Here is a 115,343-nt window from a genome sequence, read left to right on the forward strand (position 1 = left end):
CGTGGAGTTCGAACAGATCATCAACCAGAAGCGTGCCGAGGCCCGTTCACGGACTCACGCCGCATAGACGAAGACTCCACGCTCCCAGGGGATTGCCAGGTGCGCCCCTTCCACGAGCTGTTCCCGGTGCGTGGTGGTCGAGGCGGGGGGACACGAGATGCAATGGTGGGACGCGGAGCATCAGCGCTGGATCGAGGGTGAGGCCGGGCCGTATCCCCCGTACGGTACGACGGGTTCGGACGGCGGCGGCCCCCAGGGCGGCACTCAGGACGGCGCCGGGAGCCCCGTGCCGCCGCCGGACATGTGGCCCTGGGCCGAGACACAACCCGGGACAGGCGGAGGCCCCGGCTTCGCGCCGCCGCCCGGGCCCGGGTACGTCATGCCGCCGTACCCCGGCCGCCCGCCGGACCCGGTGGCGCCGCCGGACGGCCCGTCGCGGCGGCGCCTTCCCCTGACGGCTGTGCTGCTCATCTGCGCGACGCTGGCCGGCGGGGTCGGCGTCGGCGTCTGGGCACTGATCCGGAACGAACCAGGGGACAACGAGGGCGGCGACAGACGAGCGTCCATCAGCGCCCCGGCCAACCCCGGTACCGCGACGCCAGGCACTCCTGACCGGACGAACGAGCCGGGAACCCCGTCCCGGACGGATGACCCCGGCACTCTGGAGCAGTCGACGCCAGGCGTTGCCCGACCCGCCCCTGGATACAGCGCGTCGCTGGATCCGCTCGGCTTCACGGTCACGGTGCCGGACGGCTGGGAGCGCTCGGAGGAGGCGCGGGAAGGCCTGCCGACCGTGGTCACCTACACCTCCCCGGACGGAACGAGCGCGCTCGCCCTGTTCGAAGTCATGGAGCCGACACCGCAGTCGTCGTTGCAGGAGGCGGAGGACAATCCGGCCTACGGCTACGCGTCCCGCCGCTCCGGATACGAGGTCCTGGACCGGACTTCCGGCGACAGCTGGGCGCGGCTCTCCTTCCGCTACGACTCGGAACAGGGGCCCCGACAGGTCGTGGACCACCGCTTCGAAGCCATGGACACGACGTTGTACGCGATCGTCTCCAGCGGCCCGGAAGGCACCGACGTGCAGAGCAGGCTCACGACGGCCGTCACCTCCTTCTGCCCGGCGGACGCGGTGTGCGGGTGAGCCGGAGACGGCACCCGCAGGGCCCACCTCGGACCGTCGCCGCCGGACCGCACGGCCCCGCTGCCTGACAGACATCGCCGACGAGTTCCGGTACTCCCCGTGTGTCGCTCACAGACACGTCCCATAACCTCGTGCATGGAGACGCCAGGTGTCACGTGTATCCATATGGGAGGCGATGGTGCTCGCAAGGGGCGCGCGGTTGTTCGCGGGCGCGGGGGTCTTGGCCTGCATGGTGCTCGTCGGCCCCAGCGCGCCGAGCGGTGCCCTCTTCGGCAGGTCTGCGCCCGTCGAAGCGGTCAGGGACGTCGTGCCGAACCGCGTGATGACGTGGAACATCTGCAACCCCTGCGGGGACACCAACGTCGGCCGGGCCGCGGAGATCGCCGCGTACGCGCCCCAGGTGATCGGCATGCAGGAAGCGTGCGTACGTGATGTCGAGAGGATCCGGGACCATCTGAGGAACCTCTACGGGCTGGTCTACCACGTCGAGTACGGGTCGGTCCTGCGGAACCGGGGCCGCTGCGGGGGATGGCCGTGGAGCCCAGGAGCCTTCGGCCAGGCGATCCTCTCGGCGGCGCCGATGAAGGACCGGGTGAACGTGGAGTACCCCGACGGCGGGTCCGAGGACCGCGGGTACATGGCCGTCACCACCACGGTGGGCGGCGAGTCCGTCCGGGTCTTCAACACGCACCTCGCGCAACGGCAGCAGGAGACGGTCCGGGCAGGACAGGCCGCGGTGCTCGCCGCGGCGGTCGCCCGGCACGACCGTGCCATCGTCCTCGGCGACTTCAACGCGGTGCCGGACGCTCCCGAGCTCAGCCGGATGTGGGCGCTGGCCACGGACACCGACCCCCAGTGCCACCCCTCGCTCGTCGGCGCCTGTAAGCCGACCACCGACTGGCGCAGCAAGTTCGACTACGTCTTTCTGCGTGGAATCGCCCCGCTCAGGCATCGCGTGCAGGCCACCCCCTACTCGGACCACGATCTGCTGCACACCGACCTGGACCTGAAGAAGAGGCCTTCCACCACCGCGAATCGGTAGCGCGGAGCGCAGAACGCCGGGAGCGGGCGCGTGTGCTGGGAGCGCGCGGCCCCGGCGAACGCGCGGTCGCACCACGCTGCGCCCCCACGGCCGGAAACGACCGGCGGCCGGTCGTTCGTCTCAAGGGGGAGAGCCGAGGGGGCGCGGCCTGGGGAGGCCGTGCGGGCATGGGGGTGCACGGCCATGGAGCGGATCGGACGAGCACGAAAGCGGCGGTTATGGGGGGCGCTCCTGGGGGCGGTGCTCCTCATCATCACGGCGGCGATGCCGTGCGTGGCCGTGGTGGGCGGCGCCGCGGCCCGGACCGTGGCCGGTGTCCGGGAAGACGCCACGCCGGAGCCGTCGGCCACACCAGCGTCCCCCTCGGACACGCAGCCGGTTCCAAAGCCCTCGGCTACCCCGACGGACGGCACGGACCCGCCTCCGCCCCCCGACCCCGTACTGGGCCCGCCGGGCGAACAGGTGCTGCCAGGCGAGACGTTCACGGCCGTCGGCAGCGACTTCGACTGCTCCGCCGGGGACGGCAGCGCGGGCCCCCTCACGTTCACCGTCGAGGGGCAGGCCCCGGTGACCGTGTCGGTGGGGGACGGCGGAGGCTTTCAGCAGCCGGTCTCCGTCCCGACGGACGCCGCTCCTGGACGGTACGGGATGACGGCGGTCTGCGCGGCCGTGGCGGGGGCGCCCACCGCCGCAGCGGCGTTCGAGGTCCTGGAGGCGGCCCGGCCCGATCCGCGGATCTCCCTGTCCTCCGCTTCCGGGCCGCCGGACGAGCATCTGACCGTCCGGGGCACGGGGTTCGTGTGCGGCGCGGGAGCGGGCGTCGACGTCCTGTGGGACGGCCGGGCCGTGGCGGGCGGCACGCCCTCCGAGAGCGGCAGCGTCACCATCCCGCTGCACGTCCCGTCCGGCGCCTCGGAGGGCGCGCACGAAGTGACCGCGGCCTGCCGGACACCGGCGGACGTCCGCGCCTCGGCGAGCTTCAGCGTGGACCCGCCGGACGAAACCGAGCCGACGGACGACCCCCGCGAGGTCACGATCCACATGGCCGACTACCCGGCCGCCTGCGCCAAGGGCTCGATCGTCATCGGCGGCCGCCGCCTCGACACCTGGCTGGACGCCGACTCGGTCGAGGGCGGAGCCGCCAAGGGGCACTGGGAGCTGATCGACCTCCACGCGCTGATCCCGACGGACATGACCGGCCGCCGGGACGTGGGCGTGAAGTGCGCGGGCCGGGCCTGGGAGAAGGCAGGCGTGATCACCCTTCCGCCGCCGATCCAGCTGTCGGTCTTCCAACTGCCCGTGGGGTCCACCCGATTCCCGGAGGGCGAGACAGGCCCGATCAAGCCGTCGCCCTCGAAGGACCCCACGCGTGATCCGACCGGCGGTTCGCAGACGCCGGGCGGAGGCGACGGCGGGCAGGACCCGGACGACAAAGAGGCGAGTACCGCGCAGCCCGACGACGAGGAGGGGGACGGCGGCGGTGCCAAGAGGCCGCCCAGTGACGATCCGGACCTCGGCCTCGTCGGAGCCCTGCGCACCCCCGCCGATGTCTCCTGGGCGTTGAAGGACCTGGCCGGATCGGTCGGCATGGCCGCCTGGTTCCTGGTGGTGGTCCTCCTCTTGGAGAGGGCCTTCCCCTCCCAGCTGGCCGACAACGCACTGGGGCGCTGGTGGCTCCGCCGCCAGGCGCGGAGGCGGTCCCGGCCGCCGAGGCTGCCCGGTTGGGCCAGGGTCTGCGGATTCGCGCTCCTGGGCGGCTCCTTGGCCGTCTGGGCCGACACCAGGACCGGCCTGAGTTCGACGACCGCGATCAAGACCGCTGGCGCGGCCGCGGGGATGCTGGTCATCCTGGTGGCCTACGAGAAGACCAAGGACTCCTTGCTGAGCCCCCGGCGGAGCGGATTCCGTTCCGAACTGCGCGTGGTCCCCGCGGGTCTGGTGCTCGCGGGCCTGATGACGGCGATGTCCCGATTCCTGGAGTTCCCGGTTCCGTACGTGTACGGCCTGGTCGCCGTCTACATGGTGCTCAGGTCGCCCCGCCGAGGATCCGGCGACCCCGACGGCGGACTGCCCAAGGGCCAGGCCGTCCTGATCGGCGGGATCTGCGTAGTGGCCGCCGTGGTCCTCCTCTGGGTGCTGGGCGCGCCCCTGCTCGAAGCCGTCCGGACGGAGCACGCGCAGCCGGGAAGCCTCCGATACGCCCTCGCCTACGCCGTGGGGCTCACGGTCGTCGCCGGCATCGAGGTGGTGGTGTTCGGCCTGCTCCCGCTGTCCGGCATGGACGGCCACAGCCTGAAGGACTGGAACAAGCCCGCCTGGTACGCCTTGTACCTCGTCGGCCTGACCTTCTTCTTCCACGTCCTGCTGCACAGCCTCCACCCGGGAGTGGGCAGCGACCTCGTGGTCGACGGGGACCTGCGCTGGTGGACGCTCGGCATGGCCACCGTCCTGTTCCTGGTCTTCGGGGCCGTCTCCCTGGTGCTGCGCTGGTACGCGGGGCGTGTCGAGAGGCGGCCGCAGACGGCCTGACACCGGCTCCCCGAGCCGGAAGGGAGGGAGCGAGGGAGCACGGTCACCCATGCGATCATGGCCTGTCATGACCACACACGGGGACCTCGCCGACGGTGAGCATGGGGAGCACGGAGCGGACGGAACGGACGGATGGCCGGACGTACCCGGTGACACCGCGCTCACCATCAGGATTCCCGAGGCCGATCCGCTGGTGCGGGCCGGGTTCCCCGCCCATGTGACCGTGCTCTACCCGTTCCTGCACGAGAGCCGTATCGATGCGCGGCTCCAGGGCGAGCTCTCCGCTCTCTTCGCCGGGCACGACGCCTTCACCCTGACGTTCGCCGAGTTCGGCCGCTACCCGGGGGTGCTCTACCTCGATCCGTGGCCGCGCGACCCGGTGCAGGCACTCACCAAGGACCTCACCCAGCGGTGGCCGGAAGCGCCGCCCTACCGGGGGATCTTCGGCGCCGGGCTCGACCCGCACCTGACGATCGCCAACAGCGAGGGCCCCGCCACCCAAGAGGCCGCGTACGACGAGCTGGAGAGCGAACTCGCGCCCTCGTTGCCGCTGGTCTGCCCCGTGCGGACGGTCGACCTGATCGTGTGGGACGGCTTCCGGTGGCAAGGCCGCGCCGAGTACGCGCTCGGGTGACAGCTCACTTCGCCTTGGGCGCCCGCCCGGTGCGGAGCATGCGCAGGACGGCTCGCTCGGCGGGACCTTGGGTCGCCGGGATCCCGTACGTGCCCGTGGCTCCGAGGCGCGGCAGGACGGCGGCCACGGTGACGCCCTCCTCGTACAGCTCGATGACTCGGGGGTTGATGTAGGAGGCGCGGCAGACGGCGGGAGTGTTGCCGAGGTACGTGGCGACCTCCCGGACGGACCGCCCGATGGCGCGCCGACGGGCGGTCTCGCTGTGTACGGCGCCCTGGGACACGGCGAGCGCCACGGCGGCCATGACGGTGGCGTGCCAGGTCCTGAAGTCCTTGGCGGTGATCTCCAGGCCGGCCAACTCCTTGAGATAGGCGTTGACTTCCGCGCCGCTGATCTCGTGCCAGTCGGGGCGCTCCCAGTAGACGAACAGCCGGTCGCCGCCCTCACGGCGGTGCGCCAGCGCGGTGATGCTGCGGCACGCGGAGGGGTCGGCGACCGCTTGGACCTGTTCCTTGCCCTGCTTGGAGGGGTAGGTGAACACGACCTCGCCGCGCTGGCAGCGGGTGTGTTCGCGCAGCAGGGTGGTGAGGCCGTAGGTGTCGTTCAGATCGGCGTAGCGGTCGCTGCCGACCCGGAAGAACCCCAGGTCGAGAAGGCGCACGGCGGTGGCGAGGACTCTCTGCCTGGTGAGTCCGCGGTCACCGAGGTGTGCCTCCACGGCCTCCCTCACCCGTGGCAGGCGGTCCGCGACGTCGAGGACGTGCTCGTGCTTGGCCTGCTCCTGTTCGGCACGGAACTGGGGGTGGTACAGGTACTGCCGTCGTCCTGCGGCGTCCGTGCCGACGGCCTGCAGATGACCGTTCGCCTTGGCGCAGATCCAGACGTCCTGCCACGCGGGCGGGATCACCAGGGCCTTGATGCGGTCCAGTTCGGCGGGGTCGCGCACGGGCCGACCCCGCGGATCGAGATAGCGGAAGCCCCGCCCGTGCCGTGTGCGGGCGTAGCCCGGGTCGGTGGGGCGGCAGTGGGAGAGGCGCAAGCGAACCTCCTGGCGCGCGGGTCGCCGACTTCGCGTCGCATCCGGCGGGCACGAGTACCCGCCGTGCGCGCACCTGAACCGCTCACGGGCGGCGTGGAACCGGGCTCGCTGCTTCGGGCCGGCCGCTCAGTGGCCGAGGGCCCGCTTCAGTTCCTTCTTGTTCATCGACGAGCGGCCCTCGATGTTCTTCTTCTTGGCCTCCTCGTACAACTGGTCGCGGGTGGGGCCCTGGGATCCGCTGTGCGAGCGTTCGCCGCCGCGCTGGTATGCGGACTTCTTGTCCTGCGTCGACGTTTTGCTGGCGGTCTTGGACTCGCCTGCCCGCGCGCGTTCCTTGTTGACCGTCCGTGCGGCGATTTCCTTCGCGCGCTTGGTGGATTCTCCGCGCTCCTCCGCGCTTTCCTTGATGTGCTCGTACTGGCGCTCACGCTTCTTGCTGGATCCAGCAGGCATGGGACGAGCCTCTCTTCGGTGCTGCCTCTTGTGTGTCGTCCGTCGTGGCTGCGCGGGTCTCGTGAAGGCGCGGGCTCGCACACGCGGCACCGCGTCGTCGGCGCGCGACGAACGCCTGCCCCTCCACTCTCGGCGCAAACGGGCGGGCCCGCCTCTTGGGGCCGCACGACGGCGACGAGGCGGGCACGGGCCCTGCGGCGGCGACCTCGGGGACAGGCCGGTCCGCTATCCCAGGCCGCCGCCCCCGAAGCTGCTGCCGCGGCCTTTCCTGTGGTCCTTGGGGTCCTGCGAGGCGCTGGGGTGCGTGCTCGACTGGCCGTAGCCCTCTTTGAGCTCGTGCGGGGTCAGCCAGCCGCCGTCGTGCGGCACTTCGTCCGGATCCCGATACTCCCGGACTTCCCTGACGGGGCCGCCCTCGGGGAGGTGCGGCTGCTCGTCGGGACGTGGCCGCCGGGCCTCCCGCGCCTGCACGCGGCGGCCCCAGATGAAGGCAGCGATAAGAACGCCGACCACGGCAAGACCGGCAATCCACATCAGCAGCGCTGTGCCGGACGAGGCAGCGAGTTCCCACTCCATGGTCTTCATATAAGTGTTGTACCCGTCCCTGTCCGAAAAATAGCCGGTCATGCATTCCTCCCGATGAGCCGATGGAAATCTCGGCCGCGTACTAGGAAGCTTCGGAATGGGTATTCCCTCGATGTCTCCGGAATCCCTTTCCCATTGGCCCGCAGGGAATACGGCATGCGCGGGGTGGCATGAAATTGCGGTGGCCCGGGCGAGCCGATGCCGTCCGCGCCCGTTGGGTCAGCGGAGTGACTCCTCGGGGTGGGCCTGCGTCTTCAGCCGCCAGTACTCACCCGAGCAGCCCGCAGGAAGCGGCGGGAACCGGTGCGACTTCACATCGGTGCTCCAGTGGTGCTCGCCGCCGCAGTCACATTCGTAGATCCCGCTGGAGGGCACGACCTCGCCGGGATGCCATGTCGTCTTCTCCTCGTCCATGACTCCAGGTCTACGTCGGCCTCCGCCGCGCCGCGACCGGGGCGAGGGCGGACCTGGGCGCAGCCGGACCTGGACTCAGCGCAGTACGGCAGCCAGCAGATCCGTGCCCAGCGTCGACAGGTCCGGCACCTTGAGGGCGTGGCGGACGTAGCGTCCGTGCCGTCGGGAGGTGAGGAGGCCCGCGCGGCGGAGGGCGGCGAGGTGGCGGGAGACCTCCGGGCGCGAGAGTTCCCAGGCGTGGGCCAGTTCGCCGGTGGTGTGGGGGCCGCGGGCCAGGGTGCGCAGCAGCCGTAGCCGCAGCGGATGGGCGAGGGCCTCGAGCCGCAGGGTGACCGTTTCCAGCGATACGGGCTCCGACGGGTGCGCCTCGGCCACGGGGTACTGCACCACCGGCTGCCACCCGGGCGCGTGCACCACGACCAGGTGCGGACTGCCGAAGACGCTGGGAATGAAGGTGACCCCGGTGCCGTGGGCGGACGTCGCCTTGTCCTGGAGCTTGTCCACGACGATGCAGCCGCCGTCCGGTGCCAGGGCGACCGCGCCGGACGCCGACGCGAGTGCCGCCCCGACGCCCTGGCGCTTCAGCAGGTCGTGCTTGAGGCGCAGATCGGTGGCGAGCCGCACGGCGACACCCGTCCAGGCGGCGTCGAAGAACGCGTCGGCGCACTCTTCGAGGGTGTGGCGCACCCGCGCCCGCACGGCTGCCGGGTCCGCGAGCAGTCGTTCCGCGAAGGCCTCCTGCCGCGCGCCACGGGCCTGCGCCAGGTCCAGGGCCCGCTCGCGCGCGGTCGCGTCGGTGAGGGGCGACGGCACGGCGGAGCGAAGCCGGTTGCTGCCGCACGTGGTGACGAGCGCGGCGGTCACGTACGCCTCGTCGTCGATCCGGTCCACGTCGTCCAACTCCTCGGCGAGCGTCGGACGGGGCCTGGCCGGCAGCAGGAAGTCCGCTTGCGAGGAACGCCAGAGGAACTCCGCCTCCCGCAGCCGCTCGGCCAGCTCCGGCCGCAGCCCGGCCCAGACGTCCCCGGCCCATCCGGCGAACTGCGGATGGTGCCCGGGTTCGGCCAGCACGTGCAGCATCGCGGTCAGTTCGGCCAGCGGGGACGCGGCGAACCGCAGCCGCTCGGACGGCAGACCGCTGATGTCGATCCTCAGCGTCATCCGCACATCATCACCGACCGGTCGGCGGGCACCCGCGTCGGTTGACGGGGTCCGTCAACCGACGAGGTCGGCCGCGCTGTCGTACGCACCGTTGGCGCCATGGCAACCACCACCAAGATCCGGCCCCGCGCCCTCGTCGAGGCCTCCGGAGGCCCCCGCTACGCCGTCGCCCTGGCTGTCGACGCGCTCGGCACCGGCCTGTTGCGGCCCTTCCTCCTGCTCTACGGAGTGACGGTGCTGAAGCTCTCCGCGCCGGCCACCGGCATCGCCATGACGGCCGGCGTCGTCGTGGGTCTGGTGTGCATGCCCGCGGTGGGCCGTTGGCTGGACCGGGGCGCGCGCAGCACGGTCGTCGCGGCGTCGATGCTGGTACGGGTGCTGGGGGTGGCGCTGCTCCTGGCCACGCCCGCCGGGCACGTGGGGCTGTTCGCGGCGGCGGCGCTCGTCCTCGGCGTCGGCAACCAGGCCTGGCCCGCCGCCCACGCGGCGCTCGTGGCCACCGTCGCCCACGGCCGGGAACGCGACACCGCTCTCGCGGCGGGGCGCGCGCTGCGCAACGCCGCCCTGGGCGTGGGCGCGCTCATCGCCACCGCATGCCTGGCGGGCGGCACCGCCGCGCTGCAGGCGCTGGCAGCGGTCACCGGCCTCGCCTACCTCGCCGCGGCGGGCCTGGCCTGGTCGGTCCGCCTGCGCGCACAGCCGGCCGCCGCCCCGGCGCCGAACGGGGACACCGGGCCCGCGCCCCGCATGCGCGCGCTCCTCGCCGCCAACGTGATCTACGTCTTCTGTCTCAACGTCCCCGAAATCGCGCTCCCGCTGGTCCTGGTGACGCAGCTGCACGCGTCCCCGGTGTGGTCGGCGGCCATCTTCGTGGCCAACACGGTCCTGGTGGTCACCCTCCAGCTGCCGCTCACCGTCCTGCTGTCCCGCTTCTCCCGCCGGACCGTCCTCGCGCTCGCGGGCGTCGTACTCGCCGCGTCCTACCTGGGCTTCCTCGCGGCCACGTCCCTGGGGCACGGCTGGGGTGCCCCGGCCGTCGCCGTGGTCTCCGTGGTCTGCACCCTCGGCGAGATCGTCTACGCGGGCAGCGCCACCGCCCTCGTCACGCACCTCGCGCCGCCCCATGCCCTGGGCCGCGCCCTGGCCCGCTTCGAACTCTCCATGGGCTTCGGCCTCGCCGTCTCCCCGATGGCCATCACCGCCCTCGCCCCGCACGGCCCGACGGCCCTCTGGGGCAGCCTCGCCGCGGCCACGCTCGTCTCGGCCTCGGCTGTCGCCGGGGAGAAGAGCCAAGAGCGTTAGCGGCTTGGCTCCGGCGGTGGCCCGGCGCTCGGATGGAATGAGCACCTCCGGCACCTGTTGGTGCCAACTGGTGCCACGGCGGATCGCGCCGGCGCGGCCGCATATACGGATGTGCGCCATGTCTCCTCCGGTGCGCCAACTGATGGCGCGCCCCTGACCTGCTCTTTTGTCGATCCAGTCATGTCGTGGCGCCACTGGTGATGTGCATGGCGCCATAAGTGGCTCGCTATGGCGCCATGGGTGTGCCATGATGGCGGCATGAGGGGGTGCTCCTCGGTCTCGCAGGCCGGGGAGCGCGCGTTTCGCGGAGCGTCATCGAAGGGGTCGGATCATGGAGACAGCGCAGAGCCAGCAGCAGGTGGCGGCACCGGGCGCCTTCGTCGCCTTCGCCCGCTTCGTGCTCTGCGGCGGCGGTGTGGGCCTCGCCTCCAGCTTCGCCGTGGCGGGTCTCGCCTCCTGGCTGCCCTGGGCCCTGGCCAACGCCCTGATCACCGTGGTCTCCACGCTCCTCGCCACCGAGCTGCACGCCCGCTTCACCTTCGGCAAGGGCGGGCGCGCGACCTGGGGCCAGCACATGCAGTCGGCCGGGTCCGCGGCGGCGGCGTACGTGGTGACCTGTGTGGCGATGTTCGTCCTGCAGCAGCTGGTCGCCGCGCCCGGCGCGGTGCTCGAGCAGGTCGTCTACCTGTCCGCCTCCGCGCTCGCCGGAGTCGCCCGGTTCGTGGTGCTGCGCCTCGTCGTCTTCGCGCGGAACCGCTCGCGGACCGCGACCGCCGCCACCACGTCTCCCGTGCACACGACCGTGGCCCGCGCCGCGGCCCCGGCGGGCCCCGCGGTGCTCTGCCGGGCCGCCTGACCGGGCCGCTCGGCCCGGCCCTACCGGACCGGCGGGTTCAGGCCCGCACGTTCGGACCGGTACGCGCACACCGGGAAGACGTACGGCGTCCAAAGCCCGGACCCTCCGCCAAGGAGCTCAGATTCCCTACGCCGGGTGCGCACGGTGCTGCGGTCCGCCCGGCGCGGTGGGATCCTTCCGGCAGGCAGCGTACGTACGGCTGTCCAGGGGGATTCGATGCGGACGAAGCGACGCGTCAGGGGTGCGGGCGCGGTGGGCCTCACGGTGGTCCTCGTGACCTGCGGGGTGTCGGGATGCGGGGGAAGCGCCCCCGGGGGAGGGGCGCCGACGGACCCGCGCGGCGGCTCCGACCCGCCGACGTCCTCCTCGCTCAGCTCCGCCCAGTCCGGTGGTTCCGGCACGGACGCGCCCGGCGAGAGCACCGGCGGAGGCGAAGGCGGGGACGACATCCCGCCGGTCCCCGCGCCGTCCGTCGCGCCTGGGGGTGGTGGCACCGGCGCCGGTGGCATCGGTGTGTACCCCAGCGGGGACACCGGCGGCACGGGCGGCGGCGATCCGAGCGCCTCCACCGGCGGCTCCACCACAGACCCTCCGCCACCGTGCGGCGATCCCGCCGCCACCGCCGACGCCTCCTGCCCGCCGGCCTCCGCACCCGGAGCCTCGGAGATCGCTCCGCCCACCGCGGGCGACGGGTCCTGAGGCGGCCGATGGCAGCGCCGGAACCACCACCGCGAAGACCTGGTCGTACGACCTCACCGGGCGGGGCGGGCCCGCGCCGCCGCCCGTCGCCCCGGCGCCGTGTGCGCGGCCCGGCCCGACCGGCACCGCGTCGGCCACGGGGGCGGCGGCCGCCGGACCCGTCGCCGACGGCCGACACCGGCGGACACCTGGAGTACGCCAACTCCGCGCTCGGCGCGGGCTCGTTCGTCGTGGCGCTCATGCTCTACGCGGGATACCTCTACGTCGACGCGTTCTACAGCTACTTCCACCTGGGCACGTTCGCCGTCGGGTTCGACTCGCTGGAGTTCGCGCTGCGGAGCCTGCGGCTCGTCACGCTGCCGGTGTTCGCCACCCTCGCGGGGCTCGTCCTCATCCCGTACACGCCGGATCTGCTGGCGCTGCTCGGGGTGCCGGAGCGGCGCGTGCGGGCCGTCCGGGAGTACGGCCACACCCTGGCGCGGCTGCACCCCTTCCTCGTCGTCGGCGGGGTTGTCCTCATGGCGTTGTGGCAGCCGCTCCGCGGCCTCAACTGGCTCGCGCCCCTGTGCGTCGCCGTGGGTCTGCTGCTCGGGCAGACCTCGGCGGCGACCACCCGCTCGCCCCGGCGGCGCGCGTGGGAACGGGCGGTCTCCCTCGTGGTCGCCGGGGTGTTCCTGATGTGGGTCGTCGCCCTGGTGGCCGTCGACCTGGGCCGCCGGGACGCCCGGCGCGCCTCGCACCGCCTCGTGAGCCGCGTGGCCGTCGTCGTCCTCAGCACCGAACGGCTCAGCCTGACCGGCCCCGGCGTCGTCGACGAGAACCTCGGCGAGGGCCTGCGGTACCGCTACCGCTACAGCGGCCTGCGGCTCCTGGTGGAGCGCGACCACCGCTACTACGTCCTGCCGCTGGGCTGGCGGAAGGACAGGGACGCGACGTTCGTCATCGAGGACGACGACACGGTCCGCGTCGAACTGCGGCCCGGCGTCCGGCCTCACGGGGCGAGTCCGCGGGGTTGATAGGCCGCTGGGTCCTCGTCAGGGGCCGGACGAGTTGCGCGACAGGGCTGTCACAAGCATCGAAGATCACTTGACGTCGCCGGGGAGGCAGAGGCGACAGTGTCCGTCAGTTGATCAAGTGAGCGGGCGGCATGTGTGCGCTCGCGGCTTGGACCAGGAAGAAGAACGAAGAGGGGGAGTTCAGATGACCGCGACCTGCGTCATTCTCGACATCGGCGGCGTACTGGAACTCACGCCCGAGACCGGGTGGGCGCGGCGCTGGGAAGCACGGCTGGAGCTGCCGCCGGGCGCCGTCCACGAGCGGATGCGGGACGTGTGGCGGGCCGGGAGCGTCGGGAGCATCAGCGAACGGGAGGTGCACGCACAGGTGGCGGCCCGGTTGGCTCTCACCGAGCCCCAGGTGACGGCCTTCATGGCCGGCCTCTGGACGGAGTACCTGGGGACGCCGAACGAGGAGCTCATCGCCTACGTACGACGGCTGCGCGGGAGGTGCCGACTGGGCATCCTGAGCAACAGCTTCGTCGGTGCCCGGGAGCGGGAGGCCGCCCTGTACCACTTCGACGACCTGGTGGAGCAGATCGTCTACTCCCACGAGATCGGCATCGAGAAGCCCGACCCGCGCGCCTTCGAGGCCGCGTGCGCCAGCTTGGCGGCCGGTCCGGAGAACTGCCTCTTCATCGACGACGCGGCCGCCAACGTCGAGGCCGCCCGTGCGGTGGGCATGCAGGCACACCTGCACGAGGCCAACGCCGAGACGATCGCCCGCATCGCGGCTCATGTGGGTGCGGAGGCCTGAGGCGGCTCGGCCGCTCAGGGGCGGGCCGCCGCGGCTGCTGGACGGGCATCGGCAAGCGGCTGCCCCGCAGGCTGCCGGCCACCCACCCGAACCGGGTCGTGCACACTGCTCCACCCGGCTGGCCGGTGCGTGGCACAGTGGATGTCACTAGGGGAGTGGTGGGGGCCATGGGGGCGCGTAAACCGCTGACGTTCGCCGATGCGTTGGTGGTGCTCGGGGCGGAGCAGCCGCGGCTGGCGGCGCTCGACCGGGTGTTGTGCGGGGTGCTCAACCAGGCCACGGGCGGGGTGAGCGGCACGGTCCTCGGTGTTGCGGATGCGCAGGGGCGCCTTCTCGGGCTCGGCAGGGACGCGGTGCGAGGGATCGGCGCGCGGCTCGGCCGGACCCGGGGGCGGCCGGAGCGGACGGATGTGCTGCGGGCCGCGCACACGGTCGTCGTCGTTGTGGCGTTCTTCGAGACCATGGAGGAGTCGGACCTGCCGTTCGAGTGGGGCGAGGTGGAGCTTACCCGAGGTGAGCAACTCGCCCTGGCCCGCGGCGATTCCGTGGCGTCCGCGTCCGCGCCGCGAGTGGCGGACCTCGTCGCGCTGCTCCTCGACGCGGACCTCCCGTGCCCGGCCCCGCACGCGCCCTTCGAGCGCGTCGCGGAGGCCCTGCTGCGCCGCTACCAGGGCTACGCCGCCAGGTTCCAGCACTTCATCGAGGGGCTCGCCTTCTGGGAGCAGCTCGGTCCGCACCGCCAGCGGGAGGCCCGGCGCGTCCTGCTCGACCCCCGGCTGCCGGAGACCGCGCTGGACCGCTATCAGAGCCTGTACGTCCAACTGGCCAGGGACGTGCCCGAGTTCGCGTTCTGGGTCACGCACGTCGAGCAGCGGGCCACCCGCGCCGAAGTCCGCCGCGCCCTGGACGGGGTCGAGGAACTCCTGGCCCGCACCGCGCAGGGCCTGCGTCCGCCCGTCGACGTGGCCGCCGCGCTGGCCCGTGCTCATCAGGCCGCCCTCGCCCGTACCGTCCTGGACGCCGAGGCCGCGCCCGACGGCATCCGCATTCCGGCCCTCAAGGAGCTCTACCTCGATCCGGACTTCAGGGTGAGCGAGGTGTCTGGGCCGAGCGGACCCGCCGACGAACAGTGGTGGGAACACCTCCCCGTCCGCCGCGACCTGACCCGGTTCCTTGCGGGCGCGCTCACCTCCCCGCACCTGGCCGAGACGCCGCTCCTCGTCCTCGGCCAGCCCGGCGCCGGGAAGTCAGTGCTCACCCGGGTCCTCGCCGCCCGCCTGCCCTCGGTGGGCTTCCTGCCGGTACGGGTGCCGCTGCGGGACGTGCGGGCGGAGGACGAGCTCCAGGACCAGATCGAGCAGGCTGTGCGGGCGGCCACGGGCGAGACGGTGAGCTGGCCCGAGCTCGTGCGCGCGGCAGGCGGCAGCACCCCCGTACTGCTCCTCGACGGATTCGACGAACTGCTGCAGACGACCGGGGTCCACCAGAACAACTTCCTCGTCCGCGTCGCCCAGTTCCAGCGCCGCGAGACCGACCAGGGCCGTCCCGTCCTGGCCCTGGTGACCAGCCGCACCGCGGTCGCCGACCGCGCCCGCTACCCCGACGGCCTGGTCGCACTGCGCCTGGAGCCGTTCCGCGCCGCACAGATCAGGCAGTGGCTGGCCGTGTGGAACGCGGCCAACGCGACCGGCTTCCGCACCCGAGGACGCGCCCCCCTGGCCTGGCAGCACGTGGCGCGGCACACGGAACTCGCCGCCCAGCCCCTGCTGCTGACCATGCTCGCGCTCTACGACGCCACCGAAGGGGGCTTGCAGCGCGCCACCGGTGACGCGCTCGACGCGGCCGACCTCTACGAACAACTGCTCACCTCGTTCGCGCGCCGCGAGGTCGGCAAGTCCGCGCACGACACGGCCTCCCACCAGGAGACCGCCGACCGGGTCGAACGCGAGCTGCAGCGCCTGTCCCTGGTGGCGTTCGCACAGCTCAACCGGCGCCGCCAATGGGTGTCGGCCGCAGAGCTCGAAGAGGACCTCACGGCGGTGCTCGGGCGCCAGCCCGTGCACGTCTCCGGATTCCGCACCCCGCTGACGGCCGCCGAGACGGCACTCGGCCGGTTCTTCTTCGTGCAGCGCGCCCAGTCGCTGCGCGACGGGCACGTGCTCGCCACGTACGAGTTCCTGCACGCGACGTTCGGCGAGTACCTGACGACCCGCCTCGCCCTGCACCTCCTCACCGACCTGCTCGCCCCGCGCCCCGCCCTCTCGCTCGGCGAGGCCCGCATCGACGACGACCTCGCGTACGCCCTCCTGTCCTACGCCTCCCTGTCCTCCCGGCAGATGCCGCGCTTCGCCCGGTCACTGATCGGCCGGATGCCCGGGGCCGAGCGGCAGCGGCTCACCCGGCTGCTCATCCAGGTCCTCGCCCAGCACGAGACGCGCACCGGCGATCAGCACCCCGCCTACCGTCCGACGCTGCCGCGCACCGCCACGCGCCACGGCCTCTACAGCTCCAACCTCGTCCTGATGACCGTGATGCTCGCCGGACGCTGCTCGGCGGCCCAGCTGTTCCCCGACTCCACCGACCCCGTGGGCTCCTGGCACCGGCACTGCCTGCTGTGGCGCTCGGCCATGCAGGAGAGCCAGTGGACGGACTTCGCACTGACGCTGAACGTCCGCTACTCCTGGGACGACGCCGGCCGGTCCCTGGAGATCTCACCGCGCACGGACGCCGTCGTGGCACCGCAGCCGCTCGACATGAACTGGCTCTTCCGCTACCCCCAGGGCCACGGCGGCTTCGGCTGGTCACGCTCGTACTGGGACGAGATCTGGCACAAGACCTCCGTGTCCGCCGGTACGAACGACTCGACGGTGCGGCACGCCATGGACCCGGTCTTCCACTGGCTCGGCCCGGCGATGACGACGTTCACCCCGGTGGAGGGCGCTCCCGCCTCGTCGCTCGCGCACGATCTGCTGGAGCTGCTCCTAGCCGACCGCGGCGAGGTGACCGACAGCGAACTCGGCGATCTCCACGGGCGCGCCCTGCACGGCGTACGGCAACTGCTGCACGCCCGCTCGCCCTACCTGCCGCGGGCCGCGCACCTGCTGGTCACCACCTTCGCCCAGGACAAGGAGCGGCTGCCGGGCGACGTGTTCGACGACATCAGGGACTTCCTGAACAGGGACCTGCGGCCCCTCGCGCGCAGTGACCAGGACGGGCTGCCGGTGCTGCCGCCGGAACTCGTACGTCTGCTGGACCGGCACGACGCGGTTGCCTGAAGATCGACGAGGTTGCGCCGCCCTGTGCCCCGGCCTGCCGTCCGCCGAGTGCATCGTTCGGCCTACCCGCAGGTCCGACCGGCGGACGATGACCGGGCCGGGGGCGCGGGCGACGCTGAAGGCATGAAAGAGATCATCGCCATCGTCGGTTGGGTCGTCGGCATTCAGGGCGCCCTGGGAGTCCTCGGCCGGGCCTTCGGGGGAGACTCCTGGGGCCTCGTCCAGAAGTGGTGGGACGTGCCCACGGCGGGATACGCCGTGCTGTTCGTGCTCGGTGCCGCGCTCGCGGTCTACGGCGAGTCCGGCAAGGCGCGGGCACGCCGCTGAGGCCTGCCGCCCGTCGCCGCCCGGCAGGGCTACGGCTCGTCCGCCGGGGGCTCGTCGGGGGCCGGGCGCCGCAACAGCGTGCCCAGGCGTTGCAGGCCCTCCGTGGTGGTGAGGGACTCACCGGTGGCGTCGGCCGTGCGGATCAAGGGGGTCATGACCGCCACGTCGGGCTTGCGGGAGCCGAGCGCCGAGTACAGGCGGGCGACGTACTGGGCGACGGCCGCGGGGCTGTCCGGGTCCTGGACGTCACCCGCGAACCGTCCCGCCTCGCGCATCGTGCGCTCGGCCTCCTCGGGCCGGTCCGTCGCCCACAGCACCAGGGCCAGCAGGATGCCCGACATGTGGTGGCGCAGGGCGCTGCCGGTCTCGGTGGCGCAGTGGAGCGCCGTGCGCAGATCTGCCTCGGCCGCCTCGTGCCGCGCGGCGAGGAAGGAGAGCCAGGCGCGGGTGTGCAGGGCGCGGGCCCGGTACTCCGGGTCCTGCCGCACACGGGCCCGCTCGGCGGCGGCGCCCGCGATCCTGCTGACTTCGAGGTAGTGGGCCCGGCCCATGAAGTGGCCGCTGACGGCGACGACGCCGAGCAGTTCCACCGCCGTGCGCAGCGCCTGCGGACCCCAGGGAAGCAGCTGGTTCACGGTGGCGGTCAGCAGCGCGTGTTCGGCGCCGAACCACTCCCGCACCTCCTCGGCCCCCGCGAAGGCCACACCCGAGTGCCGCACCGGTCGCAGCCAGGCGCGTGGAGGCTCCGCGGGCACGACGGCCCTTGCGGCCCGCAGCGCGGTGGCGATCAGCAGCTCCGCCACGCGCACGAGTGCCGCCTCGTGCTCGGCGGGACCGTCCGAGTGCTCCGTGCCGTGGCGGGCGTACAGCCGCAGCAGGTCGTGGTAGCGGTAGCGGTCCGGCGCGTGCGATTCGAGCATGCCGGCGTCCACGAGCGTCTCGGCGAGGTGCTCGGCGGTGCGTTCGTCCGCGTCCAGGAGCGCGGCCGCCACCGGCAGTGGGAGGTCCGGCGCGTCGGACAGGGCGAGCAGCCTGAAGGCGCGGGCGGCGTCGGCAGGCAGCGCCTCGTAGCCGAGGCGGAACGCCGACGCCACGGCCAGGCCGCCGACGCGGAGCTCGTCGAGCCGGGCGCGCTCGTCGCGCAGCCGCTGTTCGAGCGAGGCGATGCTGCGGCCCGGGCGGCCGTCGAGCCGGGACGCCGCGATCCGCACGGCGAGCGGCAGCCGCCCGCAGGCCTCCACCAGGGAACGCGCGGCCTCCGGCTCGGCGGCCACGCGCGCGGAGCCGACGATCGCGGCGAGCAGCGCCAACGCCTCGGACTCGGACGGCACGTCGAGATCGAAGCGGTGCGCGCCCGGGAGCGCCAGATCGCGGGAGCGGCAGGTCACCAGGACGGCGCAGCCCGCCGTGCCCGGCAGCAAGGGGCGGATCTGCTCGGCGTCCAGGGCGTTGTCGAGGACGAGCAGCACGCGCCGGTCCGCGAGGAGGGTCCGGTAGAGCGCGGCCCGCTGGTCCAGGCCCAGCGGGATCCGGTCGGACGGGGTGCCCAGGGCCGCCAGGAAGTCCGCCAGGACGCTGGCGGGGTCCGCGGGCGTGCTGCCCGCTCCCAGATCCACGTGGAGCCGACCGTCCGGGAACGCCTCGCCCAGGGCGTGCGCGACGTGCACGGCGACGGCGGTCTTGCCGACGCCCGCGGTGCCGCTGACCGTGCAGACCGTGACCGCGCGCCGCTGGCCCGCGCCGCCGCCGTCCAGGACGGCGCGGATCGCGTCGACCGCCGCGGCGCGCCCGGTGAAGTCGGCGATGTCCGAGGGAAGCTGCTGGGGGAGCGGCCGGACCGACGGCGCGGGTGCGGGCGCGGTGACGGCGGGGCCCGCCCCGCCACCGGCCCGGGCCTGCTCCGCGGGCACCATGAGGCGCGGGTCGGCCGTGAGGATGCGCCGCTGCACCTCCGTGAGCGAGGCGGAGGGCGCGATCCCGAGCTCGCTGCGCAGTGCCTGTCGCGCGGCACGGTGGACCGCCAGGGCCTCGGCCTGGCGCCCGCAGCGGTACAGGGCGACCATGAGCAGTTCGCTCAGGCGCTCGCGCAGCGGGAACTCAGCCACCATGGCCTGGAGTTCCGGCAGGCACTGGGCGTGCCTGCCCAGGTCGAGGGCGTGGCCGAAGCGAGCCTCGCGCACCGTGGACCGCAGTTCCTCAAGGCGGTCCCGCTCGCGCTGCGCCCAGGGTCCCGGCACCCCGGCGAGCGGGGCTCCGCGCCATCGGCCCAAAGCCCGGTCCAGCCGGTCGTACACGGTGCGGACGCTGCCGTTCCGGTCGGCTGCCTCCCGCTCGAACCGTACGGAGTCGACCTCGATGCCCTCGGTCCGCAGCGCGTACCCGCCGGGCACGGACACGAGCACGTGGCTGCTCTCGCCGGGGCGCCGGCCGGGTTCCAGGACGGTCCGCAGCCGCGAGACGTAGGTCAGGACCGTGCGGTGCGCGGTGCGCGGCGGCTCCTCGCCCCACAGGCCGTCGACCAGCTCCGCCATCGGGACGGCCCGGCCCTCGCGCAGCAACAGCATCGCGAGGACGGCCTGCTGCTGCGGGGACCCCACGGCGAGCGGCTCGTCACCTGCCCGGCCGCTCACGGGCCCGAGCAGCCGAAAGGAGAGCCCACCCTGCTGACCGTGCACCTGAGGTACCTCGCCGCGCTGTTCCCACGCCCCGCTCGGTCGTGAGTTGGGCCCCTGCGTTGACTTTAAGTCATGGCCGGGTCCTCGCCGACCCGGGTCAGGCCGCCCGCCCGCTCAGCCGCCCGCTCGGGCTGTCATGAGGCTCTCGGCCCGCACGCAGCGCTCAAGGGAGTCCGTCAGCCACAGATGGGACGCGCCGAACGTGAGGGGGTCGCCGCTGGCCTCGGCGACCAGGTGCCAGTAGCGGCGCATGCCGCGGTCGTGGTCGGCGGCCACGTCGGCCAGGAGGCGGCGCCGGAACCGCGGCGTGTCGGTGGTGCCGCGCACCGACGCGTGCACGGCGACGAACCGGTCGAGTTCGGGGCCCACGCGGGGTGCTTCGCCCGCCTGCACCCGGGGCTTGGCGAGGGCGCACGCCGCACGGATGCCGTTGATCAACTCGTTCTCGTCGGCGATCAGTTCGGCGTTGGCCCGCGCCATGGCCAGCAGGCCGCGTGTGAGCACCCGGTCGCCGGTGAGGGCGACCAGCTCGGCGAACGCGACGACCTGCGGCGGGGTCGGGTCCGCGGGCGGCTCCGGCACCGCCATGGTCACGAACGCGGACAGCATCGCCTCGGACGCCGGGGCGACCATCGTGCGCCGCCAGAAGTCGATCAGCGCGTCCCGGGCCGCGCCGCCGCCCTCCACCGCGGCGAGCAGTTCGAGGCGGGCCGCCCGGTCGGCCGGTTCGGCCTCCTCGACCGCGCGCAGCGAGGCCCGCCGCCAGGCCATGTCCGCGAGCTGCACGTCGAGCGCGGCCCGCTCGGCGGCGACGACCTCCGCCACGGAGCGCTCGCCGACGAGCACGTTCCTGATGGACGGCAGGCCGAGGCCGAGCCCGCGCAGCCGTCTCACGAGCCGGAGCCGCTCGACCGCCGACGGATCGAACCTGCGGTGGCCGCCCGTGCTGCGCACCGAGTCGACGATGCCCTCGTCGCAGTAGAAGCGAACGGTCCGCACGGGCACGCCGGTCAGTCGTGCCAGGTCGCCGATGCCGAGCGTGCCATCGCGTAAAGGCACTTGAACCTCCACTGGACTGGAGCTCCTACCGTACCGGCGTAGCCCCATGGGAGGAGATTTCGTGATGTCGTCGACGCTGCGCACCGCACGGCTCGTGGAGGGTCTGCGGGAGCAGACCGGAGGGTTCATCCGCGCGGTCGCCGGAAAACCCCAGAACACCCGGGTGCCCACCTGCCCGGAGTGGCCGTTGCGCACCCTCGTCGGACACGTCGGCCAGGAACACCGGTGGGCGGCCGAACTGGTGCGCAAGGGTGAGCAGTTGCCCGTCCCCGATCCGTGGGAGGCCGATCCGGGCGCCCCAAAGGACTGGCCCCGGTGGCTGCGCGAGGGCGCGGACGCCGTGATCCACGCGGTCCAGGAGACCGGCGCGGACACCGAGGTGCGGACGTTCCTGGGGCCGCGGCCCGCGGTCTCCTGGCTGCGCCGGATGCTCAGCGACACCTGCGTCCACCACTACGACGCGGCCCACGCGACGGACACCGCGTTCGAGGTCGCCGACGACCTCGCCGCCGACGTGATCGACGAACACCTGGAGCTCCTGGCCGCGCCTGCCTGGGAGAAGCTCAGGCCCGCCGCCGCCGAACTGCGCGGCCGCGGCGAACGGATCGGCTTCCGGCCCGCCTCCGGCGCGGGCTGGGTCGTCACCCGGACACCCGAGGGAGTGCGCCGGGAGCACGGCCCCGCAGCAGCCGACGTGCTGGTGTCGGCCACCGTGACGGACCTCCTGCTGGTGCTCCACCGCCGCATCCCGCCGGAGGGAGACGGGTTGAAGGTGACGGGGGACCGCGCGCTGCTCGACCACTGGCTGGCCCATTCGGCGCTGTGACCCGGGGCGGGCCGCGATAGATGGACAGGGCCTTGGTCTACACCAACCACGTCCATCCCAGTACGCTCATCCGTGGCCAGTAGCACACCATCCCCCCACCCAGGTTGCGTGCTGGCACGGGCGACGCCCACCTAGAACTGCCCCCAGCAGCCGGGTGACCTCCCCCTTCGCCGCCTCCAGGAGGATCACGGTGAACGTACGCACCAGAAGCTCAGCGATCGTCGGCGCCCTCTGCCTCGTCGCCTCCCTCGCCCTGACCACGGCATCCGCCGACGAACGGGCCGCCCCGCGGCAGGCCCCGAAGGTCGCGCTCACGAAGGTGGCCACGGCCCAGAACCCGGTCGCCGGAGCGGCCGGACCCGGTGGCACGGTCTGGATGGCCGAACGGGCGGGCACCGTAAGGGTCCTGGACGCCAAGGGACTCGGGAAGCCCGTCCTCGACATCTCGAAGGAGACCACCACCGACGGTGAACGCGGCCTCCTGGGCATCGCGTTCGACAGGAAGTTCGCGCACTTCTACATCTCGTTCACGAACCTCGAAGGCACCAGCGTCGTGGACGAGTTCGCCGTACGGCACGGCAAGATCCGGCCGCACACCCGGCGCACCGTCCTCACCCAGACGCAGCCGTACGCGAACCACAACGGCGGCGACATCAAGTTCGGCCCGGACGGCTACCTTTACATCGCGTTCGGCGACGGCGGCGCGGGCGGCGACCCGCACGGCAACGGGCAGAACCTCGACACCCTGCTGGGCAAGCTGCTGCGGATCGACCCGAGGGGCGGCAAGCCGTACGCGATCCCGAAGGACAACCCGTTCGTCGACGACCCGAAGGCCAGGGACGAGATCTGGTCGTACGGGCTGCGCAACCCCTGGCGGTTCTCCTTCGACGCGGGCACGGGCGACGTGCTGATCGGTGACGTCGGCCAGAGCGCCTGGGAGGAGGTCGACTGGGCCCCGGCCCGGAGCAAGGGCGGCGAGAACTACGGCTGGTCCCAGATGGAGGGCACCCACCCGTTCCGCGGCGGCACCGAGCCCGCGAACCACGTGCCGCCGGTCCACGAGTACGACCGTAACGGCCTCGGCTGCTCGGTGACCGGCGGATTCGTCTACCGGGGCAGGGCCATCCCGGCCCTCAGGGGGCAGTACGTCTACAGCGACTACTGCGACGGCACCCTGCGCACCCTGAAGATCGAGAACGGCAAGGTGACCGGCGCGGGCGACCTCGGCGTCAACGGCGGCGAGGTCGTCTCCTTCGTCCAGGGCGGCAGGGGCGAGCTGTACGCGCTCGACATCGGCGGCAGCATCCACCGCATCGATCCGGCGTGACGCCCGCCCCCGGTATGAGGGGCGCGGGCCTGCGCGGCTACTGAGGCCGGTGCCCTTCGGCCTTCCCGAGTTCCGCCAGGCGGGTCAGCGCGGGCAGCGCGGCGGCCAGCGCCTGGCGGTCCTCCGGGGCGAGCCGCGCGAGGAGCGGGGCCAGGTGGCGGGTGCGGTCGTCGTGGCGGGACCGGCCGACGCGCCGTCCCGCCTCGGTGATGTGGACGAGGACGGCGCGCCCGTCGCTCGGGTCGGGCCTGCGCTCGACCAGGCCGTCGCGTTCGAGCCGGGTGACCAGCTGGGTGATGGCGGGCTGGGTGATCTGCTCGGTCCTCGTCAGCTCGGTGAGGCGCTTGGGACTGCCGCCGAAGGCCAGGGTGTCGAGCACCGACAGAGTCGTGAAGGGGTGCTTCTCCAGCGTCGGCAGCCGGATGTAGAAGCGGTTGAAGTTCTCCAGGGCGGCGGTGAAGGCGTCCACGTCCAGGTCGGGGGAGTGCGGGGGCGAGCCGTCGGCCGGGCGGCCGGTCGGGGGAGGGCTCTGCGGGGTGCGCGGGGTGTCGGCGTGCGAGATGTCGTCCACGGCCGAAATATATCGCGCTGCTTATATAAGCTACTTATGCTGTTGCGCGTGGGTACCCCCGGTGCACGCGTACCGGGGCGTGCCCGCCGCTGCGGCGTGCGCTGTGCTCGCCGTACCGCGCGGGACCTCCGGCGGGCAGGAGCGCCGTCGCACGAGAACACCCGCGCAAGGACGCCTCAGGGGAGAGACCATGACTGTGCGCATCGGCATCAACGGCTTCGGGCGGATCGGCCGCAACGTCTTCCGCGCGGCGGCGGCCCGCGGCGAGGACCTGGAGATCGTCGCCGTCAACGACCTCGGCGACGTGGCCACCATGGCCCATCTGCTCGCCCACGACTCGATACTCGGCCGCTTCCCCGGTGAGGTCACCGCGGAGCCCGGCGTGATCCGCGCAGGGGAGACCACCCTCCGGGTGCTCGCCGAACACGATCCGGCCGCGCTGCCCTGGGGCGACCTGGGCGTGGACGTCGTCATCGAGTCCACCGGCGTCTTCACGGACGCGGCCGCGGCCCGCGCGCACGTCGACGGCGGCGCCAAGAAGGTCATCATCGCGGCCCCGGCCAGCGGCGAGGACGTCACGATCGTGCTCGGCGTGAACGACGACGCGTACGACCCGCAGCGCCACACGATCATCTCCAACGCCTCGTGCACCACCAACTGCCTGGGCGTCCTCGCCAAGGTGCTGCACGACGCCGTCGGCATCGAGTCCGGCATGATGACCACCGTCCACGCCTACACCCAGGACCAGAACCTCCAGGACGCCCCGCACAAGGACCTGCGCCGCGCCCGCGCCGCCGCCCTCAACGTCGTGCCGACCTCCAGCGGCGCCGCCAAGGCCATCGGCCTCGTCCTGCCCGAACTCCGCGGCCGCCTCGACGCGTTCGCGCTGCGCGTGCCCGTGCCCAACGGCTCGGTCACCGACCTGACGGTCACCACCACCCGCCGCACCACGGTGGAGGAGGTCAAGGCGGCGTACGCGGAGGCCGCGGCGGGCGCGTACAAGGGGCTGCTGACCTACACCGAGGCCCCGCTCGTCAGCACCGACATCGTCACCGACCCCGCCTCGTGCGTCTTCGACGCCGAACTCACCCGCGTCGTCGGCCCGCAGGTGAAGGTCGTCGGCTGGTACGACAACGAGTGGGGGTACTCGAACCGGCTCATCGACCTGGCGCTGCTCGTGGGCGCCTCCCTGTAACGCGCCGCAGGCCCGTGCCCCGCCGCGCGACGCTCCCGCCACAATGCCCCCATGGCTGACAACACGCTCTGGGTCGGTGTCCTGACCGCCGGAACCGCCGTGGTTGCGAGCTGGGTGACCAGCCGCGGCACGGCCAGGGCCGCGCGCATCCAGGCGGAGGCCGCGGCGGAGAGCCAGCACCTGGACCGGTTGCGCGCGGCCCGGCGCAGCGCGTACGTCGACGTCATCGAACAGGCCCAGCGCATGGGGGACTTGTACTGGAAGGTCACCGACGCGGCGAGCGAACCCGACGGGGCCGAGCGGCGCGGCGCGCTCACGGACCTGCGGCTGCGCCTGCGCGACGAGTACGCCGTACTGCGCCACCGGGTGTGGGTGGTGGACCTGGAGGGCCCCGCCGAGGTGGCGGAGGCGGCGAACCGGCTGCGCCGGTCCACCTCCGACAACTACCGCGCCCTGGCGGCGATGATCGGGGGAGAGGAGGGCGCGGCGGAGCGCTTCAACGCCTGCTACGCGCCGTTCTGGGAAGCGGTCCTCGCCTTCGTGGCGATCGCGCGCGAGGCGCTGCGCGAGACGACGGCCCTGCCACCGCACGGCCGTTAGCCGCCCGCGTCGAGCCGTACGCCCTCACTCGAAGGGGCAGCCCGGATTGGGGGCGTCCTGGGAGAAGGGCGCACCGTGCGGCAGGACGTAGAGGACCTGGATGACGAGGTCGGTGGTGCCGCGGTTCAGGCCGATGTGCACGTGGTCGGCGCCAGGAGGTTCCTGGAGGGTGCTTCCCTCGGGGTAGACCCCGCTGGACGCACAGGTGGCGTCGAAGTGGCTGAGGGTTCCCCGCTCGATGCGGCCGTACAGCGTGCCGTCGTGGTAGTGCCAGCCCGTTCCCTGGCCGGGCGGGATGGTGACCTCCCGCAGGACGTAGTCCCGGTCGCCGATGGTGGTCCGGGCGATGACCCTGCCGACGACGCCGGGGCCGCCCGGGGTCGCGTGGGCAGCGTCGGCGGGGAGGACGAGGGCGACGAGTACCGCACTGATCGCTCCCAGGCGTGACAGTGTGCGCATGACGGTCCCTTCGGGGGGGCGCGGGTTCATGGATGGATACCCGGGCTGTCGCTGAGTACTGCGCAGGAGCGGCACGGGCCCCGACCGAACGGGCGGGCCGGCTCAGCGCGCCATGTACCGGTCGAGTTCGCGGACCCGCTCCCGGAGCCGGGACGCCGTCTCCTCGTCGTCGAACTCCGCCGCGACACCGGCCCGTTCGGCGAGGGCGAGCACCGTGGCGAGGAACCCGTCCGTCAGGGCGAGGACGACGGCGTGATGGGTTCTGCGGTGGTGGGCCACCAGGGCGTTCACGAAGGCGCCGAACACATCGGGGTCGATGTGGGACTCGTCGTTCTCCATCGGGCCGACGCCGGAGGGCACACCGAGCTCCGCCTCGAAGACCTCCACCTGGCGCAGGAAGAGCCGCGCCGCCCCGCCGGAGGGATTCCACAGCGTCTCGTCGCCCATCTCGAAGTACTGGCTCACATGGCGCCTTTCGGGTCCGGTGGCAGACGGCGGGATCAACGGCCAAGATCGTACGACCCATCGCGACCGAGGGTGATCGAACCGGCGAACTTCCCCCCTGGAAGGCCAACTTATCCCCGACGGGTCGTCACTTTCCGTAACATGTGGTGGCTGATGCCGTGAGTGCCGCCCGGTGACCACGGCCCGGCCGGACCGGTGCCGGAGCGTCCCCGCGGCTGTCCGGAATGCGCGGGTGCCTTTCCGCGCCTCAGTAGCATTTTCCGGTAGCCGTTGGCGGACGCACCGTTACCGGGCACGGGGGGCTGGACTGGTGGACGCGCGGAACAGACAAGCCGACGTCATCGCGTCGGGGGACGAGCGCGGGGGAGCGGCACACTCGGCGCGCCGGCTGCGGGCCACCGGAATCGGCGGGGTGGCCGTCCTGCTGTGGGCGTCGCTCGCCCTGGTCACCACGCTGACCGGGCGGATTCCGCCGTTCCAGCTGACCGCGATGGCGTTCGCGGTCGGCGGGGTCATCGGCCTCCCCCGGGCCGTCCGCGGCGGCGCGGCGCTCGCCCGCGGGCTGCCCGGCGGCGCCTGGGCGCTCGGCATCGGCGGCCTGTTCGGCTATCACTTCTTCTACTTCCTGGCCCTGCGCAACGCCCCGGCGGTCGACGCCGGGCTCATCGCCTACCTGTGGCCGCTGCTGATCGTGGTGTTCTCCGCGGCCCTGCCCGGCGAGCGGCTGCGCTGGTGGCACACGGCGGGCGCGGTACTCGGGCTCGGCGGCACCTTCCTCCTGGTCACCGGCGGTCAGGGGGTGCACCTGAAGGGCGAGCACCTGCTCGGGTACACCGCGGCCGCCGTCTGCGCGGTGGTGTGGTCGGCCTACTCGGTGGCCAACCGCCGGTATCCGCAGGTCCCCACGGACATGGTCGCCTTCTTCTGCCTGGCCACGGCGGCCCTCGCGGTCGTCTGCCACCTGCTGTTCGAGACCACCGTCCGGCCCGACGGCTGGCAGTGGCTCGCCGTGCTCGCCCTGGGCCTCGGTCCGGTCGGCGGGGCCTTCTACGTCTGGGACCACGGCACCAAACACGGCGACATCCAACTCCTGGGCACGTTCTCGTACTTCGCCCCGCTGCTCTCCACCGCGCTGCTCGTCGCGACCGGGCGAGCGGACGCGAGCTGGCCCGTCGCCGCCGCCAGCGTGCTGATCGCCGGTGGTGCCACGCTGGCCTCGGCGGACGCCCTGCGCGCGGCACGGCAGCGGGGCCGAGCCGGGCCCGGCCACCCGCGAAGGGGCTGAGCCCGGCCGGATCAGGCGTCCACCGGCCAGGTGCCCCGGCGGACCATTTCCACCACCTTGTCGGCGCCGTTGGCCCGCACGAGGAGCTCCAGACGCGCGCGTTCGATGTCCTCCGCGCTCCACTGGTCGGTGGCCATGGTCCCCTTCTCGTGCGACCAGCCGTTGTCGTAGTGGCGTACGACGTAGTCCTTCTGGAAGTCCCACATCTTCGTGCCCGGCAGCGGCGTGACGATGAACGGGTTGGCGTACGCCATGCCGTGGCCCATGAGCGTGACCGCGTAGTCGATGGTCTTCTCGATCTGCTCCAGGGACTCGACGTACGGCTCGTCACCGGGCCGCTCGGGCGGGTTGACGAAGCCGAGCATGAAGCCGCCGGTGACCTGGATGCCGTACTCGGTGAACATCTCCACGATCTCCCCGGTCGCCTTCTGGAAGGCGTTGAGCCGGGGCTTGCCCGATTCGACCAGGCTGTCCTCGTTGGCGCTCTCCACCGCGAGGTAGACGCTGTAGCAGCCGCCCGCGGCCATGGCCTTGATCAGGTCCCGGCAGGTGAGCCCGGCCCGCATCGCCGCGAGCACGTTGCGGAAGTTGGGGTTGCGCCGCTCGCTCTCGTCCATGCTGTCCGCGAACTCGGTGCCCAGGTGCAGCAGGACGAGGTTGAACAGGCTCAGGCCGCCCTCCTCGACCCACGGCAGGTCGTGCTTGCGCAGGAGCTTGAAGGTCTCCATCGCGTACAGCGGGTCGTGCAGCAAGTGGTCGTCCTCGATGAGGACTTCGGTCACGCCGTGCTTGCGGATCTCGGCGAGGTGCAGATCGAACCAGTCGGTGCCGAGCGCCCGCCACGGGCCGTTGACCATCGGGATGTAGCAGAAGTCGCAGCCGACGTTGCAGCCGATGGTGGAGAAGATCTGCGCCCAGGAGCCGTGGTCGCGCACCCGCTTGCCCGAGGAGTGGTAGCCCTGCTCGTACTGGGCCATGTCCAGCATCCCGAAGTCGGGCAGCGGCATCATGCCGAGCCGCTGGTCGAGGCCCTGCCGCTTGGGCAGGATCCGCATGTACGGCGACATCGCCGTCGTCTTGACCACGGCCCCGTCGGCGCGCCGGTAGGCGATGCCCGGCACGGCGTCGACGTCACCGCCCTCCTCGGTCAGCGCCTGGAGGAGAGCGGTGAAGGTCTGGTCCGCCTCGTTGATGACCACGTAGTCGAAGGGGGAGTCCGGCACGGCGTACTGCCAGTCGCCGCTGGGGTGGGCGCCGCCCGTGACCGTCACGATCCCGGGATCGATGTCCTTGACCAGATCGGCGAGGGCGCGCGCGTTGCCCCACTGGACGGTGTAGATGCACTGGACGCCGACGACATCGGGGTCGAACTCCTCGATGAGCGCGCGCAGTTGCGCGTCGTCGAGGCCGTAGCGCACCAGGCTGCTGCCGCTCCCGAGGTCGACGAGCCGGCGCTCCTGCTCCCAGCCGGCGAAGGGCGAGTCGACGATGCGGACGTCGAAGCCCGAGAGGCGCGCGTTCGCCGCGATGCGCAGCAGGCCGATCGGGGTGCCCGCCCGCTTCATGACCTCGAAGGTGTCAAGTCCGAGCGCCCGGAAGCTGCTCCGCTGCGGGGAGGATTCGACGACGCGGGTGTACGAGGGTACGAGGAGCAGCACGCGGGGCGACTCCCCGCGGGCGCGCCGCCGGGTGCCGGACGGCGACGTGCGCGAGGAGGGGACGCCCAGGTGCCGCAGCGGCGGGCGCTGTGGGGCACTGGAGAACTTGACGGACGGTCTTTCGATGAGCACGGGCGCATGGGAAGCGGATCGTGTCATGAGCGCTCCATCTGTCCGATTCGAACGGAGAATTCGTTCAGATCGTGACCGTCTTCACACAGTGAGGACAGGGTTCCGCGGCGAATGGCGTGAACCAGCGCATGCGGCCCCCTACATCTGATCTGCGAGGATCGGATGCCCCGTGATCTGCGAAGATCCGACGACCCGCAAGAAACGACCCGGGGGGACTCCCGTGCATCTCGCCACTCCCGCCACTGTTGGCACTCCCACCGCTCCCGCTGTCTCTCGATTCGGACGTCTGCTCGCCGTCGGCGGCACGGCCGCCGTGCTCGTGCTCGGTGGGAGCGCCGCCGTCGCAGCACCCGCGGCGCGGACGACACCTGCCGCGAGCCTCGGCACGCAGTCCGGCCCGTACGCTCAACTCCGCACCGTCGCCGCGCTCTCCGCCGACCGCCTGGCCACCGCCGACCTCGTCGCCGCAGCCAAGTACGGCACGGGAAGCCCCATCGACGACCCGGCGCGTGAGCAGCAGGTGCTGGACGCCGTGGCACGCCAGGCGGTGGAGGCGGGCGGGCACCCGGAGTCGACCGTGCGCGTCTTCCGCGACCAGATCGAGGCGAACAAGCTCGTCCAGCGCGCCCTGCACCGGCGGTGGGACGCCGACCCGTCGTCCGCGCCCACCGAGCGGCCCGACCTCGGCAAGGTCCGCGAGGAGATCAACCGCGTCAACGGGGCGCTCGTACGTGCCCTCGCCGCGTCGACGGCCGCGCGCACCGCACCGTACTGCGGCGGCCTGCTGACAGCGGCCACCGCGCACGTACGGCATGAGCGCGGCCTCGACGCGTTGCACGCGACAGCGTTGCGGAGAGCCTTGCCGTCCGTGTGCGGATAAGCAAGCGGTGGCGGGAAGTCACCCCTGAATGGATGCACGTCGGCATACACCTCCCCCAGCCCGTACGGAAGATGCGACCCTGATGTACCAGCCGGTGCCGGGCCGGTGTGAGGCGAGCACGGGGGAGTGTGTGCATGGGCGAAGTCTGGATCGACGCGGGAGATGCGGCAGGGGCTGGCGCGCTCGCCGGATGGCTGCGGCGCGACCCCGGAATGGCACGGTCGGGCGTCGAGATCGAGACCGCGGGTCCCACCCCTGCGGGGCCGTCCGGAGCGGGCGGCGCGATGGGCGCGGTGGAGACGGTCACCGCCGTCGTCAACAGCACGGTCGCCGTGCTCTCGCTGCTGGTGGCCGTCGCCGCCTGGCGGCGCCCGCACGGCGCCAAACCGCCCCTGGTGCGGGTGATCGAGGACGACGGGACAGTGGTGGAGGGGACTCCCAAGGAAGTGCTCGACACCGTGCGGGCGCGCCGCGAGCAGCCCGAAGCATGACCGTGCGCCTGTCAGCCCGCACGTCCTCCCGAGCGGTCCTGATCGGGGTGCACACCTACGCGGAGCAGGCCGGACTCTCCCCGTTACCCGCGGTGCGGCGGAACATCACCGCGTTGCGGGAGGTCCTCTGCGACGAGGTCGGCTGGGGCCTGTCGTCCGCCAGCTGCCGCGTCATGGGACCCGAGGCCACCGGCGGCGACGTCATGCGGGCCATCGACGAGGCGGTGCGCGAGGCGAGCGACACCCTGTTCGTCTACTACGCCGGGCACGGACTGCTGCACCCCGACCGGCCCACCGAACTCCACCTCGCCCTGCACGACTCCAACGAGCAGCAGATGTGGCGGGCCCTGCCGTACGCGTACATCCGTGACGAGGTGCGCGCGGCACACCGGCAGCGGCAGCTGAAGTGCGCCGTGGTGCTCGACTGCTGCTTCAGCGGCGCGGCCGTCGAGGGCGGCATGAGCCACCCCGAAGCGCTCCTGAAGCAGGCCGCCGACATCGACGGCGTCTGCGTGCTCACGTCGAGCGCCGCCACCGAACTCGCCTACGCGCCGCCCGGCGAGGAGCTGACCGCCTTCACCGGCGCGCTCGTCGACCTGGTGCGGACAGGAGTGCCCGAGGCCGGTCCGGTGCTCGACTTCGGCACGCTCCACGCCCGCCTGCACCAACGCCTGAGCGCCCGGCAGCACCCCCAGCACCCCCAGCTCGGCACCCACAACTCCGGCGAGCGGATCGCCGTCTTCCGCAATCGTGCCTACGTCGAGCACGCGCGGGCCGAGGAGCACCGGAACGCGGCGGCACCGCAGCCGCCGCCCGCGGAGCGGCTGTTCGGCCGCGACCGCGAGCTGCGGGAGCTGGCCGAGGACGCGGCCCGAGGGCCCGGGCTCCTCGTCATCCACGGCCCGCCGGGCGTGGGCAAGTCGGCCCTGGCCGCCGCGCTGCACCAGCGGCTCACCGGCCGCCGCCCGGAGCACCCCGAGGCCGCGTTCCCCGTCGTCCTCCTGGACGGCGTCACGGACCTCGCCGAGGTGACCCGGACCACCGAGGCCTCGCCCGACGCGCTCGTCGTGGTCACCAGCCGCGCCTCGCTCACCGAGGCGGGGCCCGACGCCCGCCGCTATCCGCTCGCTCCCCTCGCCCTGGAGGACGCGGTGGAGATGATGCGGTATCTGAGCGGCCTGACCGGACACGACGCCGAACTCACCGAGATGGCGCGGATGCTGAGCTGCTTCCCGCTCGCCCTGTACCCGGTCGCCGCCCGGCTGCGCCGCACGCCGCCCGACCTCATGCTGGACGCCATGCGCGAGTCGGACCGGCCCTTGCAGCACCTGCGCTGGGACGACGACCGCGTGCGGGCCGCGTACACCATGTCGTACGAAGCGCTCGACGAGCGGCAGCGGCACGTCCTGCACGCCTGCGTCAGCCACCCGGGACCGGACTTCGACCGGCACTCGGCGGCGGCCCTGAGCCGCATGCCTCCCGGCATCTGCGGGCTGATGCTGGAGGAACTCGTCGACGCGGGGCTGCTCCAGCGGAGCGAGGGCCGGTACGCCTTCCACGACCTCTACCGCAGCTACTCGCACACCAGCGCCCAGGAGCAGGCCCTGTGCCGCACCTGGCTGTACCTGCATCTGAGGCGACGGCTCAAGGCCACGCGCGAGGGCGGCGCCGACCGGGCCTGGCGGGTGGCGGCCCTGCCCGAGCTGCGCGCGGCCGCGCGTGCGGCGCGCGGGGACCGGTGGACCGTGGCGACCGAGCTGAGCTGCGAGGTGGCCGACGCCCTGCGCGAGGAGCGGTGCCTCGACGAGGCCAGGGAGGAGGCCGAAGCCGCCTACCGCTACGCGGCGGGCCGCGCCGACGGCCGGGGCATCGCCAGGGCCCGCGGCTGCCTCGCCCTCCTGGGCGGTGAACTCGGCCCCGGTGACCAGCGGCAGCGCGCCCGCGAAGTCGCCACCGTACGGCAGGAGGTGACGGCCGAACTCCGCCGCGCGGCCCGGACGGCACGGCAGGGCACGCAGGACCCGGCCGACCCGGTCGACCTGGGCCACCAGCTGATGACCCTCGCTGAGCGGGCCCTGATCGCCGGTCTCGTCGAGGACGCCATGCGCTTCCAGGCCGAGGCCCACGCCTGTTTCGAGGACGCGGGCGACGAGAAGCTCCTGGCCGAGTGCCTCGTCGGGCAGGCCGCGCTGCACACCTTCGCCGGACGCTTCCTGGCCGCCGCGACCCTGGCCGACCAGGCCGCCGGGCTGCTCACCGCCCACAGCGACAAGGAAGGCGCCGCCCACGCGCACGCCTCGGCGGCGGAGGCCCTGCGCAAGGCGGGCGACCTCACGGCGGCCGCCGAGCACGCCTACCGCGCGCTCAGGCTGTTCGAGGCGGGCGGCGATCCCGCCGGCCTCAACTACGCCTACCGCCTGGCCGCGAAGGTCGAATGGGCGCGGCAGAACCACCCGCTGGCCCGACAGCTCCTGGACAAGGCCCGCGCGCTGCCCCGCGACTCGGGCGTCGCGGAGGAGGGGCCGTCCACCCAGGCCATCGCACACCCGTCGCGGGCCTTCCGGGCCCGGGCGGCGTCCGGCGGGGCACCGGGTCCGGAGGCCGACGAGGGTGACCGGTGCCGCACGGGCTGACCGGCACCGGAAGCCCTGTAACGCAGGCGGCACGCGTATCGCAGGTATGCATGGAGCGCCGGGGAGGCATGTAACACATGCGGCGCACGTGACACCTGTCCGGAGCGCCACCTTCCCTTTCCTCGATGACTCCTCAATGCCTTCCTCAACGACTCCTCATGACTTAAGGACAGCCCTCATGGCCAACAGTGCCCTTCTCGTAATGGACGTTCAGCGGGACGTCGTGGACGTAGCGCACGGCAAAGGTGTGCTGGCCGGAGGCGTGCCCGGCGTGGCGGCCGCCGACAGCTCGGAGTACCTCTCCCGCCTGGGCAAGGCGATCGACGGTGCCCGAGCGGCAGGCATCACCGTCATATACGTCGTGATGGGCCTGCGCGCGGACAAGACGGAGGTGAGCCCGCGCAACAAGATCGTCACCAATGTCGTGCAGATCGGCCTCTTCGCCGAAGGCAACCCCGGCAACGAGATCCACCCGGACATCGCGCCCCAGGAGGGCGACATCGTGGTCACCAAGAGGCGGGGGAGCGCCTTCTCCGGCAGCGACCTCGACCTCGTGCTCCGGGCCCGCGACATCAACACCCTCGTCCTCACCGGCATCGCCACCAGCGGCGTCGTGCTCCACACCGTGTGCGCGGGCAACGACCTGGACCTGGACCTCACCGTCCTGGGCGACGCCTGCCTCGACCTCGACCCCGAGGTGCACCGGTTCCTGACCGAGAAGCTGTTCCCGCAGTGGTTCGACGTACTCACCGTGGAGGAGTGGGTCACGTCCGTCGCCCCGTGACGAGCCCGTCTCCTATCGTGATTCCGTGAACGGTTCCACGCGGCCCCTGCTCTTCCTCGACATCGATGGTCCGCTCATCCCCTTCGGCGCGACGCGCGCACAGCTGCCGGACGGATACCCGACCTGCGAGACCGGGCGCGGGCCACGTGGAGCCACGGAGAATCCGCTGATCACCAGGGTCGATCCCGCGCTCTCGTGAACTGGGCGGACGGGTGCCCCTTCGCCTGGGTCGACGACGAGATCTCCGGCCTGGACCGGTCCTGGGTGGCGGCCTGCTGCCCGGGGCGGGCCCTGCTCCATCGCGTCGATCCCAGGGTCGGCCTGACCGACGAGGACTTCGTGGCGCTCGACGAGTGGCTGCGGTCCTGGGGGTAGTGGGGCCCGGAGGTGGGGCGGCTCGGGGGATGTGGCCCGGTCGGGTGGACGTGGTCGGCGCGGGCGGACGTAGCATGCGCCGAATGACGACGATCTCCCCCTCTGCCTCCGGCTCGGACTCGGACCCGGCATCGGATTCGGCCTCGGTCGATGAGGCCCTGCGTCCGTTCCGCATCGACGTACCCCAGAGCGAACTCGACGATCTGCACGGGCGTCTCGACCGCACCCGGTGGCCGGACGAGCTGCCAGGTGTGGGGTGGGCCTACGGCACGCCGCGTGGCTATCTTCAGGAGCTCGCGCACTACTGGCGCCACACGTACGACTGGCGGGCTGCCGAAGCCGAGTTGAACCAGTGGCCGCAGTTCACCACCACCATCGACGGCGCGCACGTGCACTTCGCGCACATCCGGTCGCCCGAACCGGACGCGACCCCGCTGCTCATGACCCACGGCTGGCCCGGCTCGATCGTCGAGTTCGCCGACGTCATCGGCCCGCTCACCAACCCCCGCGCGCACGGCGCCGCCGACGCGGAGGCCTTCCACCTGGTGCTCCCCAGCATCCCCGGCTTCGGCTTCTCCGGCCCCACGGTCCAGACGGGCTGGGAGCTGAAGCGGGTGGCCGCCGCGTTCACCGTGCTGATGGAGCGCCTCGGCTACGCCCGCTACGGGGTGCAGGGCGGTGACTGGGGCGCGGGCATCTCCCGGGAGCTCGGGCGCGCCTGGCCCTCGCGGGTCACCGGCGTTCATCTGAACCTCCTGCCGAACTCCTTCCAGGCCGAAGTGCCGAGCGCTGAGGAGCTGGCCGCGCTCGGCCCGCGGGAGCGGGAGCGGGCCTCGGCCTCCTGGGCGCGCTTCCAGGCGTGGAGCCGCGACCGCCAGGGGTACGCGGACATCCAGGCCACCCGCCCGCAGACCCTGGCGTACGGCCTGACCGACTCCCCGGTCGGGCAACTGGCCTGGATCGTGGAGAAGTTCAAGGAGTGGACCGACTCCGAGAACCACCCCGAGGACGCGGTCGACCGCGACCGGCTGCTCACCAACGTGATGCTGTACTGGCTCACCGGCACGGCCGGTTCGTCCGCCCGCATCTACTACGAGCGCGCCCACGCGGACTACTGGGGCACCCCGCCCGAGCCGTCGACCACCCCGACCGCCCTGGCCGTCTTCCCGCACGACAACTTCATCCCCCTGCGGCACATCGCCGACCGCACGAACAACATCGCGCAGTGGACGGAGTACGACCGAGGCGGCCACTTCCCGGCCCTGGAACAGCCGACACTCCTGGTCGACGACATCCGCAGGTTCTTCCGCGGCCTGCGCGCCGAACGCCCGTCCACGGACGCGTAGCGCGTCGCCCGCGCAAGTTCCCCGCTACGTGAGGAAGGCACGTGCCTACCGTGTGAGTTCGGCCAGCTCGTCCAGGTGGGTCAGTTTCCGTGGGTTGCGGACCACGTAGATCCGGGTGACGTGGCCGTGCTCGATCGTGAGGCTGACCGCGGCCGGTTCGCCGTCGAAGGTGATGCGGCCCGCGGGGGCGCCGTTGAGCTGTATCGGCCGGGTGTCGAGCGTGGTCGCCACATGGTGGGCGCGGGCCAGGACGGGGGCCACCGTGTCGGCCCCGTGGAGCGGGGCCAGCGCGGCGGTGACGAGGCCGCCGCCGTCGGTGATCATGACCACGTCGGGGGCCATGACCTCCATCAGCTCCTGGAGGTGGCCGGTGCGCAGCGCGGCCAGGAAGCGGTCCACCACGGCCTGTTGCTCCGAGCGGCTCACCTGGACCCGGGGGCGCCGGGCCGCCACGTGGTCGCGGGCCCGCCGGGCGATCTGGCGTACCGCGGCCGGGGACTTGCCGACCGCCCCGGCGATCTCGCCGTACGGCATCTCGAAGACCTCGCGGAGCACGAACACCGCCCGCTCCGTGGGCGCGAGCGTCTCCAGGACGGTCAGCATCGCGATCGAGACGCTGTCGGCGAGTTCGACGTCCTCGGCGACGTCGGGGCTGGTCAGGAGCGGCTCCGGCAGCCACTCGCCCACGTAGTCCTCGCGGCTGCGCGACAGCGTGCGCAGCCGGTTGAGGGCCTGGCGCGTGACGAGCCGGACGAGGTAGGCGCGCGGGTCACGCACCTGTGCCCGGTCGACGTCGGCCCACCGCAGCCAGGACTCCTGCAGCACGTCCTCGGCGTCCGCGGCCGAGCCGAGCATCTCGTAGACGACGGTGAAGAGCAGGCCGCGGTGGGCGACGAAGGGGTCATCCGTCATGACGCGGACGCTGCGCCGGAGGTGTGCGGGCGCGTCGCCAGCGGGATCTCGCAGGCGGACGAGAAGCCCTGCGACTCGACGCCGTTCGCCACGTTGGCCCGGGTCGCCAGGTTGATGAAGGCGATGAACGCGGTGAGTTCGACCATCGCCGCCGCGCCGAGACGGTCGAGCAGCCCCGCGTACAGCTCGTCGGTGACGGTCAGCGGCGTGCTCGTCATGGCTTCGGCGTACTCCATGACGTCCCGTTCCAGAGGTGTGAACACGTCGGACTCCCGCCAGCGCGGCACCTGGCTGGCCTTGACCAGGTCAAGGTCGGCGTTCCGCGCGTGGAAGTAGCCGACGTCCAGGCACCAGCTGCAGCCGACCTGCGCCGCGACGGCCATGTGCGCGAACGACTTGAGGCTCGCGTCGGCCGCGTCCCACGCGCCGACCTTGTCGCCGAACTCCAGGTTGTCCTGGGCGACCTGGGGGCTGTGCCAGATGACCTCGACGTTCTCGGGCACCGCGCCGAGCTGGTCGACCATGCTCTGCGCGAGTTCGGTGGGGAGCTGGGCCTTCGGAATGCGTAGCGCCATGGGTGTTCTCCTTGTACGAGTGCCTGATCGGCTGTTCGACATGAAGACACCGCCGGGCTCGCGGATGTGACACTCCTCGTCAGGTCTCCGCCGCCACCTTCCTGGCCCACCGGTAGTCCGCCTTGCCGCTCGGGGAGCGCTGGATGTGGTCCGTGAACACCGCGGAGCGGGGGATCTTGTAGCCGGCGAGGCGGGTGCGGCAGTGGGCCTTGAGGGCCGCGAGATCCAGGGGCGGGGCGTCGGGGCGGAGCTGGACGACGGCCGCGACGCGGCTGCCCCAGCGCTCGTCGGGCACCCCGGCGACCAGCGCGTCGTAGACGTCGGGATGGGACTTGAGGGCCTGCTCGACCTCTTCAGGGTAGACCTTCTCGCCGCCGGTGTTGATGCACTGCGAGCCGCGGCCGAGGACGGTGACGATGCCCTCGGCGTCGACCGTGGCCATGTCGCCGAGCAGGACCCAGCGCTCGTCGCCGCGCTGGAAGAACGTCTCCGCCGTCTTCTTCGGGTCGTTGTAGTAGCCGAGCGGGACGTGGCCGCGCTGGGCGATGCGGCCCGGCTCGCCGACGGCCACCGGCTCGTGCGTGGCCGGGTCCACCACCTGCGTACGGGAGTTGACCTGGATGCGGAAGCCGCGCTCCGGGCCCGAGTCGTCCGTGGCGGTGCCGTTGAAGCCGGACTCGGACGAGCCGAAGTTGTTGAGGAGCATGACGTTCGGGGCGAGCGCGGTGAACTGGGCGCGGACGGTGTCCGACATGATCGCGCCGGAGGAGGAGACACTGAAGAGGGACGAGAGGTCCGTGCCCGCGCAGGGGCCGTTCAGCGCGTCGATCAGGGGCCGCAGCATCGCGTCGCCCGCCAGCGAGACGCTGGTCACCCGCTCGCGCTGGATGGTGCGCAGGACCTCCTCGGGGGCGAACCTGCGGTGGATGACCAGGCGCTGGCCGAAGTGGAAGCAGATGAAGGCGGTCAGCGTCGAGGTGCCGTGCATCAGCGGCGGCGTCGGGAAGAACGTGAGGCCGTCGCCGCCGGCCGCCACCCGCTCGGCGACCTCCTCGGGCCGGGTGACCGGCTCGCCCGTCGGCGCGCCGCCGCCGAGCCCGGAGAAGAACAGGTCCTCCTGGCGCCACATCACGCCCTTGGGCATGCCGGTCGTGCCGCCGGTGTAGATGATGAAGAGGTCGTCCGCCGAGCGCGGCGCGAAGCCGCGCGCGGCAGAGCCGGACGCCTCCGCCTCGGCGAAGGGCACGGCCCGCGGCTCCGCAGCGCCCTCGCCGACCCGGATCAGGTGCCGCAGCTTGGGCGCGCGGGGGAGAGCCGCCGCCACCCGCTCGGCGAACTCGGCGTCGAAGACGAGCGCCGCCAGGTCCGCGTCCCGGTAGAGGTAGGCCAACTCCTGCTCGACGTAGCGGTAGTTGACGTTCACCGGCACCAGACGGGCCTTGAGGCAGCCGAGGACCGTCTGGAGGTACTCGACGCCGTTGTACAGGTGCAGGCCCAGGTGCTCGCCGGGCTTGAGGCCGCTGTCGATCAGATGGTGGGCGACGCGGTTCGCGGCCGCGTCGAGCTCCGCGTACGTCAGCCGGCGCTCGGCCCCGGTGCCGGGGTGGTCCAGATGCACGAGCGCCTCGCGGTCCGGCACCGCGTCGACGACTGACTCGAACAGGTCGGCAAGGTTGTACTCCACCGCTCCTCCTGACCCCGACGCCGTGACGTGCCGTGTGGCGGTCATCAGAGCAGAGGCGCCCGGAAGGCGGAAGGGGCCGTGCGGAAGAAATCTGACTGAGTGTCAGAATGCTATTGAACTGGCACCTCGCCTCCTGCAACCTGTTCCAGGTCTGAAGACGGGAGAACGGCCATGGGTGGCACGGAACATCTCTCCGTGCGGCGCGAAGGCGCCACACTGGTGCTCACACTGAACCGGCCCGAAGCCAGGAACGCGCTCTCACTGCCGATGCTCGTGGGCCTCTACGACGGCTGGCTCGCCGCCGACGCCGAGGACGGCGTGCGGTCGATCGTCCTCACCGGGGCGGGCGGGGCGTTCTGCGCGGGCATGGACCTGAAGGCCCTCGCGGGCAAGGGGATGGCGGGCGCCGAGGACGCGGCGTGCCGCGAGCGCCTCGCGGCGGACCCCGATCTGCACTGGAAGGCGATGCTGCGCCACCACCGGCCGCGCAAACCCGTCGTCGCCGCCGTCGAAGGGCCCTGTGTGGCGGGCGGCACCGAGATCCTCCAGGGCACCGACATCCGCGTCGCGGGCGAGTCCGCCACCTTCGGGCTCTTCGAGGTCAGGCGCGGCCTGTTCCCCATCGGCGGCTCCACGGTGCGCCTGCAGCGGCAGATCCCGCGCACCCACGCCCTGGAGATGCTGCTCACCGGCCGTCCGTACACCGCGCGGGAGGCCGCCGACGTGGGGCTCGTCGGCCACGTCGTGCCGGACGGCACCGCCCTGGAGCGGGCCCTCGCCATCGCCGAGCGGATCAACGCCTGCGGGCCCCTCGCCGTCGAGGCCGTCAAGGCCTCCGTGTACGAGACCGCCGACCTGAGCGAGGCCGACGGGCTCGCCGCCGAACTGGGGCGCGGCTGGCCCGTCTTCGACACCGCCGACGCCATGGAAGGCGCCCGCGCCTTCGCCGAGAAGCGCCCGCCCGTCTACCGGCGGGCCTGACCCCGAGGAGCCAGCGACATGCCCGACGCGCTCAGCGCCCCCCTGGTCGTGGAGTTCCCCTTCACCCGCTCCCTCGGCCCCGTCCAGTCCGCCTTCCTGACAGGACTGCGCGAACGCACCGTGCTCGGCGTGCGCACCACCGCGGGCGCGGTGCTCGTCCCGCCCGTCGAGTACGACCCCGAAACCGCGGCGGAGCTGCGGGACCTGGTCGAGGTCGCGGCCACCGGCACGGTCACCACCTGGGCCTGGAACCCCGCGCCCCGGCGCGGCCAGCCCCTGGACACCCCCTTCGCCTGGGTCCTCGTCCGCCTTGACGGAGCCGACACCGCGCTGCTGCACGCCCTGGACGCGCCGGGGCCCGACGCCGTCCGCACCGGACTGCGCGTCCGCGTCCGCTGGGCCGCCGAGCGCACGGGCGCCATCACGGACATCGCCTGTTTCGAGCCGTGCGACGCGGACGACCCCTGTGCGGATGAGGTGACGGCTCGTCAAGCAACCGCACACAGTGGTGCGTTCGCCGGTGAGCCCGTGACCGGCATCGTCGCCCCCGCCCGCCTCGACTACACCTACACCCCCGGCCGGGCCCAGACCGGCTACCTGGCCGCCCTGGCCGAGCGCCGCGCCGTCGGCGAGCGCTGCCCGCGCTGCCACAAGGTGTACGTGCCGCCGCGCGGAGTCTGCCCCACCTGCGGAGTCGCCACCACGGAGCAGGTGGAGGTCGGCCCGCGCGGCACCGTCACCACCTTCTGCGTGGTCAACATCAAGGCGAAGAACCTCGACATCGAAGTGCCCTACGTGTACGCGCACATCGCCCTCGACGGCGCCGACCTCGCCCTGCACGGGCGCATCGGCGGCATCCCGTACGACCAGGTCCGCATGGGCCTCCGCGTCGAACCGGTGTGGACCGAGGGCGGGCGCCACCCCGACCACTACCGGCCGACCGGCGAGCCCGACGCCGACTACGACACGTACAAGGAGCTGCTGTGACAGGGGAGTTCACCGGCGGGCCCAGGGACGTCGCCGTCGTCGCCTGTGCGCAGAGCGACCACCGGCGCCGCACCGACGAGCTCTCCGAGGTGGAGATGCTCATGCCGGTCCTGCACGAGGTCCTGGAGCGGACCGGTCTGACCGCCGCCGACATCGGCTTCACCTGCTCCGGATCGAGCGACTACCTCGCGGGCCGGGCGTTCTCCTTCACCATGGCGCTCGACGGCGTCGGCGCCTGGCCCCCCATCTCCGAGTCCCACGTCGAGATGGACGGCGCCTGGGCGCTGTACGAGGCCTGGGTGAAGCTCCTGACCGGCGACGCGGACACCGCGCTCGTCTACGCCTACGGCAAGTCCTCGCCCGGATCCGTACGGGACGTGCTCACCCGCCAGCTCGACCCCTACTACGTGGCCCCGCTGTGGCCCGACTCCGTCGCCCTCGCCGCCCTCCAGGCGCAGGCCCTCGTCGACGCGGGCCACACCGACGAGCCGGCCCTCGCGGCCGTCGCCGCCCGCAGCAGGGACGCGGCCACCGGCAACGTCCACGCGCAACTGCCGGGCGCCCGCCCGCACGGGGAGTACGTCGTCCGGCCGCTGCGCACCGGCGACTGCCCGCCCATCGGCGACGGCGCGGTCGCCGTGGTCCTCGCGGCCGGGGACCGGGCCCGCGCGCTGTGCGCCCGACCGGCCTGGATCCGCGGCATGGATCACCGCGTCGAGGCCCACTCCCTCGGCGTCCGGGACCTCACCGACTCGCCCTCCACACGCCTGGCCGCCGAGCGCGCCGGAGCCTTCGCGCGGCCCGTGGACACCGCCGAACTGCACGCGCCCTTCACCTCCCAGGAAGTCGTGCTGCGCAGGGCGCTGAGGCTCGACGACGGCGTCCTCGTCAACCCCTCGGGCGGCGCGCTCGCCGCCAACCCTGTCATGGCCGCCGGGCTCGTCCGCGTCGCCGAGGCCGCAGGCCGCATCCACCGCGGCGCGTCCGACCGCGCGCTCGCCCACGCCACCTCCGGCCCCTGTCTCCAGCAGAACCTGGTCGCCGTCCTGGAAGGGGAGTCCCGTGCCTGAAACCGCCACGGCCAAGGAGCACGTCGCGGTCGTCGGGGTCGGCCAGACCAAGCACGTCGCCGCCCGCCGCGACGTGTCCATCGCCGGGCTCGTCCGCGAGGCCGCCCGGCGGGCCCTCGACGACGCCGAACTGACCTGGGCGGACATCGACGCCGTCGTCATCGGCAAGGCCCCCGACTTCTTCGAGGGCGTCATGATGCCCGAGCTGTACCTCGCCGACGCGCTCGGCGCGGTCGGCAAACCGCTGCTGCGCGTGCACACCGCGGGCTCCGTCGGCGGCTCCACCGCGCTCGTCGCCGCCAACCTCGTCGCGAGCCGCGTCCAGCGCACCGTGCTCACCCTGGCCTTCGAGAAGCAGTCCGAGTCCAACGCCATGTGGGGGCTCTCCCTGCCCGTCCCCTTCCAGCAGCCGCTGCTCGCGGGCGCGGGCGGGTTCTTCGCCCCGCACGTACGCGCGTACATGCGGCGCAGTGGCGCCCCCGACTCCGTCGGCTCCCTGGTCGCGTACAAGGACCGCCGCAACGCCCTCAAGAACCCCTACGCGCACCTGCACGAACACGACATCACCCTGGAGAAGGTGCAGTCCTCGCCCATGCTGTGGGACCCCGTCCGCTACTCCGAGACCTGCCCGTCGTCCGACGGTGCCTGCGCCATGGTGCTCACCGACCGCGCCGGTGCCGCCCGCGCGCCGCGGCCGCCCGCCTGGGTGCACGGCGGCGCGATGCGCAGCGAGCCCACGATGTTCGCGGGCAAGGACTTCGTGTCGCCGCGCGCCGGGAAGGACTGCGCGGCCGACGTCTACCGGCAGGCGGGCATCGGCGACCCGCGCCGCCAGATCGACGCCGTCGAGATGTACGTGCCGTTCTCCTGGTACGAGCCGATGTGGCTGGAGAACCTCGGCTTCGCCGACGAGGGCGAGGGCTGGAAGCTCACCGAGTCCGGAGTGACAGAACTGGACGGTGACCTTCCGGTGAATATGTCGGGCGGTGTCCTGTCGACCAACCCCATCGGCGCCTCCGGCATGATCCGCTTCGCCGAGGCCGCGCTCCAGGTGCGCGGCCTCGCCGGGGAGCACCAAGTCGACGGCGTACGCAGGGCACTTGGGCACGCCTACGGCGGCGGCTCGCAGTTCTTCTCGATGTGGCTCGTCGGGGCCGAACCTCCCACGACCTGACGCGCCCCGTCCGCCCCGGCCGCCGTCCTGATGCCGCGGCCTGTCCGGCGCCGGGGCGGAAAGCTAGGCTGGCGGCGGACGACGCACTGGGAGGAGCACGGACGTGGCCGACAGCACCACCACTCAGCAGCATCCGCTCGCGGGCTGGGAGAAGCCGGACCTGGACCTCAGCGCCGCCGACTGGCGGTCGAGCAGCGAAGGCCGCGGGGACGTGCAGATCGCCTTCGTCGAGGGCTTCATCGCGATGCGCAACAGCGGGCGCCCGGAGAGCCCTTCGCTGATCTTCACGCCCGCGGAGTGGGGGGCGTTCGTGCACGGGGCCCGGGAGGGCCGCTTCGACCTGACGTGACGCCGGGGCCCCAGGCTCCCGGCAGCCACGTGTCAGCCGCCCTGCGGGACGGCCGGCCGATCCGGGCCGGCCGGCCCCACCGGTCAGCGCGCCGGTCGGCCCGCGATGTCGCGCACCACGCGCAGCGCGGCGTCGACGTCCCGCGCGGAGTTCATGACGCCGGTGCCGATCCGCGCGTACCCCAGGCTGTCGTGGTAGAGGGAGGACAGCCGGACCTCGCGCTCGGCGGCCAGGGTGACCACGTCGGCGCCGGGCAGGTCCCGCACGCTGAAGCAGGTGATGCCCGCGGACATCCCGGCTGCCGCGGGCGTGTGCACCCGTACGCCCGGGATGTCGGCGAGCTCCTGCTTGGCCCGCGTGGAGAGCTCCGCGATCCGGCCCGCGACCCGGGAGCGGCCCAGGGTCTGGTGGAACGCGACGGACACCGGCAGCGCGAAGGCGTGCTCGAAGGCCAGGAACCCGCCCGGTGAAAGCGGCGCGGCGCCCTCGCCCGCGATGAAGCTCGCGAACGTCGGACGCAGTTGCTCCAGCGCCCCCGGCGCCACCCAGAGGAGGCCTGTGCCGCGCGGCCCGAACAGCCACTTGTGCGTGCCCGCGACCAGCACGTCGGCCCCCAGGCGCGCGCCGTCCGCGTCCACCGCGGCCAGGCCGTGCACGCCGTCGACCACCAGCAGACAGCGATCGGCCTCCGTGCGCCCCCGGTTGGCCTCGCGGACCACCTCCGCGATGGCCTCCACCGGCATCCGCACGCCCGTCCTCGACTGCACCCAGGTGATGCCGAGCACCCTCGTCGTCGGCCGGAGCCGACTGCGCACCGCGCTCACCACCTCCTCGGCGGTGGCCTCGGCGGAGTCGGCGAACCACGAGTGGACGAGCCGCACCCGCGCCCCGTGCTTGTCCGCCGCCAGCCGCGCGGCGGCCTGGTGCACCGGATGGTCGTCCTCGCTGAGCAGGAACTCCTGACCGGGCCTGGTGCGCACGCCGTTGTACACGATGCCGAGGCCGATGGTCGTGCTCGCGGTGAGCGCGACGTGGTCGGCCTCGCCGCCCAGGTACGCGGCCAGGGACTCCCGTACGCGGTCCCAGCCCGTCGGGCCGTCGGGCAGCGAAAGCCGCGTCGGCACCAGCATCGGATCGGCGTCGAGCTGCCGGGCCAGGTGGTCCACCGCCGCCCGCACCACGCGCGGCTGGGAGGCCAGATAGAACGTCGCCAGATGGACCAGGCCCGGATCGAGTCGGAACTGCGCCCGTACCGCCCCCCAGTCCGGCCGCCCGTCAGGACCCAGCAGCCGCCGGGTGTCCGCCCCCGCGGTCTCGACCGCCGCGGCGATCCCGCCGCCCCACGCCGCCACCGCCGCGGACCCGACCGCACCCGCCAGCACGCTCCGCCTCTGCACCCCAATACCTCCAGAAGTCCGAAACCCAGCCACGGGCGAGGATCCCGTGGGGCGGGCCGTCGTGATGTCGCGTTCGACGGAGAACACCCCAAAAGCGCCCGTCTGACGGTAAGCACTTGAATGGAACGCCGAGAGGGCGTCAAGCGGGCGAACCAGCCGCGGTGGCGTGACTCCACCGACCGCGGGGCACGCTCGCCGCGGCCGTACGGAATCTTCAACTCCCCTATCTGAAGGGAGACTTGATCTGCACAATGCTTCCTGTGCCGCATTACGACTACCTGGAGTTCACCCTCGACGACGGAGCACGCGTCCGCGTCGAGCTGGCCCCCGCGGGCGAAGCCCCCGCCGCCGCGCCCGACGGGACGGAGGCCGACCTGCCGGGCGGCATCTCCGGTGTGACGCCCGTGGGGCGCGGGGTGCGCGTGGCCACGCTCGCCACCGACGCGCTGCGCACCGTACTGAGCCCGCTGGGACCCGTCCTGCAACAGGTGCACGACGCCGTGCGCGACATCCCCGACCCGCCCCACGAACTCTCCGTCGACTTCGGCGTCCAGATCGGCCAGGACCTGCGGCTCGGCGTCGTCGGCGCGGGCGGCCAGGCGAGCATGACCGTATCGGCGACCTGGCAGCTGTCCCCGCGGGCCGAGAGATGAGCTGGTTCACGGCGACCGGCGGCGACCGGTACGCGGACGCCCGCGGAGCCCTGGTGCGCGTCCTGAGCGCGGACCGGACGCGCACCGCGGGCGCGGGCGTCTACCTCTGCGGCCGCACCCTCCTGACCTGCGCACACGTGGTCAACGCTGCCCTGGGGCAGCGCATGCTCAGCGCACGGGACCCCGGCGGCGTCACCCTTGACGTCTCCTTCCCCGTGCTCTCCGCCGCCGCGACGCGCCCCGCCCGCCTGGTGGCGTGGATACCGCCCCGCGCGCACCACCTCGGCCCGGTCCCCGACGGCTCCCTCGGCTGGGAGGGCGACCTGGCCGTCCTGGAGCTGGGGGAGGAGCCGCCGTCGCCCGTCGGCCCCGTCCGCTGGCTGGAGATGGCGCGGGGGCAGGAAGTCAGGGCCTGGTACGGCGGCGGACAGCCGTTCTCCTACGCCGACGTGCGCGTGGCCGCGTACGACGACGGCATCGGCTACCTCGACGGACAGCTGTCGGGCGCCGCCGTCGACGAGGGCTACAGCGGCGGCCCCCTGTGGTGCGTCGCCGACGGCGCGGCCGTGGGCCTGGTCATGGGCCGCATCACCGCCCCGGACACCGCACTGTCCGCCCAGCACACGGTCCGGCGCAGCTGGGGGCTCGGCTGGCAGTCCGTGCTGCTCGAACTGCGCCGCGCAGGAGCCCTGCCCGAGCCATACCTGTCCGGCCTCGCGCCCTCATCGGAGCCGGTGTCCGGGGCCGACCCCGACTCCGCCGAGACGGTGCGGGACATGATGGTCGGCCCCCTGCACCTGCTGCTCGGCGATCCCGCGACCCGCGCCGCCCACGGCACCGCGCTCGCGGGCGAACTCGGCCTGCGCACCCCCGCCGACGGCACCGCTCCCTCCGTGGCCGACCTCGCCCAGCTGCTCACCCGCACCGAGCGGGCGCTGCCCACCCTCGCCGAGTCCCTCGCCCCCACCGTGGCCGAGGACCCGCGCGGCCGCGGCGAGCTCGACCGGCTGCTCGCCCTGGGCCGCCTCACCGGCGCCGCGCGGCTGCTCTCGGTGGCCGAACACCGGCTGCTGCGCGCCAAGTTCGAGCACCTGTGCCGACACGACCCGGGCCTGCTGCACCGGGCCGCGACCGCCGCCCTGCCCTATCTGGACCTGCCCGATTCCCTGCACGCGGCCCGCCTCGCGCCCGCCGCCGTCGACGGAGTGCTGCGCGAGCTGGAGATCTGGCCCGGGGACAGCTCCCCGGTCCCGGACGAGACGCCGCGCCTGCCCGCCCTGCTGCGCGTCGTCGAGTACGTCGCGGCCGAGACCGGCGGCCTGGCCTGCCGGGCGCTACAGGAGTGGAGCGGCCAGGTCGCCGCACGGCTCGGCATCCACGCCTCGGCGCTGCGCGAGCGCCGCGCCGACGCCGAACGCTGGTCGCAGCGGTCCGCCGCGGCCGGTGCCCGGATCCTGGTGGAGCTCGACCGGCACGCCAAGGACCCCGCCGACCACTACCGCTGCGCGGTGTGGCGGCTGCGCGCCGACGGCACTGCCGCTCGTGCCGTCACCGGCAGCGAACGGCCCCGCGCCGGACGTGAGATCGCCCGCCTCATCCGGGAGATCGCGGGCGGCACCGAGGGCGCCGAGCGGGGCGTGGCCCTGGTCGCGGTCTCCGTACCCCCGGACGCCCTTGAGCTGCCCGTGGACGAGTGGGACGGGGCGGGCGTCGACGAGTACATTCCCGCCCCGCTCGGCGAGGACTTCCACCTCATCCTGCGCTGCCCGCGGCTGCGGCGGCGCTCCCGCACCGGCGCCGCCGACCTCACCCGGCGCTGGAACGCCCGCCACCGCGGCGACCCGCTGCGCGCCGACCGCACCGTCGGCGGCCGGGCGGGACTCATCGGCCTGCTCAAGACGGTCCACCGGGACACCGCCCGCGTCCTGGTCCAGGGCACGGCCGCCCAGCGCGGCGAACTGCTCCCCGTCTGCCTGGTGATGGGCGTGCCCATCGTGCTGTGGGACCGCGGCCCCCAGGCCCCCGACGCGGACCCGGACCCCGACCCGCTCACGCCCGACGGGCCCGTCGACCAACTCCCCGAGCGCGTAAGGCACTTCCGCGTCCGCGCGTACGCCGACCCGCGGAGCGGCATCCGCCCCGCGCTGGTGTGGGAGGACATCGAGCTGCCGCTCCCCGACGAGCTGCAGCTCGCCGACCCCGCGGAGGGCCTGACAGGACCCGCGGACACCGCCGAGGGAACGGAGCAGGCGATATGAGCGAGCACGACGGGTGGCGGCTGTTCCGCGGGGACCGCGTGGCCCGGCGGGTGGAGCTGCCCGAGGCCCCGCCCTGGCGCCGGTTCCCCGACGGCTCCGGCGGCCGCCCGAGGCCGCGGCCGTACCTCATCGGCCGCGCCGAGGCCGACGTGGTGAGCGCGGCCCTGCACCTGCGCCGCCCGCTGCTCGTCACCGGCCACCCCGGCACCGGCAAGTCGTCGCTCGCGCACGCCGTCGCCCACGAACTCACCCTCGGCCCGGTCCTCCAGTGGGCCGTCAACAGCCGCTCGGCCCTCAAGGACGCCCTGTACGGCTACGACGCCATCGGCCGCCTTCGCGAGACCCATCTGCGCCAGGAGCGCGACGCGGGGGAGCCGGGCATCGGCACCTTCGTCCGCCTGGGCCCGCTGGGCACGGCCCTGGTGCCCCGCGACCGGCCCCGCGTCCTGCTCGTCGACGAGCTCGACAAGGGCGACGTGGACCTGCCCAACGACCTCCTGACCGTGTTCGAGGAGGGCGAGTTCGAGATCCCCGAGCTGTCCCGGCTGCCGGAAGACCAGTCCGAGGTGTCGGTCCTCACCCACGGCAGGGACGGCGACCGGGTCACGGTCACCCGCGGGCGGGTGCGCTGCCGCGCGTTCCCCGTCGTGGTGATCACCAGCAATGGCGAACGCGACTTCCCGCCCGCCTTCATGCGCCGCTGCGTGCGCCTGGCCCTGCCGGACCCCGACGAGGCCAGGCTGCGGGAGATCGTGTCGGCACACCTCGGCGAGGAGGCGCTGGCCGGTGTGGACGACCTGCTGCACGCCTTCCTCAACCGCCGCGCCCCGGGCGAACTGGCCACGGATCAGCTGCTCAACGCCGTGTTCCTGCGCAAGGGCGGCGTCGACCTGGACGCCGAGGGGCTCCTGGACGCGGTGCTGCACCGGCTCGGCGGAGCGCTGTAGATGCCGCCCGGCGGCGGGGACCCTGCGGCCGGGCGGCCCCACGAGGGGCCGCCACCGACCCGGCCGCCCGGCAGCGGTGAGCTGTCCCGCAGCGGTGAGCCGTCCCGCGGCCATGAGCCGTCCCGTAGCAGTGCACCCCGCAGCGGTGAGCCGTCCCCCGTGGTCCTCGGTCTGCTCGGCCGACTGACCGGGCACGAGCTGTCCATCCACGAACTGCTCGACGCCGTCTGGCTCGCCGCGCGCCTGCCCGCCGACGCGGACGCGCCCCTCGCCCGCGCGCTCTCCGGCACCGCCCTGCCCGCCCCGGCGCCCGGCCCGGCGGAGGAACCCGCACCCCCGACCGACACCCGCCCCGGGGACGACGAACCCGACGGCGGCGGCAGGGCGCCCGGCACCCCGGCGCCGCCCCCGCCGCCTGCCCAGCTGCTCGGCGCCCTGCACGCGGCCGCGGCGGCCCGCAGCGCCCCCGAGTTCGCCCGGCTCGGGGCGGCCGACCGGCCCCCGTCGGACGACGGCGCGCTCCCGGTGCGGGTGCCCGAGGAGAAGGCGCTCGGCGACGAGGAGCTGCGCTTCGGCCGGGCCCTCCGGCTCCTCAAGCAGCCCCAGCCGCATCCGCACCGGCGCGAGTTCGACGAGGCGGCCACGGCGGCCGCCCTCGCCGAGACCGGGCTTCCCGACGTGGTGACCCGGCCCGCGCGGCAGCGCTGGCTCGACCTGGTGCTGCTCATCGACGACGGCATCTCGATGCTCCTGTGGCGGCGGCTCGCGACCGAGCTGCGCGCCCTCCTGGAGCGGCTCGGCGCGTTCCGCGGCATCCGTGTGCTCGGCCTGGACACGCGCACCCGGCGGGCACCGCTGCTGCGCGCCCGCCCCTTCGACGCGAACTCCCCGCCGCTGTCCCCCGCGTCGGCCGTCGACCCCTCCGGCGGCACCCTGGTCCTGGTCATCAGCGACGGCGTCGGCGCCTGCTGGCGCGACGGACGCATGCGCGGGGCCCTCGGCCGCTGGGCGCGGCAGGGCCCGACCGCCATCCTGCACGCCCTGCCCGCCCATCTATGGGGCGCGTCGGGCATCCGCTCCGAACCCTGGCTGGTGACCACCCGGCGCCGTGGCGCCGCCAACGACACCTGGTCCGTGTCCGACCCGCTGCTGCCCGCAGGGCTCGGCGAGGAGTTCACGGACATCCCCGTACCGGTACTGGAACCGTACCCGCCGGCCGTCGCCGCCTGGGCGCGGCTCGTCGCCTCGCCCGGCGCGAGCACCGAACTGCCCCTGCTGGTCCCCTCGCACGCCCCGACCCCGCGCGGCCGGGCCGAGACCCGGGGCGCCGACGCGGCCACCGCCGTCCTGCGGTTCCGGGACGCCGCCTCGCCGGAGGCCTTCCGGCTCGCCGCGCACCTCGCCGCCGTGTCCCCGCTGACCGTGCCCGTGATGCGGCTCGTCCAGGCCGCGGTGGACTGGCGGGCGGACACCGCGCACCTCGCGGAGGTGTTCCTCGGCGGGCTCATGCAGCAGGTCGAACCGGCCGACGCGCGGCTGCCCGCGCCCCACCGCCGGTTCGGGTTCGCCCGCGACACCCAGGACATCCTGCTCGACACGGCGTCCCCGATCGACCTGCTCCGCACGACCAGGACCGTCACCGAGCGCCTGCGCGCGCTCGTGGGCCGCTCACCGGACTTCCCCGCCTGGCTCGCGCACCCCTCCGGCACCAGCGAACTCCTCCCCGGCACCCGGCCGTTCGCCTGGCTCGAGGACCGGCTCCTGACCCACATCGGCGCCCGCCCCATGGCGGCGCCCGCCCCGAACGGGGCCGCGGCGCAGGAGGAGGTCCTGCTGCCGTCGGGCCTGGAGGCGGCCCCGTCCTGGCTGTCCCTGCGCCTTCAGGACCTGCACGCCCTCGGCCCCTACACGCTGCTGCGCCGGGACGGCTCCGGCGGCACCCCCACCGCGTACATCGGCGAGGACGAGGACGGACTCCAGGTCCTGCTGCGCGTCTCTTCCTCGTCCGCCTCACCGGTGGCGCGCGAGCTGCTCGACAACGAGCGCGCCGCGCTGCGCCGCATGGACGGCGGATACGCCCCCGCCGTCGTGGCCAGCGACCTGCGCGACGTGCCCGTGCCCTGGCTGGCGCTTCGCCTGGACACCCTCGGCGACGGGCGGCCCGCGCCGACGCTGCGCGCGGTCCTCGACGCGGCGGGGCCGCTGGCGGGCACCCCGCTGTTCCTGTGGCTCGGCTGGCACCTGACGCGGGCGGTGAGCCGCTGCCACCGCCGCGGCATCGTGCACGGCTCGCTGACGCCGGGCGCGGTCCTGGTGACCGAGTCGACCCTGCACGTCATCAGCTGGACCTCGGCGCGCATCGACGGGGCCTGGAGCGCCTCGGTCTCGGCGATGCCGCCCGCCTCGCCCTACCGGGCGCCCGAGGTGACGTACTGGGGCGAGTCCCGGATCACGGCCGGGGACGTGTACTCGCTGGGGGCCGTACTGCTGCACGCCGCGACCGGACGCGCCTGGCAGGGCTACGAACACGACGCGCTGCGGCGCGACCCCTGGTTCGGGGATCTCGACGGTGAACTCGCCGACCTGCTCCTGCGCTGCGTCACCGCCGAACCGGAGAGCAGGCCCACGGTGCGGGAGGTGGCGGACGCCCTCAGCGCCCGGCTGCCCGGCGCGCAGCCGTGGGAGGAGGCCGACGACGACGCGCTCGCCCCCGAGACGCCGCGGGAGCGGCAGCGCGCCGACGAGCCGGAGGACGACGACAGCGAGACCTGGACGCACACCGTCCGCGCCCCCCTGGAGAAGCCGCTGCGCATCGCCCTCGTCGGCGTCAAGGACGGCGCGGGCTGCACCACGACGACGATGATGCTGGGCGCCGTCCTCGCCGACCAGCGCCAGGAGCGGGTCCTGGCGATCGACGCCGACAAGCACGCGGGGCGGCACGTGCGCATCGGCGGCCGCGTCTTCCGCGGCACGTTCGCGGGCCTGACCGATCTGGCCGCCTCGCTGCCCGAGGTGCGGCGCTTCGAGGACCTCAGCCTGTTCCTGTCGCCGCACCGCTCCGGCCTGACGGTCCTCGCGAACGACTCGCTGTCGCGGCCGTCGGCGGGCGGCCAGTACACGGACCAGGACTTCCGCGAGGTGGTGCGGGCGACGCGGCAGTACTTCGGCCTCACCCTGATCGACTCCGACAAGCCCGTGTCGCTGGTCCTGGAGCACGCCGACCGCGTCGTCATCGTCTCGCGCGCCGACCCCGTGGGCCTGACCCAGGCCCAGCAAACCATGGACCGCCTCGTCACCCTGAACCGCTCCGACCTGGTGGAGGAGGCCGTCGTCGTCCTCAACCACAGCCGCCCCGCGGCTGGTTGGACCCTGGACTCGGGCAGCGTACGCGCGCTGCGCTCACGCTGCCGCGGCCTGGTCACCGTCCCCCGCGACGGCCACCTCGCCATGGCCAGCACCGTCGAACTGTCCTGGCTGACCCCCGCCGCCTACAAGGCCTACCTGCGCCTCGCGGCCCTGCTCCTGGGACGGCGCCCGATGTTCCCGTGACGTGCGCGGGCCCGCCTCCGGTCCGGGAGAGGCGGGCCCGCGCGGGGACGAGGCGCGGTCAGCGCACCGGTGTGCCCTTCTCGTACGACACCTCGGGTGCCGGTCCCCGCGGCGCGGGCACCGGGGCGGGACCGCCCTCACTGAGGCCGAAGCGGGCGTGGAAGGCGCGCAGGAAGCCGGGCGCGTACCAGGCGGAGCGGCCCAGCAGGCGCATCGTGGCGGGGACGAGGACGCCGCGCACGGCGATGGCGTCGATGAGGATGGCGAGACCGCTGCCCAGGCCGAAGAGCTGCATGAAGCTGATCTCGGCCGTACCGAAGGCGAAGAAGCTCACCGCGAGCAGGACGGCCGCCGCGCTGACGATCCGGCCGGTGTGCCCGAGGCCGTCGGCCACGGCGGACTCGTTGTCCTCGCCGAGGTCGTGGAGCTCCTTGATGCGGCTGGTGACGAACACCTCGTAGTCCATCGAGAGGCCGAAGGCGACGCAGAACATCAGGACGGTCATCGACGTCTCCATCGGCTGCGGGGTGAAGCCGAGCAGGCCGGAGAGATGGCCGTCCTGGAAGATCCAGGTCATGACGCCGATGGTCGCGCCCAGGCTGACCATGTTGAGGACCAGCGCGCGCAGCGGCTGCACGACGCTGCCGGTGAACAGGAACAGGAGCACGAAGGTGGTGACGGCGATCAGGCCGATGGCGAGCGGGAGCCTGCTGCCGATGGAGTCGTTGGAGTCGACCAGCTCGGCGTCGGCCCCGCCCACCAGCGGGTCGGCCCCGGAGGGCGCGGCGGCCGTCCTGACCCCCTCGACCAGGTCCTTGGCCTCCTCCGACTTCGGCGTCAGGGAGGTCACCACGTTGAGCTGCTGCGCCGCGGGGCGGCCGAGCGCAGGGTTGCCGGGCCCGGTCGCCTCGGACCGGCCGTCGGCGTAGACGCCGGTGCTGGTCTCGACGCGGGCGACGCCCTCCAGGGCGGACAGCTCGACCGCGTAGGACGCCAACGGGGCTTTGCCCACGGGCTTGTTGATGACGACGTGCAGCGCGGCCGCGTCGTTGCCGTTGAAGTTCTCCCGCAGTGCCGTCGAGACCTGGCGGCTCTGCGCGTCCTCGGGCAGCACGCGTTCGTCCGCCGTGCCGAAGGTGATGCCGAGCAGCGGGCTCGCCGCCGCGAGCAGCACCGCGAGCACGGGCAGCGCGGTGAGCGCGGGCCGCCGCATGACGGTGCGGGCGAGCCGCCCCCACACGGACGTCCCGGACACGGCGTGCCCCGGCCTCGCCCACGGCATCCGGCCGCGGTTGACCCGGTGCCCCAGGACGTTGAGCAGCGCGGGCATCACGAACAGGGTGGCGAGGGCCGCGATCAGGACGACCCCGACTCCCGAGTAGCCGAACGAGCGGAGGAAGTACTGCGGGAACACCATGAGCGCCGCGAGGGCGGCCGCCACCGTCGCGGCGGAGAACGCGACCGTACGGCCCGCGGTGCTCATGGTCTTGCGGACGGCGTCCTCCACGCTCGCCCCCACCGCGAGCTGCTCGCGGAACCGGCTGATCATCAACAGGGCGTAGTCGACGCCGAGTCCGAGGCCGAGCGCCGTGGTCAGGTTGATCGCGAAGACGGACACGTCGGTGACGCTGCCGACGACGTACAGCTCGGCGAACACGCCCACGATGGCGATGAGCGCGATGACCAGCGGAAGCAGCGCGGAGACCACCGTGCCGAAGACGACCAGGAGCAGCAGGAGGATCAGCGGCACCGCGATGGTCTCGGCCAGGACGAGGTCCTCCTCGGTCTGCGGCCCCATCTCGTAGCTCACGCCCGCGCTGCCTCCGGCCTTGACCGTGAGCGTGTCCTTGTACGTTCCGGCGTACTCGTCGATGACGCTCTTGGCGTTGTCCTGCTGCTCCGCGTCGTGGCCCTTCACCCGGGCGAGGACGATGGCCTCGCGGCCGTCCTCGGAGCGCAGGTCGGGGCTGTGGGCGTCCCAGTACGAGACCACGTTGGTGAGGTCCCGCTCCTCCTTGAGGTCGGCCACCAGGGCCCGGCCGCTCCGCTCGGCGGCCGCGGCGTCGACGCGGCCCTCGGCGGCGCGGACCAGGAACACCAGGTTGGTCTCGCCGCCGAACTTCTCGTCGATGACGTCCCTGGCCCGGGAGGACTGGGAGGCCGGGTCGTCGAAGCCGCCGCCCAGCAGCTTCCCGAACGCACCCGCGCCCAAGGCGCCCATGAGGGCCACCACCACGGTGGCGACGACGAGTACCAGCCGGGACCGGCGGATCGCCAGCTCGGCGATGCGTTCGAACACGTGCTCTCTCCTTTGCGTTCCTGCGATGAAGCGGTGAAAGCGACGTGAAGCAGCCGGAGTTGGCACGGGGGACCTCGTCGCCGCAGGACGACGGTATGGAGAGGGAAGAAGATTTGGCAGTGTTAGATTTTCCGAGCAGTACGAAATCATCATGACGCCGTCAGGCAAACTGGCGTACGGTCGCCGCATGACCGCAACGGACCAACTCGCCACGGCCCGGCCCACCTTGCGCGAGCGGCGCCGGGCCGCGGCCACCCGGGAGATCCTGGAGGCCGCCGAGGCGCAGCTCTCCGAGCACGGCCCCGCGGCCCTGTCCCTGCGCGCCGTCGCCCGCAGCCTCGGCATGACGGTGCAGGCGCTCTACCACTACTTCCCGAGCCGGGACGACCTCGTCACCGCACTCATCGCCAAGACGTACGACGACCTGGCCGCCGCCATGCAGGACGGCCTCGACGCGGCGGCGGACGAGCCGGGCGCGCCGCGTCTGGTGGCCGTGGCCGGGGCCTACCGCCAGTGGGCCATCGACCATCCCGAGCGGTTCCAGCTGCTGTACGGCACGCCCCTGCGGTACTACGCGGCGCCGCCCGAGGGACCCACCACCCAGGCCGTGCGCCGCATGGGCGCGATGTTCGAGCGCGAGCTGTTCGGCGGGTTCACCACGGAGCAACTCGCCGCGGCCGACGTCCCGGAGCTCTCGCCCGCGCTCCGCGAGGACCTGGAGCGACTGCCCGCGGACGGCATGGGCACGCTGCCGCCGCCCGCGGTCGCCCTCCTCATGAGCGCGTGGGGCCAGCTGCACGGCCTGGTCGTCCTGGAGGTGTTCGGGCACACCGCCTTCATCGGCGACCACCAGGCCGAGATCTTCCGGCTGGCGATACGGAACGTCGTCGAGGACCTGCATCGCAGGATCGCGCCCACCGCCGGGCCCGCGGCCGGGGACGTCAGGTGACGTTGACGGCGGCCCAGGCGGCGCCGACCGCGCGGTGTTCGACGCTGTCCGTGCCGTACAGGCCGGCCGCCGCCGCGAGGGTAGCGGTGCGCGCGGAGCGGTAGGTGCTGGTGGACGTCATGTACAGGGTGAGCGCGCGGTACCAGATGCGCTCCGCCGCGGCCCGGCCGATGCCGCTGACGGGCTTGCCGTCGTACGTCGGACTGTCGTAGGAGACGCCGTTCACGACCTTCGGGCCGCTGCCCTCGGCGAGCAGGTAGAAGAAGTGGTTGGCGGGACCCGCGGAGTAGGCGGGCGGGAGCTGGCCGATGCCCGCGTACCAGTGGTCCTTGGACTGGCCGTCCCGGGAGGGGCGGTCCATGTGGCGCAGGGCGGGCCCGGCGGTGCCGTCGAGGCGCTCGCCGAACAGGTAGTCGCCGGGGTCCACCGTGTTGGCCGCGCGGAACTCCACGGCGGCCGCGACGACGTCGCTCGTCGCCTCGTTGAGACCGCCCGGCTCCCCGGAGAAGCCGAGACCCGCGGTGGCCGCGGTGACGCCGTGGGTCATCTCGTGCGCGCCGACCTCGATGCGGATCAGCGGCCGGGCGGGGTTCGACGTGCCGTCGCCGTAGGTCACGCAGTTGGAGGCGGACTCGTAGAACGCGTTGAGGTAGTCGCGGCCGTAGTGGACGCGGCTGCACCCGCCCTTGCCGTCGCCGCGCACGCCCTTGCGGCCGTGGACCTCCAGCAAGTAGTCCCAGAACACCGCGTGGATGTAGTGCGCCGCCACGGCGTCGGACTGGCGGCCGCCCTCGCACCAGTTGTTGTCGTCGTCGGTGACCACGGTGCCGGTCCCGCCGGTCCCGTTCTGCATGTCGTACGTCTTGTGGTTGCCGCGCCTGGGGTCGTTCAGCTCGTAGCGGCCGGTGCTCGGGTTGAGCGTGGTGTCGAGCGGCACGCGCCCCACGTTCGTGCCGCAGCCGACCCCGGCCGCCGCGCGGGTCTTCGCCGGGCTCGCGCCGGCCGGGCCGCCCTGGACGACCGAGGCCAGGACGACGGCCGCGGCGAGCACGAGCCGTGCTCCGGTGCGGCGGGTACGACGGGTACGACGGCGGGGGGTACGGGGCGGGGCCATGTCGGCTCCTTCCGGCGGCTGGTGCGCGGGGGCGGGTGGGGGAGTGCGCCGGGACGAGCCTGCCAGGACGGCGGCTGATTGTCAGGACCGCGACAAGCCATCGCCGTGCGCGGCGCCGTCCCGGTGCCGTGGCGCGGTCCCGGGGCTGTGGCGCCGCCCCGGGGCCGGGCCGCCGGTGCCTCCGGTCAGTCGCCCGCGCCGTCCAGGCTCTCCCCGCCCTCGACGAACGTACGCACCACCTCGATGTCCCCGATGTGCCCCGGGTCCACCCGCGTCGGGTCGTCGCCGAGGACCACGAGGTCGGCGCGCTTGCCGGGGGAGAGGCTGCCCGCGCTGTCCTCCCAGCGGCAGGCGTACGCGGCGTCGACCGTGTACGCGCGCAGTGCCTCCTCGACGCTCAGCGCCTCCTTGGGGCCGATGAGCCGGCCCGACGCCGAGGCCCGCTCGACCATGAACTGGATCGCGCGCAGCGGCGCGCCGTCGGCGACGGGCCGGTCCGAGCTGCCCGCGAGGCGCACCCCGTGGTCGCGGAAGCCCCGCCCCCGGTACATCCACGGCGTCCGCTCGGGCCCCATGATCGTGGCGTAGTCGTCGCCGAAGTACCGCAGGAAGCTGGGCTGGACGACGGCGATCGCCCCGAGCTCGGCGAAGCGGCCGAGCTGGTCCGGGCGCACGAGCCCGGCGTGCTCGACGCGGTGGCGGGCGTCGGTGCGCGGCTTCGCGCGCCGGGCCGCGGCCAGGGCGTCCAGGGCGAGGTCGACGGCCCGGTCGCCGATCGCGTGCACCGCGAGCTGCCAGCCCGCCCGGTGCCCCTCGACGATGGTCTCCGTGAGCAGTTCCGGGTCGGCCTGGAGCTGCCCGCTGGACGTGCTGCCCGCATAGGGCTCGGTGAGTGCGGCCGTGCGTGCCATCATGCCGCCGTCGGTAAAGACCTTCAGGGCGCCGAGCGAGAGGCGGCCGTCGCCGAACCCGGTGCGCAGACCGAGCCCGAAGGAGAGCGTCGTGGTGTCCTCGGGCGCGGCCTCGACCGGACGCAGGGCGTCCGCCGCCACCATGAGCTGGACCCGCAGCGGAAGGCGCCCCGTCTCGTGGGCCAGCTGGAAGGCCGCGCCCTCGATGGGGCTGTGCGCGAAGAGGCCGCTGCCGATGCCCGCCTCGGCGCAGGCCGTGACGCCCTGGGAGCGGCACACGCGGCCGGACTCCGCGACGGCGTCGGCCAGTTCGGCCAGCGTGTGCGGCGGGCGCAGGGCGAGGGCGGCGCCCATGGCGTCCTCCGCGAGGAAGCCGTCCGGGCTCGCCGCGTGCGGCGGCAGCTCCTTGAGGACGGCCGAGTTCACCAGGCACGCGTGCCCGGAGATGTGTCCCAGGAACACCTTGCGGCCCGCGCTCACCGCGTCCAGGTCGGCGGCGGTCAGCGGCAGGTCGAGCGTGCGCTGGTCGTACCCCGCGAGGTTCACCCAGCCGCCCGCGGGCGCGGCCGCCACCGCGTCGGCCACGGCCCGGAGGATGTCGTCGACCCGCCTGCTGGGCGCGACGCTCGGCGCCCGCGCTTTGAGCCCGGCCCAGATGAGGTGGACGTGGCTGTCGATGAAGCCGGGAAGGACCGTCGCGCCGTCGAGGTCCAGGACGCGCCGCGCCGGGAGCCCCGCGATGTCGGAGTCGAGCCCCACGACGCGGCCTCGCCAGATGCCGAGTTCCCGGGCGGTGGGGCGGGCCGGATCCATCGTGAGGATGGTGGCGTTGGTGATCCTGGAGCAAAGCACGAACAGATCCCTTCGGGGGAGTGAATCTTCGTCCCGCGCGAGCTATTGTTAGGTGAGGCTAGCCTAAGTTCTAATGGTGGTGGGTGGGGTGGAAGAAAGACGGGTGGAACGTCGGCGCGCGGCTTGTGCGCACCGGCTGGAGGCCTGGGCCGATGGTGTGGTCGCGGGCCTCGATGCGCAAGAAGACGTCGAGCGGTCCTTATCGCATGCCCTGCGGGGCGACCCGAGCCTGCGTGAGGAGACCGCCGTGCGCCGCGCCGACGCGCTGCGCGCGGCCGCGCTCGGCCTCGGCCCCGCCGGGTGCGCCGTGGCGGCGGGCGTGTCCCATCGGATGCTCCGCAACTGGCAGGAGCAGGACCCCGCCTTCGCGGCCGCCATGACGGCCGCGGCGGAGCTCGCGGAGCGGGAGCGCGAGCGGGCCGCCCAGGCGGAGACCGCGGCTCCCGGGCTCGGTCCTGCCGCGCTGCGCGTGGTGCTCAAGGCCATAAGGGAGGGGTCCGTCCAGTCGTCGGCGGCGACCCTCGGCGGCTGGTCCGAGCAGTCCTTCCTGCGGCTGCGCCGCAAGAGCCCGGAGGTCGCCGCCCTGCTCGCCGCCGCGCGCCGGGCCCGCACCAAGAAGGCGGACCGGCGCGGGCGCCCGCGGTTCGAGCGGGGATATCGTCTGGTTCGTGTGGATGAGGGCGATATGGGAAGTAGTGCGGGTGTCGGCCGGAGCAATGGCGGCGGCGCCGACGGCGGGGGTGCGGCCAGTGGGTCGGTTCCCGGCGGTGGCGCGGCGGCCGCCTCCGGCGCGTAGCGGCCGGACGCGCCGGGGCCGCGGCTCACCTTGTCCCGCGGCCCCGCACGGCCCTGATCCCGTACGACCGCGATCTCGTACGACCGCGACCTCGTACGGCGGTGATGACTCCGTACGACAGCGCCGCCGCGCGGACTGGGATCCGCGCGGCGGCGTGTTCGGCCGGTCCCTGGGACCGAGGAGGTGGGATCGGCCCGTCGGGGTCAGGGGCGCTGGGTGAGGTACCCGCCCATGGAGGTGAAGTACTCGGCCGCGGACAGCTCGCGGCCGTCCTCGGTCCGTACGCGCGTGATGGCCAGGCCGTGGTTGCGGCCGGTGCGGGCGTCGGCCCCGGCGACGATCACCACGCCCTCGCCCTCGCGGTAGAAGATGCGGCCGGGCGTGCCGCCGTAGCGGCCCTCGGAGACGACCGAGGCGACGACCTCCAGGCGCTTGCCCTTGTGGTAGGTGAAGGCGCTGGGGTACGGCTCCGACTGGGCGCGGACGAGGCGCTCCAGGTCCTCCGCGGGCCAGGTCCAGTCGATGCGGATGTCCTCGGTGGCGCGCTTGTGGAAGAAGGTCGCCTGGGACCGGTCCTGCTTGGTGAACTCCGTCTCGCCGGAGGCGATCAGGTCGAGCGCGCCGGTGGTGACCGGGGCGATGAGGTCGACCGTCTTGTGGAAGAGGTCGGTCGCGGTGTCCTTCGGGCCGACCGCCACGGCCTCCTGCCGGACGATGTCGCCGGCGTCGAGCTCGTCGTTCATCATGTGCGCGGTGACGCCGACCTCGGTCTCGCCGTTGATCAGGGCCCAGATCAGCGGCGAGAAGCCCGCGTACTTCGGCAGCAGCGAGTCGTGGACGTTCAGCGTGCCGTGGCGCGGCAGGCCGAAGATGCGCGGGGGGATCCAGGTCCGCCAGTTGTTGGCCACGATGATGTCCGGGTCGGCCTCCTTGAGGCGCTCGAACAGCTCGTCGTCGTCGGGACGGTTGCGGATCAGCACCGGCACGTCGTGCGCCTCGGCGAGATCGGCGACGGAGTCGCTCCAGATCTTTTCGTACGCGTGCTCGCTCTTGGGGTGCGTCACGACGAGGACCACGTCGTGCTCGGAGTCCAGGAGGGCTTGCAGGGTGCGGTGCCCCCAGGTCTGGTAACCGAACATGACGACCCGCATGGGGTTCCTCCTCAGAGCAGGGATTGACCGGCGGTAAGTAAAGCAAGGCTTACCTTGGTGTGCAATGGCCGCACGGGGTGCCGAAGTTGCCGGCTGCCGGTACTCGCGCACGGCGACCGCCCCCTCGACCCGCGTACGAGTTTAGCTTAGGCTAGCCTAAGTGGAATGAGGGGGGTCGGCCCGGGTGCCGACCGGGCGGGAGCCGCCGCCAGCTAGGGTGGCGGGCGCGCCGCAGCGCTCTGCCAGGGGACCAGGGCGGGGGCGGAGCCGTGGGCACGTCCCTTCCAGGGCGCGAGCTGCCCCCTTGGCCGTGCGTCCCCGCCTGAGCAAAGGGATAACGTACGTCGCATGGGCATAACTGCAGTTGAGCGCCTTGCGCCCACGGGTTCGTCAGGGGCCCGCCGACGGCGGGTCGTGGGTCTGGGCGTGCTGGCGGCGGTCCTCGTGATCGCGGCGGTCGCGTCCCTCGCCGTCGGTGCGCGCGCGTTGAGCCCCACCGAGGTGTGGCACGGCCTCTTCGCCTCGCCGGACGCCGACCAGCGGCTCAACGAGATCAGGCTCATCGTGCAGACCGTGCGGGTGCCCCGGACGGTGCTCGCGATCGTCGCGGGCATCGCCCTCGGCGTCGGCGGAGCCCTGATCCAGGGGTACACGCGCAACCCGATCGCCGACACGGGCCTGCTCGGCGTGAACGCCGGCGCCTCCTTCGCCGTGGTCACGGTGGTCGCCGTGTTCGGGCTCTCCAATCCCTTCCAGTACGTGTGGTTCGCCCTCCTGGGGGCGGCCGTCGCCGGGGTCGTGGTGTTCGGGCTCGCGAGCCTCGGCCGGGGCGCGGGCAATCCGCTGACCCTCGCCCTCGCCGGGCAGGGCATGACGGTGTTCCTCACGGCGATGACCACCGCGATCGCGCTGTCGGACGAGCAGTCGCTGAACGCGCTGCGGTTCTGGAACTCGGGCTCGGTCTCCGGCGTCGACTTCGAGGTCATCTGGCCCGTCGCCGGGTTCGTGGGGGTCGGCCTCCTCCTCGCGGCGACCAGGCTGCCCGCCCTCAACCTGCTCAACCTCGGGGACGACGTGGCGCGCGGCCTCGGCGTGAACATCGCGCTGAGCCGGACGATCGGCATCGCCGCCATCACCCTGCTCGCGGGCGCGGCGACCGCGGCCTGCGGCCCCATCGCCTTCCTCGGGCTCATGGTGGCCCACATCGCCCGCTACCTGACCGGGCCGGACTACCGCTGGCTGGTGCCGTACGCGGGGCTGCTCGGCGCCGTCGTGCTGCTGGTCTGCGACATCGTGGGGCGCGTGGTGGTGCGGCCGGGCGAGCTCGACGCGGGAGTCGTCGTCTCGCTGCTCGGCGCCCCGTTCTTCGCGGTGCTGGTGTGGCGTGGAAAGTTCAAGAGCGCGTGAACGGGGCGGACGTCGTGAACGGGACAGAAGTGAAGTCGTCGGTGGCGCCGGGCATCCGGATCGGCCAGGTGTCGTTCGTGTGGCGGCCGTGGGTCGCGTTCGTCACGCTGGTCCTCACGGCGGCGACCTTCGTGGTGTTCTGCCTGTCCATCAGCATCGGGGACTTTCCCGTCGACCTGTCCCGGGTGATCGCCACCATCTTCGGCCGGGGCGAACAGGTCGACGAGTTCGTGATCATGGACCTGCGGATGCCGCGCGCCCTCGCCGGGCTCGTCGTCGGCATCGCGCTCGGGGTGTCCGGCGCGCTCACCCAGTCCATCGCCCGCAATCCGCTGGCCAGTCCGGACGTGCTCGGCATCACCCAGGGCGCGAGCGCGGTCTCGGTGTTCCTGCTCACGGTGTCGGGCGGGGCGTCGGCGGCGGTCGTCAGCTCCGTGGGCCTGTCCGCGGCCGCGCTCGGCGGCGGTCTGCTCACCGGCCTGCTGGTGTACTTCATGGCGTGGCGGCGGGGCATCGACGGCTTCCGGCTCATCCTCATCGGCATCTCGGTGAGCGCCGTGATGGAGGCGATCACGACCTGGCTCCTGGTCACCGCCGACATCAAGGACGTGGCCCGGGCGCAGTCCTGGCTCGTCGGCTCCCTCGACAACCGGTCCTGGGACGAGGTCTGGGTGGCGTTCTGGTGCACGCTCGCGCTCCTCGCCGTCATCGCCTGCGTCGCCTTCCAGTTCAAACCGATGCACTTCGGCGACGAGGTCGCCGCGGGCCTCGGCGTCCGCTTCCAGGCGGTACGGGCCGTCCTGCTGTTGTGCGCGGTCCTGCTCGCCGCCGTGGCGGTGAGCGCGGCGGGCCCGGTCCCCTTCGTGGCCCTGGTCGCGCCCCAGGTGGCGATGCGCCTCGCGCGCTGCCCGACGCCGCCGATGGTGGCCTCCGGCATGGTGGGGGCGCTGCTCCTGATCGGCGCCGACCTGGTCGCGCGCACCGCTCTGCCCGTCACGCTCCCGGTCGGCGTGGTCACCGCCGCCGTGGGCGGCCCCTTCCTCATCTACCTCCTGGTGCGGGCGAACCTCAAATAGCCTGATACAAAGGTGAGGCATACCTAAATGCGCAGAGGGGGGCTTGTGGTCACTCAGTACATCACCGAGATCGAGTCCGACGTCGACGACGCCGCACGGCTCACGGCCAAGGGCGTCAGCGTGGGCTACGGCGCCAGGACCGTCATCGACGATCTCGACGTGGCGATACCGCCCGGGGTGATCACCACGATCATCGGCCCCAACGGCTGCGGGAAGTCGACGCTGTTGCGGACCCTGTCCCGGCTGCTCAAGCCGACCAAGGGGTCCGTCGTCCTCGACGGCGAGGACATCGTCCGGCTCAAGACCAAGGACGTGGCGAAGAAGATGGGCCTGCTGCCGCAGGCGCCCGTCGCGCCGGAGGGCCTGACAGTGTCCGACCTGGTCGCCAGAGGGCGCCACCCGCATCAGAGTTGGCTGCGGCAGTGGTCGTCGGACGACGCCGCCGTCGTGGAGCGCGCGCTCGCCATGACCGGCGTGTCCGACCTGGCCGACCGTCCGGTCGACTCGCTGTCCGGCGGGCAGCGCCAGCGCGTCTGGATCTCCATGACCCTGGCCCAGGGCACCGACCTGCTCCTCCTCGACGAGCCGACGACCTATCTGGACCTGGCGCACGCGGTCGACGTGCTCGACCTCGTGGACGACCTGCACGAGTCCGGGTGCGCCGTGGTCATGGTCCTGCACGACCTCAACCTGGCCACGCGCTACAGCGACAACCTCATCGTGATGAAGGACGGGACGATCCTCGCGCAGGGGCACCCGCGCGACGTCATCACCTCCGAGCTGCTGTACGAGGCGTTCGGGCTGCGCGCCAAGGTGATCGACGACCCGGTGGGAGACAGGCCGCTCATCGTGCCGATCGGCCGTACGCACGTGCAGTTGAACTGAGCCGCCCCCGCCCGCGCGGCCCGGCGGAGCCGCCCCTGTGCGGGGCCCGCTGCGCCTCCCGGCGCGGACTGGTGGGATCCTTGCGCGCGGACGGCGCGCGACTTCCCTCTGCGCGCCGCCTGGTTGCACCCCCTTCCGTGTGGCGCGCCCCTGCGCCTACGCGCCCCCCAGCGCGCCTCCGTATGGGCCCGACCCGGCCCCACCTGCGGCGCGACCACGTCCGCGCGGGCGCGACCCGACTGGCCCCTCGCACAGACAAGTTGAAAGTTAGGCTAGGCTTACCTCACAACCGCAAGGTAAGGTTTGGCTGCCCTGAGACAGGGGCGCACCGGACAGCGTGAAAGCAAGGGATCTCGGATGCATCTCCATCGAACGACGACCATGAGGCCCTGGCGGCGGATGGCGGCCGTAGTGTCCGCCGCGGCCCTCGGCGTCGGACTCCTCGCGGGATGTGGCTCGGACAAGTCGGACAAGGGCGGCGACGACGCCGCTCCGGCCGCGGCCGCCGGCAAGTTCCCCGTCACCGTGGAGCACGCGTTCGGATCCACGAAGATAACGAAGGCCCCCAAGCGGGTCGTCACCGTCGGCTACACCGACGACCAGACCGTCCTCGCGTTCGGCACCAAGCCGGTCGGCATGACCGACCAGTACCCGAACCCGACGGGCAAGTCGCCCGACATCAACACCCAGTGGCCCTGGGTGAAGGACAAGTGGGGCGACGCCAAGCCCGAGGTCATCATGAAGAACGGTGACTCCGGCCCCAACTTCGAGAAGATCGCCTCGCTCCGGCCTGACCTGATCATCGCGGTGTACTCCGAGATCGACAAGGCCGCCTACGACAAGCTCTCCAAGATCGCCCCCACCGTGGGCCGCACCAAGGGCGAGAAGGAGCCGTTCAGCGCTCCGTGGCAGGACAACGCCCTGCACATCGCCAAGGCGCTCGGCCAGGCCGAGAAGGGCGAGAAGCTCGTCGAGGGCATCCAGGGCAAGCTGGACGCCGCCAAGAAGGCGCACCCCGAGTTCGCCAAGAAGAACGCCGTCGCGCTGTCCTGGTACAAGGACTCCGTCGCGCCGTTCACCTCCACCGACGTGCGCGGCCGCCTGGTGACGGGCATCGGCTTCAAGTACCAGACCAAGATCGACAAGATCGCGGGCGGCAAGTTCTTCACCGTCCTCTCGCCCGAGCGCATCGACCTGGTCAACACCGACCGCATCTTCGTCATCAACGACAAGGCGGACATGAAGGCGCTCAAGAAGTCCGAGCTCTTCAGCAACCTGGACGCGGTGAAGAAGGGCAACGTCTCCTACCTGCTGGACAGCGAGGGTCCCGCGGTCGGCGCCGCCATCTCCCAGGGCACCCTGCTCTCCCTGCCCTACGCCGTCGACGAGCTCGTCAAGTCGGTCGGCTAGGTGTGAGCACCACCGCTACGAAGGTCGCCCCGGCGACCCTGCGCACGGCGACCGGCCGCGAGGCCACCCGATGGGTCACCGCGCACTGCCGTGAGGTCCCTTGGCTGACCACGGCCACCGTGCTCACCACGGTGGCCGGGGCAGCCCTCCAGGTGCTCCCGGTGCTGCTGCTCGGCCGCGTCGTCGACGGGGTGGTCGAGGGCGAGTCGCGCTCGGTCCTGCTCACCGTCGGCGTGCTGATGGGGGCCGCCGCGCTGCTCGGCGCGGTGGCCACCGCGGCCTCGACGTACCTGATCGGACGGCTCGGCGCGGACCTGCTCGCGCAGCTGCGCGAGGGCGCCGTCCGCGCGGTGCTCGGGATGCCGAGCTCACGGGTCGAACAGGTCGGCCGGGGCGACGTGTTGTCCCGGGTCGGTGACGACGTGGCCGTCCTCTCCAAGGGCATTCGCATGGCCATCCCCACGGTGTTCTCCGCGGGCGTCCTCGTCTTCATCGCCACCGTCGGCATGTTCGGCCTCGACTGGCGGCTCGGCCTCGCGGGCGCGGGCGCACTGCCCGCCTACGCCCTGGCCCTGCGCTGGTACCTGCCCCGGTCCGCCCCGCTCTACAAGAAGCAGCGGGTGGCCCAGGCCGACCGCGCACAGGCGCTGATCAGCGGCTTGAACGGGATCGACACCGTCCGGGCGTACCGCCTGGAGGACTCGGTCCGCGAGCAGGTCACCCACGAGTCGTGGCGCGTGCGCAACTACGGCATCGAGGTGTTCCGGTTCTTCGGCCGCTTCGTCGGCAGGGAGAACCGCGCCGAGTTCATCGGCCTCGTCCTGATCCTCGTGGTGGGGTACGCCCTGCTGGAGGCCGACGCCGCGAGCCTCGGCGAGGTGGCGGCGGCGCCGCTGATGTTCCACCGCCTCTTCACGCCGTTGGGCGCCATCATGTTCACCTTCGACGAGGCGCAGAAGTCGGGCGCGAGCCTGACCCGGCTCGTCGGTGTGCTCGGCGAGCCCGCGGAGGAGCGCCTCGTCGGCGACGCGGGCGTCGCCCCGGCGGCCGCCACGCCGCACCCGGTGACGGTGCGGGGACTGACGTTCAGTTACCCCGACACCGAGCAGCCGGTCCTGAAGGACGTCGACCTGACGATCCCCGCCGGTGGTTCGCTTGCCCTCGTGGGCGCGACGGGCGCGGGCAAGTCGACGCTGGCCGCGCTGATCGCGGGCATCGGGACCCCGCAGGCCGGATCGGTGCGCATCGGCACGACCGACCTCGCAGGTCTCGACGAGGCCGGAGCGCGCGCGTTGGTGAGCATCCTGACGCAGGAGACCCATGTGTTCTCCGGCCCGCTCGCCGACGACCTGCGCCTGGCCGCGCCGCAGGCCACCGACGCCGAGCTGCTCGACGCGCTGCGCACGGTCGGCGCCGCCGGCTGGGTCGAGGCGCTGCCCGAAGGCCTCGACACCATGGTCGGCGAGGGCGGCGAGCGCCTGGACGTCACCAAGGTCGCCCACATCGCCCTGGCCCGCCTGGTGCTGAGCCGTTCGCCGGTCGTCGTGCTCGACGAGTCGACCGCGGAGGCGGGCAGCGAGGGCGCCGCCGAGCTCGAACGGGCCGTGCGCGCCGCGTGCGCGGGCCGGACCACGCTGTTCGTGGCCCACCGCCTGACGCAGGCGATGGCCGCGGACCGGATCGCCGTGCTCGACGCGGGCCGCGTCGTGGAGCTCGGCACCCACGACGAGCTTGTGGCCCTGGGCGGCCGCTACGCACGGCTGTGGCAGGCGTGGCGAGAAGGTAGCTAGGCAAACCTGACCACGGTCAGGTCAACCCCGGCCGTGGTCAGGTCAACCCCTGACCACGGTCAGGTCACCGTTCGTTCCTTGGAAGGAAACGCTGAGTCTTCGATGAACGCTGAGTCTTCGACGATGGAACCGGGCGCTCGTCGCGTACGGCTTTCTCCCGCGGCCCTGGCCGACGTACGCCGTCGAACGGGCGACCACTCCGACCGGACCATCGCCGCAGCGTGCGCCATCGGTCTCTCGTACTGGGCGACGGGGCACAGCCCCGACGGCATCGACCTCACCGCGGGGACGCTCTTCGCCGACGTCCTCGCATGGGTCGACAACGGCGGGGTCGCGCCCGCCGGCTGGGCGGCCGACGCGGACGGCCGGAGCATCGCCGTCCCCGAAGGCGTCGTGCTCGCCGACGCGCAGCTCGCGCTCGACGACCTGGCCGACTTCCCGGACCGACCGCTCGGCACCATCGGCCCGTCCGGCGTCACGGCCCGCCTCGCGGCCCTGGCCGAGTGGAACGACACGCAGGCCGACCGGGTCCGCCCGACCATCGTGGAGATGTTCCTCGAACAGGCACGGACCCGGCCGGACGCCGTCGCCATCGTCGACGAGCACCGCTCGCTGACCTACGGCGAGGCGGCCGAGCTGTCCAGCCAGCTCGCCCACCACCTGATCGAGCGCGGCCTCCACGCCGAGCAGGTCGTCGGCATCTCCCTGGGCCGCTCCGCCGAGATGGTCATCGGGCTGCTCGGCGTGCTCCAGGCGGGCTGCGCGTTCGTCCCCCTCGATCCGCAGTGGCCCGCCGCGCGCCGCGCCGTCGTCGTCGCCGACGCCCGGGTCGTGCTCCAGCTCAACGACTCCGGTACGCACGACCTGAGCGAACCGGACGCCGTCGCCGTCGACCTCGGCGCCTGGAAGTACGGCTCCTACCCCGCGGGGGGCACCGGGATCACGGTCCTCGGCGACGCCCTGGCATACGTGATCTTCACGTCCGGTTCGACCGGACGGCCCAAGGGCGCGATGATCCGGCACGAGGCGATCAGCGAGCGCCTGCTGTGGCAGGTCAACGAGATCCTGGGCTTCGGCCACGACGACGCGTCCCTCTTCAAGGCGCCGCTGTCCTTCGACATCTCCATCAACGAGATCTTCCTGCCGCTGGTCTGCGGCGGCAGGCTGGTGGTCCTGCGGCCCGGCGGCGAACGCGACCCGCACCACCTCCTGAGCGTGATCGCCGAGCAGCGCGTCACCTTCACGTACCTGGTGTCGTCCATGCTGGACGTGCTCCTTGAGATAGCGGGCGACTCCGGTCGCCTGGACAGCCTGCGGCACGTGTGGTGCGGCGGCGAGGTGCTCACCCCCGAGCTGTACGAGCGGTTCCGCACCCGGCTCGACATCCCCATGTACCACGGCTACGGCCCGGCCGAGACGACGATCGGCGTCTCGCACGTCATCTACCGGGGCGCGGCCGAGCGCCTGTCGACGTCCATCGGCAAGGCCAACCCCAACACCCAGCTGTACGTCCTCGACGACGAGCTGCGCCCGGTCCCGGTCGGCGTCGGCGGCGAGCTCTACGTGGGCGGCTTCCTCCTCGGCCGCGGCTACGTCAACGCCCCCGGCCTGACGGCGTCCCGGTTCGTGGCGAACCCCTTCGCCGCCGACGGATCGCGCCTCTACCGGACCGGTGACCTCGCCCGGTTCGCCCCCGACGGCTCCCTCGACTTCCTCGGCCGGGCCGACAACCAGATCAAGATCCGCGGCATGCGCCTGGAGATCGAGGACGTCGAGGCGGGCCTCGCCGAGCACCCCGGCGTGCGGCACACCTGCGTCGTCGCGAAGAAGAACGCGGCGGGCGGCACCTACCTCGTGGGCTATGTGATCCCGGCCGCCGGGAGCGAGGACCTGACGGCCGACGACGTCAAGGCGTGGGCCACCGCGCACATGGTCGAGTACATGGTGCCCGCCCACGTCGTCGTGATGACGGAGTTCCCGCTCACCGCGAACGGCAAGCTCGACCGCAACGCGCTGCCGGAGCCCGTGATCGGCACCGGCTCCCTCGTCGCACCCGCCACCGAGAACGAGCGCGTGGTGTGCACCGCGGTCGCGGCGCTCCTCCAGCTCGACGAAGTCGGCGCCGACCAGGACTTCTTCCAGCTCGGCGGCGACAGCATCCTGGCGATCTCGCTGCTCAGCGCGTTGCGCGACGCGGGCCTCTTCGTCACGGCACGGCAGATCTTCAGCAACAGCGTCCTCGGCGCCCTCGCCGCGGTCGCGAGCCGCGAGGACGTCGCCACCGTGGACCACGGCGACACCGCCACCGGCGCCGTCGTGGGCTCGCCCATCGTGCAGTGGCTCGGCGAGACCACGGACGCCGTCGACGGCTTCGTGCAGTCGGTCGTCCTCAACACCCCGGCAGAGCTGACCGCCGACACCCTCGACGCGGTCCTCGCCGCGGTCGTCGGCCACCACGACATGCTGCGCGCCAAGCTGGTGCGCGGCGAGCGCTGGAGCTTCGACATCCCCGAGGCCGACCGGGCCACCGCGGCCTGGCAGGAGAGCGACCGGCCGCTGGAGGAGTGCGTCGCGCTCGCCACCGAAGGACTGGACCCGGCGGACGGCGTGATGCTGCGCGCCGTCTGGCGCCGCGCGGCGCGCCAGCTGGTCCTGGTCGCCCACCACGTGGTGATCGACGGCGTGTCCTGGCGCGTCCTCATGGAGGACCTGGCCACGGCGTGGCGGCAGGTCAGCGAGGGCGCCACCGTCGAACTGCCCCCGGTGGGCACCTCGTTCCGGCGCTGGACGCAACTCCTCGACCGCGCCGGGTTCGACGCGGACCGCGACTACTTCCAGCGGCCCCTGCCCGCCGCCGACGAGCCGGTCGGCAGGCGCGCCCTGACCGCCGCCGACACCGTCGCGCACGAGCGGATACGCACCGTCTCGGTCGGCGCCGAGGTCACGGCCGCCCTCCTCGGCGAGATACCCGCGAAGTTCCACGCGGGCGTCAACGACGTCCTGCTCACCGCGCTCGCCGTCACCCTCGCCCGGTGGCGCCGCGACCTCGGCCAGGACCAGACGTTCGCCCACATCGAGCTGGAGGGCCACGGCCGCGAGGGCCAGTTCGTCGCCGACGCCGTCGGCTTCGAGCCGGACCTGTCGCGCACCGTGGGCTGGTTCACCACCCTGTTCCCGGTGACCGTGGACCCCGGCGCCGCGAGCGACCCGACCGCGCCCGGCCACCTTGCCGCCGCGCTCAAGGCGGTCAAGGAAGACCTCGCCCGGGTGCCGAGCAACGGCGTCTCCTACGGCGCCCTGCGCTACCTGGCCGACACCGCCTTCGACGCGCCCGCCCCGCAGGTCCTCTTCAACTACCTCGGCCGCTTCGACGCGGGCGCGGCGGGGGACTGGCAGCTCGCACACACCACCGGGCAGCTGGGCGAGAAGCGCGACCCCGCCATGCGCCTGCCGCGCGCCCTGGAGTTCAACGCGATCGCCGAACCCGCCGCGAGCGGCGAGTACGAGCTGGTCACCACCATCTCCTGGCCCGAAGGGATGTTCACGGACCAGGACGTCACCACCATCGGCGGCTACTTCCAGGAGGCCCTCGCGGGTCTCGCCGCGCTCGACCAGGGCGGCCACACGCCCAGCGACTTCGCCCTCGTGCCGCTCACGCAGGCCGACGTCGACGCCCTGGAAGGACCGGCGCTGCGGGACGTCCTGCCGCTGACCCCGCTCCAGGAAGGCCTGTACTTCCACTCCGTCTTCGACGACGAGTCGGCGGGCGCCTACGTCGAGCAGCAGCTCCTCACCCTGGACGGCGAGGTGGACGCCGACCGGCTCGCGGCGGCGGCCACCCGCCTGCTCACGCTCTACCCGAACCTCGCCGCGCGCTTCGTCGCCCTCGCCGACGGCCGGGTCGTCTCCGTCCTGGACAGCGGCGTGGAAGCGCCCTTCACCACCCTCGAACGCCCCGGCATCACCGACGCCGAGATCCGCGCGTACGCCGAGGAGGACCGCCGGGCGGGCTTCGACCTGGCCACCGGGCCGCTGATGCGCTACACGCTCATCCGCGCGGGCTCCGGCCGCACGGTCCTCGTACAGACCGTGCACCACATCATCGCCGACGGCTGGTCGGTGCCGCCGATGCTGCGCGCGCTCCTCGCCGAGTACCACGCGCCCGGCACCGTGTACCCGCTCGGCGGCTTCGCCGACTACGTGCGCTGGCTCGGCGAACGCGACGACGACGAGAGCGACCGGGTCTGGCGCGAGGAGCTCGCCGAGCTGCCCGCCGCCTCCCTCGTCGCCGAGGGCCACACCCCCTCCGAGCGGTTCGCCGACACCGTCGTGGAGCCGCAGGAGGACATCGACGCGGCCGTCCGCTCGGCCGGGGTGCCGCTCAGCGTGGCCGTGCACAGCGCCTGGGCGATCACCCTCGGCGGCATCCTGCACGGCAAGGACGTGGTGTTCGGCTCCACCGTCTCCGGGCGCGACGCGGACGTCCCCGGCATCGAGGACCTGGTGGGCCTGTTCATCAACACCATTCCCGTGCGGGCCCGCTGGACGGGTGCCACCACCGCCCGCGACCTGCTCGCCTCGGTGCGCGAGCACCAGAGCGCGGTCCTTCCGCACCAGCACGTCTCGCTGGCCAGGATCGGCCGCCAGGCGGGCTCCGGCTCCCTCTTCGACACCCTGGTCGTCTTCGACGTCGCGACCGACGTCGCGGCCCTGCGGCGGCCCGACGACACGCTCGTCATCGCCGACATCGTGAACGAAGGCGCCCCCCACTACCCGCTGACGCTGGTGGTGGAGCGCGGCCTCGACGGCCGCCCGCGCTTCAACCTCATCTACGACGGCGCGCTCCTCGGCGAAGCCACCGCGCAAACGATCCTGCACGCCTTCACGCGGACCCTCACCGGCCTGCTCACCCAGCCGGACGCCCTGGTCGACGACCTGGCCTCCACGAGCGACCCGCGGCAGGCCCCGGTCACCCCGACCACCCTGGGCGCCCTCTTCGACGCCGCCGCGCTCCGCGACCCCGCCGCCACCGCCGTCACCCAGTGCGGACTCGACGGCGACACCAGGTCGCTGACCTACGGTGAACTGACGGCCGCCAAGGACGACCTGGCCGCGACGCTGCGCGCCGCCGGGGTCGCGCCGGGCAAGCGCGTCGCCGTCGCGGTGCCGCGCTCCGTCGAGCAGGTCGTCGCCCTCGTCGCGATCGTCAGCGCGGGCGGCGCGTACGTGCCCCTGGACCTGGCCTACCCCGACGACCGCCTGGAGTACGTCCTCGCCGACGCCGCCCCGCAGGTCGTCCTCGTGGCCGCCGACCAGCGGGACCGCTTCACGGACCTCCTCGCCCGCGCCGGAGTGCCCGCCCGCGTGCTCGTCCAGGGCGACGAACTGCCGCAGACCCCGGCCGGGCCCGCCCCCGAGGCCCACTGGCACGACCCCGCGTACGTCATCTACACGTCCGGTTCGACAGGACGGCCCAAGGGCGTCGTCGTCCCGCACTCCAGCGTGGTGACGCTGCTCGCGAACACCCGGGCCGACATGGACTTCGGCCCCGACGACGTGTGGGTGCAGTTCCACTCCTACTCCTTCGACTTCGCGGTCTGGGAGCTGTGGGGCGCCCTCGCGCACGGCGGCGAACTCCTCGTGCCCGAGTACGGTCTGACCCGCTCCCCGGTCGACTTCCACCGCCTGGTCCGCGAGCGCGGGGTGACCGTGCTCAACCAGACCCCGTCGGCCTTCTACCAGTTCGTCGAGGCCGACCGGCTCGCCGGCGAACCGGTCACCGCGCTGCGCCGGATCGTCTTCGGCGGCGAGGCCCTCGACCTCGGCCGGCTCCGCGGCTGGGTCGAGCGGCACGGCACCGCCGCGCCCGAGCTGGTCAACATGTACGGCATCACCGAGACCACCGTGCACGTCACCCACCGGGTGCTGACCGACGCGGACTTCGGCGCCGGCGACGACGTCAGCCCCATCGGCGGTCCGATCCCCGGCCTGGCGACCTATCTGCTCGACGACCGGCTCCGGCCGGTCCCCCCGGGCCGCGTCGGCGCCATCTACGTCGCCGGTGACCAGGTGTCGCTCGGCTACCTGGGGCGGCCCGGGCTCACCGCGGGCCGGTTCGTCGCGGACCCCTTCGCCGCCGACGGCTCCCGGATGTACCACACGGGCGACCTGGCCCGCCGCACCCTCGACGGCGAGCTGGAGTTCGCGGGCCGCGCCGACGACCAGGTGCAGCTCAAGGGCTTCCGCATCGAACTCGGCGAGGTGGAGTCCGCGGTCAGGGAGCTCGACGGCGTGGTCGACGCGGCCGTCACCGTGGCGGACACCGGCGACCACCTGGTCGCCCACGTCGTGGGCCGCGTGCCCGGCGACTTCCCCGCGCTCCTGGCCACGAAGCTGCCCGTGCACATGGTGCCGGGCCGGGTCCTGCCGCTCGACGCGCTGCCGCTGACCGTCAACGGCAAGCTCGACCGCCGGGCTCTGGCCGAGCGGGCCCAGCAGGCCGAGGGGAGCGCCGTCTCCGTCGCGCCGTCGGCTGCGGGCGCGTCGGGTCCTGGCGCGCACCTGCCGGGGCGCGACACCGCGTCCGCGCTCGCCACCCTCGTCGAGCTGTTCGCCGAGACGCTGCCCGGCTCCGCCGTGGCCGCCGACACCGACTTCTTCAAGGCCGGGGGCGACAGCATCGTCGCCATCACCCTGATCAACCGGGGCCGGGCGCTCGGCCTGCACTTCGCGCCCCGCGACGTGTTCCTGTTCCGGACGCCGCGCGCCCTCGCCGAGCACCTGGACGCGCAGGCACCGCGGGCCGCGGTGGCCGCGGCCGCGCCCGCCCGCCGCGCCGACGGCCCGCTGACCCCGACGCCGATCATCCTGCGCCAGCGCGAACTGGGCGGCTCGCTCACCCGGTTCGCCCAGGCCAGGACGCTGGTGGCGCCCGCGGGCACCGGGTTCGCCGACGCCGAGCGCGCCGCGAACGCCGTCGTCGCCGCGCACCCCGCCCTGCGCCTCCGGCTGCACGCCGAGCACGGCGTGTGGGCCCTGCGCACCGAACCGGCCCGCGACGTCACCGTCGTACGGACGGGCGAGAGCGACGCGACGGCCGTGGCGAACGACGCCGCCGGACGCCTCGACCCCGCATCCGGGGACGTCATCGCGTTCGCGTGGCAGGAGGCCAGCAGCACGCTTGTCGTCACCGTGCACCACATCGCGGTTGACTCGGTGTCGTGGCTCGTCCTCCTGGACGACCTGGCCACCGCCATGAAGGGGGCGGACCTGGCGCCGCCGACCACGTCCTACGCCGAGTACGCCGAGGCACTGGCCCTGCGGGCCACGCAGACGGCCGACGGCCTCGGGGACTGGGTCAGCACGCTCCAGGCGCCCGCGCTGCTCCCGGCGGTGGGCGCGCTGCGCGAGACCACCGTCGTGCTCGCCCCCGACACCAGCGACCGCGTGACGCGCACCGCGCCCGCCGCGCTCGGCGTCGACCTCACCGAGCTGCTGTGCGGCGCGCTGCGCACCGCGCTGACGCGGATCCAGGCCGCGCCCACCGACCTCGCGGTCGAGCTGGAGCGGCACGGCCGGGTCCCGGTCGAGGAGCACCACGACTACACCCGCACCGTCGGCTGGTTCACCGCCATCGCGCCCGTGCGGCTGAGCGCGCACACCGACCCCGTCGCCGCGGCGCGCGAGGTCGCCGAACGCCAGCCGGACGAGCGCGGACACCTCGCCTACGGCCAGTTCCGGTACCTCAACCCGCAGACGGCCCCGCTGCTCACCGCCCGCCCGCAGGTCCTCTTCAACTACCTCGGCCGGGGCAGCGAATCCCAGGCGCTGCACCTCACCGGCGGCGACCAGGGCAGCCCCTACGCCGTCGAGGTCAACGCCTGGACCGACGCGGACACCGGCAGCCTGCACGCGGCCTTCACCCTCGCCGACGGCATCCCCGACGAGATCACCGAGCACTGGCTCGGCGCCCTCGCGCACCTCGCGGACGCCGCCACGACGGCCGAGCGCACGGCACCGGTCACCCCGCTCCAGCGCGGCCTGTTCTTCCAGGCCCAGATGGCGGGCACGGCCGGACACTACGTCGCGCAGAGCTACTTCACCTTCGACCGGCGCCTGGACACCGACGCCCTGGCCGAGGCCATGGCGTACGTGATCGCACGCCACCCCGTCGTCGGCGCGGGCTTCGCCACCGACGACGACGGCAACCCGGTCCAGGTCCTCAAGGCGGGCCGGCGCGTCGACGTCCGCACCATCGACCTGGCGACGGACGCGGAGGTCGAGGAGCTGCGCGCCCGGGACCGCGACACGGGCTTCGACCCGGCCGCGCCGCCGCTGATCCGCCTGACCGTGGTGCGCAGGCCCGACGGCAGCGACGGACTGCTCCTGAGCTACCACCTGCTGCTGTGGGACGGCTGGTCCCGCGAGCTGGTCCTGCGCGACCTGTTCGACGCCTACGAGGCCGCCGGCGCGGGCCGTCCGCTGGACGCGGCCCCGGCCACGCCGAGCTTCGAGGACTACGCCCGGGCGCTCGACGCCAAGGACCCCGCCGTCGCCGAGCGGTTCTGGGCGGAGCACCTGGCGGGCCTGGCAGGCCCGACGCTGCTCGCGGGCCCCGCGCCGACCCTGTCGGACGACCTGCCGCGCGCCCTCGTGCACACCCTGACCACCGAGCAGTCGGACCTGCTGCGGGACGCGGCCAAGGCACACGGCGTGACCTTGAACTCGGTCCTCACCGGTGCGTTCGGCCTGCTGCTCGGCGCCCACACGGGCCGCAGCGACGCCGTGTTCGGCGTGACCGTCTCCGGCCGTGACGGCGAGGGACTGTCCGACATCGTCGGCGTGCTGCTCAACACCGTGCCCATGTGGACGCGGGCCCGGCCGGACGACACCGCCCGGGACTACCTGGAGTCCGTGCAGCAGGCCCGGGTCGAGGCGATGGAGCACGAGCACGTCGGCCTCGGCGAGATCCAGCGCGCCAGCGGACACGACACCCTCTTCGACAACCTGTTCGTGCTCCAGAACTTCCTGGACATGGACGCGTTCGCCGCGATGAACTCCCGGCACGGCATCACATCGGTGACGGCCGACGACTCCACCCACTACCCATTCACCTGGGTCGTGACGCCGGGCGACCGCCTCACGGTCAAGCTGGAGCACCGCGACGGCGACTCGGACAACGCCCGCCGCCTGCTGGACGGCTACGTACGCGTCCTCGAGGACCTGGCCCGTTCGACCGGCCCAGTCGGCGCGCTTCCCGGCCTGGGCGAGGAGCCCCGGCCCGTCGAGCGCACGGACGTCGGCACGGACACGGTCGTCGACCGGTTCGACCGGGCCGCCGACCGGGACCCGCAGCGGGTGGCGCTCGTCGCCCACGGCGCGACCATGACGTTCGGCGAGTTGCGGGACCGCAGCCGCGCGGTGGCGGGCGTGCTCGCCGCACGGGGCATCGGTCCCGAGACGACCGTGGGTCTCGCGATCCCGCGCTCCCTCGACTCGATCGTGGCGCTGTTCGCCGTGCTGCGCGCCGGCGCCGCCTACGTCCCCCTTGAGCTCGACCACCCGGACGAGCGGATCGCCGCGATCGTCGACGACGCACGGCCCGAGGTGATCCTCACCGTGAGCGCCGTGGCGTCCCGGCTCACCGGCGACCTGATCGACCTTGACCGTCCGCTGCCCGACGCCGAGCCGTACGTGACGTTCGCGCCGGACGACCCGGACCGGCTGCGGCACCCCGCGTACACGATCTACACCTCCGGATCGACCGGAAAGCCCAAGGGCGTGGTGACCGAGTACGCCGGGCTCACCAACATGCTGATCAACCATCAGCGGCGGATCTTCGAGCCGGTCCTCGCCGACCACGGCCACCGGGTCTTCCGGATCGCCCACACCGTGTCGTTCGCGTTCGACATGTCGTGGGAGGAGCTGCTGTGGCTCGCCGACGGCCACGAGGTGCACATCTGCGACGAGGAGCTGCGCCGCGACGCGCCGCGCCTGGTCGAGTACTGCCTCGAGCACGGGATCGACGTCATCAACGTGACCCCCACCTACGCGCAGCAGCTGGTGGCCGAGGGCCTGCTCGACAGGCCTGAGCGGCGCCCGGCCCTCGTGCTCCTCGGCGGCGAGGCCGTCACCCCGACGCTGTGGCAGCGCCTGGCCGAGACCGAGGGCACGGTCGGCTACAACCTCTACGGACCCACCGAGTACACCATCAACACCCTCGGCGTCGGCACCTTCGAGTGCCAGGACCCGGTGGTGGGCGTGGCCATCGACAACACCGACGCGTACGTCCTCGACCCGTGGCTGCGGCCGCTGCCGGACGGCGTCCCCGGTGAGCTGTACGTGGCGGGCATCGGCATCGCCCGCGGCTACCTCGGGCAGCCCGCCCAGAGCGCGCACCGCTTCGTCGCGTGCCCGTTCGGCGGGCCCGGCGAGCGCATGTACCGCACCGGCGACCTGGTGGTGCGGCGGCCCGACGGCAACCTGATGTACCTGGGCCGCACCGATCAGCAGGTCAAGATCCGCGGGCACCGCGTCGAACTCGGCGAGGTCGAGGCCGCGTTCGCCGCGCACCCGGCGGTGCGCTTCGCGGCCGCGGTCGCCCAGCCGGACCCGCAGGTCGACGGCGCCCACCGGCTCGCCGCGTACCTCGTCCTCGACGGCGCGGACCTGGCTGCGGTGGCGGCCGATGTGGGCGCGGGTCTTCCGGACTTCCTGCGCCCGACGCACTATGCCCAGGTCGACAGCATCCCGCTGACGGTCAACGGGAAGGCGGACACCAAGGCGCTGCCCGAGGCCAAGCCGCTCGGCGCGCTGACCACGGCGACGGAGCGGCGTCCGGAGACCGAGACCGAGACCCTGGTGTGCGAGTACTTCGCCGAAGCACTCGACCTGGATGATGACGAGGTGAGCGCAGTGAGCGACTTCGTGTCCCTCGGGGGACACTCCATGCTGGCGGTGCGGCTCAACGGGCTGCTCCGCCGCGAGTTCGGACCTGTGATCACCATCCGCGACCTGTTCACCCTGCGAACCCCCGAAGCGATTGCCCGCCACCTCGATGACCACTCCTGACAAGCAGCGGCCCCGCCCCGGGGCAGACATCCTGCGCACCGCACTGCGCCGCAACGTCGGCGCCATGGCCGGGGGCACCGTCCTCATGGGCCTGTACCAGGCCGGTGAGACCGCCTTCCCGATCGCGCTCGGCCTGATCGTCGAGCACACGATGAGGGACCGGAGCCTCGGCGCCCTCGGCCTGTCGATCGGCGCGCTCGCCGTGATCATCACGACGGTCTCGCTGTCGTGGCGGTTCGGCATGCGCATCCTGCAGAAGGCCAACACGACCGAGGCGCACCGCTGGCGCGTGAAGGTCGCGTCCTGCGGCCTCCAGCCGGTGGCCAGGGACGTCGACCTCAAGTCCGGCGAGGTCCTCACCATCGCCACCGAGGACGCCGACCAGACCGCCGACATCGTCGAAGTGGTGCCGCTCCTGATCAGCTCGCTGGTCGCGGTGGTGGTCGCGGCGGTCGCCCTCGGTCTCGCCGACTTCAGGCTCGGCCTCCTGGTGGTCGTGGGCACGGTCGCGATCCTGTCGATCCTGAGCGTGATGTCGAAGCGCATCGGCTCCAGCACCCGCGAGCAGCAGGCCCGCGTGGCGCGGGCGGGTGCGAAGGTCGCCGACCTGATCACCGGCCTGCGCCCGCTGCACGGCTTCGGCGGCAACCACGCGGCGTTCCGGTCCTACCGGAAGGTCAGCACGGAGGCGAAGCACCAGGCGATCACCGTCGCCCGGGTGAACGGCGTGTACGCGGGCACCGCGCTCGCCCTCAACGCGATCCTCGCCGCCGCCGTCTCCATCACGGCCGGGTGGCTGGCCTTCGAGGGGCAGATCACCATCGGCGAACTCGTGATGGCCGTGGGCCTCGCCCAGTTCATCATCGAGCCGCTCAAGATGTTCTCCGAGATGCCCAAGTACGTGATGATCGCGCGTGCCTCGGCCGAACGCATGGCCCTGGTGCTCTCCGCCCCGCCCCTGGCGACCCCGGGCTCCGGCCGTCCGGCCCCGGGCGGAGACCTGGAGGTGGACTGCGTCCGCTACGGCTCGCTGCGCAAGCTGAAGTTCCAGGTGGCGGCGGGCGAGTTCGTGGCGATCGCCCCTTACCAGCCGCGCGCCGCGGCCGACCTCGCGTCGGTCCTGGCCGTGAAGGTCCCGCCGCACGAGTACGACGGCGTGGTGCGGGTCAGCGGCCAGGAGGTCGCCGACCTGTCGATGGAGGCCGTGCGCGAGCACATCCTGGTGAACCCGTACGACGGGGAGATCTTCGCGGGCACCCTGCGCACGAACATCGACCCGTCGGGCACCAGCCGTTCGATCGACGAGGCCGTCGAGGCGTCGATGCTGACCGACGTCGTCGCCCTGCACCGCGACGGCCTCGACTACGCCGTCCGCGACCGCGGCGCGAACCTCTCCGGGGGCCAGCGCCAGCGCCTGTCCCTGGCGCGGGCCCTGGCCGCCGACACCGAGGTCCTGGTCCTGCACGACCCGACGACGGCCGTCGACGCGGTCACCGAGCAGCTCATCGCGCGCAACGTGGCGAAGGCGCGCCGGGGCCGCACCACCATCGTGATCACCAGCAGCCCGGCCCTCCTGGACGCCGCCGACCGCGTGCTCGTCCTGGACGACGGCGTCATCACCGCCGAGGACACCCACCGGAACCTGCTCGCCACGGATGAGGGGTACTGCCTGGCCGTAACGCGGTGACCCCATGACGCACGCGGCGGTCCCGGGGAGGTTCTCCACCTCCCCGGGACCGCCGCGTCGTTTCCGCCGCGCTCTTCAGCCGGTCAGGCGAGCGCCCAGGCGACGTCCCGGAGCAGCGCCTGCCGCCAGCCCGCGCGGTCGTGGCCGGCCGCCGACCGGGAGACCCGCACGGTCGCACCGGCCTGTTCGGCGAGGGCCTCGGTCAGCTCGCAGTGCGGCAGCATCCGCGTCTCGTGTTCCCCCACGTCGAACGCGACCCGCAGACCGGTCAGGTCGGGACGCTCCCGCAGCCGCGCGGCGACGGCGCCGCCGACCGGGCCGCCGAGCGGGTCCGCCGCGTCCAGGGCGTCGGGCGTCCACCAGAACGACCCCGACTGGCAGGCGACGCGGGACACCAGGCCCGGGTACTCCAGGGCCGCGTACAGGGCGCTGAGCCCGCCGAGGCTCTGCCCTGCGACCACGAGACGGTCCAGGTCGGCGGGGACGCCGGACTCCGCGACCAGCGGAAGGAGTTCGTCGCGGACCGCCTCCCACAGCTCGGGCCTGCATCCGAACTCGGCCGCCCTGTCCTTGGCCGGGAGGAAGACGAGGGTGCAGGCGGGCATCTCACCACTGGCCGCGGCCGCGTCGAACGCGTCAGCGGCGGGGTGCAGGTACAGCCAGTCGTCCCCGTCGAGCAGGAGCACCACCGGCCCGCCGCCGCGCACGGGGTGCACGCGCACCGTGCGCCGTCCGCCGAGCCGTTCGCTGGCCCAGCGCAGCCGGGTGCGGGGCAGCGGCAGGACGTCGTCGGGGCCGACGACGGGCCAGTGCGGCTGCTCCGGGGCGTCCGGGGTGGCCGCGATGGAGCGGTCGCCGCCCGCGCCGACCGGGTTGAAGGGGTCGGCGTACGCCGCGTCGTCCGCGCGGAACTGATAGGTCACGCGCAGCCGCGCGGGCATGCGGACCTTCGCGTACCAGCAGTCCGTGTCGGCCCAGCGGCGCAGCGGGACCGGCTTCGACCAGCTCTCGAAGTCGATGGTCGCGGGGGAGCCGCGCCACAGGAACAGGGTCACCCAGCCGCCGTCGTCGGCGGGAACCGACACGGGGGCTCCGACAGCAGCCCAGAACGTGTCGGTGCCGGGCGCGCCGGGCAGACCGAACTCGGCCAGGTTGTCGTCGATTCCGGCGGTGAGGCCGGAGGCAGGTTCCGTCACGACAGGACCGCTCCTTGTGAGAGGGATGAGGAAGGAATAGGCTAATCTTAATTAGGTGAGCCTAACCTAATTGTGGCGCGCCTCTCCCTTTCCGGCGCGTGCTGACGAGCTGATTCGCATGCTCGACGCGGCCGACGCCGGCCCGTCGTTCCTGAGGAGACAACGAACATGAGCACCAACCCGTTTGACGATACCGAAGGCCGCTTCCTGGTCCTGACGAACGAAGAGGGCCAGCACTCGCTGTGGCCGTCGTTCGCCGAGGTCCCCGGCGGGTGGACGGTCGTCTTCTCGGAGAACACCCGCGACGCGTGCCTGGAGTACGTCGAGTCCCACTGGACCGATCTGCGCCCCCGCTCCCTCGCGGCGTCCATGGACGCCTGACGGGGTCGAGCCGACCGGCCCGCCCGCGATCGCGGTGCGGGCCGGGCTTGTGAACAGTAAGGCTGCCCTTACTTTGATGCCCCGTCAGGGGAACACGGCGACGAGCCGTTCTCGATCGAGTCACCGAGGAAGGAAAGCCTTGATCACGGCTACGCCGCGCCCCGTCCCGCAGTCGCACGCCCGGCCCGCGCCGGCACACTCCGTGCGCACCGCCCGCCGGGAGGACGCGGCCGCGCTCGCCGCCCTGTCCCGTCCCTTCGTGCGCTCGGGCGCGCTGCGGGAGCGGCCGGTGTCGCTCTACGCCGCGCACGCGGCCGACTTCCTGGTGGCGGAGGCCGCGGACGGCGCCCTCGCGGGCTGTGTGGGCCTGCGCGCGCACCGAGCGGCCCCGGGGGCGGGCGGCGGCTCCGCGGGCGTCGTGTACAACTTCTGCGTGGCCGGGCAGCAGCAGGGCAGCGGCGTGGGCGCCGGGCTCCTGCGCGCGGTGCTCGCCGCCGCGCACACCCAGGGCCTCGGCGCCCTGTTCACGGCCACCACCGGCGGTGGCGGCCTGTTCCTCCGCTACGGGTTCGCGCCCACGACGGCGCGCCTGGCGCCTCCGTCGTGGGCGGCCTCCTTGGACCCCGACCGCAATGCCCGGATCCTCACGAAGTCCTTGTGACGGCCTGCCGCTCGCGGGCGAAGGCGTCGTCGGGGACCACGGTGGTGCCCGGGCTGGTCTGCGCGAGGACGCTGCGCAGCACCGCGTGCGGCACCCGGCCGTCCACCACGTGCGCCTTGCGCACGCCGCCGCGCACGGCGCGCAGACAGCCCTCCATCTTCGGCAGCATCCCGCTCGCGAGGCCCGGCAGCATCCCGTCCAGGGCCTCGGCCGTCAGATGCTCGATCACCTCGGTGCTGTGCGGCCAGTTCGCGTACAGGCCCTCGACGTCGGTGAGCATCACGAGGCGCTCGGCGTCGAGCGCCACGGCCAGGGCCGAGGCCGCGAGGTCGGCGTTGACGTTGTAGACCTGCCCGTCCTCGCCGCGGGCCACGGGGGACACCACCGGGATGTGCCCCTGCTCCAGGAGCGTGCGCACCATGTCCGGGTTCACGTCCACGACGTCGCCGACGAGACCGATGTCCACCGGCTTCCCGTCCACCCACGCGGGCCGCGGTACGGCGGTCATCGTATGGGCGTCCTCGCCGGACATGCCTACGGCGAAGGGCCCATGGGCGTTGATGTGGCCGACCAGCTCCCGCTGGACGCGGCCGGTCAGGACCATGCGTACGACGTCCATGGTCTCCGGGGTGGTCACCCGCAGGCCCGCCTCGAACCGCGTCTCGAGGCCGAGGCGGTCGAGCATCGCGCTGATCTGGGGTCCGCCGCCGTGCACGACGACCGGGCGCAGGCCCGCCTGCCACAGCTCCACGACGTCCTGGGCGAACGTCCGTTGCAGGCTCGCGTCCACCATGGCGTTGCCGCCGAATTTGACGACGACCGCGCTGTCCCGGAGCTCCTCCGGCCAGGGAAGGGGGTCGCCGGATTCGCTGATCCTGGCGGGCACCCCGCTGGTGGGCAATCCCCGGGCAGCGGTCACGCTCACGGAGCCACTCCATTTCATGGACGGGCCCACCTCTTCAGGTGGGCCGATCAAGATTGCGTTTAGCTTAGCCTAACCTAAGTTCTAAGGTGGGCCATTGCTCTGCCCCGCGGCTGGGAATGCCGTCCAACGGCACCTCGGGTGGCGGGAATTGTCGACCGCGAGGCCAGTGAATTTCCGGTCACCTGCCGCGCGTGTATGCGTGCGTGATGACCGAAGTGCGCTGTATGTCCGTCCGGTCGAGGGTGGGGCTCCCGTGTCCGGCGGTGGCGGTGTGTCGTGTACGTTCAGCGTGCCGTGGCGCGGCTGACCGGGAATCCTCGGTGGTTGCCAAGTGTCCCGTGTGGCGGCGGTGATCGGGGTGGACTGTGATGTTGGCCGCCCGGTCGCCCCGGTCCCGTGTGTGCGTGGTCACTTGTTCGTGCGTGTGCGGCCGTCCTCGAAGTGGGCGGTGGCGAGGGCGACTTCCCGCCCAGGACCTGGCGTAGCGGCCTCGGAACCAAGCAAGGTGCGCGGTGTCCGACACCCTCAGATCCGGTGGTCGAAGACGGCGTCCGGCATGTGATTCCTTCTCAGACATTGCAAGGTAAGGCTAACCTTATCTAACATGTGCCTGCTTAAGGAGGCGATGAAGCGGGTGAATGCCGTGCACAGTGGGCCGGAGATGAACAATGAGCACAGGGGGACGGACGTGATGTACGACGTCCTGGGGATCGGATTTGGGCCATCGAACCTGGCGCTCGCGATCGCGGTACACGAACACAACGCGCGGCTCGGCGAGAGCGACCGGATACGCGCCGGATTCCTGGAGAAGCAGCCGCGGTTCGGCTGGCACCGGGGGATGCTGATCGACGACGCGACCATGCAGGTGTCCTTCCTGAAGGACCTGGTCACGATGCGTGACCCGAAGAGTTCCTTCAGCTTCCTGTGCTACCTGCAGGAGCGGGACAGGCTGGTGGACTTCCTCAACCAGAAGACGCTGTTCCCGCTGCGCGTCGAGTTCCACGACTACCTGGAGTGGGCCGCGGCCCGCGTCGACGACCTCGTCGACTACTCGGCCGAAGTGGTCGCCGTACGTCCGGTGACGGAGGACGGCGAGGTCACGCACTTCGAGGTCGTCAGCCGCGACGCGACGGACCCCGACCGGACCGTCGTACGCCGGGCCCGCAGCATCTGCGTGGCCACGGGCCTGGAGCCGCACCTGCCGCCCGGCATGGAGAACTCCGAGCGGATCTTCCACAACAGCCAGCTGATCCCGCGCGTGGCCGCGCTCAAGGAGACCGCGACGCCGGTGCGGCGCGCCGTCGTCCTCGGCGCCGGGCAGAGCGCCGCCGAGTGCGTCGACTACCTGCACCGGAACTTCCCGGACGCCGAGGTCTGCTCGGTGTTCGCCAAGTACGGCTACACGCCCGCGGACGACAGCCCCTTCGCCAACCGGATCTTCGACCCCGAGGCCGTGGACCTCTTCTACCACGCGCCCCGCGAGGTGAAGCAGTCGCTGTTCGACTACCACCGCTCGACGAACTACTCGGTCGTGGACATCGACCTGATCGAGTCCCTGTCGAAGACCATGTACCAGGAGAAGGTCCAGGGCCGGCAGCGGCTGCGCATGCTGAACGTCACCCGCATCCGCGACATCGACGCGCACCCGGACCGCCTGGACATCGGCGTGGAGTTCCTGCCCACGGGTGAGCGCGAGACGCTGGCCGCCGACGTGCTCGTCTACGCCACCGGCTACCGGCCGCGCAGCATCGGCGAACGCCTCGGCGAGGTCGACAAGCTGTGCCGACGCGACGACGAGGACGAGCTGGTCGTCAGCCGCGACCACCGCGTGGCCACCAACGCCAACGTCAGCGCCGCCGTCTATCTGCAGGGCGGCACGGAGCACACCCACGGTCTGACGTCGACACTGCTCTCCAACACGGCGGTGCGCGCGGGCGAGATCCGGGACTCACTCCTCGCCCGGCGTCAGGGCCAGACCGGCTGACAGGCGGACGTAACCGCCGTCGTGGTGCACCAGCGGCCGTCCGTCCGTCGCGTGCCACGCCCTGGTCACCCGACCGATGACCAGGGCGTGATCGCTCACCAGGAGGCGGTCGACGGGCGCGAGCGCCAGCCAGGCCAGGACTCCGTCCAGGACCGGGAGGCCGTGCGCCCCGCGGTGCCAGCGTGTGTCCGGGCCGAACTTGGCCCGGGCCGCGCCGCCGAAGACGCGGGCCACGGACTCCTGGCCCGCGGCCAGGAGGTGCACCATGACGTGGGACGCGCTCTCCACCACCGGCCAGGAGGTGGAGCGCAGCCCCACCGTGAACGACATCAGCGGCGGGTCGAGCGACAGCGACGTGACGGACGTGGCGCAGAAGCCGGCCGGACGGCGCCCGGTGCCCGCCGTGACGACGGCGACGCCCTTCGCGTGATGGCGCAGGGCCCGCCGCACCACGTCGGGGTCGGCACCCCGCCCGGGCGCCGCGTGCGCGGCGCCCCGCTCCCGCCGGAGGGGCTCGCTGTCCGTCACCCGACTCCCTCCCGAATCTCCGCGAGGGTCAGGTCACCGGCCCGCAGCTCGATCTCCTCGCCGCGCGGCGACGTCTCGTCCGGGCCGAAGGCCCGCAGATGGGCGCGCCAGTCCGCCAGCGCTCCCCGGGTGTCGGACAGGGCGTGGCGGCTGACGCCGCGCAGATAGAAGACGTCCGGGTCGTCCGAGCCGAGGGCGGGGACCGCCACGTCGAGGTCGGCGAGCGCGCGGCGGTGCTCGCCCAGGTCCTGGAGCGCCATGGCGCGGTTGGCCCGCAAGGTGGCGTCGTCCGCGATGCGCAGCGCCGCGTCCAGGTCGGCGACGGCCTCCTCGGTCCGGCCGCTGGAGTAGGCGAGGACGGCGCGGTTGACCCAGGCCGGCACGTACGCGGGCTCGGTCACCAGAGCGGCCGAGTAGCTCTCGTACGCGGCTTCCGTGTCCCCGGTCGCCTCGAGGAGCGCGCCCTGCGCGGCGAGCAGCGGGGCGTGGCGCGGGTCGATGGCCAGGCCGTGCTCGATGTCGCGGCGGGCCCCGGCCGTGTCACCGCGGTCCAGGAGGAGATCCGCCCGGTGCGTGAGGGAGTCCACGTGGTCCGGCTCCAGTTCGAGGGTGTAGTCGAGGTCCTGGAGCGCGCCCTCGTCGTCGCCGAGTTCGATCAGCAGGTCGGCGCGGTTGAAGTGCGCCTCGTAGAACGGCGGGGTCAGCCGGATCGCTGTGGCGTAGTCCCGCAGGGCCTCGTCGTGGCGGCCGAGGGCCCGGTACTGCGCGGCGCGCTCGAAGTAGTAGTCGCCGTAGTCCGGGTCGCGGTCGATCACGTCGTCGTAGTCGCGCAGCGAGGCCGTGTGGTCCCTGCGCGCGGCCCGCACCTGCGCGCGGTTGTACAGCAGGACGGAGCGGTGCAGGAGCTGCTCGTCCGGGGCGAAGTCGGCGTCGGTGAGGGCGATGGCCTCCTCGACGAGAGCGAGGGAGCCGTCGGCGTCACCGCGGTGCAGTTCGACCAGGGCGCGGGCGTTGCGCATGAACGCGCGCGCGAGCACCCGCCGCTCGGGGTCGGGGTGGCTGTCGGCGAACGCGATGGCCGTGTTCACCCAGGCGAGCGCCAAGTCCTCGTCGTGGTCCTCCTGGGGCAGGAAGCGGGTGTAGAGCATCGCCGTCAGATACGCCGTGCCCATGTGGACGTCCGGGTCGGCCGTGCTGCGGCGCATCTCCTCCAGAAACGCGAACGCGTCGTGGCCCCGGCCCAGGTAGCACAGGCACGCGGCGGCCTTGTGCGTGAAGGTGCGGTACGCCTTCGACCAGCCGCCGTCGGCCGCGAGGCGCCGCCCGCGCGCGGCGAGGTCCGCGACGGCTTCGTAGAGCCCGGCGGCGAAGCAGCCGTTGACGGCCTCGACGAAGGCGGCGACGCCCGCGCCCGCGGGGTCGGTGCCGTGCTCCAGGTGGTAGGGGATGGCGCCGAAGCGCAGCGTCGGATCGTCAAGGGCCGCCAGGGCCGCGGCGCGCGCGGTGTGCCGGCGCGCCCGCTCGGCCGGTGGCAGCGCGCGGTAGGCGTGCCGCACGGCGGGGTCGCCGCTGGTGCCGTCGGAGTCGATGAACAGCTGGGCCAGATCGCTGTCCGTGCCGTGCGGCGACAGCGGCTCCGGCGGGCGTGCGGCGCGGACGGTGTACGTGGTGAGCGCGCGGGTGAGCGCGTCCTCGCGGTCGCCGCTGCTGTCCGCGACCACGGTCAGCCGCGCCGGGTCGCAGCGGCGCAGCAGGACGGCCACGAACTCCCGGTCGGTGGGGTCGGCCTCGTCCAGGTCGTGGAAGGCGATGACGGCGCCTTGGGGGCGGACCAGGCGCGCCCAGTCCAGGGTGAGTTCGGCCACGCCGTGGGCGATGCGCAGCGCGCGCGGCGCGGGGTAGAAGCGGGTGCGCTCCTTGGCGCTCGCCAGGTTGGTGAGCGTCTGCGGCGTGCGCGGAACCAGCGGTTCCAGATCGGGGGCGATCACGGTGATCTCGGTGGCGCGCGCGGCCACCAACTCGGGGTCCCAGGTGAGCAGTTCGGGCACGAGGTGGCGCAGCAGGAAGCCGCCGCCGGTGAACGGTCCGCGCAGCCGCCGGTGGCAGCCGACCTGGAGATCGGGGTGCGGGGCTTCGGGCAGTTCGCCGATCGGCGTCGGCTCTTCGGCGGTGACGATCCAGCGGTGGTGGGGTGGCAGGGCGGTCATGCGGATGCTCCTCGGCGTGCGGCGGTGGCGGTGCGGGACTTGGCGCGCCGGTCCCGCACGGTGACGTAGAGCAGGAGGCCGAGTTCGAACGTCGTGAGGGCGACGAAGAACGCGGCGTCGAATCGGTCGGCCGCCGGTGTCCCCGCCCGGGTGAAGCGGTCGATGGCCGTGGACCAGAAGGTCAGCGCGGTGGGGACGGCGGCCCAGGCGAGGCTGGCGAGCGAGAAGGCGTAGCCGGACACCAGGACCGGCGCGTAGCGGCGGGCCATGGCGCGGTCGTGCTCGGACCACTCCCCGTCGGCCCGCGGGGGCGGGCGGCGTAGTCGGCGCCGGACGAGGGCGCGCAGGTGGAAGCGGGTGGCGTTCTGCAGATCGGTGCAGCGCAGGGCGGTGGTGGCGACGTAGTACAGATCCGTCTCCAGGTAGAAGAGGAACTGCCAGATCAGCCGCAGCACACAGGTGAAGGAGACCGCGAGGCACAGCGCGGGGAGCCAGCCGGGCGCGCTCGTGCGGCTCAGCCCGGCGGACGCGAGCGTGAGCGCGCTGACCAGCAGCACGTCGGCGAGCATGCCCGCGAGGAACGGCAGGTAGCGGCGGCGCCGTTCGACGCTGAGGAGCGTGTCCATCCGGGTCTCGGCGACGAGGTAGTAGAAGCGTCGCCCGATGCCGAGCGTCGAGGGCAGTCCCAGCCTGCGGCCCGCGAGCGCGTGGAAGCCCTCGTGCACCAGGATGCAGGGGATCGCCGCGCCGAACAGGGTGACGGCGATCAGCGAGATGTGGCTCGTGAACATCAGCTGGTGGTACGAGGGGCGCAGCGCGGGGTCGCGCACCATGGCGGTGAGGGCCGCCGTGACGAGCACGCCGTAGCAGGCCCGGGCGGGGCGCGAGAACGTCCAGCGGCCGAGCCGCTGCCAGCGTACGGGCGCGGGCGCGGACTCCTCGGCGTCCGGCGCGTCCCCGGCGGCGCGCAGGAAGCCGAGGTCGTCGACGGCGGCGAGGAAGTCCTCCATGTCGAGGCTCTCGCCGCAGGTGCGCGCGTACCACGCGGCCGCGTCGGCGACGGTCTCCCCGGCGCCCAGCAGCCGCAGGACCTGGGCGCCTTCCGCGGGGAACACCGCGTACGAGCCGGTGTCGGGGCGGCCGACCATGACGCCGTCGTCCTCGGCGACCATCGTCAGCCGGTGCAGGCGGACGGTGGCGCCGCCCGGTACGGTCACGCTCATCCGGCGTGCCTCTCTGCCGTGCGGTCGGGTGGGCCCGGCCGGGGCCGGGCGGGGACGGAGCCGGGCCCGGACCAGGGCCCGGCTCCGCGGTGCTCAGTGCTCGGAGCACGCGTAGTAGCAGGCGGTCGTCAGACGGATCGGACCGGCCTTGCGGATCGGCATCTTCTTCATGGTTGTCCTCCTCTCGGTGGCTGGTCCCAGTGGGGCCGCGTGACCTGGCGGCCGGAGGCCGGGCCGGGGCCCGACGGCTCATCCGGCGAGCCGTGGAGCTGTGGCGGCGGAGGGGAACCCCGCCGCCCGGAGAGGAATGACGCCCGGATCCGGCGCCAGGTCACTCGCTGGAACGTGCCTGGCGGCGGCCGGCTCCGGACGGAATGGTCCCGGGCCGCATCCAGACGGCACGCGCCATGGCTGTTCCTTTCCTCAGGTGACAGCCCGGGTGGCGCGCCCGATTCGCAAAAGGGCGTGAAAAGCCACCGCGGGAAATGTGCCAGGACCCCAGTGAAATCGATGGGACTGGAATACCTAGATCCCTCTTCACTGGTCTATGGACAGCTTGGTGGGGTGCCGCCTTTCATGTCAACCCAGGAATGTGGGCATCCGTATGCCGGTGCGGAGAGGTCAATTCGACGGTGGGCAAAGTGGCTTGGCGTGTCCGCACTGCTCTCGCATAGTCGCAGCTCACAGGCGTGCGGGTGGTTCGAAAGGCCAAGGAACGCCAGCTTCGGAAATCTCCCTATACCTTTGGACAGTTAACGCGCCCGTGCCTTAAGTCAAGGAATTCTCTTCCCCGAGCGAGCCGTTCGGCGCGGAACTGCGGACCGCTCAGCGCAGGACCACGCAGTCGCGGGCGCGCAGCGCCGCGACCGTGGGGTCGTCGTCCCGCACCTCGTTCCAGCGGAGATCGAGTTTTTCGAGGGACGGCAACTCCGCCAGCCAGCGGGGAAGTTCGCGCAGCCGATTGGCCCGCAGATCGACGCGCCGCAGCAGGGGAAGTCCGCGCAGCGCCTCCGGCACCGTGGTGAAGGCGTTCTCCCGCAGCTCCAGCTCGCGCAGGGCGCCCAGGTGTCGGACGGTGTCGGGCAGGGAGGTGAGCGCGTTGCCGCGCAGCCACAGCTCCCGCAGCGAGCGCAGGCCCCCGAGCGCATCGGGGAGCGAGGCGAGCCGGTTGTGCTGGGCGCGCAGCTCGACCAGGCCCGCCAGGCCGCCGAGGGTGTCCGGCAGGGCGGTGAGCCGGTTCTCGCCGACGTTCAGATACGCGAGCCGCGTCAGCCGGCCCAACTCGTCGGGCAGGGCGGTGAGCCGGTTGTCGTGCAGGTACAGGAAGTCGCTCAGCGCGGTGAGGTCGCCGATCTCACGCGGCATGGACGTCAGCTGGTTGTGGCCGAGGTCGAGGGTGCGCAGCGCGGTCAGCGTGCCGAGGCGGGCGGGCAGCCGCGCGAGCGCGTTGTCGGGCAGCAGCAGCACTTCCAGGCGCGGGTGGCGCCACACCTCGTCCGGTACGTCGGGGAGTCCGGCCCGCCAGTAGTTCAGTACGGTCGCGCTGGTCACCGGCACCTCTTTCCGGGCACGCCCCCGTGACGGCCCTTGACGCCGGCCGGGCGGCGCCCGCCGCGAAGGGCCCCCGGCTCGCCCGGTGGGCCGTGTGCCCGGCCGCCGCGGGTCCGCGGCGAAACCCGCCTAATGGATGCGGCGGAACCTATCATTAGCCCATGCCCGCACCGTCCAAGGCCTCCGCACCGGCGCCGACGCCCGGCGCCCCCCGGCCGTCGACCGCCGTCTCCCGGCCGCCGTCCGACCCCACCCAGTCGGCGTCCACCCGGCTGACGTTCGACCTCGCCGCCACCATCCGCCACGACGGGCACGGCGGCGTCGCCGACGACCTCGACACGCCCGAGGGCCTCACCGCCTGGGTGCGCGACCACGCCGAGCTGCTGCCCGACGCCCTCGCGGCCCGCCGCTACCGCGCGGACGCCGCCGCGCTTGAGGGCGTACGGGCGCTGCGCGCCGCGGTCCGCGCGCTCTTCGCGCACGCCGTGCTCCCCGGCGAGCCGAGCCCCGCCGACGCCCGCCGTCTCCTGCCGCTCGCCGAGGCCGTCGCCCGGCTGAACGACGCCGCGGCCAAGGTGCCCACCGTGCCGGTGCTCAGCTGGCCGGGCGGCACGGGACCGCTCGTGCGGGACGAGCCCGTGCCCGGTGCCGGGGACGGGACGTCCGCCCGGCGCGCGGACCTGCTCGGCGCCGCCCTGGCCCGGGCCGCGCACGCCTTCCTCGCCGGGCCCGACCGGCAGCGCCTGCGCGCCTGCCACGCACCACGCTGCGTGCGGTACTTCCTCAAGGAGCACCCGCGCCAGGAGTGGTGCAGGCCCTCCTGCGGCAACCGGGCCCGCGTGGCCCGCCACCACGAGCGCGCCCGCGGCTCCGCCTGAGGCGCCGCCCGGCGGCGCGCGCGTCGCTCTCGCACACCCCCGGGGCCCGCAGTGACCACGGGTTTCTCCGCCGCCGCCCCCGCGCCGGAAACGTCACCGCGGGCACGTACCATGGCCGCATGTCCTTCCTCCGCCGCCGCAGCTCCGCCACACCCGCTGGCCCGGACTTCGATGTCCTCGCCATGGATCCGGGGGACTGGCCCGGCAACCTCGGTGCCGGCCTGCTGCCCGCCCCCGACGGCAGCTGCCAGGGCGTCTTCCTGCGCTACGACCTGTTCGGCGGCCGCGGCCCCGCGATGATCATCGGCAATCTGCCGGAGGGCTCCCCGGCCCGTGAGCTCGCCGACGGCGAGGTGCCCTTCGAGGTGGCCCAGCTCCTGCTCGCGCTGGAGAATGACGAGGAGGTCACCGTCGTCTCCAGCGAGGACGTGCCGGTGATGCAGGGGGACAACCTCCTGATCGTGCGCCGCCTCCGGCTCTCCGAAAGCCGCATCTCCTGCGTCCAGTTCGACCGCAGCGACAACGTCCTGGTGACCATCGCGGCCTGGGACCGCCCCATCACCGACGACCTGTACGCGCTCCTCAAGCCCCTGCCCGCCGAGCTGTTCCAGCAGGGCTGAGCCCCGCCGCCCCGGCCCGCCTGGCCGGTACGGGCCCTGGACAAGGCCCCGGGGCCGCCGGTGCGGCGGGGGATTCCCGCCGCCTCGCCGCACCGGGGCGAGCGCCCCTGTCGCCCAACGGGCTGGTGGAGAACCTCCGTTGACTGGCGCTTTCCCACCGTTCGTACCGTCATGTTCAGGCTGGCGCGCTTCGTTCTGAGGCGTGCGGCGCGGCCGCCCCTAGCGTCGTGGGGGAGCGGGGTGTCCGCACGCCTCGACAGGGAGGGAAGTCGCGCATGAGCAACAACGACGTCTATCCGAACACGCCGTCGAGCACGATCCACCGCAACATGGCCTGGACCTCGGGGAACGGCCGCACGCTCCTCCGGCTCCAGGAGGACGGCAACTTCGTCGTCTACCGGGACAGCATCGAGAAGCCCGTGTGGTCGCCGGACACCCGCCCGGACGGGTACCGCGCGGTCATGCAGGGCGACGGCAACCTCGTGGTCTACGCCCAGGACGACCGCCCCGTGTGGGCGTCGAACACCTCCGGGCGCCACGGGGCCATCCTGTCCATCCAGGACGACGGCAACGTGTGCATCTACTACCAGGGCCAGCCGATCTGGTGTACGGAGACCGCCGGCTGAGCCGTCCGGCCGCACGGCTCCGGCCGTGCGCACGCCGGGCCCGGACCTGCCCCCACGCAGGTCCGGGCCCGGCGGTTCCCGGGAGCGCCCGGGGCGCGGGGCCCCGGGCGCGCCGCCGCGGCTAGGAGCCGGACGGCACCACCCGCACGTCGGCGGCGCGCACGAACGCCACCCGGTGACCGAACTGGATCTCGTAGTAGACGTCCTTGCCGCGCACCACGCGGTGCGGCTTCAGGTCGAACGTCGGCGCGTAGAAGTACTCACCGGGCACCTTGTCGCCGATGGCGTACTTCTGGCCCGCGAGCAGCTTGTACGGCAGCGGGGAGACCGTCTGCACCGGCACGCCCGCCGGGTACGCCTCCTTCTCCGGGTAGGCGCGGCCGTACACCGGGACCTCGCTCGCGCCGTCCTTCGGCGTCACCGTCCAGCCGCGCGCGTCGACGGCCGTCGGCTGCTTCCGCGGGTTCTTGAACCACGCCTTCTGGCCCAGGTACCACACGGCCGTCCAGTCGCCCTGGCGGTCGGCGACCGCGTACCGCTGGCCGGTGGACAGGCGCGAACCCATGTCGTTCACGTCGATCGTGGACGGCTCGCCGCCCGGGCGGAGGCCGATGTCCTTGACGAGCGGCGCGTCCTCGCGGGGCTCGGTGTACACGCGCACCGCGCTGGAGCCGTGCGGCACGCACTTCTCGCCCGGCTTGACGCAGCCGGTGAACTCCGGCCGGTTCGCGCTGAACTCGGGCGCCACGGTCACCAGACCGCCCTTCGGGCCCGCCGTGCGGTGGAGCGGCTTGCCGAGGAGCTCGAAGTAGTGCCGCCAGTCCCAGTACGGGCCCGGGTCGGTGTGCATGCCGCGGATGGTGGCCGCCGTGGTGCCCGGCACGGTGTCGTGGCCGAGGACGTGCTGCCGGTCCAGCGGGATGTCGTACCGCTTGGCGAGGTACTTCACCAGGCGCGCCGACGAGCGGTACATCGCCTCCGTGTACCAGGTGTCGGGCGCCGTGAGGAAGCCCTCGTGCTCCAGGCCGACGGACTTCGAGTTCACGTACCAGTTGCCCGCGTGCCAGGCGACGTCCTTGGTGCGCACGTGCTGGGCGACGTGGCCGTCCGACGAGCGCAGCGTGTAGTGCCAGGACACGTACGTCGGGTCCTGGACGAGCTTGAGGACGCCCTCCCACCTGCCCTCGGTGTCGTGCACGACGATGTACTTGATGCCCTGGGAATCGGGCCGCTCCGCCTTGTCGTGGTTGCCGTAGTCGTTGTCGCCGAACTCCTCGTACGGAGCCGGGATCCACTCGCAGGCCAGGGACCTGGGGCAGTCCGTCTCCGCCGCCGGTGCCTTGCGCAGGCCCATGCGCTCGACCTGCGCCGCGTCGGGCCTGAGACCGGGCCGCGGGGCGAGCGCCACCCGCTGCCCGGCGTCGGTCGTGCGCCGCTCGCCGTCACGGATGACCGCGAACACCTCATTGGCGTACGAGGCGGCGCCCGCCTGCTCGTCCGCGCCGGAGAACGCGGCGACCGCCCCGTACCAGTCGGCCGGGTCGTCGCTGAACGGCTTGTCGAGCCGCTTCTGCGCGGCGGCGAGGAGGGCGGCGCCACCGCGGACGTTCGCCGCCGGGTCCCGGCGCAGCTCGGCCGCGGGGATGCCGCTGAGCCGCGCGGCCCGCTTCAACGTCTTGAGCCGGTCGGGCAGTTGGGACTCCTCCGGCACCTGGCGCGGCTTGAGCGGGGCGCGGGAGTCGTCGCCGCGCGGGTCCTCGTCGCCCTCGCTGTGGTGCGGGGCCGAGGCCAGCGCGGTGCGCGCGTCGGTGAGGTGCATCGGGCCGTAGCCGCCGGTCACGCTGGGGGCGCCGGTGTGGGCGTCCCAGCGCGACTGGAGGTAGGAGACGCCGAGCAGCACGCTCTGCGGCACGTCGTACTCGGCGGCGGCGGCAGCGAACGCGCGCTGCAGCGAGCCGGGGCCTGCGGGCTTCTCGACGGACGGCGCCGGGGCGGCGCCGATGAGCGGCACCAGCAGGGCGGCCGCCGCGAGGGCGCCCGCCGTCCTCACGGTGCGTCTGCGCGCGGCTGGTTCGGGAACGTGGGCGGATCCTCGCAAGGCAGCCTCCTGGGACCTCTGGGCCGATGAAGCGGAACGGGGCATGCGGGGCCGGGCGTGCGTCAGTGGTACCCGCTTACCGACGATCCGTCAATCATGCCCAGAGGAAGGGATTTCCCATGTCAGCGGCGCCTTCACGGGTTTTCGCCCCGGGTGGTGCGATCGCCTGCTGCGCGTCAGTGGAATGGACCAATGCGGGGTCACGGCCCCGCATCGGCCGCGGCGTGGCTAGTGGCCCTTCGCCGCTCGCGTCACCGCCTCCGCCAGCCGGTGGTTCTCCAGGCCCGCGCCGAAGCCGGACGGGAAGGCGAAGCGGCGGCGCGTGTAGGCGTAGGCCACCCCGCGCGCGGGGTCGGCGAAGGCGAGGGAGCCCGCCGCGCCGCTGTGGCCGAAGGTCTCCGGGCCGAGGAACGCGTAGAGGCCGCTCAGCGACTCGAAGCCCAGGCCGAAGACGTCGTCGTTGCCGGTGACGAGGTCCGTGCCGCGCCGGCTGACCGGGGCGAACTCGGTGATGGTGCGCGGGGTGAGGAGCGGTGCCCGGCCGTCCACCTCGCTGATCGCGGCCGCGTACATCCCGGCCACGCCGCGCGCGGAGCCGACGCCGCCGGACGAGGCGGGGCCGAGGGCGCGTACGGCAGGGCTGTTCGCGAAGGTCACCAGATCGATGGACGGGGTCGCGTTCAGGTTGAAGGCGATCCCGCTGACGCTGTCCGGGGCCGGGGCGTCCGCCAGGAGCCGTTCGGCCTCCTCCTCGGTGGGCTCGAGCGGCAGCACCTCCGCGTAGCGCCCCTCCAGCGCCTTGGGCAGACCGAGGTGGAAGTCGAGTCCGTACGGGGCGCGGATCCGCTCCTCGTACAGCTCCTGCAGGGAACGGCCGGTCACCCGGCGCACCACCTCGCCCGTCAGGGCGCCGATGACGAAGGCGTGGTAGCCGTACGCCGTCCCCGGCTCCCAGAGCGGCCGCTGACCGGCGAGGCGCGCGGCCGAGAGACGGTCGTCGGCCAGCTCGGCGAGGGTGAAGCCGCCGTCGACGCCGACCGCCCCCGACCGGTGCGCGAGCAGCTCGCGCAGCGTCAGGCGGTCCTTGCCCTCGGCTCCGAACTCCGGCCAGTAGGAGGCCACCGTGCGGTCCAGGTCGAGGACGCCGTCCTGCACGAGGAGCGCCACCACGAGGTGGGCGGCGCCCTTGGTGACGGAGTACAGACCGGTCAGCGTGTCCGCCGAGGTGCCGGGGCCGCCCCACAGGTCCACCACCCGCCGGCCGTCCACGTGCACGACCAGCTGCGCCTCGGGCGCCTGCCGCTGCTCACCGAGCACCTCGGCGAACGCCTCCCGCACGCCCTCGAACCCCGCCGCCACGGTCCCGTGCACCTGATCCGCGTCGTGTTCCATGTGTCCCCCCGTGTATTGATCATGTACCGGCCAGGGAGCTACAACAGCGGGTTCCCAGGGCTTGTTCCCCGGTTTCGGCGCTCAGTCCGTGCCACCTTCGCGGGGCCGGTCACACCGTGAGCACGTCGGCGACGACCGCGTCCAGGTCGTCCTCGTACCCGGCGTCGAACGCCGCTCCGTACGCGTCGTCACCGAGGGCGGAGCGGGCCTCCGTCTCACAGGCCGCCCGCGCGGTGGCGAAGTCCTCCGAGCCGATGCGCGCGCTGCCGACGGCTTGCCAGAGCCGGTCGGCGGTGCCGAGGAGGCGGGCGGCCCGCTCGGCGTCACCGGAGGCGACGGCCGCGGAGGCGAGCAGGTCGAGGCAGAGGGCGATGCCGACGCTGTCCTGGAACTGGCGCTTGCCCCCCGTCGCGGCACGGGCGTGGGCAGCGGCCTCGTCGGGACGGCCGCCGAAGAGCGCGGCGAGGGCCAGCGTGTAGTCGCCGAAGGCGCGCAGCCAGATCTCGCCGTGCTCCGCGCAGTCGGCGCGCAGCTCGGTGGAGACGGCCCTGGCCTGGTCGAACTGGCCCAGGAAGACATGGGAGAAGGCCCGGGACAACCGGATGAGACCCCACGCGGAGCCGTAGCGGCCGCTCGCCGTCCGGGCATCCGGTGCCGCGGTGTGCGTCTCGATCGCTTCCGTGTGCCGGCCGTCCCCGCCGAGGATGGCACCGGACAGAAAGGCGGCCGCCTGTGAGACGGTGGTGTCGTCGTCCCCGGCCGTGACCTCCTTGAAGGCGGTGGCACACCGGCGGGCCGTCTCCCAGTCGCCCTGGGTTATGGCGACGAGGCAGCGGGCCCACAGGGCCTTGTCGCGGACGCGCCCGGCGGCCCCGTCCATGGCCAGGGCCCGGTCCAGATAGTGCCGCCCCTCCGTGGCGAAGCCGCAGGCGAACCAGACGAACCACAGAGCCCCGCTCAGCTCCAGGGCACCCTGCCCGTCACCCTCGGTCAGACAGAAGTCAAGCGCGGCACGGAAGTTGGCGTGCTCGGAGTTCGTACGCCGGTACCAGTCCGCCTGCTCCGGACCGAACCAGGCGGCGTCCGCGGTGCGGGCGAGAGCCAGGTAGTGGTCCAGGTGGCGGCGGCGTACCCGCTGCTCCTCGCCGAGGCCGCGCAGCCAGAACGCGCCGAACTCGCGGATGGTGTCCAGCATCCGGTAGCGCGACTCGGACCCCTCCGGCACCCACTCCACGATCGAGCTCTGCACGAGCGACGTGAGCAGCCCCGACACGTCCTGGACGGGCAGGCGGTCGTCCGCGCACACCCGTCGGGCCGCCTCCCTGTCGAAGCTGCCCGCGAACACGGAAAGGCGCGCCCAGGCGAGGCGTTGGGCGGGGGTGCACAGCTGGTGGCTCCAGCCGATGGCGGTGCGCAGCGCCTGGTGCCAGGGCGGATCCGCCGCGTACACCGGCTGGCGCGACTCGCCGAGCACCTCGAAGCGGTCTTCGAGGCGCCGGTTCAGTTCCCCCGGCGTCATCTCGCCGAGCCGGGCGGCCGCCAACTCGATGGCGAGGGGCAGCCCTTCGAGGCGCCGGCACAGGGCGGCCGACTCGCCACCGTCGGCACGGCCGTGCGCCGCTCCGCCCGCCCGCCGGGCGAGGAGGGCCAGCGCGTCGGCCTCGGGCAGGGGGCACAGCGGTACGACGTCCTCGACGGACAGGCCGAGCGGACGGCGGCTGGCGGCGAGGACCCGCAAGCCCGGCGCCACCATCAGCAGGGCCGCCACCGCTTCGGCGCACTCCCGGACCAGGTGCTCACAGGTGTCCAGGACGAGCAGGAGTTCGCACCCGGCCAGGTACTCGGCGACCACGTCGAGCATCGGCCGGGTGCTCTGGTCGACCAGCGGCAGCGCCTCGGCGATGGCGTACGTCAGCATAGCGCCGTCCACCAGTGGTGAAAGCTCCACCCACCAGACGCCGTCGGGGAAGCGCGGCCGCACCTCGGCGACGGCGTGCCGGGCGAGCCGGGTCTTCCCGACCCCGCCGACCCCGGTCACCGTCACCAGACGGTACCGGGCCAACCGGCCCGCGACCTCCGCCAGTTCACCGCGCCGCCCGACCAGACCGGTGTCGCTCACCCGCGGCGGGCCCCCACCTCCGGTCCGTGTGACTTCGCCACCTTCGCCCCCCTTGAGTTCCCACACGAGGCGGTCCCGGCCGCGCTCGACGCTACCGGCGGCGCGGTAGGCGTGCTCGGGCTGTGGCGAATTGGCCACGGACCGTCATCGAAGCTGGCACAGTACCCCGCACGCAGGGGTCGCGCGCGGAAAACCGAACTTCACCGGACGACCAGGGGGACGCAGTGGAAACACGGAGCAAGTGGCTCGCCACAGCGGTAGCGGCGGAGGCCGCCGCGGCCTCGGTCACCATCCTCACCCAGCTGCCGCTGCACGCGCTGCTCCTGGCCGGGCCGCTCCTTGCCGCCCAACGGCTCTCGGCACGCATCGCCGCCGCTTTGGGCGTCGCCGCCCTGGCCCTGGCCCTGCTCGGATCGCCGCCCGCCTCCGTGCACGACCTGGCCTCCCTGCTGAACATCGCGGCGGTCTCCATCTGGGCGGCGGTGACGGCGCACTCCCGCGTACGCGCCGAGCGCGCGCTCGACAGCATGACCCGACTCGCCGACACCGCGCAGGAGGCCCTGGCCCGTCCGCTGCCCGACCGCGTCGGCCACGTCGACCTCGCCGTGCACACCCGCCCCGCCGACGGGCACGCCCGCATCGGCGGCGACGTCCACGACGCCGTGCTCACCGCGGCGGGCCCGCGCGTGCTGCTCGCCGACGTCAAGGGGCACGGCGTCCAGGCGATGCGGGTGGCCGCCGCCGTCCTGGCCGCCTTCCGGCGCACCGCCGCCACCGAACCCGACCCGGTCCGGCTCGCCCACACCCTCGACGAGCACCTCGGGCCCGACCTCGGCCCGGAGGACTTCGTCACCCTGCTGCTCGTCGACTTCCACCCCGGTGAGGCCCACATCGTCAACTGCGGTCACCCGCCTCCAGTACGCACCGGCCGACGGCTGCACCTGCTCTCCCCGCCCCGGTCCTCACCCCCGCTGGGCCTGCGCCCCGCCCCCTGTCTGCAACGCGTCCATCTGACGCCGGGGCAGCGCCTGCTCCTGTACACCGACGGCCTCACCGACGCCCGCGACGCCGACGGGACCCCCTTCCCGCTCGACGCCCCGCAGTGCCACGCCGCCCTGACCGCGCCCGCGCCGCACGACGCGCTGCGGGGCCTGACCGATCTGCTGCGCCGCCACACCGGCGGCCTGCCGCTCACGGACGACCTCACCCTGCTGCTCGCCCAGCCCGCCCCGGCTCCGGCCGACCGGGTCCACGACACGTCCCCGCGGTCGGCGGGCCGCTCCTCGACGGCGTGACGGTGCTGCCGGTCGGCCGCCCGCGCGGCCCTAGCGGTCACGGCCTCCCCGCAGCGCGTTGTTCACCAGGCGGAGCGTGGCGGCGGCCTGAGCGTCCGCTTGCGCCTCCGCGGTGGGCAGGGTGAACGTCGCGGACGTCACGGCGCGGGCGCCGTCCCCCGTGACGCCGCACTCCGAGACCACGCCGAGGTGTGTCCCGCCGTGGAACCAGATGCCCGTGTCGGTGCCCGCCACCGGCCGCCAGGCGATGCCGAGGCCGTAGCGGACGCCCTTCGCCCGGATCCAGTCCTCGGCCGGGACGGTCCGCTTCATCGCCGCCAGCTGGGCCGGGCGCAGCAGGCGTCCGCCCATCAGGGCGCGCAGGAAGACCCCGTGGTCGCGGGCCGTACTGATGAGGCCGCCGTCCGCGCCGCTGACCGCGGCGATGGTGGTGTCGGTCAGGCGCGCGCTGCCGGGGAACTGCGTGTACGCCGTCGCCGTCGGCTGCGGGACGTAGGCGGAGCCGCCCGGGATCAGCGTGTGCCGCAGGCCGAGCGGCTCGATGACGCGCTCGTGGATCTCCTGTGCCCACGGACGGCCCGTGACGGCCTCGATGATGAGGCCCGCGACGACGTAGTTGGTGTTGGCGTAGCCCCAGCGCCGCTCGCCCGCCGGGTCGTCGCGGCGCGGGAGCCACTGCGGCGGCTTCGTCAGCGCGGCCGCCAGCTGCTCCTGCGGCGTGTGCGTGCGGAACCGTCCCTTGCGGTACGCCTCGGGCGTGAACTCGCCCTCCGACACCGCGAGGTAGTCGTTCAGACCGCTGGTCTGGCGCAGCAGATTGGCGACGGTGATCCTGCCGCCGTCGTTGCCGTTGCCCCGGATCGCGCCGGGCAGCCTGCGCTCGACCGTGTCCGTCAGCGCGAGCTTGCCCTCGCCGACGAGCTGGAGGACGACCACGGCGGTGAAGGTCTTGGTGTCGCTGCCGATGCGGTAGTACGCGTCCCGGGGCACCGGCCGATCGGACCCCAGGTCCGCCACTCCGGCGCGTGCCGTGGCGCGGCCGTGCGCGGTCTGCACCTCGGCGACGACCCCGGTGGCGCCGGTCGCCCGGACGGCGTCGACATCGGCCTGGAGGGCGTCGTGCCCGGCGGCGGGGGCCGCCGTGCCGTGTGCAGCCGCCGCGGCCTCGGGGGCCGCGCCCGCGAGCAGGGCCCCGGCGGCGACCGCCATGGTGGTGCGTCGGCTCAGCGCGGGTACGGTCCTGGTCATCGGGTCACCTCGGTGGCGGCGCAGGTCACGTCGGCGGCGGGCAGCTGCCCGCCGCGCAGATAGTCGTTGACGGCCCGGTCGGCGCACGGCACGGGGCGGTGCCCGTCGACGCCGCGCCCGTACACGCCGTGCGCACGGATGTCCGCCGTCACCAGACGCGAGCCGGTGAGCTTGCGGTGCAGCGCGAGACCGCCTTCGTAGGGGACGTTGTTGTCACGGCGGGCCTGGAGCATCAGGACGGGCACGCTGTTGCCGATCCTGGTGCCCGGCTCGCGCGGCTCGGTGTCCCAGAACGCGCACGGAGCGATCATGCCGTTGACGTACGGGCCGAAGACCGGCTGGGTGGCGCGGCTGCGGACGCTGTTGCGCCAGTACGCCTCGGGGTCCGCGGGCCAGCCGCCCGCGGGCCAGCCGCCGTCACCGCACATGAAGATCGCACCGCCCACGAAGCTGTCCGCGAGCTCGGGCGAGGACAGCAGTTCCAGCATGGCGGCCAGTTCCGGACCCGGCTCGACGGGCTTGCCCGCGGCGGCGTCGACCAGGTCGCGCACGATGGCCGCGAGGGCCGGGTCGTTCTCCTGGTGCTGGATGGGCTGCTTCAGGATCAGGCGCAGGACGGGGGCGTTGAGCCGCAGCCCCGCGATGTCGACGGGCCGCCGCTCGGCCCGGTCGAGCAGCCGCTGCACCGTGGCCCGCACCTGGGCGGCGGTGCGGCCGAGCCGGTACGTGCCGTGGTGCTTCGCGGCCCACCCGGCCCATTCGTCGAGGGACTTCTCCAGCGGCTCGCCGGAGCGCCGGAACAGTTCGTACTGCGTGGCCGCCGGGTCCGTGGACGAGTCGATGACGATGCGGTCGGCGCGGCGCGGGAACATCTGGGTGTAGACGGCGCCCAGGTCGGCGCCGTAGGACACGCCGTAGTACGACAGCTTGCGCTCGCCGAGGGCGGCCCGGATCGCGTCCATGTCCCGCGCCACGTTGCGGGTGGAGGCGTGCGGCAGGAGTTCGGCGTTGTCGCCGTGCTCGCCGCAGCGCCGCGCCTGGTCCCGCGCGGACTCCACCGAGGCCTCGAAGTCCTTCCGGGCGGACGTCCTCGGCCCGGGCTTCGTGGGCGGCCCCGCCGGGGTGCAGGTGAGCGGGCTGCTCTCGCCGAGGAACCGGGGATCGAAGCCGATCAGGTCGTAGCGGTCCGCCACGTCCTTCAGGGCGGGGCGCAGGGAGAGGGGGTGCGCGAGCCCGGTCCCGCCGGGGCCGCCGGGGTTGGACAGCAGGATGCCGCGCCGGTCGCCCGGGGACTTGGCCTTGATGCGGGAGATCGCGAGCTGGATCGTACGGCCGCCGGGCCGGGAGTAGTCGAGGGGCACGGTCACCTTGGCGCACTGCGCGCCCGCTTCGTTGAGCTCCTTCTGCTCCGCGGAACAGGCGCCCCAGTCGAGGCGCTGCTGCGGCGCGGAGCGGACGGGGGCGGGGCCGGGGGCGGGTGAGGCCGTCGCCGGGACGGCTCCGGAGAGCAAGCCCACCAGGCCGAGGCTGATGGTGACGGCGGGTGCGACGCGCATGGTGCTCCTTTTGGATCAAGCGGTGTCGCCCCTGACGTTAGGAGCACGCGCGACGCCACGACATGGGGCTACCCATAGATCCTTTGCGGGGGGCAACCACAGACGTGACACCGCGCGCACGCGAAGGCCCGTGGTGTGCCCCGCGCAAGGGCACATCACGGGCCGCCGTCCCCGTCAGCGCGTGCCGACGGCCGCCCGCACGGCCCGCCGGGCCATCTGGCAGTCGTCGTGCAGGCGCCGGAGGAGCAGCCGCTGCTCCTCGCCGGACGGCACGGCGACCGGATGGGGCGTGCCCGCCGGTGCCACCGGGGCGCCGTCGTGCAGGGTGCGCTGCACCGCCGTCTCGCACATCCTGATCTCGCGCGTGAGCACCAGCATCAGGTTGACCAGGAACGCGTCGCGCGCCGCCGGGCCCGCCTGCTGGGCGAGCTGGCTGATGTCGCGGCGCGCCACCGGGGCGTCGCCGAGGACCGCCCACAGCGTCGCCAGGTCGTAGCCGGGCAGGTACCAGCCCGCGTGCTCCCAGTCGACGAGCACCGGACCGGCCGGGGAGAGCAGCACGTTCGACAGGAGCGCGTCGCCGTGGCAGAACTGCCACATGGCCTGCGGCTGCGAGGCGTACGCGTGCGCTATGCCGTGCAGCAGCTTCTGCAGGTCGCCCATGTCCCGGTCGGTGAGCAGCCCCAGCTCGTGGAAGCGCGCGATCCGCCGGGGGTAGTCCAGCGGCTTGCCGAACATGTCGTTCGGCGGGCGCCACTGGTTCAGACGGTGCACGGCGCCCACCGCCGCCCGCACGTCCGCCCGCGGCGGGGCCTCCGCGGGGTGCCGCAGCAGCGCCGCGACCCGGCCCGGCATCCGCTCGATCACCAGGGTGCAGTCGTCCGGGTCGGCCGCGATGAGCCGCGGCGCGCGCACGGGCGGACGATGCCTGACGAACGAGCGGTATGCAGCTATTTCGTGCCTGATCCGCTCGGCCCACAAGGGCGAGTGGTCCAGCAGACACTTGGCGACGGCCGTGCTGCGGCCCGTCGTGCCGACGAGCAGGACGGTGCGACCGCTGCGGCGAAGCACCTGCACCGGATGGAACTCCGGACAGATGCGGTGCACCGACGCGATGGCGGTGCGCAGCTGCGCGCCTTGGGGGCCGGACAAGTCGAGTCTCCCGCTGAGCGGCCCGTTCGCGGTCGCCGGCGCACGCCGCGTCCGGCCGGATCCGAGCGGCGCCGACGCGGCGCGCGCCGGGGCCAGATAGGGGCCGCCGCCCTGGAGGGGGACCTCCGCCGGGCGGGCGGGACCACGGGACGGTGAGTGGGGGCGCAGCGGCCGGGGCGGGGCGGACACGGAGGACGATGCTGCGTACATGGGCGATACAGATCCCTTCGTGTGCCTGCGAGTTGCGGCGCCCTCCCGCCCCGGCCTCCGTGGGTGCACCCTGGGGAATGACTCGTGGGGGCCGGGTCGGGGTGGCGCACTCCTACCTGACACCCCGAGGCCCCTGGCACACCATGTGGCGCACCCTGGCGAACCCTGGCGAATAGTCGCTCAGCAACTGACAGACGGTTACTGTCAACTCAGCCGAGAACCTGGGGGCTTGACGTGAACGGACAACCCAACACCCGCCTTTCGGACCTCTTCGGCCTCGCCGGCTGGTCCAAGGGCGAACTCGCCAGACTGGTGAACCGGCAGGCGGCCGCGATGGGTCATCCGCAGCTGGCCACCGACACCTCGCGGGTGCGGCGCTGGATCGACATGGGAGAGATCCCGCGCGATCCCGTGCCGCGGGTCCTGGCGGTCCTCTTCACCGAGCGTCTCGGCCGTGTCGTGACCATCGAGGACCTCGGTCTGGTCCGGCACGGGCGCGTAGGCAAACAGCGCGCCGACGGGAGCGTGGAGCACCCGGACGGCGTGCCGTGGGCGCCCGAGCGAACCGCCGCGGTCCTCACCGAATTCACGGGAATGGACCTCATGCTCAACCGACGCGGCTTGGTGGGCGCGGGTGCCGCGCTCGCCGCCGGCTCCGCACTCAGCAGCGCCATGCACGACTGGCTGCACACCGATCCGACCCTGAAGGCCGACGCCCCCCGTCTCGACGATCCCCTGCACGCCGACCCCGCCGGGTTCGACCGCTATGAGGCCGCCCCCATCGGCTCTCAGGAGATCGAGGAACTGGAGCGCTCGGTCGAGGTGTTCCGCGCCTGGGACGCCTCCCGTGGCGGGGGGCTCCAGCGCAAGGCCGTGGTGGGCCAGTTGAACGAGGTGGGCGGCATGCTCGCCTACCGGCACCCCGACCACCTCCAGCGACGCCTGTGGGGCGTCGCCGCCAACCTCGCCGTCCTCGCCGGGTGGATGTCCCACGACGTCGGCCTCGAACCCACCGCCCAGAAGTACTTCGTGATCGCCGCGCACGCGGCCCGCGAGGGCGGCGACCGGCCGCGCGCAGGGGAGGCCCTGTCCCGCGCCGCGCGCCAGATGGTGCACCTGGGCAAGCCGGACGACGCCCTGGACCTGATGAAGCTCGCCAAGTCCGGCTCGGGCGAGCAGACGCAGCCGCGCACCCAGGCCATGCTGCACACCATCGAGGCCTGGGCGCAGGCGTCCATGGGCAAGGGCCAGGCGATGCGGCGCACGCTCGGCCGGGCCGAGGACCTGTTCGTCTCCGACAAGGGCGACGTGCCGCCGCCCAGCTGGATGCAGATGTTCGACGAGGCGGACCTGCACGGCATGCAGGCGCTCGCCTACCGCACGCTCGCGGACCACGACCCGTCCGCCGCGCACGTCGCCCAGCGCCACGCCAAGGAGGCCATCGCCCTGCGCACCAAGGGCCGTGACCGCTCCACGATCTTCGACTACATCTCGCTGGCGTCGGCCTGCTTCATCGCCGACGACCCCGAACAGGCCGACCGGTACGCCCGGCTCGCACTGGTGTCGATGGGCTCGAACTCCTCGCACCGCACGTGGGACCGGCTACGGGAGATGTACCGGCTGACCGCCCAGTACGCGGGCTACCCGAAGATCGAGGACCTGCGCGAGGAGATCAAGCACGCCCTCCCCAAGGCCGCGGGCAGGCCGGGAGGAGGAAAATGGGCACGAGCGTGAGGAACGTCGGGCACGACGGTACGAAGTCGGGGCCAGGTCTTCGTGGCACTCCGGGCCCGCGGAGCACATCGGCCCCGGGGGGCCACAGGGCACTCGGCGCGGGGCCCGGTCCGGGTCCCGCGCGGTGGTCCGTGAGGGCTACGCGTCGACCTTGGCCACCAGCAGGCAGGCGTCGTCCTCGCGCGGGGCCACGCCGAACTCCTCGACCGTGACGCGCACACAGTCCTGAGCCGTCCTCGCTTCGGCGAACCGCGGCGCCAGGGCGAGCAGTCGGCCGGTCGCGGCATCTCGGGAACGCCGCGGCACTAGGCCGTCCGTGTGCAGCAGGAGCAGGTCACCGGGGCGCAGTGCCTCCTCGACCTGTTCGTACGCCGCGCCGGACGTCGCGCCGAGCAGCACGCCGTCCGGTGGTGTCAGGGCGCGCCCCGTCCCGTCGCGGAACAACAGCGGGGCGGGGTGCCCGGCCTGGGACCAGGTCAGCACGTGCCGCTCGGGGTCGTACAGGCAGCAGACGGCGCTGCCGAGCGCGGGCTGCGCCGAGGTGTCGAGGAGTTGGTTGAGCCAGGCCATCAGCTGGCCCGGCTGCGTGCCCGCGACGGCCATGCCGCGCAGCGCGCCGAGCAGCATCGCCATGCCCGACGTCACCGTGACGCCGTGGCCGGTGAGGTCGCCGACGCTCAGCAGCATCCGGCCGTCGGCCAGCTCCATCGCGTCGTACCAGTCGCCGCCGATGAGGGCGCTCGACGACGACGGCAGATAGTGGGCGGCGAGGTCGAGGCCCGCGGGGCCGCCGTGCGGGAACCGCAGGGAGCCGTGCCACGGCGGCAGGACGGCTTCCTGCAGCTCGACGGCGAGCCGGTGCTCGGTCTGCGCGAGGTGGCGCTGGTGCTGCAGCGAGTCGCGGCTCTCGCTGACCGCGAGCTGGCTGCGGCGCAGCTCGCTGACGTCGCGCAGGACCGCCCACATGGAGGCGGTGGAGCCGTCGGTGGCGAGGACGGGCTCGCCCATCATGTGCACCTGGCGCTCGCCGCCGTCGGCGCGCACGACGCGGAACTCGCCGTCGATCGGCTTGCCGTCGACCAGGCAGTCCGTGACCATCGCGGTGAGAAGCGCGTGGTCGTCGGGGTGCACGAGCGAGGGCAGCTCGTCCAGGGAGAGCGGGGGAGCGGCCGGGTCGCGGCCGAGGATCTGGTACAGCTCGCCGGACCAGCTGGCCTCGTCGGTGAGGAGGTTCCACTCGGCGCTGCCCACCCGGCTGAGCAGGGAGCCGGCGGGCGGCTCCGGCCGCGCAGCACCGGCGGGCTGCCGGTGCGTGCGCGGCGGGCCGTCCCGCAGCTGGGCCAAGTGGCCGTGCAGATCGTTGAGTTGATGGACCGCGAGGTCGCACAGGGCGCGCTGCCAGCGGCCCGTGGGGTCGCTGTGGTCGGCGGTCGCCTCGCGGCGCACGGCGTCGACTTCGCCGCGGAGCCGGCGCGTCTGCGTGATCAGCGCGTCGACCGCGCCGCGCTCGGGCGGCTGGGCGGTTCGGTCCGCGAAGACGTGGGACGGCATGGGGGCTCCGTAGGCGATGCGGTGCGGCCGGGCCGGCTCGCGGGGGCCGCGCTGGTGGGGGCGGCGGGCTTCCTGCCGTGCCGCGCTGCCGGCTTCCGTGCTGACTTCAGAAACAACTCTTCGACCGGTAACGACTCTGGCACAGCGGACTCAGGCACGTAAGGGATTTGGCAACACCCGATGTGGTGGTGCTGGTGTCATATGCCACTGTCCTTCGGGGAAACGGCGGCCGCCCGCGCTTCGTTCGCCGCGCGGGGGCATTCTGGGGGCTTTCGGTGGAGGGTGCGGTCATCGGCCGAAACGCTCAGTACGCTGGTGTCCGAAAAGCGCGGGTGAGGCCCCAACTCTCCTACGGAGGCGGGGTGTTGGGGGGAAGCGTATGGATACGGCCCACGACGTGCTCCGCATACTGCTCACCGGTGAACCCGGGTTCGGCCGGGACGCGGCCCGGCCCGAGCACCCGCTCGTCGCCGGCGCGCGGGCCCTCGCGGCGGGCGAGCCCCGGCGGGCCCTGCGCCGCCTCGCGGACGTGCGCGAGCCGGGCGCCGCCGACGACATGGCCGCCGCGCTGCGCGTGGCGGCACACGCCCTCGACCTGAACTGGTACCCGGGCGGCGGGGGCGCGGTGCTCGCCGAAGGCGACGCGGAGCGGCTCGCGGCGGGGCCGCCCCGGAAGGCCGCCCCCGACGCGGCCCTGGTGGAGTTCTGCGCCGCCCGCTTCCTGCCCCGGCTCCTCGCCGCCCGCGGCATCGTCGAGAACGCCAGGACCAGCGGCGACCACTGGGCCATCGCACACGTGCTGCGAGACACGGAACGGCAGGCGAACGACGTGCCGGGCGCGGACGCCGCGCTGGTGCGCTGGGTGCGGGCGCACGTCCACCTCGCGGCCGCCGACGTGGCCCGGCGCGCGGGCCGCGACGCCGACGTCCTGGCCGCCCTCGACCGGTGCAGGCACGACGCGCACGGCGACCCCTGGGTGCTCGCCCGGGTCTACCTCCTCCAGGGCGACGCGGCCCTGACGCCCTGTTCCCACCCCGACCTCCTGGGCCTGCGGCTCGGCCCGGCGGCGGCCGCCGAACCGGGCACCGCCCCCGAGGACATCCCCGTCGACCCGGCCATGGCCCGCGCCCACTACGAGGCGGCCGACGCCCTCTACGCGCGCCTGCCCGCCCCGCGCGGCCGCGCCCGCGTCGCCCTGCGCCTGGCCCACCTGGCCCGCACGCGCGGCGACGGGCCCGCACGGGCGCGCGCGGGCGAGCGGGCCGCCGCCCTGGCCGACCGCGCGGGCGCGGGCTCCCTCGCCGCGCTCGCCACCGCGCACCGGCTGCTCGACGGGCTCGCCGACGGCTCCGACGCCGACCGCCGCGACCTCGACGGACTCGCGCGCTGGGGCCGCGACGACGGCAGCTCCAGCTATCTGAAGGGCCTGGTCCGGCTCCTGCTCGCACGGGCCGCTGCCTGGCAGCGGGAGGGGCTGACCCTGGCCGCCCTGCGCTGCCTGCGGGCCGCCCGCTTCGTCACGGCCCGGATCACCGCCCCCCTGGAGGCGGACCTCACGGACCGCGCGTACGTCGACCTCGTCGACCGGCTGAACTTCCGGCAGGCCTCGACCGTGCTCCTGGCCGCCGACACCGCGCACGCCACGGCCGCGCTGCGGGCACGGGACGCCGACGAACGCAGCTGGCTGCGCGCCGCCGAACTCGCCCTGGCGCTCGACCGGGCCGTGGAGGCGCTCGCCGACCCGGACCTGAAGGGCGTCGCCCAGGCACGGCTCGGCGAGGTGGCCGCCGCTGCCGAACGCCTCGCCGGCTCCTGGCCGCCCGCCCGGCAGGCCATCGACATCGTGCGGGAGAGCCTGCGGCGCGCCCCCGCCCAACTGCTGCGCCACCGGGGCCGCCGGGCCCTGGAGGCCGGTTTCCGCGACGAGGCCCACGCCGTGCTCCGGGCGGCGCTCGACCGCGCCGGGGACGACGCCCTCCTGCGGACGGCCCTCCTGTACGAACTCGGCCAGCGGCAGCAGGCCCACGCCCTCGCGTCCCGCCTGTTCCGGCGCGGCGGCCTGCACCCCGACCACGCCGTCAGCCTCTTCCTGCGCCTCGGCGACCCGCACACCGCGCGCCACGCCCTCGGCGTACTCGACGAGACGTCCTGGAGCGGCGACCCCGACCGCCCCTGGGAGGACCTGGCGCGCCGCGCCGAGCTCGCCGCGGCCCTCGGCGACCACGCCACCGCCGCCCGGGTCGGCGGGGACGCGGTGACCCGCTTCGAGCAGTGGTCGGACCAGCTCGTACGGGACGTCCTGCGCACCTCGATGACCGACGACGTGACCGTCGCGGCGATGTACCACATCGCGGCCCGCGCGCACCTCTGCCGGGCCGACGAAGCCCGGAAGCCACCGGCCGACCGGACCGCCGAAGCCCCGCACGACACCGTCGACCCTGACGCCGAACGCGCCCTCGCCTTCGAACTCTCCGACCGCTGCCGCGGCATCGCCGTCGACGTCCTGCGCGCCCTCGACGACCTGCCGCCGGGGCCGCCGCTCGACGCCGCCCGCCGCTGGCTGCGCGCCGGTTCGGCCTGGGCCGCCGCCTACGAAGGGCTCGCGGACAGCGTGACCGGCGACGCCGCGCACACCCCGCCCGCCGCACGCCTGCGCGCCACCGTGCTCGCCGCCGAGGACGAGCTGGAGGCCGCCGAGACCCACGTGGCCACGCACGCGCCCGGCCTGCTGCGCGGCCGCGCCGACGAGGAGCGGCGGATCCGGGGCACCCGCCTTGACGCGGTGCGCGCCGCCCTGCCCGACGACGCGCTGCTCCTGATGTACGAGACGTTCGACGACGACCTGGTGACCTGGGCGGTCGACCGGCACGGCGCCCGCCACAGCCGCAGGACCGTGCACCACCGCGATCTCGCCTGTGCCGTCCGGCGGTTCCACTCCGCGTGCGCGAGCGGCCACCACGACACCGCCGACGCGATCGCCCTGGCACGTCTGCTCCTCGACCCCGTCGCGGACGCCGTGCGCGGCCGGCGCCGCCTGTACGTGGTGCCGCACCGGGCGCTCACCCTCGTGCCGTTCGCCGTCCTGCCCGTCGGCGATGTGCCGCTGGGGGAGCGGTGCGTGATCTCCCAGCTGCCCTCGGCGTCCCTCATCACCCGGCCCGGCTGCGGCCGCCCACCGGGCCGCGGCGCGCCCGCGCTGCTCGTCGGCGACCCCGCGTACGCGCCCGGCCGGGGCCTCGCCCGACTGCCCGGGACGGCGACGGAAGTGCGGGCCATCGCCCGGCTGCTCGGCACCGAACCGCTGCTCGGCGCCGCCGCGACGGCCGCCGCCGTCACCGCCTCCGCGCCCGGCCGCGCCGTACTGCACCTGGCCACCCACGGCGTCCTGCACGAGCGCGGCCCGCACCGCAGCCACGTGGCGCTCGCCGGGCACGACCGGCTGACCGTCGGGGACGTCACCGGGCTCGATCTGACCGCCGACCTCGTCGTGCTCTCCGCCTGCCACACCGGGCGCGGCACGGCCACCGCAGGAGGAGACGTCATCGGCCTGGTCCGCGCCGCCGTCGCGGCGGGCGCGCGGCACGCGGTGGTGTCGCTGTGGCCCGTCGACGACGCCTCCGGAGCCGTCCTCATGACGTACTTCTACGAAGCGCTGCTCGCCCGCCCCGGCACCCCGGTGGCCGACGCCCTCACGACGGCGCAGCGCCGCCTGCGCGCCCTGGACGCCGACGGGCGCGCCACGGCGTACGAGCGGCTGCGCGAGGCCACCGGCGGCGGCGCCGCGGCCGACTGCGCACGCGACGGCCGCCCGCCCACGGCCCTCACCCGGCACACGTCCCCGCCGCCCTACCACTGGGCTCCGTTCATCCACATCGGCGGCTGACGCCGTGCCGCGGACGCAGGGGTGACCGGGGTGGGCCGCCGTGCCATCCTGGCGGCTACGGCGCGCGTCATGGGGGCTGCGATGCGCGTCACGGGGGGCTGCGATGCGTAAACGGGCACTGCTTATCGGCTGTCGGACCGGAGTGCTGCGTGGCGTGGACGCCGATGTCGCGCTGATGGCGGACGTCCTCGCCCCCCTCGGCTTCGAGGTGACCCGGGCCACCGGGCCGCGCGCGACGCGGCGGGGACTCATCGAGGCCTACCGCGCGCTCATCGACGCCACCGGAGCCGGGGACGCGGCCGTCGTCTACTACTCGGGCCACGGCGGCCAGGCGCGCGACCCCCGCCCCGCGCCCGCTCCCGGGCAGCCGGCGCGCATCCAGTACCTGTGCCCCACCGACATCGACGAGCCCGGCACGCCCGGCGCGTTCCCGGGCCTGTTCGCCGACGAGCTGAGCCTGCTCCAGGACGAGTTGAGCGCCCGCACCGCGAACGTCACGACCATCATCGACAGCTGCCACTCCGCCCGCATGGCCCGCACCGCCCGGCAGGTGCCCAAGGCCCGCACGGAGGGCCGCGACTGGGCGACGGTGCACGCGGCCTGGCGGACGGCGGTGGGCGCGGCCCCGCGCCGCGCGGGCCGCCCCGCTGCCGAGTCGAACCCGTCCGTCGTCCGCCTGGTGGCCTGTGAACCCGACGCCAGCGCCTACGAAGTCCAGCTCCCCGGCTTCGACGGCCCGCGCGGCCTGCTCACCGCGAGCCTCGCCCGGCTCCTGCGCGCCCCCGGCGCCCATCGGCTGACCTGGCGCACCCTGCTGGGGCTGCTGCGGCCCGCCGTCCTCGACGTCGTCCCCTTCCAGCGCCCGGAGGTCGAAGGGCCCGCCGACCGGCTCCTGTTCGACACCGCGGAGCAGCGCGCCACCGGCGTGCTGCCGGTGTCGGCCGACCGGTACGGGGCGTATCTGGACGGCGCGGAGCTGTTCGGCGTGGCCGTGGGCGATCAGTACGCGCTGGTGCCCCCGGGCGGCGACCCGCGGCGGCCGCTCGCCACCGCCGTCGTCGACCGCGCGGAGGCCGGGACCGCCCGACTGCGCCTCCAGGGCGGAGCGGCGCACGAACCGCCCCCGGAAATCCCTCCTCCGGGCACCGAGGCGCATCCCCTGCACGTCTCCTTGGGCCGCCGTCCCGTCCTCCTGCACCCCGCTGACCACCCCGACCACGCGCGCGTGGCCGCGCGTCTGCGGGCCTGCGCCCACCTGCGGATCGCCCGGAGCGACGAACCCGCCCTGGCCGTCGTCGGCCTGACCCCCGACGGCCTGCGCCTGGCCGACGCCGACGGCGAGCCGCTGCGCGCCGCCGCGAGCCCGGCCACGGACACCGGGCTCGACTCCCTCACCCAGGACCTCCAACAGCTCGCCAGGGCCGCCCACGTCCGCGCCCTGGCCTCCGGCACCGGTCCGGCCGCGCTCCCCGACGACGTGACCTTCCACTACGCGCTGCTGTGCGCGGACGGCACACAACAGCCCCTGGACCGCAGCGGCGCACACGTCTTCCACGGCGACGAGATCGTCGTCCACCTCCACAACCGGGCCGCCGAACGCCGGCACGTGTCCGTGTTCGACGTCGGACTGCGCGGCGCCGTCACCCAGCTCACCACCACCGAGCCCGCGGGCGTCGGCCTGGCCCCGGACGCCCGCTACGAACTGTTCCGCCTTCCCGGCAGCCACCGGCTCGCGGGCATCGAACTGTACTGGCCCGACGGCCTGCCCCGCGGCGTGCCACGGCCCGAGACGCTCGTCGCCGTCGTCACCGACCGCCCGCAGGACCTGACGCGGCTCGCCCAGCGGGGCATCGCCCGGCGCGGGCCCGGCGGTTCGGCCCTCCAACGCCTGGTCGACGACGTCGTCACCGGCGTGCGCGACGCCCGGGCGCCCGGGGCCGCGGAGCCACCGGTGCGCTACCGCGTCGCGCGCTGCGACGTCCTCCTCCACCACGGGCGCCGCTCCGGCCCACCCGACCACGCCCCGCACGCCGGGAGGTAACCGTGCCCTACCAGCAGCGCATCGACCGGCGGCGGCCCGGCACGGTCGCGCCCGTCGTCGGCGCCGACGGCCGCGACCCGCTCGTCGGCGACGAGGTGCTCGCGGTGCCCAAGTCGGCCACGGAACCGAGCGAGCACGCCGCCGCCCTCGACCCGGCGCGCGGCCGGGTCGCGGTCTCCGACGGCGCGACCCGCGCCCTGGCCTCCGGGCCCTGGGCGCACTGCCTCGTCCGCAGGTTCGTGGCGCGGCCCCCCGACGGCTTCGGCGCCGCCGCGCTCGGCGACTGGGACCGAGCGGCCGCCGAGGAGTGGGCGCCGTGCGTACGCCTGTCCCCGCAGGCACCTCCGTACCTCTGGGACGCCCTCGCCCGCTGGGCCCTGACACAGGCCGCACACGGCCCGCACGCCTGGCACTTCCTGCGACGGTGCGACCCGGGCGAATTCACGACGGAGGTACGGGCGCTGTGGCGACGGGGCGAACTGGAGCAGGACGACGTGACCTTGGTGCGCTGCCGCGTCGACCGGGTGCCGTGAGGTCTCGTACGTCCCGAGCGCGGGACCGGCTCGTACGGCCGTGCCTGAAGGTTCGCACGGTCACCGGTGCAGCGCCGCCACCAGATCCTCCGGAGAGCCCGTCCGGCCGCGGGCGCGGGCGCAGTCGGCGGCACGGAAGATCAGGTTCTCCTGGGTGTGCAGCTTCCACAGGCTCGGGTCCGCGGCCACGGCCAGCGCCGACAGGAAGACGACGGAGGCAGGGAAGGCGTCCAGGCGGACCCCGTGCAGCTCGCCGTCCTCCTCGGGATGGCGGTAGTCGGGGTGACCGGCGTCGGCGCGCGGCCAGTCCTGCCCGCTCGGCACCCACACCCCGTCCAGGGTCGACCAGCTGGAGCCGCAGCTCGTCGTCCACCAGGACGTTGCCCTGCTGGAGGTCGCCGTGCCCGAGCCCGGCGCGGGCCAACTGGCGCAGCGCCACTCGCCAGTTCGCGGCCAGGTGCCGCAGGGCGCGCGGCTCGCCCGGGCGCCGGGACAGCGCGATGTCGAGGGTGTCTCCGGGCACCCACGGCTTCAGGACCACCGGCCACCACGCGCCGCCCACCTGGATGCCCCGCTCCAGCCAGGTCGCCGGGGTCAGCGCCGGGCAGGCGCGGCCCTGGAGACAGCGGCGCAGCGCGTCGTAGCGCAGGGCGCCCGCGGCGGGTGGCCGCGTCATGCAGCGCACCGCGCAGGCGCCGCGCGGCCCGAGCAGCCGGAACACCACCGCGTTCCGTCCGGAGCTGGTGCGCGGCATGCCGAGCCGGTTGAGGTCGAGCACGCCGCCCGCGAGGTCCGGTTCGGCGAACGCCGTGGCCGGGTCCTGCACCGCCTCCGCGTACTCGGTCTTCGTCGGCCAGCGCGCCGGGCGGCCCGGCGTGCCGCTCATGCCGCGCCGCCCAGGCGTCCGACGGGCCGCCTCATGCCCTGTACACCACCCGGCCGGGCAGCTCCCTGCCGTCGACGCGGGCCCACAGCCGAAGCCCGGCGAGCACCTGGCCCCTGCGCCCGCCCGCGTCCAGGGGGATGTCGTTGCCGCCGGTGCGGCGGCGGGCCTCGCGATACGTCGGGGCGAGGACCTGCACGGCGACGTCGGCGCCGCTGTCCCGCACCCGGCGCCGCAGTTCAAGGACCATCCGCTGGGACGCCTCGGCGACCCCCGCCCACCAGCTGCCGGGCGCGGCCGGAGGCAGATGAAGCACCGAGCACAGCGCCTCGTCCACCGCGAGCGCGGCTCGCAGCTCCTCCGGAGAGCCCGGCGGCTGCCGGGCCAGGCGCCCGATCCGCTGGGCGAGCTCAAGGCGGTAGGCGTCGCGGTGCTCGGTGTCGCCCAGCGGGACCACGCCCCGGTGCACGACGCCCTCCAGACAGTGGTGCAACTGGCCGTCCAGCGAGGCGAGTCCGGTCACCCAACCGGCGAGGACGACACAGACGGCCAGCGGCGACCGCAGATGACGCGCGGTCGCGCCGTGGTCGCCGCCCGCGGCGGTCACCGCCCAGTCCGCCAGGGCCCCTGCCGCACCGAGGCGCACCCCGGTGACGCCCGCACGGGGCAGCGGCGGCAGGAGGACCTCGACGCCGTCGAGCGCCTGCCACTCGTCCCACCGCTCCTCGGTCGCGACCCGCGCCGCCACCGCGAGGCGCTCCGCCCGCGCGCGCCACCGCGTCGCGTACGCGTGCGGCAGACGCAGCAGCGTCAACTGGAACCAGCACCACAGCGCGGCCGTCCCGTCGGCCTCAGGCACGGCCAGCGGGCCAAGGAAGGTGGCGCACTCCTGGCTCCGCGTC

At 73.4% G+C, this 115,343-nt stretch carries 84 protein-coding genes and 1 pseudogene (1 of these 85 running past the window's edge); 51 read left to right on the plus strand and 34 right to left on the minus strand.

Annotated features, from left to right (window positions below):
- The first annotated feature begins 157 nt into the window (after positions 1–157).
- From IG74_RS45830 to IG74_RS0113345, 4 genes are all read left to right on the plus strand, one after another.
- On the plus strand, positions 158–1,144 hold the full coding sequence (locus tag IG74_RS45830; protein ID WP_158857601.1) for a hypothetical protein: 987 nt from the start codon (positions 158–160) through the stop codon (positions 1,142–1,144).
- A gap of 175 nt (positions 1,145–1,319) precedes the next feature.
- Positions 1,320–2,186: an endonuclease/exonuclease/phosphatase family protein gene (locus IG74_RS0113335; RefSeq protein ID WP_030674914.1), complete on the plus strand. Its 867-nt coding sequence runs from the start codon at positions 1,320–1,322 to the stop codon at positions 2,184–2,186.
- A gap of 240 nt (positions 2,187–2,426) precedes the next feature.
- Positions 2,427–4,715, plus strand: coding sequence for an FGLLP motif-containing membrane protein (locus IG74_RS0113340; protein ID WP_030674917.1), 2,289 nt, complete (start codon positions 2,427–2,429; stop codon positions 4,713–4,715).
- 67 nt (positions 4,716–4,782) lie between these two features.
- On the plus strand, positions 4,783–5,349 hold the full coding sequence (locus tag IG74_RS0113345) for a 2'-5' RNA ligase family protein (protein ID WP_051854848.1): 567 nt from the start codon (positions 4,783–4,785) through the stop codon (positions 5,347–5,349).
- A 4-nt stretch (positions 5,350–5,353) separates the two neighbouring features.
- Here the strand turns inward: IG74_RS0113345 and IG74_RS0113350 are convergent, their stop codons facing one another.
- From IG74_RS0113350 to IG74_RS0113370, 5 genes are all read right to left on the minus strand, one after another.
- Complete coding sequence (locus tag IG74_RS0113350; RefSeq protein WP_030674925.1) at positions 5,354–6,388, minus strand: DNA topoisomerase IB; 1,035 nt, start codon at positions 6,386–6,388, stop codon at positions 5,354–5,356.
- 126 nt (positions 6,389–6,514) lie between these two features.
- Positions 6,515–6,841, minus strand: coding sequence for a hypothetical protein (locus tag IG74_RS0113355; RefSeq protein WP_030674927.1), 327 nt, complete (start codon positions 6,839–6,841; stop codon positions 6,515–6,517).
- A 225-nt stretch (positions 6,842–7,066) separates the two neighbouring features.
- Positions 7,067–7,468: a DUF6479 family protein gene (locus tag IG74_RS0113360; RefSeq protein ID WP_107058934.1), complete on the minus strand. Its 402-nt coding sequence runs from the start codon at positions 7,466–7,468 to the stop codon at positions 7,067–7,069.
- A 177-nt stretch (positions 7,469–7,645) separates the two neighbouring features.
- The gene (locus tag IG74_RS0113365; protein ID WP_030674933.1) at positions 7,646–7,840 is read right to left on the minus strand and encodes a hypothetical protein; all 195 of its coding nucleotides are present in this window, start codon (positions 7,838–7,840) and stop codon (positions 7,646–7,648) included.
- 75 nt (positions 7,841–7,915) lie between these two features.
- A complete protein-coding gene (locus tag IG74_RS0113370; RefSeq protein WP_030674935.1) occupies positions 7,916–9,001 on the minus strand; it encodes a helix-turn-helix domain-containing protein in 1,086 nt (361 codons plus the stop codon).
- A 99-nt stretch (positions 9,002–9,100) separates the two neighbouring features.
- On the opposite strand from IG74_RS0113370, the gene IG74_RS0113375 reads away from it, so the two are divergent.
- The 7 genes from IG74_RS0113375 to IG74_RS0113405 all read left to right on the plus strand — a co-directional run bounded on the left by IG74_RS0113375 (position 9,101) and on the right by IG74_RS0113405 (position 17,272).
- Positions 9,101–10,303 carry an MFS transporter gene (locus IG74_RS0113375; protein WP_030674937.1) on the plus strand — a complete coding sequence of 401 codons (1,203 nt, stop codon included), beginning with the start codon at positions 9,101–9,103 and terminating at the stop codon, positions 10,301–10,303.
- 331 nt (positions 10,304–10,634) lie between these two features.
- Entirely contained in the window at positions 10,635–11,159 is a 525-nt protein-coding gene (locus tag IG74_RS0113380; protein WP_030674940.1) for a hypothetical protein, read from the plus strand.
- 216 nt (positions 11,160–11,375) lie between these two features.
- On the plus strand, positions 11,376–11,858 hold the full coding sequence (locus tag IG74_RS47900) for a hypothetical protein (protein ID WP_158857603.1): 483 nt from the start codon (positions 11,376–11,378) through the stop codon (positions 11,856–11,858).
- An 8-nt stretch (positions 11,859–11,866) separates the two neighbouring features.
- Entirely contained in the window at positions 11,867–12,874 is a 1,008-nt protein-coding gene (locus IG74_RS0113390) for a hypothetical protein (RefSeq protein ID WP_234334325.1), read from the plus strand.
- Positions 12,875–13,058: 184 nt separating this feature from the next.
- Entirely contained in the window at positions 13,059–13,670 is a 612-nt protein-coding gene (locus IG74_RS0113395) for an HAD-IA family hydrolase (RefSeq protein ID WP_030674950.1), read from the plus strand.
- A gap of 167 nt (positions 13,671–13,837) precedes the next feature.
- Complete coding sequence (locus tag IG74_RS0113400; protein WP_051854849.1) at positions 13,838–16,945, plus strand: NACHT domain-containing protein; 3,108 nt, start codon at positions 13,838–13,840, stop codon at positions 16,943–16,945.
- Positions 16,946–17,068: 123 nt separating this feature from the next.
- Positions 17,069–17,272: a hypothetical protein gene (locus IG74_RS0113405; RefSeq protein WP_030674955.1), complete on the plus strand. Its 204-nt coding sequence runs from the start codon at positions 17,069–17,071 to the stop codon at positions 17,270–17,272.
- A 29-nt stretch (positions 17,273–17,301) separates the two neighbouring features.
- On the opposite strand, the gene IG74_RS0113410 is transcribed toward IG74_RS0113405, so the two are convergent.
- On the minus strand, positions 17,302–19,902 hold the full coding sequence (locus IG74_RS0113410) for an AfsR/SARP family transcriptional regulator (RefSeq protein WP_158857605.1): 2,601 nt from the start codon (positions 19,900–19,902) through the stop codon (positions 17,302–17,304).
- 159 nt (positions 19,903–20,061) lie between these two features.
- Complete coding sequence (locus IG74_RS0113415) at positions 20,062–21,006, minus strand: MerR family transcriptional regulator (RefSeq protein WP_030674962.1); 945 nt, start codon at positions 21,004–21,006, stop codon at positions 20,062–20,064.
- A 64-nt stretch (positions 21,007–21,070) separates the two neighbouring features.
- On the opposite strand from IG74_RS0113415, the gene IG74_RS0113420 reads away from it, so the two are divergent.
- Positions 21,071–21,832 (plus strand): maleylpyruvate isomerase family mycothiol-dependent enzyme, encoded by a 762-nt coding sequence (locus IG74_RS0113420; RefSeq protein ID WP_030674965.1) that lies wholly within the window; start codon positions 21,071–21,073, stop codon positions 21,830–21,832.
- 190 nt (positions 21,833–22,022) lie between these two features.
- Entirely contained in the window at positions 22,023–23,159 is a 1,137-nt protein-coding gene (locus IG74_RS0113425; RefSeq protein ID WP_030674968.1) for a PQQ-dependent sugar dehydrogenase, read from the plus strand.
- A 37-nt stretch (positions 23,160–23,196) separates the two neighbouring features.
- Here IG74_RS0113425 and IG74_RS0113430 read toward each other — a convergent pair whose 3' ends face one another.
- Complete coding sequence (locus IG74_RS0113430; RefSeq protein WP_234334326.1) at positions 23,197–23,730, minus strand: MarR family winged helix-turn-helix transcriptional regulator; 534 nt, start codon at positions 23,728–23,730, stop codon at positions 23,197–23,199.
- A gap of 190 nt (positions 23,731–23,920) precedes the next feature.
- On the opposite strand from IG74_RS0113430, the gene gap reads away from it, so the two are divergent.
- Positions 23,921–24,925: a type I glyceraldehyde-3-phosphate dehydrogenase gene (gene gap, locus IG74_RS0113435; RefSeq protein WP_030674974.1), complete on the plus strand. Its 1,005-nt coding sequence runs from the start codon at positions 23,921–23,923 to the stop codon at positions 24,923–24,925.
- Between the two features lie 51 nt (positions 24,926–24,976).
- Positions 24,977–25,525, plus strand: coding sequence for a hypothetical protein (locus IG74_RS0113440; RefSeq protein WP_030674978.1), 549 nt, complete (start codon positions 24,977–24,979; stop codon positions 25,523–25,525).
- 24 nt (positions 25,526–25,549) lie between these two features.
- Here IG74_RS0113440 and IG74_RS0113445 read toward each other — a convergent pair whose 3' ends face one another.
- Positions 25,550–25,984 carry a cupin gene (locus tag IG74_RS0113445; RefSeq protein ID WP_030674981.1) on the minus strand — a complete coding sequence of 145 codons (435 nt, stop codon included), beginning with the start codon at positions 25,982–25,984 and terminating at the stop codon, positions 25,550–25,552.
- A 102-nt stretch (positions 25,985–26,086) separates the two neighbouring features.
- On the minus strand, positions 26,087–26,449 hold the full coding sequence (locus IG74_RS0113450) for a DUF6086 family protein (protein ID WP_030674983.1): 363 nt from the start codon (positions 26,447–26,449) through the stop codon (positions 26,087–26,089).
- 310 nt (positions 26,450–26,759) lie between these two features.
- On the opposite strand from IG74_RS0113450, the gene IG74_RS0113455 reads away from it, so the two are divergent.
- Entirely contained in the window at positions 26,760–27,734 is a 975-nt protein-coding gene (locus IG74_RS0113455; protein WP_234334327.1) for a DMT family transporter, read from the plus strand.
- A gap of 11 nt (positions 27,735–27,745) precedes the next feature.
- Here IG74_RS0113455 and IG74_RS0113460 read toward each other — a convergent pair whose 3' ends face one another.
- Complete coding sequence (locus IG74_RS0113460) at positions 27,746–29,524, minus strand: B12-binding domain-containing radical SAM protein (RefSeq protein WP_199818827.1); 1,779 nt, start codon at positions 29,522–29,524, stop codon at positions 27,746–27,748.
- 286 nt (positions 29,525–29,810) lie between these two features.
- Between IG74_RS0113460 and IG74_RS0113465 the strand changes: the two genes are divergently transcribed.
- The 6 genes and pseudogenes from IG74_RS0113465 to IG74_RS0113490 all read left to right on the plus strand — a co-directional run bounded on the left by IG74_RS0113465 (position 29,811) and on the right by IG74_RS0113490 (position 36,033).
- Complete coding sequence (locus tag IG74_RS0113465) at positions 29,811–30,404, plus strand: chorismate mutase (protein WP_030674991.1); 594 nt, start codon at positions 29,811–29,813, stop codon at positions 30,402–30,404.
- A gap of 134 nt (positions 30,405–30,538) precedes the next feature.
- On the plus strand, positions 30,539–30,895 hold the full coding sequence (locus IG74_RS52070; RefSeq protein WP_158857607.1) for an effector-associated constant component EACC1: 357 nt from the start codon (positions 30,539–30,541) through the stop codon (positions 30,893–30,895).
- Positions 30,892–33,528, plus strand: a complete 2,637-nt coding sequence (locus IG74_RS47905) for a caspase, EACC1-associated type (protein ID WP_051854851.1) — start codon at positions 30,892–30,894, stop codon at positions 33,526–33,528. The genes IG74_RS52070 and IG74_RS47905 overlap by 4 nt, the downstream gene beginning before the upstream one ends.
- A gap of 178 nt (positions 33,529–33,706) precedes the next feature.
- Complete coding sequence (locus IG74_RS0113480) at positions 33,707–34,312, plus strand: cysteine hydrolase family protein (RefSeq protein ID WP_030675014.1); 606 nt, start codon at positions 33,707–33,709, stop codon at positions 34,310–34,312.
- 25 nt (positions 34,313–34,337) lie between these two features.
- Positions 34,338–34,687 (plus strand): annotated as a pseudogene (locus IG74_RS48710) (hypothetical protein).
- A gap of 83 nt (positions 34,688–34,770) precedes the next feature.
- Positions 34,771–36,033, plus strand: coding sequence for an epoxide hydrolase family protein (locus tag IG74_RS0113490; protein ID WP_051854853.1), 1,263 nt, complete (start codon positions 34,771–34,773; stop codon positions 36,031–36,033).
- A gap of 45 nt (positions 36,034–36,078) precedes the next feature.
- Here IG74_RS0113490 and IG74_RS0113495 read toward each other — a convergent pair whose 3' ends face one another.
- The 3 genes from IG74_RS0113495 to IG74_RS0113505 form a co-directional block, all read right to left on the minus strand.
- A complete protein-coding gene (locus tag IG74_RS0113495; protein ID WP_030675020.1) occupies positions 36,079–36,945 on the minus strand; it encodes an RNA polymerase sigma-70 factor in 867 nt (288 codons plus the stop codon).
- A complete protein-coding gene (locus tag IG74_RS0113500; protein WP_030675023.1) occupies positions 36,942–37,520 on the minus strand; it encodes a carboxymuconolactone decarboxylase family protein in 579 nt (192 codons plus the stop codon). Before IG74_RS0113500 ends, IG74_RS0113495 begins: the two co-directional genes overlap by 4 nt.
- Positions 37,521–37,599: 79 nt before the next feature.
- Complete coding sequence (locus IG74_RS0113505; protein ID WP_030675026.1) at positions 37,600–39,204, minus strand: acyl-CoA synthetase; 1,605 nt, start codon at positions 39,202–39,204, stop codon at positions 37,600–37,602.
- Positions 39,205–39,375: 171 nt separating this feature from the next.
- Here IG74_RS0113505 and IG74_RS0113510 point away from each other — a divergent pair, with 171 nt between their 5' ends.
- The 5 genes from IG74_RS0113510 to IG74_RS0113530 all read left to right on the plus strand — a co-directional run bounded on the left by IG74_RS0113510 (position 39,376) and on the right by IG74_RS0113530 (position 43,765).
- Positions 39,376–40,185, plus strand: a complete 810-nt coding sequence (locus IG74_RS0113510) for a crotonase/enoyl-CoA hydratase family protein (RefSeq protein ID WP_030675029.1) — start codon at positions 39,376–39,378, stop codon at positions 40,183–40,185.
- Between the two features lie 18 nt (positions 40,186–40,203).
- A complete protein-coding gene (locus tag IG74_RS0113515) occupies positions 40,204–41,172 on the plus strand; it encodes a Zn-ribbon domain-containing OB-fold protein (protein WP_030675030.1) in 969 nt (322 codons plus the stop codon).
- Positions 41,169–42,242, plus strand: coding sequence for a thiolase domain-containing protein (locus tag IG74_RS0113520; protein ID WP_030675032.1), 1,074 nt, complete (start codon positions 41,169–41,171; stop codon positions 42,240–42,242). The genes IG74_RS0113515 and IG74_RS0113520 overlap by 4 nt, the downstream gene beginning before the upstream one ends.
- A complete protein-coding gene (locus IG74_RS0113525; RefSeq protein ID WP_030675034.1) occupies positions 42,235–43,416 on the plus strand; it encodes a thiolase domain-containing protein in 1,182 nt (393 codons plus the stop codon). The genes IG74_RS0113520 and IG74_RS0113525 overlap by 8 nt, the downstream gene beginning before the upstream one ends.
- Positions 43,417–43,519: 103 nt before the next feature.
- Positions 43,520–43,765: a DUF397 domain-containing protein gene (locus IG74_RS0113530; RefSeq protein ID WP_030675038.1), complete on the plus strand. Its 246-nt coding sequence runs from the start codon at positions 43,520–43,522 to the stop codon at positions 43,763–43,765.
- Between the two features lie 83 nt (positions 43,766–43,848).
- On the opposite strand, the gene IG74_RS0113535 is transcribed toward IG74_RS0113530, so the two are convergent.
- Complete coding sequence (locus tag IG74_RS0113535) at positions 43,849–45,162, minus strand: aminotransferase class V-fold PLP-dependent enzyme (protein WP_051854854.1); 1,314 nt, start codon at positions 45,160–45,162, stop codon at positions 43,849–43,851.
- 251 nt (positions 45,163–45,413) lie between these two features.
- Between IG74_RS0113535 and IG74_RS0113540 the strand changes: the two genes are divergently transcribed.
- The 4 genes from IG74_RS0113540 to IG74_RS0113555 all read left to right on the plus strand — a co-directional run bounded on the left by IG74_RS0113540 (position 45,414) and on the right by IG74_RS0113555 (position 52,569).
- Positions 45,414–45,815, plus strand: coding sequence for a CU044_2847 family protein (locus IG74_RS0113540; RefSeq protein WP_420709886.1), 402 nt, complete (start codon positions 45,414–45,416; stop codon positions 45,813–45,815).
- Complete coding sequence (locus IG74_RS0113545) at positions 45,812–48,073, plus strand: trypsin-like peptidase domain-containing protein (protein ID WP_051854855.1); 2,262 nt, start codon at positions 45,812–45,814, stop codon at positions 48,071–48,073. Before IG74_RS0113540 ends, IG74_RS0113545 begins: the two co-directional genes overlap by 4 nt.
- Positions 48,070–49,020: an AAA family ATPase gene (locus IG74_RS0113550; RefSeq protein WP_030675050.1), complete on the plus strand. Its 951-nt coding sequence runs from the start codon at positions 48,070–48,072 to the stop codon at positions 49,018–49,020. The genes IG74_RS0113545 and IG74_RS0113550 overlap by 4 nt, the downstream gene beginning before the upstream one ends.
- Positions 49,021–49,179: 159 nt before the next feature.
- Entirely contained in the window at positions 49,180–52,569 is a 3,390-nt protein-coding gene (locus tag IG74_RS0113555; protein WP_051854856.1) for an SAV_2336 N-terminal domain-related protein, read from the plus strand.
- 58 nt (positions 52,570–52,627) lie between these two features.
- Here the strand turns inward: IG74_RS0113555 and IG74_RS0113560 are convergent, their stop codons facing one another.
- A complete protein-coding gene (locus IG74_RS0113560) occupies positions 52,628–54,868 on the minus strand; it encodes an MMPL family transporter (protein WP_030675055.1) in 2,241 nt (746 codons plus the stop codon).
- Between the two features lie 187 nt (positions 54,869–55,055).
- Here IG74_RS0113560 and IG74_RS0113565 point away from each other — a divergent pair, with 187 nt between their 5' ends.
- On the plus strand, positions 55,056–55,817 hold the full coding sequence (locus IG74_RS0113565; protein ID WP_037825257.1) for a TetR/AcrR family transcriptional regulator: 762 nt from the start codon (positions 55,056–55,058) through the stop codon (positions 55,815–55,817).
- On the opposite strand, the gene IG74_RS0113570 is transcribed toward IG74_RS0113565, so the two are convergent.
- Positions 55,810–56,931, minus strand: coding sequence for a M4 family metallopeptidase (locus tag IG74_RS0113570; protein WP_078868758.1), 1,122 nt, complete (start codon positions 56,929–56,931; stop codon positions 55,810–55,812). The two genes, IG74_RS0113565 and IG74_RS0113570, sit on opposite strands and share 8 nt — an antisense overlap.
- A 185-nt stretch (positions 56,932–57,116) precedes the next feature.
- Positions 57,117–58,694 carry an amidohydrolase gene (locus tag IG74_RS0113575; protein WP_030675063.1) on the minus strand — a complete coding sequence of 526 codons (1,578 nt, stop codon included), beginning with the start codon at positions 58,692–58,694 and terminating at the stop codon, positions 57,117–57,119.
- A 103-nt stretch (positions 58,695–58,797) separates the two neighbouring features.
- On the opposite strand from IG74_RS0113575, the gene IG74_RS0113580 reads away from it, so the two are divergent.
- Positions 58,798–59,490, plus strand: a complete 693-nt coding sequence (locus IG74_RS0113580) for a hypothetical protein (protein WP_199818828.1) — start codon at positions 58,798–58,800, stop codon at positions 59,488–59,490.
- A 203-nt stretch (positions 59,491–59,693) separates the two neighbouring features.
- Here the strand turns inward: IG74_RS0113580 and IG74_RS0113585 are convergent, their stop codons facing one another.
- Positions 59,694–60,641: a methionyl-tRNA formyltransferase gene (locus IG74_RS0113585; RefSeq protein WP_030675079.1), complete on the minus strand. Its 948-nt coding sequence runs from the start codon at positions 60,639–60,641 to the stop codon at positions 59,694–59,696.
- A 348-nt stretch (positions 60,642–60,989) separates the two neighbouring features.
- On the opposite strand from IG74_RS0113585, the gene IG74_RS0113590 reads away from it, so the two are divergent.
- The 7 genes from IG74_RS0113590 to IG74_RS0113620 all read left to right on the plus strand — a co-directional run bounded on the left by IG74_RS0113590 (position 60,990) and on the right by IG74_RS0113620 (position 79,966).
- Entirely contained in the window at positions 60,990–62,048 is a 1,059-nt protein-coding gene (locus IG74_RS0113590; protein ID WP_030675083.1) for a FecCD family ABC transporter permease, read from the plus strand.
- 14 nt (positions 62,049–62,062) lie between these two features.
- Positions 62,063–63,124 (plus strand): FecCD family ABC transporter permease, encoded by a 1,062-nt coding sequence (locus tag IG74_RS0113595; protein ID WP_030675086.1) that lies wholly within the window; start codon positions 62,063–62,065, stop codon positions 63,122–63,124.
- A gap of 45 nt (positions 63,125–63,169) precedes the next feature.
- The gene (locus IG74_RS0113600) at positions 63,170–64,009 is read left to right on the plus strand and encodes an ABC transporter ATP-binding protein (RefSeq protein ID WP_030675088.1); all 840 of its coding nucleotides are present in this window, start codon (positions 63,170–63,172) and stop codon (positions 64,007–64,009) included.
- 357 nt (positions 64,010–64,366) lie between these two features.
- Complete coding sequence (locus tag IG74_RS0113605; RefSeq protein WP_037825263.1) at positions 64,367–65,419, plus strand: iron-siderophore ABC transporter substrate-binding protein; 1,053 nt, start codon at positions 64,367–64,369, stop codon at positions 65,417–65,419.
- A 2-nt stretch (positions 65,420–65,421) separates the two neighbouring features.
- Positions 65,422–67,209 (plus strand): ABC transporter ATP-binding protein, encoded by a 1,788-nt coding sequence (locus IG74_RS0113610; RefSeq protein ID WP_030675094.1) that lies wholly within the window; start codon positions 65,422–65,424, stop codon positions 67,207–67,209.
- 102 nt (positions 67,210–67,311) lie between these two features.
- A complete protein-coding gene (locus IG74_RS0113615) occupies positions 67,312–78,279 on the plus strand; it encodes a non-ribosomal peptide synthetase (RefSeq protein ID WP_234334328.1) in 10,968 nt (3,655 codons plus the stop codon).
- Positions 78,266–79,966 (plus strand): ABC transporter ATP-binding protein, encoded by a 1,701-nt coding sequence (locus IG74_RS0113620; RefSeq protein WP_030675099.1) that lies wholly within the window; start codon positions 78,266–78,268, stop codon positions 79,964–79,966. Before IG74_RS0113615 ends, IG74_RS0113620 begins: the two co-directional genes overlap by 14 nt.
- Positions 79,967–80,049: 83 nt before the next feature.
- On the opposite strand, the gene IG74_RS0113625 is transcribed toward IG74_RS0113620, so the two are convergent.
- Positions 80,050–81,162, minus strand: a complete 1,113-nt coding sequence (locus tag IG74_RS0113625) for an alpha/beta hydrolase-fold protein (protein ID WP_051854859.1) — start codon at positions 81,160–81,162, stop codon at positions 80,050–80,052.
- A 168-nt stretch (positions 81,163–81,330) separates the two neighbouring features.
- On the opposite strand from IG74_RS0113625, the gene IG74_RS0113630 reads away from it, so the two are divergent.
- Both IG74_RS0113630 and IG74_RS0113635 read left to right on the plus strand, forming a co-directional pair.
- Complete coding sequence (locus IG74_RS0113630) at positions 81,331–81,543, plus strand: MbtH family protein (protein ID WP_030675106.1); 213 nt, start codon at positions 81,331–81,333, stop codon at positions 81,541–81,543.
- A gap of 139 nt (positions 81,544–81,682) precedes the next feature.
- Entirely contained in the window at positions 81,683–82,204 is a 522-nt protein-coding gene (locus IG74_RS0113635) for a GNAT family N-acetyltransferase (RefSeq protein ID WP_030675109.1), read from the plus strand.
- On the opposite strand, the gene argB is transcribed toward IG74_RS0113635, so the two are convergent.
- Entirely contained in the window at positions 82,188–83,129 is a 942-nt protein-coding gene (gene argB, locus IG74_RS0113640) for an acetylglutamate kinase (protein WP_420709887.1), read from the minus strand. The two genes, IG74_RS0113635 and argB, sit on opposite strands and share 17 nt — an antisense overlap.
- A 661-nt stretch (positions 83,130–83,790) precedes the next feature.
- Between argB and IG74_RS0113645 the strand changes: the two genes are divergently transcribed.
- A complete protein-coding gene (locus IG74_RS0113645) occupies positions 83,791–85,113 on the plus strand; it encodes a lysine N(6)-hydroxylase/L-ornithine N(5)-oxygenase family protein (RefSeq protein WP_037825292.1) in 1,323 nt (440 codons plus the stop codon).
- On the opposite strand, the gene IG74_RS0113650 is transcribed toward IG74_RS0113645, so the two are convergent.
- From IG74_RS0113650 to IG74_RS0113665, 4 genes are all read right to left on the minus strand, one after another.
- Complete coding sequence (locus tag IG74_RS0113650) at positions 85,078–85,641, minus strand: flavin reductase family protein (RefSeq protein WP_051854860.1); 564 nt, start codon at positions 85,639–85,641, stop codon at positions 85,078–85,080. The genes IG74_RS0113645 and IG74_RS0113650 overlap by 36 nt on opposite strands.
- Positions 85,638–87,848 carry a tetratricopeptide repeat protein gene (locus IG74_RS0113655; RefSeq protein WP_051854861.1) on the minus strand — a complete coding sequence of 737 codons (2,211 nt, stop codon included), beginning with the start codon at positions 87,846–87,848 and terminating at the stop codon, positions 85,638–85,640. The genes IG74_RS0113650 and IG74_RS0113655 overlap by 4 nt, the downstream gene beginning before the upstream one ends.
- Positions 87,845–89,071: a hypothetical protein gene (locus IG74_RS0113660; protein WP_063761245.1), complete on the minus strand. Its 1,227-nt coding sequence runs from the start codon at positions 89,069–89,071 to the stop codon at positions 87,845–87,847. The genes IG74_RS0113655 and IG74_RS0113660 overlap by 4 nt, the downstream gene beginning before the upstream one ends.
- Positions 89,072–89,896: 825 nt before the next feature.
- Positions 89,897–90,622, minus strand: a complete 726-nt coding sequence (locus IG74_RS0113665) for a leucine-rich repeat domain-containing protein (protein WP_030675125.1) — start codon at positions 90,620–90,622, stop codon at positions 89,897–89,899.
- Positions 90,623–90,783: 161 nt separating this feature from the next.
- Between IG74_RS0113665 and IG74_RS0113670 the strand changes: the two genes are divergently transcribed.
- The 3 genes from IG74_RS0113670 (at position 90,784) to IG74_RS0113680 (ending at position 92,746) form a co-directional block, all read left to right on the plus strand.
- Entirely contained in the window at positions 90,784–91,500 is a 717-nt protein-coding gene (locus IG74_RS0113670; protein ID WP_078868761.1) for a CGNR zinc finger domain-containing protein, read from the plus strand.
- A gap of 119 nt (positions 91,501–91,619) precedes the next feature.
- Positions 91,620–92,120 (plus strand): hypothetical protein, encoded by a 501-nt coding sequence (locus IG74_RS0113675; RefSeq protein ID WP_030675137.1) that lies wholly within the window; start codon positions 91,620–91,622, stop codon positions 92,118–92,120.
- Between the two features lie 275 nt (positions 92,121–92,395).
- Positions 92,396–92,746: a hypothetical protein gene (locus IG74_RS0113680; protein ID WP_051854863.1), complete on the plus strand. Its 351-nt coding sequence runs from the start codon at positions 92,396–92,398 to the stop codon at positions 92,744–92,746.
- A gap of 121 nt (positions 92,747–92,867) precedes the next feature.
- On the opposite strand, the gene IG74_RS0113685 is transcribed toward IG74_RS0113680, so the two are convergent.
- From IG74_RS0113685 to IG74_RS0113695, 3 genes are all read right to left on the minus strand, one after another.
- Positions 92,868–94,844 (minus strand): N-acetylmuramoyl-L-alanine amidase, encoded by a 1,977-nt coding sequence (locus IG74_RS0113685; protein ID WP_030675143.1) that lies wholly within the window; start codon positions 94,842–94,844, stop codon positions 92,868–92,870.
- A 228-nt stretch (positions 94,845–95,072) separates the two neighbouring features.
- Complete coding sequence (locus tag IG74_RS0113690; RefSeq protein ID WP_030675147.1) at positions 95,073–96,236, minus strand: EstA family serine hydrolase; 1,164 nt, start codon at positions 96,234–96,236, stop codon at positions 95,073–95,075.
- Positions 96,237–96,345: 109 nt separating this feature from the next.
- A complete protein-coding gene (locus IG74_RS0113695) occupies positions 96,346–98,355 on the minus strand; it encodes an ATP-binding protein (protein ID WP_037825265.1) in 2,010 nt (669 codons plus the stop codon).
- Positions 98,356–98,579: 224 nt separating this feature from the next.
- On the opposite strand from IG74_RS0113695, the gene IG74_RS0113700 reads away from it, so the two are divergent.
- Positions 98,580–99,650: a PP2C family protein-serine/threonine phosphatase gene (locus tag IG74_RS0113700; protein WP_051854864.1), complete on the plus strand. Its 1,071-nt coding sequence runs from the start codon at positions 98,580–98,582 to the stop codon at positions 99,648–99,650.
- A 30-nt stretch (positions 99,651–99,680) separates the two neighbouring features.
- On the opposite strand, the gene IG74_RS0113705 is transcribed toward IG74_RS0113700, so the two are convergent.
- The 3 genes from IG74_RS0113705 to IG74_RS0113715 all read right to left on the minus strand — a co-directional run bounded on the left by IG74_RS0113705 (position 99,681) and on the right by IG74_RS0113715 (position 103,816).
- Entirely contained in the window at positions 99,681–100,898 is a 1,218-nt protein-coding gene (locus IG74_RS0113705; RefSeq protein ID WP_234334329.1) for a serine hydrolase domain-containing protein, read from the minus strand.
- Positions 100,895–102,454 (minus strand): alpha/beta hydrolase, encoded by a 1,560-nt coding sequence (locus IG74_RS0113710; protein WP_030675161.1) that lies wholly within the window; start codon positions 102,452–102,454, stop codon positions 100,895–100,897. The genes IG74_RS0113705 and IG74_RS0113710 overlap by 4 nt, the downstream gene beginning before the upstream one ends.
- Before the next feature lie 174 nt (positions 102,455–102,628).
- Positions 102,629–103,816 (minus strand): aminoglycoside phosphotransferase family protein, encoded by a 1,188-nt coding sequence (locus IG74_RS0113715; RefSeq protein WP_030675164.1) that lies wholly within the window; start codon positions 103,814–103,816, stop codon positions 102,629–102,631.
- Between the two features lie 234 nt (positions 103,817–104,050).
- On the opposite strand from IG74_RS0113715, the gene IG74_RS0113720 reads away from it, so the two are divergent.
- On the plus strand, positions 104,051–105,550 hold the full coding sequence (locus IG74_RS0113720; RefSeq protein WP_030675167.1) for a hypothetical protein: 1,500 nt from the start codon (positions 104,051–104,053) through the stop codon (positions 105,548–105,550).
- A gap of 138 nt (positions 105,551–105,688) precedes the next feature.
- Here IG74_RS0113720 and IG74_RS0113725 read toward each other — a convergent pair whose 3' ends face one another.
- Complete coding sequence (locus tag IG74_RS0113725; RefSeq protein WP_030675169.1) at positions 105,689–107,101, minus strand: PP2C family protein-serine/threonine phosphatase; 1,413 nt, start codon at positions 107,099–107,101, stop codon at positions 105,689–105,691.
- A gap of 379 nt (positions 107,102–107,480) precedes the next feature.
- On the opposite strand from IG74_RS0113725, the gene IG74_RS0113730 reads away from it, so the two are divergent.
- From IG74_RS0113730 to IG74_RS0113740, 3 genes are all read left to right on the plus strand, one after another.
- On the plus strand, positions 107,481–110,984 hold the full coding sequence (locus IG74_RS0113730) for a CHAT domain-containing protein (protein WP_030675172.1): 3,504 nt from the start codon (positions 107,481–107,483) through the stop codon (positions 110,982–110,984).
- Positions 110,985–111,087: 103 nt separating this feature from the next.
- Positions 111,088–113,025, plus strand: a complete 1,938-nt coding sequence (locus IG74_RS0113735) for a caspase family protein (protein ID WP_078868764.1) — start codon at positions 111,088–111,090, stop codon at positions 113,023–113,025.
- A gap of 2 nt (positions 113,026–113,027) precedes the next feature.
- A complete protein-coding gene (locus IG74_RS0113740; RefSeq protein ID WP_030675179.1) occupies positions 113,028–113,558 on the plus strand; it encodes a hypothetical protein in 531 nt (176 codons plus the stop codon).
- A gap of 60 nt (positions 113,559–113,618) precedes the next feature.
- On the opposite strand, the gene IG74_RS0113745 is transcribed toward IG74_RS0113740, so the two are convergent.
- Together IG74_RS0113745 and IG74_RS0113750 are read right to left on the minus strand one after the other, a co-directional pair.
- On the minus strand, positions 113,619–113,882 hold the full coding sequence (locus IG74_RS0113745) for a hypothetical protein (protein WP_158857609.1): 264 nt from the start codon (positions 113,880–113,882) through the stop codon (positions 113,619–113,621).
- Positions 113,883–114,475: 593 nt separating this feature from the next.
- A protein-coding gene (locus IG74_RS0113750; protein ID WP_030675184.1) for a hypothetical protein crosses the window boundary here: on the minus strand, positions 114,476–115,343 show its 3' portion. Its footprint extends 461 nt past the window's final position; the window shows 868 of its 1,329 coding nt (coding positions 462–1,329); the start codon falls outside the window, past its right edge — the gene reads right to left on this strand; its stop codon occupies positions 114,476–114,478.

It is taken from the genome of Streptomyces sp. NRRL B-1347, from assembly GCF_000720325.1.
In the GTDB taxonomy this organism is placed as follows: domain Bacteria; phylum Actinomycetota; class Actinomycetes; order Streptomycetales; family Streptomycetaceae; genus Streptomyces.

Excerpts from the sequence above, each read along its gene's own strand:
- IG74_RS0113345 (WP_051854848.1), top strand. The coding sequence starts at position 4,783 with ATGACCACACACGGGGACCTCGCCGACGGTGAGCATGGGGAGCACGGA.
- IG74_RS0113605 (WP_037825263.1), top strand. The coding sequence starts at position 64,367 with ATGCATCTCCATCGAACGACGACCATGAGGCCCTGGCGGCGGATGGCG.
- IG74_RS0113705 (WP_234334329.1), bottom strand. The coding sequence starts at position 100,898 with ATGACCAGGACCGTACCCGCGCTGAGCCGACGCACCACCATGGCGGTC.
- IG74_RS0113490 (WP_051854853.1), top strand. The coding sequence starts at position 34,771 with ATGACGACGATCTCCCCCTCTGCCTCCGGCTCGGACTCGGACCCGGCA.
- IG74_RS52070 (WP_158857607.1), top strand. The coding sequence starts at position 30,539 with ATGGGCGAAGTCTGGATCGACGCGGGAGATGCGGCAGGGGCTGGCGCG.
- IG74_RS0113515 (WP_030675030.1), top strand. The coding sequence starts at position 40,204 with ATGCCCGACGCGCTCAGCGCCCCCCTGGTCGTGGAGTTCCCCTTCACC.
- IG74_RS47900 (WP_158857603.1), top strand. The coding sequence starts at position 11,376 with ATGCGGACGAAGCGACGCGTCAGGGGTGCGGGCGCGGTGGGCCTCACG.
- IG74_RS0113680 (WP_051854863.1), top strand. The coding sequence starts at position 92,396 with ATGAGCAACAACGACGTCTATCCGAACACGCCGTCGAGCACGATCCAC.
- IG74_RS0113565 (WP_037825257.1), top strand. The coding sequence starts at position 55,056 with ATGACCGCAACGGACCAACTCGCCACGGCCCGGCCCACCTTGCGCGAG.
- IG74_RS0113585 (WP_030675079.1), bottom strand. The coding sequence starts at position 60,641 with ATGCGGGTCGTCATGTTCGGTTACCAGACCTGGGGGCACCGCACCCTG.
- IG74_RS0113405 (WP_030674955.1), top strand. The coding sequence starts at position 17,069 with ATGAAAGAGATCATCGCCATCGTCGGTTGGGTCGTCGGCATTCAGGGC.
- IG74_RS0113630 (WP_030675106.1), top strand. The coding sequence starts at position 81,331 with ATGAGCACCAACCCGTTTGACGATACCGAAGGCCGCTTCCTGGTCCTG.
- IG74_RS0113590 (WP_030675083.1), top strand. The coding sequence starts at position 60,990 with ATGGGCATAACTGCAGTTGAGCGCCTTGCGCCCACGGGTTCGTCAGGG.
- IG74_RS0113730 (WP_030675172.1), top strand. The coding sequence starts at position 107,481 with ATGGATACGGCCCACGACGTGCTCCGCATACTGCTCACCGGTGAACCC.
- IG74_RS0113715 (WP_030675164.1), bottom strand. The coding sequence starts at position 103,816 with ATGTACGCAGCATCGTCCTCCGTGTCCGCCCCGCCCCGGCCGCTGCGC.
- IG74_RS0113380 (WP_030674940.1), top strand. The coding sequence starts at position 10,635 with ATGGAGACAGCGCAGAGCCAGCAGCAGGTGGCGGCACCGGGCGCCTTC.
- IG74_RS47905 (WP_051854851.1), top strand. The coding sequence starts at position 30,892 with ATGACCGTGCGCCTGTCAGCCCGCACGTCCTCCCGAGCGGTCCTGATC.
- IG74_RS0113510 (WP_030675029.1), top strand. The coding sequence starts at position 39,376 with ATGGGTGGCACGGAACATCTCTCCGTGCGGCGCGAAGGCGCCACACTG.
- IG74_RS0113620 (WP_030675099.1), top strand. The coding sequence starts at position 78,266 with ATGACCACTCCTGACAAGCAGCGGCCCCGCCCCGGGGCAGACATCCTG.
- IG74_RS0113355 (WP_030674927.1), bottom strand. The coding sequence starts at position 6,841 with ATGCCTGCTGGATCCAGCAAGAAGCGTGAGCGCCAGTACGAGCACATC.
- IG74_RS0113540 (WP_420709886.1), top strand. The coding sequence starts at position 45,414 with ATGCTTCCTGTGCCGCATTACGACTACCTGGAGTTCACCCTCGACGAC.
- IG74_RS0113500 (WP_030675023.1), bottom strand. The coding sequence starts at position 37,520 with ATGGCGCTACGCATTCCGAAGGCCCAGCTCCCCACCGAACTCGCGCAG.
- IG74_RS0113375 (WP_030674937.1), top strand. The coding sequence starts at position 9,101 with ATGGCAACCACCACCAAGATCCGGCCCCGCGCCCTCGTCGAGGCCTCC.
- IG74_RS0113445 (WP_030674981.1), bottom strand. The coding sequence starts at position 25,984 with ATGCGCACACTGTCACGCCTGGGAGCGATCAGTGCGGTACTCGTCGCC.
- IG74_RS0113395 (WP_030674950.1), top strand. The coding sequence starts at position 13,059 with ATGACCGCGACCTGCGTCATTCTCGACATCGGCGGCGTACTGGAACTC.
- IG74_RS0113570 (WP_078868758.1), bottom strand. The coding sequence starts at position 56,931 with ATGGCCCCGCCCCGTACCCCCCGCCGTCGTACCCGTCGTACCCGCCGC.
- IG74_RS0113440 (WP_030674978.1), top strand. The coding sequence starts at position 24,977 with ATGGCTGACAACACGCTCTGGGTCGGTGTCCTGACCGCCGGAACCGCC.
- IG74_RS0113550 (WP_030675050.1), top strand. The coding sequence starts at position 48,070 with ATGAGCGAGCACGACGGGTGGCGGCTGTTCCGCGGGGACCGCGTGGCC.
- IG74_RS45830 (WP_158857601.1), top strand. The coding sequence starts at position 158 with ATGCAATGGTGGGACGCGGAGCATCAGCGCTGGATCGAGGGTGAGGCC.
- IG74_RS0113660 (WP_063761245.1), bottom strand. The coding sequence starts at position 89,071 with ATGAGCGTGACCGTACCGGGCGGCGCCACCGTCCGCCTGCACCGGCTG.
- IG74_RS0113390 (WP_234334325.1), top strand. The coding sequence starts at position 11,867 with ATGGCAGCGCCGGAACCACCACCGCGAAGACCTGGTCGTACGACCTCA.
- IG74_RS0113360 (WP_107058934.1), bottom strand. The coding sequence starts at position 7,468 with ATGACCGGCTATTTTTCGGACAGGGACGGGTACAACACTTATATGAAG.
- IG74_RS0113725 (WP_030675169.1), bottom strand. The coding sequence starts at position 107,101 with ATGCCGTCCCACGTCTTCGCGGACCGAACCGCCCAGCCGCCCGAGCGC.
- IG74_RS0113420 (WP_030674965.1), top strand. The coding sequence starts at position 21,071 with ATGTCGTCGACGCTGCGCACCGCACGGCTCGTGGAGGGTCTGCGGGAG.
- IG74_RS0113400 (WP_051854849.1), top strand. The coding sequence starts at position 13,838 with ATGGGGGCGCGTAAACCGCTGACGTTCGCCGATGCGTTGGTGGTGCTC.
- IG74_RS0113710 (WP_030675161.1), bottom strand. The coding sequence starts at position 102,454 with ATGCGCGTCGCACCCGCCGTCACCATCAGCCTCGGCCTGGTGGGCTTG.
- IG74_RS0113480 (WP_030675014.1), top strand. The coding sequence starts at position 33,707 with ATGGCCAACAGTGCCCTTCTCGTAATGGACGTTCAGCGGGACGTCGTG.
- IG74_RS0113670 (WP_078868761.1), top strand. The coding sequence starts at position 90,784 with ATGCCCGCACCGTCCAAGGCCTCCGCACCGGCGCCGACGCCCGGCGCC.
- IG74_RS0113655 (WP_051854861.1), bottom strand. The coding sequence starts at position 87,848 with ATGACCGCCCTGCCACCCCACCACCGCTGGATCGTCACCGCCGAAGAG.
- IG74_RS0113335 (WP_030674914.1), top strand. The coding sequence starts at position 1,320 with ATGGTGCTCGCAAGGGGCGCGCGGTTGTTCGCGGGCGCGGGGGTCTTG.
- IG74_RS0113370 (WP_030674935.1), bottom strand. The coding sequence starts at position 9,001 with ATGACGCTGAGGATCGACATCAGCGGTCTGCCGTCCGAGCGGCTGCGG.
- IG74_RS0113735 (WP_078868764.1), top strand. The coding sequence starts at position 111,088 with ATGCGTAAACGGGCACTGCTTATCGGCTGTCGGACCGGAGTGCTGCGT.
- IG74_RS0113545 (WP_051854855.1), top strand. The coding sequence starts at position 45,812 with ATGAGCTGGTTCACGGCGACCGGCGGCGACCGGTACGCGGACGCCCGC.
- IG74_RS0113615 (WP_234334328.1), top strand. The coding sequence starts at position 67,312 with ATGAACGCTGAGTCTTCGACGATGGAACCGGGCGCTCGTCGCGTACGG.
- IG74_RS0113675 (WP_030675137.1), top strand. The coding sequence starts at position 91,620 with ATGTCCTTCCTCCGCCGCCGCAGCTCCGCCACACCCGCTGGCCCGGAC.
- gap (WP_030674974.1), top strand. The coding sequence starts at position 23,921 with ATGACTGTGCGCATCGGCATCAACGGCTTCGGGCGGATCGGCCGCAAC.
- IG74_RS0113645 (WP_037825292.1), top strand. The coding sequence starts at position 83,791 with ATGAACAATGAGCACAGGGGGACGGACGTGATGTACGACGTCCTGGGG.
- IG74_RS0113365 (WP_030674933.1), bottom strand. The coding sequence starts at position 7,840 with ATGGACGAGGAGAAGACGACATGGCATCCCGGCGAGGTCGTGCCCTCC.
- IG74_RS0113495 (WP_030675020.1), bottom strand. The coding sequence starts at position 36,945 with ATGACGGATGACCCCTTCGTCGCCCACCGCGGCCTGCTCTTCACCGTC.
- IG74_RS0113690 (WP_030675147.1), bottom strand. The coding sequence starts at position 96,236 with ATGGAACACGACGCGGATCAGGTGCACGGGACCGTGGCGGCGGGGTTC.